This is a genomic window from Prosthecochloris marina (genome assembly GCF_003182595.1).
In the GTDB taxonomy this organism is placed as follows: Bacteria; Bacteroidota; Chlorobiia; order Chlorobiales; family Chlorobiaceae; genus Prosthecochloris; species Prosthecochloris marina.
In genome coordinates this window covers 115344-230686 of the sequence record NZ_PDNZ01000002.1, presented here as the reverse complement: position 1 = coordinate 230686, position 115343 = coordinate 115344, and the positions used below count along the sequence as shown (strand labels likewise).

Annotated in this window: 95 protein-coding genes and 1 riboswitch (2 of these 96 cut by a window edge); of the genes, 51 read left to right on the top strand and 44 right to left on the bottom strand. The window is 47.9% G+C overall.

Annotation, left to right across the window (positions count from 1 at the left end; genetic code table 11):
* From CR164_RS03170 to CR164_RS03155, 4 genes are all read left to right on the top strand, one after another.
* On the top strand, nucleotides 1-375 hold the 3' portion of the coding sequence (locus CR164_RS03170) for an SDR family NAD(P)-dependent oxidoreductase (protein WP_110022477.1). It extends 330 nt beyond the left edge of the window; only the last 375 of its 705 coding nucleotides appear in the window; its start codon lies off the left edge, out of view; it ends in the stop codon at nucleotides 373-375.
* 80 nt (nucleotides 376-455) lie between these two features.
* On the top strand, nucleotides 456-1382 hold the full coding sequence (gene cysK / locus CR164_RS03165) for a cysteine synthase A (protein ID WP_110022476.1): 927 nt from the start codon (nucleotides 456-458) through the stop codon (nucleotides 1380-1382).
* Nucleotides 1383-1437: 55 nt separating this feature from the next.
* The gene (locus CR164_RS03160) at nucleotides 1438-2643 is read left to right on the top strand and encodes a cysteine desulfurase family protein (RefSeq protein ID WP_110022475.1); all 1206 of its coding nucleotides are present in this window, start codon (nucleotides 1438-1440) and stop codon (nucleotides 2641-2643) included.
* The gene (locus CR164_RS03155; RefSeq protein WP_110022474.1) at nucleotides 2627-3238 is read left to right on the top strand and encodes an iron-sulfur cluster assembly scaffold protein; all 612 of its coding nucleotides are present in this window, start codon (nucleotides 2627-2629) and stop codon (nucleotides 3236-3238) included. The genes CR164_RS03160 and CR164_RS03155 overlap by 17 nt, the downstream gene beginning before the upstream one ends.
* 188 nt (nucleotides 3239-3426) lie before the next feature.
* Here CR164_RS03155 and CR164_RS03150 read toward each other — a convergent pair whose 3' ends face one another.
* Together CR164_RS03150 and CR164_RS03145 are read right to left on the bottom strand one after the other, a co-directional pair.
* Nucleotides 3427-4893, bottom strand: a complete 1467-nt coding sequence (locus CR164_RS03150; RefSeq protein ID WP_161953472.1) for a TolC family protein — start codon at nucleotides 4891-4893, stop codon at nucleotides 3427-3429.
* Nucleotides 4881-7994 carry an efflux RND transporter permease subunit gene (locus CR164_RS03145; protein ID WP_275068354.1) on the bottom strand — a complete coding sequence of 1038 codons (3114 nt, stop codon included), beginning with the start codon at nucleotides 7992-7994 and terminating at the stop codon, nucleotides 4881-4883. Before CR164_RS03145 ends, CR164_RS03150 begins: the two co-directional genes overlap by 13 nt.
* Before the next feature lie 138 nt (nucleotides 7995-8132).
* On the opposite strand from CR164_RS03145, the gene miaB reads away from it, so the two are divergent.
* The 9 genes from miaB (at nucleotide 8133) to CR164_RS03100 (ending at nucleotide 16230) form a co-directional block, all read left to right on the top strand.
* Entirely contained in the window at nucleotides 8133-9443 is a 1311-nt protein-coding gene (miaB, locus tag CR164_RS03140; protein WP_110022471.1) for a tRNA (N6-isopentenyl adenosine(37)-C2)-methylthiotransferase MiaB, read from the top strand.
* 99 nt (nucleotides 9444-9542) lie between these two features.
* Entirely contained in the window at nucleotides 9543-10553 is a 1011-nt protein-coding gene (locus tag CR164_RS03135) for a UbiA family prenyltransferase (protein WP_110022470.1), read from the top strand.
* Between the two features lie 29 nt (nucleotides 10554-10582).
* On the top strand, nucleotides 10583-11296 hold the full coding sequence (locus tag CR164_RS03130; RefSeq protein WP_110022469.1) for a diacylglycerol/polyprenol kinase family protein: 714 nt from the start codon (nucleotides 10583-10585) through the stop codon (nucleotides 11294-11296).
* 25 nt (nucleotides 11297-11321) lie between these two features.
* On the top strand, nucleotides 11322-12053 hold the full coding sequence (locus tag CR164_RS03125) for a UDP-2,3-diacylglucosamine diphosphatase (protein ID WP_110022468.1): 732 nt from the start codon (nucleotides 11322-11324) through the stop codon (nucleotides 12051-12053).
* A 35-nt stretch (nucleotides 12054-12088) separates the two neighbouring features.
* The gene (gene hisG, locus CR164_RS03120; RefSeq protein WP_110022467.1) at nucleotides 12089-12973 is read left to right on the top strand and encodes an ATP phosphoribosyltransferase; all 885 of its coding nucleotides are present in this window, start codon (nucleotides 12089-12091) and stop codon (nucleotides 12971-12973) included.
* 425 nt (nucleotides 12974-13398) lie between these two features.
* The gene (locus tag CR164_RS03115) at nucleotides 13399-14571 is read left to right on the top strand and encodes a glycosyltransferase (RefSeq protein ID WP_338053115.1); all 1173 of its coding nucleotides are present in this window, start codon (nucleotides 13399-13401) and stop codon (nucleotides 14569-14571) included.
* 97 nt (nucleotides 14572-14668) lie between these two features.
* Nucleotides 14669-14902, top strand: a complete 234-nt coding sequence (locus CR164_RS03110; RefSeq protein ID WP_110022465.1) for a type II toxin-antitoxin system Phd/YefM family antitoxin — start codon at nucleotides 14669-14671, stop codon at nucleotides 14900-14902.
* Nucleotides 14903-14947: 45 nt separating this feature from the next.
* Nucleotides 14948-15175, top strand: a complete 228-nt coding sequence (locus CR164_RS13350; RefSeq protein ID WP_110022464.1) for a four helix bundle suffix domain-containing protein — start codon at nucleotides 14948-14950, stop codon at nucleotides 15173-15175.
* Between the two features lie 104 nt (nucleotides 15176-15279).
* Nucleotides 15280-16230, top strand: coding sequence for a WD40 repeat domain-containing protein (locus CR164_RS03100; RefSeq protein ID WP_110022463.1), 951 nt, complete (start codon nucleotides 15280-15282; stop codon nucleotides 16228-16230).
* Nucleotides 16231-16247: 17 nt separating this feature from the next.
* Here the strand turns inward: CR164_RS03100 and CR164_RS03095 are convergent, their stop codons facing one another.
* Complete coding sequence (locus tag CR164_RS03095) at nucleotides 16248-16691, bottom strand: YidB family protein (protein WP_110022462.1); 444 nt, start codon at nucleotides 16689-16691, stop codon at nucleotides 16248-16250.
* A gap of 91 nt (nucleotides 16692-16782) precedes the next feature.
* Between CR164_RS03095 and CR164_RS03090 the strand changes: the two genes are divergently transcribed.
* Nucleotides 16783-17388 carry an HAD family hydrolase gene (locus CR164_RS03090; RefSeq protein ID WP_110022461.1) on the top strand — a complete coding sequence of 202 codons (606 nt, stop codon included), beginning with the start codon at nucleotides 16783-16785 and terminating at the stop codon, nucleotides 17386-17388.
* 27 nt (nucleotides 17389-17415) lie between these two features.
* Complete coding sequence (gene arfB / locus CR164_RS03085; RefSeq protein WP_110022460.1) at nucleotides 17416-17829, top strand: alternative ribosome rescue aminoacyl-tRNA hydrolase ArfB; 414 nt, start codon at nucleotides 17416-17418, stop codon at nucleotides 17827-17829.
* Between the two features lie 64 nt (nucleotides 17830-17893).
* Here arfB and CR164_RS03080 read toward each other — a convergent pair whose 3' ends face one another.
* Nucleotides 17894-19021 (bottom strand): PQQ-dependent sugar dehydrogenase, encoded by a 1128-nt coding sequence (locus tag CR164_RS03080; RefSeq protein WP_110022459.1) that lies wholly within the window; start codon nucleotides 19019-19021, stop codon nucleotides 17894-17896.
* Nucleotides 19022-19259: 238 nt separating this feature from the next.
* Nucleotides 19260-20600 carry a M23 family metallopeptidase gene (locus CR164_RS03075; protein ID WP_110022458.1) on the bottom strand — a complete coding sequence of 447 codons (1341 nt, stop codon included), beginning with the start codon at nucleotides 20598-20600 and terminating at the stop codon, nucleotides 19260-19262.
* A 358-nt stretch (nucleotides 20601-20958) separates the two neighbouring features.
* Here CR164_RS03075 and CR164_RS03065 point away from each other — a divergent pair, with 358 nt between their 5' ends.
* The 3 genes from CR164_RS03065 to CR164_RS03055 all read left to right on the top strand — a co-directional run bounded on the left by CR164_RS03065 (nucleotide 20959) and on the right by CR164_RS03055 (nucleotide 23860).
* Nucleotides 20959-22218 (top strand): MgtC/SapB family protein, encoded by a 1260-nt coding sequence (locus CR164_RS03065; protein WP_110022456.1) that lies wholly within the window; start codon nucleotides 20959-20961, stop codon nucleotides 22216-22218.
* Nucleotides 22219-22386: 168 nt separating this feature from the next.
* Nucleotides 22387-23310: a DUF4438 domain-containing protein gene (locus CR164_RS03060; RefSeq protein ID WP_110022455.1), complete on the top strand. Its 924-nt coding sequence runs from the start codon at nucleotides 22387-22389 to the stop codon at nucleotides 23308-23310.
* A gap of 133 nt (nucleotides 23311-23443) precedes the next feature.
* On the top strand, nucleotides 23444-23860 hold the full coding sequence (locus tag CR164_RS03055) for an Hsp20/alpha crystallin family protein (protein WP_110022454.1): 417 nt from the start codon (nucleotides 23444-23446) through the stop codon (nucleotides 23858-23860).
* A 72-nt stretch (nucleotides 23861-23932) separates the two neighbouring features.
* On the opposite strand, the gene bchE is transcribed toward CR164_RS03055, so the two are convergent.
* The 7 genes from bchE to CR164_RS03010 all read right to left on the bottom strand — a co-directional run bounded on the left by bchE (nucleotide 23933) and on the right by CR164_RS03010 (nucleotide 42255).
* Nucleotides 23933-25573 (bottom strand): magnesium-protoporphyrin IX monomethyl ester anaerobic oxidative cyclase, encoded by a 1641-nt coding sequence (gene bchE, locus CR164_RS03050; RefSeq protein WP_110022453.1) that lies wholly within the window; start codon nucleotides 25571-25573, stop codon nucleotides 23933-23935.
* Between the two features lie 189 nt (nucleotides 25574-25762).
* Nucleotides 25763-26464 carry a magnesium protoporphyrin IX methyltransferase gene (gene bchM, locus CR164_RS03045; protein WP_110022452.1) on the bottom strand — a complete coding sequence of 234 codons (702 nt, stop codon included), beginning with the start codon at nucleotides 26462-26464 and terminating at the stop codon, nucleotides 25763-25765.
* Nucleotides 26465-26518: 54 nt separating this feature from the next.
* Nucleotides 26519-30382 carry a magnesium chelatase subunit H gene (locus tag CR164_RS03040; protein WP_275068355.1) on the bottom strand — a complete coding sequence of 1288 codons (3864 nt, stop codon included), beginning with the start codon at nucleotides 30380-30382 and terminating at the stop codon, nucleotides 26519-26521.
* 742 nt (nucleotides 30383-31124) lie between these two features.
* Nucleotides 31125-34934 carry a magnesium chelatase subunit H gene (gene bchH, locus CR164_RS03030; RefSeq protein ID WP_110022449.1) on the bottom strand — a complete coding sequence of 1270 codons (3810 nt, stop codon included), beginning with the start codon at nucleotides 34932-34934 and terminating at the stop codon, nucleotides 31125-31127.
* A 314-nt stretch (nucleotides 34935-35248) separates the two neighbouring features.
* Nucleotides 35249-37726 carry a TonB-dependent receptor gene (locus CR164_RS03020; protein WP_110022447.1) on the bottom strand — a complete coding sequence of 826 codons (2478 nt, stop codon included), beginning with the start codon at nucleotides 37724-37726 and terminating at the stop codon, nucleotides 35249-35251.
* 297 nt (nucleotides 37727-38023) lie between these two features.
* Nucleotides 38024-40606: a TonB-dependent receptor gene (locus tag CR164_RS03015; protein WP_110022446.1), complete on the bottom strand. Its 2583-nt coding sequence runs from the start codon at nucleotides 40604-40606 to the stop codon at nucleotides 38024-38026.
* A gap of 446 nt (nucleotides 40607-41052) precedes the next feature.
* Nucleotides 41053-42255, bottom strand: coding sequence for an aminotransferase class I/II-fold pyridoxal phosphate-dependent enzyme (locus CR164_RS03010; RefSeq protein ID WP_110022445.1), 1203 nt, complete (start codon nucleotides 42253-42255; stop codon nucleotides 41053-41055).
* 266 nt (nucleotides 42256-42521) lie between these two features.
* Here CR164_RS03010 and CR164_RS03005 point away from each other — a divergent pair, with 266 nt between their 5' ends.
* The gene (locus CR164_RS03005; protein WP_110022444.1) at nucleotides 42522-43517 is read left to right on the top strand and encodes an NAD-dependent epimerase/dehydratase family protein; all 996 of its coding nucleotides are present in this window, start codon (nucleotides 42522-42524) and stop codon (nucleotides 43515-43517) included.
* Nucleotides 43518-43762: 245 nt separating this feature from the next.
* On the opposite strand, the gene holA is transcribed toward CR164_RS03005, so the two are convergent.
* The 3 genes from holA to CR164_RS02990 form a co-directional block, all read right to left on the bottom strand.
* Complete coding sequence (gene holA / locus CR164_RS03000; RefSeq protein ID WP_110022443.1) at nucleotides 43763-44809, bottom strand: DNA polymerase III subunit delta; 1047 nt, start codon at nucleotides 44807-44809, stop codon at nucleotides 43763-43765.
* Between the two features lie 170 nt (nucleotides 44810-44979).
* Nucleotides 44980-45453 carry a single-stranded DNA-binding protein gene (locus tag CR164_RS02995; protein WP_110022681.1) on the bottom strand — a complete coding sequence of 158 codons (474 nt, stop codon included), beginning with the start codon at nucleotides 45451-45453 and terminating at the stop codon, nucleotides 44980-44982.
* Nucleotides 45454-45599: 146 nt separating this feature from the next.
* Nucleotides 45600-46397, bottom strand: a complete 798-nt coding sequence (locus CR164_RS02990; protein WP_110022442.1) for a dihydroorotate dehydrogenase electron transfer subunit — start codon at nucleotides 46395-46397, stop codon at nucleotides 45600-45602.
* 214 nt (nucleotides 46398-46611) lie between these two features.
* On the opposite strand from CR164_RS02990, the gene CR164_RS02985 reads away from it, so the two are divergent.
* From CR164_RS02985 to CR164_RS02965, 5 genes are all read left to right on the top strand, one after another.
* On the top strand, nucleotides 46612-47829 hold the full coding sequence (locus tag CR164_RS02985) for a TRC40/GET3/ArsA family transport-energizing ATPase (protein WP_110022441.1): 1218 nt from the start codon (nucleotides 46612-46614) through the stop codon (nucleotides 47827-47829).
* A gap of 117 nt (nucleotides 47830-47946) precedes the next feature.
* Entirely contained in the window at nucleotides 47947-48357 is a 411-nt protein-coding gene (locus tag CR164_RS02980; RefSeq protein ID WP_110022440.1) for a chlorosome protein C, read from the top strand.
* 133 nt (nucleotides 48358-48490) lie between these two features.
* Nucleotides 48491-48736: a bacteriochlorophyll c-binding family protein gene (locus CR164_RS02975; RefSeq protein WP_110022439.1), complete on the top strand. Its 246-nt coding sequence runs from the start codon at nucleotides 48491-48493 to the stop codon at nucleotides 48734-48736.
* Between the two features lie 363 nt (nucleotides 48737-49099).
* Nucleotides 49100-50812: a hypothetical protein gene (locus CR164_RS02970; protein ID WP_110022438.1), complete on the top strand. Its 1713-nt coding sequence runs from the start codon at nucleotides 49100-49102 to the stop codon at nucleotides 50810-50812.
* Between the two features lie 39 nt (nucleotides 50813-50851).
* Nucleotides 50852-52006, top strand: a complete 1155-nt coding sequence (locus CR164_RS02965) for an ArsA family ATPase (protein WP_110022437.1) — start codon at nucleotides 50852-50854, stop codon at nucleotides 52004-52006.
* A gap of 74 nt (nucleotides 52007-52080) precedes the next feature.
* Here the strand turns inward: CR164_RS02965 and folK are convergent, their stop codons facing one another.
* Nucleotides 52081-52617, bottom strand: a complete 537-nt coding sequence (gene folK / locus CR164_RS02960) for a 2-amino-4-hydroxy-6-hydroxymethyldihydropteridine diphosphokinase (protein WP_110022436.1) — start codon at nucleotides 52615-52617, stop codon at nucleotides 52081-52083.
* An 8-nt stretch (nucleotides 52618-52625) separates the two neighbouring features.
* Nucleotides 52626-53006, bottom strand: coding sequence for a dihydroneopterin aldolase (gene folB / locus CR164_RS02955; RefSeq protein ID WP_110022435.1), 381 nt, complete (start codon nucleotides 53004-53006; stop codon nucleotides 52626-52628).
* Between the two features lie 157 nt (nucleotides 53007-53163).
* Here folB and nadC point away from each other — a divergent pair, with 157 nt between their 5' ends.
* Nucleotides 53164-54042 (top strand): carboxylating nicotinate-nucleotide diphosphorylase, encoded by an 879-nt coding sequence (gene nadC, locus CR164_RS02950; RefSeq protein ID WP_110022680.1) that lies wholly within the window; start codon nucleotides 53164-53166, stop codon nucleotides 54040-54042.
* 87 nt (nucleotides 54043-54129) lie between these two features.
* On the opposite strand, the gene tig is transcribed toward nadC, so the two are convergent.
* On the bottom strand, nucleotides 54130-55413 hold the full coding sequence (tig, locus tag CR164_RS02945; RefSeq protein WP_110022679.1) for a trigger factor: 1284 nt from the start codon (nucleotides 55411-55413) through the stop codon (nucleotides 54130-54132).
* Between the two features lie 147 nt (nucleotides 55414-55560).
* Nucleotides 55561-56850 (bottom strand): M16 family metallopeptidase, encoded by a 1290-nt coding sequence (locus CR164_RS02940; RefSeq protein WP_239994447.1) that lies wholly within the window; start codon nucleotides 56848-56850, stop codon nucleotides 55561-55563.
* 173 nt (nucleotides 56851-57023) lie between these two features.
* Here CR164_RS02940 and CR164_RS02935 point away from each other — a divergent pair, with 173 nt between their 5' ends.
* The 4 genes from CR164_RS02935 to CR164_RS02920 all read left to right on the top strand — a co-directional run bounded on the left by CR164_RS02935 (nucleotide 57024) and on the right by CR164_RS02920 (nucleotide 61351).
* Nucleotides 57024-58019 (top strand): NAD-dependent epimerase/dehydratase family protein, encoded by a 996-nt coding sequence (locus tag CR164_RS02935; protein WP_110022434.1) that lies wholly within the window; start codon nucleotides 57024-57026, stop codon nucleotides 58017-58019.
* A 27-nt stretch (nucleotides 58020-58046) separates the two neighbouring features.
* Entirely contained in the window at nucleotides 58047-59099 is a 1053-nt protein-coding gene (gene recA / locus CR164_RS02930; protein WP_110022433.1) for a recombinase RecA, read from the top strand.
* Nucleotides 59100-59107: 8 nt separating this feature from the next.
* Nucleotides 59108-60148 (top strand): tRNA dihydrouridine synthase DusB, encoded by a 1041-nt coding sequence (gene dusB / locus CR164_RS02925; protein WP_110022432.1) that lies wholly within the window; start codon nucleotides 59108-59110, stop codon nucleotides 60146-60148.
* Nucleotides 60149-60331: 183 nt separating this feature from the next.
* Complete coding sequence (locus CR164_RS02920; protein ID WP_110022431.1) at nucleotides 60332-61351, top strand: aspartate-semialdehyde dehydrogenase; 1020 nt, start codon at nucleotides 60332-60334, stop codon at nucleotides 61349-61351.
* Here the strand turns inward: CR164_RS02920 and CR164_RS02915 are convergent.
* The 3 genes from CR164_RS02915 to alr are packed head-to-tail and all read right to left on the bottom strand — an operon-like array spanning nucleotide 61346 to nucleotide 63864.
* Nucleotides 61346-62188, bottom strand: coding sequence for a hypothetical protein (locus CR164_RS02915; RefSeq protein ID WP_146204129.1), 843 nt, complete (start codon nucleotides 62186-62188; stop codon nucleotides 61346-61348). The two genes, CR164_RS02920 and CR164_RS02915, sit on opposite strands and share 6 nt — an antisense overlap.
* A gap of 33 nt (nucleotides 62189-62221) precedes the next feature.
* The gene (locus CR164_RS02910) at nucleotides 62222-62713 is read right to left on the bottom strand and encodes a ComEA family DNA-binding protein (RefSeq protein WP_110022429.1); all 492 of its coding nucleotides are present in this window, start codon (nucleotides 62711-62713) and stop codon (nucleotides 62222-62224) included.
* Nucleotides 62710-63864, bottom strand: coding sequence for an alanine racemase (gene alr, locus CR164_RS02905; protein WP_239994446.1), 1155 nt, complete (start codon nucleotides 63862-63864; stop codon nucleotides 62710-62712). The genes CR164_RS02910 and alr overlap by 4 nt, the downstream gene beginning before the upstream one ends.
* Nucleotides 63865-64151: 287 nt before the next feature.
* On the opposite strand from alr, the gene CR164_RS02900 reads away from it, so the two are divergent.
* The 4 genes from CR164_RS02900 to aroA all read left to right on the top strand — a co-directional run bounded on the left by CR164_RS02900 (nucleotide 64152) and on the right by aroA (nucleotide 68132).
* The gene (locus CR164_RS02900) at nucleotides 64152-65525 is read left to right on the top strand and encodes a pyridoxal-phosphate dependent enzyme (RefSeq protein WP_110022427.1); all 1374 of its coding nucleotides are present in this window, start codon (nucleotides 64152-64154) and stop codon (nucleotides 65523-65525) included.
* Nucleotides 65526-65928: 403 nt separating this feature from the next.
* Complete coding sequence (locus CR164_RS02895; RefSeq protein WP_110022426.1) at nucleotides 65929-66528, top strand: hypothetical protein; 600 nt, start codon at nucleotides 65929-65931, stop codon at nucleotides 66526-66528.
* Between the two features lie 26 nt (nucleotides 66529-66554).
* Complete coding sequence (gene rpsU / locus CR164_RS02890; RefSeq protein ID WP_110022677.1) at nucleotides 66555-66752, top strand: 30S ribosomal protein S21; 198 nt, start codon at nucleotides 66555-66557, stop codon at nucleotides 66750-66752.
* Between the two features lie 75 nt (nucleotides 66753-66827).
* A complete protein-coding gene (aroA, locus tag CR164_RS02885; protein WP_110022425.1) occupies nucleotides 66828-68132 on the top strand; it encodes a 3-phosphoshikimate 1-carboxyvinyltransferase in 1305 nt (434 codons plus the stop codon).
* Nucleotides 68133-68139: 7 nt separating this feature from the next.
* On the opposite strand, the gene CR164_RS02880 is transcribed toward aroA, so the two are convergent.
* From CR164_RS02880 to lptB, 6 genes are all read right to left on the bottom strand, one after another.
* Nucleotides 68140-68934, bottom strand: coding sequence for an alpha/beta fold hydrolase (locus CR164_RS02880; RefSeq protein ID WP_110022676.1), 795 nt, complete (start codon nucleotides 68932-68934; stop codon nucleotides 68140-68142).
* 25 nt (nucleotides 68935-68959) lie between these two features.
* The gene (locus CR164_RS02875) at nucleotides 68960-69322 is read right to left on the bottom strand and encodes a YtxH domain-containing protein (protein ID WP_110022424.1); all 363 of its coding nucleotides are present in this window, start codon (nucleotides 69320-69322) and stop codon (nucleotides 68960-68962) included.
* 135 nt (nucleotides 69323-69457) lie between these two features.
* Nucleotides 69458-70870 (bottom strand): HD domain-containing protein, encoded by a 1413-nt coding sequence (locus tag CR164_RS02870; RefSeq protein ID WP_110022423.1) that lies wholly within the window; start codon nucleotides 70868-70870, stop codon nucleotides 69458-69460.
* A gap of 17 nt (nucleotides 70871-70887) precedes the next feature.
* Nucleotides 70888-72399, bottom strand: coding sequence for a B12-binding domain-containing radical SAM protein (locus CR164_RS02865; protein ID WP_110022422.1), 1512 nt, complete (start codon nucleotides 72397-72399; stop codon nucleotides 70888-70890).
* A gap of 129 nt (nucleotides 72400-72528) precedes the next feature.
* Nucleotides 72529-75177 (bottom strand): AAA family ATPase, encoded by a 2649-nt coding sequence (locus CR164_RS02860; RefSeq protein ID WP_110022421.1) that lies wholly within the window; start codon nucleotides 75175-75177, stop codon nucleotides 72529-72531.
* 24 nt (nucleotides 75178-75201) lie between these two features.
* Nucleotides 75202-75936: an LPS export ABC transporter ATP-binding protein gene (gene lptB / locus CR164_RS02855; protein WP_110022420.1), complete on the bottom strand. Its 735-nt coding sequence runs from the start codon at nucleotides 75934-75936 to the stop codon at nucleotides 75202-75204.
* Between the two features lie 328 nt (nucleotides 75937-76264).
* Between lptB and CR164_RS02850 the strand changes: the two genes are divergently transcribed.
* From CR164_RS02850 to CR164_RS02835, 4 genes are all read left to right on the top strand, one after another.
* Nucleotides 76265-77035: an SDR family NAD(P)-dependent oxidoreductase gene (locus CR164_RS02850; protein ID WP_110022675.1), complete on the top strand. Its 771-nt coding sequence runs from the start codon at nucleotides 76265-76267 to the stop codon at nucleotides 77033-77035.
* Between the two features lie 65 nt (nucleotides 77036-77100).
* Nucleotides 77101-77880 (top strand): PhzF family phenazine biosynthesis protein, encoded by a 780-nt coding sequence (locus CR164_RS02845; RefSeq protein WP_110022419.1) that lies wholly within the window; start codon nucleotides 77101-77103, stop codon nucleotides 77878-77880.
* A gap of 162 nt (nucleotides 77881-78042) precedes the next feature.
* On the top strand, nucleotides 78043-78600 hold the full coding sequence (locus CR164_RS02840; protein WP_110022418.1) for a gamma carbonic anhydrase family protein: 558 nt from the start codon (nucleotides 78043-78045) through the stop codon (nucleotides 78598-78600).
* Between the two features lie 43 nt (nucleotides 78601-78643).
* On the top strand, nucleotides 78644-79837 hold the full coding sequence (locus CR164_RS02835; protein ID WP_110022417.1) for a protoporphyrinogen/coproporphyrinogen oxidase: 1194 nt from the start codon (nucleotides 78644-78646) through the stop codon (nucleotides 79835-79837).
* A 47-nt stretch (nucleotides 79838-79884) separates the two neighbouring features.
* On the opposite strand, the gene pgl is transcribed toward CR164_RS02835, so the two are convergent.
* Both pgl and tkt read right to left on the bottom strand, forming a co-directional pair.
* Nucleotides 79885-80679 (bottom strand): 6-phosphogluconolactonase, encoded by a 795-nt coding sequence (gene pgl, locus CR164_RS02830; protein WP_110022416.1) that lies wholly within the window; start codon nucleotides 80677-80679, stop codon nucleotides 79885-79887.
* A gap of 22 nt (nucleotides 80680-80701) precedes the next feature.
* Entirely contained in the window at nucleotides 80702-82708 is a 2007-nt protein-coding gene (gene tkt, locus CR164_RS02825; RefSeq protein WP_110022415.1) for a transketolase, read from the bottom strand.
* A gap of 304 nt (nucleotides 82709-83012) precedes the next feature.
* Between tkt and CR164_RS02820 the strand changes: the two genes are divergently transcribed.
* Nucleotides 83013-83663, top strand: a complete 651-nt coding sequence (locus CR164_RS02820; protein ID WP_110022414.1) for a YukJ family protein — start codon at nucleotides 83013-83015, stop codon at nucleotides 83661-83663.
* Between the two features lie 71 nt (nucleotides 83664-83734).
* On the opposite strand, the gene CR164_RS02815 is transcribed toward CR164_RS02820, so the two are convergent.
* Nucleotides 83735-84223: a rhodanese-like domain-containing protein gene (locus CR164_RS02815; RefSeq protein WP_110022413.1), complete on the bottom strand. Its 489-nt coding sequence runs from the start codon at nucleotides 84221-84223 to the stop codon at nucleotides 83735-83737.
* Nucleotides 84224-84395: 172 nt separating this feature from the next.
* On the opposite strand from CR164_RS02815, the gene CR164_RS02810 reads away from it, so the two are divergent.
* Nucleotides 84396-85073 carry a hypothetical protein gene (locus tag CR164_RS02810; RefSeq protein ID WP_110022412.1) on the top strand — a complete coding sequence of 226 codons (678 nt, stop codon included), beginning with the start codon at nucleotides 84396-84398 and terminating at the stop codon, nucleotides 85071-85073.
* A gap of 104 nt (nucleotides 85074-85177) precedes the next feature.
* Here the strand turns inward: CR164_RS02810 and CR164_RS02805 are convergent, their stop codons facing one another.
* On the bottom strand, nucleotides 85178-86074 hold the full coding sequence (locus CR164_RS02805) for a DUF4412 domain-containing protein (RefSeq protein ID WP_110022411.1): 897 nt from the start codon (nucleotides 86072-86074) through the stop codon (nucleotides 85178-85180).
* A gap of 115 nt (nucleotides 86075-86189) precedes the next feature.
* Between CR164_RS02805 and CR164_RS02800 the strand changes: the two genes are divergently transcribed.
* The 4 genes from CR164_RS02800 to metE all read left to right on the top strand — a co-directional run bounded on the left by CR164_RS02800 (nucleotide 86190) and on the right by metE (nucleotide 92464).
* Nucleotides 86190-86906 carry an SIMPL domain-containing protein gene (locus tag CR164_RS02800; protein WP_110022410.1) on the top strand — a complete coding sequence of 239 codons (717 nt, stop codon included), beginning with the start codon at nucleotides 86190-86192 and terminating at the stop codon, nucleotides 86904-86906.
* Nucleotides 86907-87223: 317 nt separating this feature from the next.
* Complete coding sequence (locus tag CR164_RS02795) at nucleotides 87224-87928, top strand: murein L,D-transpeptidase catalytic domain family protein (protein ID WP_110022674.1); 705 nt, start codon at nucleotides 87224-87226, stop codon at nucleotides 87926-87928.
* A gap of 172 nt (nucleotides 87929-88100) precedes the next feature.
* Nucleotides 88101-89795 (top strand): L,D-transpeptidase family protein, encoded by a 1695-nt coding sequence (locus CR164_RS02790; RefSeq protein ID WP_110022409.1) that lies wholly within the window; start codon nucleotides 88101-88103, stop codon nucleotides 89793-89795.
* A 72-nt stretch (nucleotides 89796-89867) separates the two neighbouring features.
* A riboswitch (cobalamin riboswitch) is annotated at nucleotides 89868-90043 on the top strand.
* Between the two features lie 141 nt (nucleotides 90044-90184).
* Nucleotides 90185-92464, top strand: coding sequence for a 5-methyltetrahydropteroyltriglutamate--homocysteine S-methyltransferase (gene metE, locus CR164_RS02785; RefSeq protein WP_110022673.1), 2280 nt, complete (start codon nucleotides 90185-90187; stop codon nucleotides 92462-92464).
* A gap of 210 nt (nucleotides 92465-92674) precedes the next feature.
* Here metE and metH read toward each other — a convergent pair whose 3' ends face one another.
* From metH to CR164_RS02755, 6 genes are all read right to left on the bottom strand, one after another.
* Nucleotides 92675-96367: a methionine synthase gene (gene metH, locus CR164_RS02780; protein WP_110022408.1), complete on the bottom strand. Its 3693-nt coding sequence runs from the start codon at nucleotides 96365-96367 to the stop codon at nucleotides 92675-92677.
* A gap of 242 nt (nucleotides 96368-96609) precedes the next feature.
* On the bottom strand, nucleotides 96610-97284 hold the full coding sequence (locus tag CR164_RS02775; protein ID WP_110022407.1) for an alpha/beta hydrolase: 675 nt from the start codon (nucleotides 97282-97284) through the stop codon (nucleotides 96610-96612).
* Between the two features lie 56 nt (nucleotides 97285-97340).
* Nucleotides 97341-98468: a tRNA 2-thiouridine(34) synthase MnmA gene (mnmA, locus tag CR164_RS02770; RefSeq protein WP_110022406.1), complete on the bottom strand. Its 1128-nt coding sequence runs from the start codon at nucleotides 98466-98468 to the stop codon at nucleotides 97341-97343.
* A gap of 4 nt (nucleotides 98469-98472) precedes the next feature.
* Complete coding sequence (locus CR164_RS02765; protein ID WP_110022405.1) at nucleotides 98473-100146, bottom strand: electron transfer flavoprotein-ubiquinone oxidoreductase; 1674 nt, start codon at nucleotides 100144-100146, stop codon at nucleotides 98473-98475.
* 323 nt (nucleotides 100147-100469) lie between these two features.
* A complete protein-coding gene (gene mgtE, locus CR164_RS02760) occupies nucleotides 100470-101852 on the bottom strand; it encodes a magnesium transporter (RefSeq protein WP_110022404.1) in 1383 nt (460 codons plus the stop codon).
* 44 nt (nucleotides 101853-101896) lie between these two features.
* A complete protein-coding gene (locus CR164_RS02755; RefSeq protein ID WP_110022403.1) occupies nucleotides 101897-102523 on the bottom strand; it encodes a DNA-3-methyladenine glycosylase in 627 nt (208 codons plus the stop codon).
* A gap of 97 nt (nucleotides 102524-102620) precedes the next feature.
* On the opposite strand from CR164_RS02755, the gene CR164_RS02750 reads away from it, so the two are divergent.
* The 8 genes from CR164_RS02750 to CR164_RS02715 all read left to right on the top strand — a co-directional run bounded on the left by CR164_RS02750 (nucleotide 102621) and on the right by CR164_RS02715 (nucleotide 109003).
* Nucleotides 102621-103418 carry a ParA family protein gene (locus tag CR164_RS02750; protein ID WP_110022402.1) on the top strand — a complete coding sequence of 266 codons (798 nt, stop codon included), beginning with the start codon at nucleotides 102621-102623 and terminating at the stop codon, nucleotides 103416-103418.
* A gap of 143 nt (nucleotides 103419-103561) precedes the next feature.
* The gene (locus CR164_RS02745; protein ID WP_110022401.1) at nucleotides 103562-104443 is read left to right on the top strand and encodes a ParB/RepB/Spo0J family partition protein; all 882 of its coding nucleotides are present in this window, start codon (nucleotides 103562-103564) and stop codon (nucleotides 104441-104443) included.
* Complete coding sequence (locus CR164_RS02740) at nucleotides 104436-105029, top strand: DUF5683 domain-containing protein (RefSeq protein WP_110022400.1); 594 nt, start codon at nucleotides 104436-104438, stop codon at nucleotides 105027-105029. The genes CR164_RS02745 and CR164_RS02740 overlap by 8 nt, the downstream gene beginning before the upstream one ends.
* Before the next feature lie 132 nt (nucleotides 105030-105161).
* Entirely contained in the window at nucleotides 105162-105908 is a 747-nt protein-coding gene (gene dapB / locus CR164_RS02735; protein WP_110022399.1) for a 4-hydroxy-tetrahydrodipicolinate reductase, read from the top strand.
* Nucleotides 105892-106410 carry a DUF4199 family protein gene (locus tag CR164_RS02730; protein WP_239994445.1) on the top strand — a complete coding sequence of 173 codons (519 nt, stop codon included), beginning with the start codon at nucleotides 105892-105894 and terminating at the stop codon, nucleotides 106408-106410. Before dapB ends, CR164_RS02730 begins: the two co-directional genes overlap by 17 nt.
* 210 nt (nucleotides 106411-106620) lie before the next feature.
* The gene (locus CR164_RS02725) at nucleotides 106621-107700 is read left to right on the top strand and encodes an alkene reductase (RefSeq protein ID WP_110022398.1); all 1080 of its coding nucleotides are present in this window, start codon (nucleotides 106621-106623) and stop codon (nucleotides 107698-107700) included.
* A 197-nt stretch (nucleotides 107701-107897) separates the two neighbouring features.
* Nucleotides 107898-108215, top strand: a complete 318-nt coding sequence (gene sugE / locus CR164_RS02720; protein WP_110022397.1) for a quaternary ammonium compound efflux SMR transporter SugE — start codon at nucleotides 107898-107900, stop codon at nucleotides 108213-108215.
* Nucleotides 108216-108562: 347 nt separating this feature from the next.
* Nucleotides 108563-109003, top strand: a complete 441-nt coding sequence (locus CR164_RS02715) for a hypothetical protein (RefSeq protein ID WP_110022396.1) — start codon at nucleotides 108563-108565, stop codon at nucleotides 109001-109003.
* Nucleotides 109004-109082: 79 nt separating this feature from the next.
* Here CR164_RS02715 and menE read toward each other — a convergent pair whose 3' ends face one another.
* The 6 genes from menE to CR164_RS02685 form a co-directional block, all read right to left on the bottom strand.
* Nucleotides 109083-110552: an o-succinylbenzoate--CoA ligase gene (menE, locus tag CR164_RS02710; protein WP_110022395.1), complete on the bottom strand. Its 1470-nt coding sequence runs from the start codon at nucleotides 110550-110552 to the stop codon at nucleotides 109083-109085.
* Nucleotides 110540-111637 carry an o-succinylbenzoate synthase gene (gene menC, locus CR164_RS02705; protein ID WP_110022394.1) on the bottom strand — a complete coding sequence of 366 codons (1098 nt, stop codon included), beginning with the start codon at nucleotides 111635-111637 and terminating at the stop codon, nucleotides 110540-110542. The genes menE and menC overlap by 13 nt, the downstream gene beginning before the upstream one ends.
* Nucleotides 111634-112455, bottom strand: coding sequence for a 1,4-dihydroxy-2-naphthoyl-CoA synthase (gene menB, locus CR164_RS02700; protein ID WP_110022393.1), 822 nt, complete (start codon nucleotides 112453-112455; stop codon nucleotides 111634-111636). Before menB ends, menC begins: the two co-directional genes overlap by 4 nt.
* A 238-nt stretch (nucleotides 112456-112693) precedes the next feature.
* Entirely contained in the window at nucleotides 112694-113467 is a 774-nt protein-coding gene (menH, locus tag CR164_RS02695; protein ID WP_239994444.1) for a 2-succinyl-6-hydroxy-2,4-cyclohexadiene-1-carboxylate synthase, read from the bottom strand.
* A 29-nt stretch (nucleotides 113468-113496) separates the two neighbouring features.
* Nucleotides 113497-115242, bottom strand: coding sequence for a 2-succinyl-5-enolpyruvyl-6-hydroxy-3-cyclohexene-1-carboxylic-acid synthase (gene menD, locus CR164_RS02690; RefSeq protein WP_110022391.1), 1746 nt, complete (start codon nucleotides 115240-115242; stop codon nucleotides 113497-113499).
* Nucleotides 115243-115248: 6 nt separating this feature from the next.
* Nucleotides 115249-115343, bottom strand: partial view of an isochorismate synthase gene (locus CR164_RS02685; RefSeq protein WP_110022390.1) — the final stretch only. Its footprint extends 1321 nt past the window's final position; the window shows 95 of its 1416 coding nt (coding positions 1322-1416); the start codon falls outside the window, past its right edge — the gene reads right to left on this strand; the stop codon is at nucleotides 115249-115251.

The following is a 115343-nucleotide window of genomic DNA, read 5'->3' as shown; positions in this document are numbered from 1 at the left end:
AATGCAAAAAGTGTTTTTCTCATGACGAGAGCGGTCATTCCGTTTATGCGCAAACAGAAGAAAGGCAGTGTTGTCAATGTCTCGGCAAAAACAGCGCTGAAAGGAGGAATAGGTGTTGCTCCGTATGTTGTTTCAAAGTCGGCCGTAATCAAGCTTACAGAGTGTCTCGCTGAAGAAAACCGGCAGGCAGGAATAAACGTTAACTGTGTTTTGCCCAGCATCATTGATACACCTGCCAATCGGAAGGATATGCCGGATGCTGATTTTTCCCGCTGGGTTTCGCCGGAAGCGATAGCTGATGTTATCCTTTTTCTTGTTTCGGAGGAGTCAAGGGCTGTGCACGGAGCCTCGATTCCGGTATACGGATTGAGCTGAAAAGCGGCAGGTAGTGCAGATGTCTTCAGACAGTTTTTATTTGGGGGTTGCAGTAACATTTGAATGGTTCGGCGTTGAATATGAAAATTCATGACAATTTGACGGAGACAACAGGTGGTACGCCGCTTGTGGCAATACAGCGTCTGGGTGAGACTAGCAGTGCGGATATCATTGCCAAGCTCGAGTCGTTTAATCCTCTTTCCAGTGTAAAAGACCGAATAGGTGTAGCTATGATCGAGGATGCTGAACGCAAAGGAATGATTACTGAAAATACCACGATCATTGAGCCTACAAGTGGCAATACCGGTATTGCACTCGCATTTGCTTGTGCGGCGAAGGGTTATACGTTGATGCTGACCATGCCCGATACCATGAGCATCGAGCGGCGGCGACTCCTGAAAATATTCGGAGCCGAGCTTGTTCTGACAGATGGTGCATTGGGTATGAAAGGAGCGATAGAGGAGGCTGAACGCCTGGTTGATGTCATACCGGACAGTATCATGCTGCAGCAGTTCAGCAATCCGGCAAATCCCGATATTCATCGCCGGACTACGGCCGAGGAGATTTGGAGAGATACCGAGGGAACCGTTGATGTTTTTGTTGCCGGGGTCGGTACGGGGGGAACGCTGACCGGTGTTGGTGAAGTGTTGAAACAACGCAAGCCCGATGTAAAAATTATTGCTGTCGAGCCTGAAGATTCTCCTGTTATTTCTGGCGGACAACCGGGTCCACATAAAATACAGGGAATAGGGGCTGGTTTTGTTCCAGGGAATCTCAACAAGGATATCATTGATGAGGTTATTCAGGTAAAGCATGATGATGCTGGAGAAATTGCAAGGAAGCTCGCCGAGATGGAAGGTATTCTTGGTGGAATTTCTTCGGGAGCGGCAATGTGGGCCGCCCTTCAGGTTGGGGGGCGACAAGATATGCAGGGAAAAAAAATTGTTGTACTTTTGCCTGATACAGGAGAACGCTATCTTTCGACCTGGCTGTTTGCCGATGAGTAGAGGTTACTACGGCAACAGGCTGGTTTTGCAATTCTTTGAATCGTTATAGAGAATTATGGAAACAAGACGGGTATATCTTGATCACAATGCCACGACACCGCTTCACCCCGAGGTGAAAAAGGAAATGGTCGAGGCGATGGAAATGTTCGGAAACCCATCGAGCATGCATGCCTTTGGAAGAGAAGCAAGGGCGAATGTCGAACATTCAAGGCAGGTTGTTGCGGATTTCATAGGAGCTCATGAAGACGAACTTGTTTTTGTCGGGAGTGGCTCGGAAGCGAACAATACAGTACTTTCCCTGTTCGCATGTGCGTCAAACCTGTGTTTACCCGGTTTCAGAGCCAAGACATCTATTATCACAACCAAAATTGAACACCCTTGTGTATTGGAAACATCCGAATGCCTTGCGCACAAGGGGACAAAGGTAAAGTTTCTCGATGTCGATCAGTACGGCCGGGTCGACATGGATCAGTTCAAGGAATATCTTACCGATAACGTCGGGTTAGTTTCGGTAATGACAGCCAATAACGAGATCGGTACGATTCAGGATATTGCGGAAATTGCGAAGTTGGCGCATGCAAACGGTTCGTTGGTGCATACCGATGCGGTGCAGGCAATTGGTAAAATGCGGATGAATGTCAGTGATCTTGGAGTGGACTTTCTTACTATGAGCGCTCATAAAATTTACGGGCCTAAAGGGATCGGGGCTCTCTATGTGAAGAAAGGAACTCCTTACTGTCCGTTTATTCGTGGTGGTCACCAGGAAAAAGGACGACGTGCCGGAACGGAAAATACTCTCGGAATTATCGGGTTGGCCAAAGCCATAGAAATGCGTGATGCGGAAATGGATGAAGAGATAAAGCGAATGGTTGAGATGAAGCAGGCGTTGAAAAACGGTATCGAGGGATCGATCGATGATGCTGTTTTCAATGGCCATCCAACCCTGAGTATGCCGAATACGCTGAATGTGTCCTTTCCTGGTGCGGAAGGTGAGGCTATCATGCTTTACCTCGATCTTCAGGGGATTGCGGTTTCGACCGGTTCGGCTTGTGCATCGGGGTCGCTCGATCCCTCCCATGTCCTGCTTGCTACGGGATCGAGTCCTGAACGTGCTCATGGTTCTATTCGTATCAGCATGGGGAGGGAAACCACAATGGAAGACATCGGGTGTATGCTCGATGTGTTACCCGGGGTCATAAAAAGAATAAGAAGTATGTCAACAGCTTATATAACGGGAGGAGAACATGTTGCAGCCAAGTGATTGGGTGTATACCGATACATTGAAGGAGCATTTCATGAACCCGAAGAACATTCTTCAGGGTGATAATACCGATGAGTTCGACGGGGTGGGTATGGAAGGTAACCTTTCCTGCGGGGATCAGATGATGGTAGTTATCAAGGTTGACAAGGATGCAGAGATTATCACTGACTGTCAATGGAAAACATATGGTTGCGCAAGCGCTATTGCCAGTACATCGATTCTTTCTGAAATGGTCAAAGGCATGACGCTTGATAAAGCTTTCGACATTTCGCCGAAAGATGTAACCAAAGAGCTTGGGGGGTTGCCTGAAAATAAAATCCATTGTTCCGTGCTCGGCGATAAGGCGCTTCGGGCGGCTATCAACAACTACTTCGAACGCAATGGCATGGACGATCGGGTTCGAAAGGAAAAAACCAAGGTTGTTTGTCAGTGCATGAACGTTACCGATGCCGAGATCGAGGAAGCCATACTTGAAGGGGCTCGTACCTTTTACGAATTGCAGGAACATACCAAGCTTGGTACGGTGTGCGGACAGTGTAAAGAAGAGGCCGAAGAGCTGATCGAAAAATACAAGCATCTCCATTTCGGAGAGTAGCGATTACCGTTCATTTTTTTCCAGGTCAAGAGGATGTCACAAAAGGGCCGCTTCTTTTTTCGTCATCCTCGGACTCGATCCGGGGATCCATCTTTTTTTTGAAAGTCTCTATGGATGCCGCATCGAGTGTGGCATGACTTAGGTGGGAATGGATGCTGGAGTCCTGCAAGACTTTTTGTGTTATGGCATCATTCTCCGTTGGTGCCTGGCTTTTGTAACAGTCTGGTTTCTGATTGTTGAAGGGGTAGAATATCAGGTAACTCCTTTTCTTGCACGAGGGCATCGGTCAGTCGCTTCCATTCTACAATAAGTTTCTGCAGTTCGATTTCCCGATTGATAAGGTTGAAGCGGTGTTCTTCAAGCCGGTTTACCTCGTCAATGAGATCGTTCAGATCTGTCTTGCCCAGTGAATAGTTCTTTTTTTCATCCCTGACGACCGCTCGGGATATGGTTATTTTTTCCTTTGCGAGCTGTATGAGACGGCGCTGGTTCTCTATTGTCCAGTAAAGATTTTTCAGAGAGGTTTCAAGTGATAGTCTTGTATTGCCGGTTGAAAGAGCGGTACGCCTTTGATTTATCAGGCTTATGTCATGACGGGCGTGTTCCTGCTTGTCTGGCAAAGGCCATTGCAGGTTTACCCCGGCAAACAGACCATGGTCGGGATCCGTGAAAAACCTGCCGTCTCCGACAAGGTCAAAGCCTGCGGTCAGGTTTATCGAGGGTAAAAGCCTGTCTGCGGCCTGGGCGACTTCTGTTCCTGCTTTTTCTTCCAGAAGATTCAGAATCGATGCAGTCCGGCTCGATTCCTGAAAAGTAAGGATTTCGGTTTCAATGTCTCTTATAGGGTTATGTAGTGTTTCATCGGGTTTGGCGGGTACAGGCCTTTCTGTTCCAATGGCTCTGATGGCTTCCATGATGAGGTTTGTTTGGACATGGTAATCGTTTTTCAAGGCAATCATACGTTCTTTCCGCGACACGGTCTGTACCATGATCTTGTTGACGTCAATAGGGAGGGCTATATTGTTTTGCTTTCTTTCACGAATATTGTCAAGTTGTTTTTTTGCATCCTCATATGCGTTGGTAGCGGTTGCAAGATTTTCTGATGCGGCATACCAGTCATAGTAGAGCCCGACCAAGCTTGCCAGATAATCTTCATATGCTTCAGCAATCTGATAGTGTGCAATGTCGTTTTCTATACCTGACAGTTTTTCCAACAGACGGTTTGCCTTGCCGAATGCATTTTCAGCAACCGGTTGTACGATCGCAATGTTGAATTCCGACTCGTTTCCTCTTGAACCAAGGCCGTAATCGACAGCATAAGATGTTGAGAATCGGGTGCCGCTTGACGGGAAAAGTTTATCCAGTTCGAAGCTGTATTCCGTGCCACCGTCAGGATCTCCAAGCATGAGAAGGTATTTGCCTTTAACGGAAAGTAGGAGATCGTCTGCCGGAAGGGCAAGAGTTCTGGTGTACTGCAACGGGAGTCTGTCGATGAGTATCTCTTCGAACACCGTGTTGCGTTCTGCCGCAAGTCGAACAAAGGCGTCGAGAGAGAGTTTTTTTCCGCTTGCAAATGCTGCTGGTTCTTGTGTCGGGATACTGAACAAAAGCAGGATTGTGGCAGCGGCTGTCGTTCGGCGAATCAATTGTTGCATGGGTATCGTTGTGCTTTTTCCGGACATTGCGTTTGGCGTATCATAATCCGGTAGAGGCAAGGAACAAGGATCAGAGTTACAAAGGTTCCGCCGATCAAGCCCCAGGTCAATGCAAGCATCATCTGGGAAAGCGTGGGGTCATAGCCTGCCCATCCATATGCTGTCGGTAGCATGGCGGCAACGGTTGTCAGTGTTGTCAGCAGTACTGCGCGGAGACGAGTCGAAGCAGCTTTCGAAATCAGAACTTCAAGGTTTTTGCCGTTGTCTTTCTTTCTGGTTTCCCTGTCGAGTCTCGTGACCATGATGATGGCATCGTTGACGATGACACCTGCAAGACCAAGGGCTCCTATGACAGCGAAAAAACCGTAAAACTCAATCCCGTGAAAAATGAAGGCTACAATGATCCCGGTCAGGCCGAAAGGAATTGTCAGCATGATAAGCAAGGCTTTTCGCAAAGAGTTGAACAGTAGAACCAGCACGATAAAAATAAGTGCCAGAACGGAAAAGATGGAAATGATGAAATCTTTCTTCGATTCCCTACTGTCGAGGATTTCTCCGTCGAATTCAAGGGTAGTTGACGGATACCGTGAAGTTATTGCAGGAAAGACATCCTGTTCGAGTGTTTCTGCAATTTCAAGTGGACTTTTACCGCTTTTACTGTCGATGTCGGCATAGATCGAGGTATAGCGTACTCGGTCCCGGCGTACAATCGAGTTGGGCTTTTCGACTTTTTCCACCATGATAATGCTATGCAGGGGGACAAGGTATTTTGCTTTGTTTTCTACCGGTACTTCAAGTAGCGATTCAAGTGACTGCTTTGAAGGTTCAGCAAGTGAAAAACGGACTCCAACCGGTTCATTGTCGGAGCTGAACTCATAAAGTATGGTGCCTTCAAGGGCGGCCCGAAGCGTCTGGGCGGCTTGGGAGGGATCGATGTCCAGGCGTTTGATCTTGTCGCGTTTGAGGGTAATACGGTATTCCGGTGAGGATTTCGGCTGATCCTGCTCGATGTTGGTTAATCCCGGAACGTTTTTCATTGCATCGGCAAGTGCATTGGCTGCATTACGGCGGGTGGATTCATCGTCTTCTTTTATGACCACTTCTACAGGGCTTCCGCTCTCTTGTCCATGGCGGGTTTTACTGAACCTGAGTTTTGACAACGTCGTAGAAGAAGCTGCAGCCTCCTGCCACTCTTCAATGAGCTGGTCAGCGGTTTTTTCTCGGGATTCTTTAGGTGCGATTTCAATTCTCATTCGGAAGACATTATCCTCTACTACCGATCCGCGTCGGGATTTTGCGATTTCATTTCTGAAGCCTACAACTTCTTTTCCGATGGATTTGGCGATACGGTTCTCCAGGGGCTGTGTGGAATTTGCGGTTTCATACTGCGTGCTTTCGGGAGGGCTTTCTCCTGTGAGCCGGACCTCCCGGGTTTCTTCGTCGGGAAACATCGAGAATGCCAGAAAAGAGCCTGCAAGTAGAAGCGTGGCTATGAATCCCAGAAGAAAAAGCGTAAGAATCAGCCATCTGAAAGGGAGCAGATTCTCGAGTATCCCGGCATAAAAGGATTCCCAGGTTTCAAACCAGTGTTCGCGTTTTGAGCTTGCACTTTTTCCGGCAGAAAGAGTCAAGTGGCCCGGAAGAATGAACAGCGCTTCAAGCATGCTACCGGCTAGCATCAACGTAACGACGGCAGGAATGAATGCTACCATTGCCCCGAAACGGCCTTCAAAAAAGAGAAGGGGGACAAATGCGAGACAGGTGGTTAGAATACTGGCGATGACAGGCATGAAAACCATCGATGTTCCATCGGTTGCCGCCTGATAGAGAGGGGCCCCCGATGAGGCAGTGCGCTTGATGTTTTCTGCAACGACAAGAGCGTCGTCGACAACGATACCCATCACGATGATAACGGCAGCAAGCGTGATGTTGTTGATGGAATAGCCGATGAAAAGTGTTCCGGCAAGGGCGAAGCAGAAACTGAACGGGATGCCTACCGCCACCCAGAACCCTGATCTGAGGTCCAGAAAGACAAAAAGGATAACGAGGATAAGTGCAAAGCCTATTGCACCGTTGATGCCGATAATTGAAAGACGGTTCCGCAGGTCGATCGCTTCGTCGTCGAGTATAACCAATTGAAGCGCGGAATTATCATGTTGAAGAGACTCGAAATCGTCGACCACTCTGTTGACTGCATGCAAGGCTTCGAGGATTCCGGTTCCGGAGCTTTTGGCGACTTTGAGCAAAATCCCCTCATGTCCGTTGATTTTGAGTACACTGCGGTTCTTTTCATGTCCGTAGGCTACCTTTGCGATATCGCCGAGACGCAGAACCTGCCCTTCGAATCCTCCCTGGACGGCAAGAGCCTGTAGTGCTTCAGGAGTGCGGAGTTCGCCGTACAGTGTCACTTTCGGTTCCTGAAGGGTTTCAATGCTTCCTGCGGGTTCGCGAACATTGTTTCGGCTTATCTCGTTCATCACCGTATTGAAGGGGATATTGTACTCCTCGAGTTTTGCAGGATTGACCTTGATATGGATTTCATCGGCAAGGTATCCTGAGCGGGTAATTCGACTGACCTCGGGAGCTGCAAGAAGCCTTTTTTCAAGGTTGAGTGCGCGATTCTGAAGCCAGCGGCGCTGTTCTGTATCGAGCAGATGTTCACCATGAAGGATCAGCCCGATATCGATAATTGCTTTACGGGATGTTTTGAAAACCCGAATGCGAGGGTCGTCCCTTATAGCATCCGGAAGGTCGACGGCAAAGACCTCTTGACGGATTTCGGCCAGGATTGCGTCAATATTCCCGGGTTCGAGTTCGGCTGTAATAATACAACTTCCGGCTGCTGTTGAACTGACAAGGTGTTGTATTCCCTCTACTGAACCGAGTGCTTCCTCAAAGGGGTCGGTAACATGATATTCAACTTCCTCTGCCGATGCTCCAGGATAGTTTACAGATATCCTTACGGTATCGAAGGTGATATCCGGCAGTTCCTCCTTTTTAAGACCTGACCATGCAAGAAGTCCTGCGGCAAGAACTACCACAAAGACCATATTGGTCAGAAGGTGCCGGTGTATGAAAAAGGCTATGACTCTATCAAGCACTTCGACAGAACGATAGTTATCAGGTTTCCAGGTGCGTATATTACCGAGAAATATGTTAATCCTTTGAAAATTATACAGCTCCTTGTATCTATCTACAAAACATGGCCCGCAAGAAAAGAATGGGGATAAGAAAAATCTATGACAAAAAAAGTGCACATACGAACCTTCGGCTGTCAGATGAATCAGGCTGATTCGGAAATTATAACGTCTCTCCTGCAGGATGAAGGGTATGTTGTGACGGATGCTGAAGACAGTGCGGATCTTGTAATACTCAATACCTGTGCCGTAAGGGAAAACGCGGTTGAAAAAATCATGAACGCTCTGGATAATCTCAAAGGAAAGCGGCGGTCACGACCCGGTCTGCTTGTTGGGGTTATCGGCTGTGTTCCCCAATATTACCGGGAAAAAATGTTCGGTATGTCCGAAAGTATTGACTTTCTTGCCGGTCCGGATACCTATCGCCAGTTACCTCTGTTGATAGAAAATGCCGAACGGGGGATTCGGGGCGCCAATCTTGCTCATATTCCGGACGAAACCTATCATGGGATCGAGCCATGCCATACGGGGTCGATCAGTGCTTTTGTGCCCATCATGAGAGGGTGCAACAACATGTGTGCGTTCTGTGTGGTGCCGTTTACAAGGGGAAAAGAGCGAAGCCGATCGACAGCATCAGTGATTGACGAAGTTGAGCAGCTTGTCGAGAAGGGGTATAAAGAAATAACGCTTCTTGGTCAGAATGTCAACTCCTACTATGATAGCGGTACGGGCGATGGTTTTGCCGAATTGCTTGAAAACGTAGGTTTTGCAGCCAAAGGCGTTCGTGTAAGGTTTACTACGTCACACCCGAAAGATATTTCCGAATCGCTGGTGCGTGTCATTGCAGAGCATGAGAATATCTGCAATGCGGTTCATCTGCCTGTACAGTCAGGTTCGACGAGGATGCTCGAATTGATGAACAGGGGGCACAGCAGGGAAGAGTATCTTGAAAAGATAGCGATGATAAGGCACTTTATTCCCGGGGTTACGATTTCGACGGATCTTATTGCCGGGTTTTGTGGTGAAACCGAAGAAGATCATTATGAAACGTTGAGCATGATGGAAGAAGTCCGTTTTGATTTCTCTTTCATGTTCCACTATTCGGTGCGTCCGGGTACCTATGCAGCCAAACATTTGCCGGACGATGTGCCCGAAAAGATAAAAAAGCGCCGCTTAGAAGAGGTTATTGCTCTGCAGAGCAGAATTTCCAAAGAACTTCATGCCGTCGAGGTAGGCAATGTTGTAGAAGTACTTGCCGAATCGGAGAGTAAACGGTCAAAAAAAAAGCTAATGGGCAGGACCGGAACAAACCGGGTTGTTGTATTTGATCGGGGCGGTTATAAGCCCGGCGACATTGTGAGCGTGAAGGTAAATTCATCGACCTCTGCAACCCTTATCGGATACCCTCAATGACAGTACAGCCTTTTTTATGTCAGAGTCTATTCGTAAATTCAAACTCTCAAGTGCAAGAAGTTACTTTCTTTATTTAATAGTTATAATATCGCAAGCGCAATGTCTGTTACCGTCAATGCCAAACATTCCTTTACTGACAAAGTTCGGGCTCATATAGAAATTCTGGACCCTGTTACCTGGATCAGTGTTTTTCCATGTCTGGCAGGGGGGGTGATGGCTTCCGGTGCCATGCAACCAGCGCTTCATGACTACTTTCTTTTGCTGTCTATTTTTCTGATGTTCGGTCCTCTCGGCTTGGGGTTCAGTCAGTCTATCAACGACTTATGCGATCTTGAACTCGATAAAGTGAACGAACCGACAAGGCCTATCCCTTCCGGCAGGTTAAGTGAGAAAGAAGCGACGTTTAACAGTATTGCCGTTTTTTTGCTGGCACTTGGTTTCGGGGTTTTTCTTGGATTGTACATTGGAGGAACAAGGGGATTGATTATTTCATCGTCAATCATTGCTTCTCTAGTTCTTGGCTACACCTATTCGGCGCCACCATTCAAGCTCAAGAAAAACATTTTATTATCGGCGCCTGCAGTTGGTTTTTCTTACAGCTTTGCACCATGGCTTTCTGCCAACGCCTTATTCAGTGAGATCCGACCGGAAGTTGTCTGGATGGCGGTTTTGAACTTCTTTATGGGTGTTGCGCTGATTATTCTCAATGATTTCAAGTCTGCCAAGGGTGACAAGGAAGGGGGGCTGAAGTCCCTTACCGTCATGATTGGTCCAAAGAATACATTTCTGGTGTCGTTTTTCATTATTGATGTTGTCTTTCTTGTTTTTGCATGGCTTGAGTACTCATGGGGTTTGTATCCGCTTGTCTTTTTTATGCTTGGTGGACTTCTGCTCAATATTTTTTTTCAGGTAAAACTGTATATGGATCCAAAAGGGGGCATTTCTTTTTTGAAAGTTGCCGTTGATGATGGTTTCGGTCATGCGATCGGACAAAGTGACGTGGCCGAGCACAAAGCGTTTCTGCAGTTTCAGGTTGCAAACAATGTTTTGTTTTTGGCTAACAATCTCATGGCTGCGGGTGCTATTGGAATAAAGTATATGCAGGGGTAAACTTGTTGTATCGTTGATTTATCTTCAATATGGGTACACCGGAGACGACCTTTTTTTCTTTGTCTGTAGCGTGGCACAACGTTGTTGTTGCGTTTCTTTCGATCATCTATGTTTTTAGCGTACCGCCTTTTCTGGATTATCTGGTGACCAATAACTACGTGTCACGGGATATAAGCCGAAAAATCACTCATATCTGTGCGGGTTCCGTAATCATATTTTTGCCTCTTTTTCAGGATGGCCACTGGACGCAGTATTTGAACGTCTCCATCTATGCCATATGGGCGCTGCTTTTTTTCCAGAAGGGTTTTTTTGCCGCAGAAGATGATCAGGCAATAAAAACCATGACTCGAACCGGTGATCGGCGTGAGCTGTTGAAAGGCACATTGTATTTTGCAATAGCCGGCATTATCTGTGGCACTGTTTACTATAAACAGTTTCCCGGGGTTCTTGCGATGGCTGTTCTTGGTTGGGGGGATGGGCTTGCTCCCATTTTCGGCAAAAAGCTCGGTAAAATAAAATACAAGGCTCTCTGTGAAAAAACCGTAGAGGGCAGTCTTGCTTTTTTTGCAGGAAGCGCTCTGGCCGGGATGTTTTTCATCTGGTTGATCGTTCCGGAGGCATTTAATCTTTCAACTATCCTCATCATTGCACTTGTGGCAACCATTCTCGAGGGACTGAGTCCGAAAGAGGTTGACAATATTCTTATTCCGTTAGCAGTGATAGGACTTACCTATCTTCTTTGAACGGAGTGACGAAACTTGCACCCTCATGTCGAAAAGCTTCTTTGTCAGTGATATTCACTTCGGACTTCAGCCTGATCAGCAAGAAAGTCGCAAGATGGAGCGTTTCGAATATCTTGCTGAAATAGTTCGAAAAGACGGGGAGGCTCTTTACCTGGTCGGTGATATACTCGATTACTGGATGGAGTTTCGTCATGTCATACCAAAATATTTCGATGGTTTTCTCTGCCTGCTAAAAGGGCTCGTTCGACAGGGTGTCGAGGTGCATTATCATGCAGGTAACCATGATTTCTCTCTCGGAGATTTTTTCAACAAATCGCTGGGGGTGCAAACATGGTACGGTATTCGGGAGACTCTCATCTGCGGGAAAAAGTTTATTATCGCTCATGGAGACGGTCTGGATCGGAACGATATCGGGTATCGGCTCTTTGTCAAACTTGTTCGTAACCGGTTTAATCTGTTTTTACTGTCAAACTTGCAGCCTGATCTTGCAATCGCCATAATGCGGAAGCTTTCGCGTTTGAGCCGCAAGCATGGGAGGCCGGATACGCACGGGGAGGCTGATTTTTTATTCCAGTACGCTGATGCTATGGCCAGGGAAAAAGATTTTGACTATTTTGTGTGCGGTCACAGCCATGTGCGGGGTCAGAAACAATTGTCTAATAACCGCAGTGAATATATCAATCTCGGAACATGGATCAACGGAGAGTATCCTTATGGTGTCTGTGAAGGAGGAGTTTTTACCTTGCGCCAGCTGTAGAGAGATCCCTATTAAACAACAACATAAACATGACAATGAGTGTAACTGAAAAGATTTTGAAACTGGGTTTGCCGAAAGGAAGTTTACAGGACTCGACGCTGGATTTGTTTGCAAAGGCAGGGTTTCATTTTTCCGTCAAGAGCCGTTCTTATTTTCCATCTATAGATGACGATGAGCTGGAAGCCATACTTATTCGTGCTCAAGAGATGGCACACTATGTCGAGCTTGGGGCATTTGATGTCGGGCTTACAGGAAAGGACTGGATCATCGAAACCGATGCCGACGTTGTCGAAGTTTCCGATCTGGTTTATTCCAAAGCTTCAATGCGGCCCGTTCGATGGGTTCTTGCTGTTCCTGAAAGCTCATCGATCCAGTCAGTACAGGACCTCGAAGGCAAGCATATCGCTACCGAGGTTGTCAATATTGCAAAAAAATATCTCGAAAAACATGGGGTCAGCGCCCATGTGGAATTCAGCTGGGGTGCAACAGAGGTAAAACCCCCCGAACTTGTAGATGCGATTGTCGAGGTTACTGAAACAGGTAGCTCACTCCGTGCCAACAAACTTCGGATCGTTGATGTTCTGCTTGAGTCGAATACAAAGCTCATTGCCAACAAGGATTCATGGAACGATCCATGGAAGCGTGAAAAAATAGAGAATATGGCCATGCTTCTGCAGGGTGCCATTAATGCGCAGGGAAAAGTCGGACTCAAAATGAATGCACCTAGGGCATCTCTGGATAGCATTATCGGTATCATTCCAGCCCTTCGCCAACCGACAATCGCTCATCTTGCTGACGAGAACTGGGTTGCACTTGAAGTTATTGTGGAGGAACAGGTTGTTCGATCCGTTATTCCCGAACTGAAAAGAGCGGGAGCCGAGGGTATTTTCGAGTATAATATAAGCAAGCTGATCGACTAATTCCTGAACCGAGCAATAGCCGATCATACCGAATCTGCTTGGTTGCAGGAAACTTGCGACTGTTCACTACAGCAGCGTTCCCTGTACCTTGCATCTCCGGCATGCTATGCTATTGCTCGGTTCAGGCAAGGTTTTTGGGGCAGGAGTCCTGCGTATCGCCGTGATTTAATCTCCAGCGATCACTCTGCATACATCGACAGAGGTCAAAACAAGGTCACTTCGTTCATTGAAGGGATACGTCGCTGACATGACAACTCATTGTAAGACGTTATATTGTAGAGTGTTTCAGATCTTAAAAGCTTTGCTCATCACCTTGGCAGCTCATCATTGTTACGAGCGGTTCAAGCGAAAGGCGAACGGAGTCCCGATAAAACCGGGATAAACGGTGCAATTGAATCGTGGAATAAATAAAGAGAGGTGCCCACTTGTCACTACTCGATCCGATGCTTATCTATCAACTCATAATCACCGTCTGTCTTCTTGCCTTTCTCGGTATTCTGCTCTGGAACATGAGGGAACTGCCCTCCCTTCCAAAGCACAAACCGGAGACCGGTTCGCCGCTTGTTTCCGTGCTTGTACCTGCACGCAATGAAGAGAACAACATAAAGCGCTGTATTACCTCTCTTCTGCATCAGGATTATGATAATTACGAACTGATCGTTCTGAATGACGGTTCAACGGACCGTACCGGAAAGATTCTTGACATGTTGCTGCGTTCGGACGGCGGGGCTCTGCTCCGGATAATAGAGGGTAAAGCGCTGCCACCGGGCTGGCATGGAAAGGCATGGGCTTGTGACCAGCTTGGAAAAGCGGCTCAGGGAGAACTTTTACTTTTTACCGATGCCGATACCTACCATTCTTCCGATAGTCTTTCCCGGTCGGTTGCAGCCATGCAGGAAAGTGGTGCCGACCTTCTTTCCATGACACCGCGTCAGGAAATGAGGTCGTTCTGGGAAAAGCTGGTCGTTCCTTTGATTTATTTCATTCTGCTCTGCTACCTCCCCTTGAAACTTGTTCCGGCAACACCGGCTCCTTCGCTGTGTTTTGCTAACGGTCAGTTTCTGATGTTCAGGCGCAGAATGTATAAAAGGATCGGTGGACATGCTGCGGTGTGTACCGACCTTGTCGAAGATGTTTGGCTTTGCAGGGCTGTAAAGAGAAGGGGAGGGAAGGTAATGAGCTATAATGGAATCGAGACCGTGAACTGCCGGATGTACAGGACTTTTGACGAGGTGTGGCAGGGGTTTTCGAAAAACCTTTTTGCAGGATTGGGCTATCATTCCTTTGGGTTGTTCTTTCTTATGGTGGTTACAGCTTTGGTATACATCGTGCCTTACGGCTTTGTTATCGCATCAGCATCGAGCGCTGATTTTTCAATTGTGTATTTCTGGTTTCCTCTTTTGCAGGTTTGTATTGCTCTTTTATGCAGGCTGTTGATTGCAGGCAGGTTCCGCCAGCCCCTCTCGGGAGCTTTGCTGCATGTGTTCTCACAGGTTGTATTACTCGGCATTGCGGTGAACTCGTTTTACCTCGTAAAATTCGGTAACGGATCCCGATGGAAAGGGCGGCGGTACAATTTTTCCGGGAAGGATGGGTAGCTGTTGGTGTATCCCTTTTACCCTCATTTTTAAAAGGATATATTGTGCAATATGGTTGTATGCTTTTGTGCGAATTGAACACAGAGCTGGAAAAGCTATGGGAACGATAACCGTGAGTGAATTGCAGGCTAACCTCAGAAAAGTGATGCGGCGTGTAGAGCGCGGTGAAACCTTCGACATTACCTCGATGAGAAAGGTCGTTGCGCGGCTTGTTCCTCCTGAAGACAAACAGCAGGAAGCGAGAAAGACGCTCAAAGAAATAGCACGAACGGCAGCCTTTCACGATGTTCTTTCTCCTCTCGGTGAAGCGTGGGAGGCTGAAAAGCAATAATCGCCCTCGGTGCATATGTGATTTTCTGTGATGCTCTGAAACATAATGCTTATCGAGCGTTCGGATCCGGCTGTTGCGGCTACTATCATCATAGGATTGATCACAGTAACGGCATTCTTACTCTGCCGTCAATTGAAGTGGCTCGAAAAGTCGTTTGTTCAAGAAAGCGGCTTGAGTGAACGTATGATCAGCGCTCGTCTGAGGTGTGTAATCCTGTGCAGCACTGTTCATGCAATGCACGGAGTTTGTGCTCGAAGCCAAAAATCTTCCTGAATAGGCAAGATCCCTCAAACAATCCGGCTTTTTTTTTATTTTTACAGCGTTAGTTTTATAGCTGAGACAGTTTTTGTTCAATTACGTTAAACCTCAACAGTGTCATGGGTTTGTTATCAAAATTGTTCGGAAAAAAAGAGGAAGAACTCAAACGCCCCCAGGTCAGAGAGGATGAAGCCCTGATCAAGACCCTTGAAGGCCATGAAGACAGGGTGCTCGGAGTCCGGTTCAGTCCGGATGGTAAAAAGCTGGTAAGCGGTAGTTTCGATGAAAAAGTCATGCTTTGGGACATAGAAAGAGGTCAGGTATTGCATACCATGTCGGGTCATACAACCTGGGTCAAGTGTGTCGATTACAGTCCTAATGGAGATAAGGTTGCCAGTGGCAGCATTGACAGCACGGTGAGGATCTGGGATGTTGAAACCGGCAAATGCCTCCATGTCTGTAAAGGTCATGATACAGAGGTACGAATGGTTGCTTTCAGCCCTGACGGTAAAACACTTGCAAGCTGTTCACGTGATACCACGCTCAAGCTCTGGGACGTCGAATCGGGCAGTGAGCTGAAAACCCTTACAGGTCATACATCCTATATAGAGTGTGTCGCTTTCAGTCATGACGGAAAGAAACTTGTCAGTTGCGGTGAAGAACCGGTGGTCCGAATCTGGGATATCGAAAGCGGCAAGAATACGGCCAGTTACAATACAAAGGATCGGCTTTCTCATTCCGTCAGCTTCAGCCCTGACGACTCGCTTGTTATCCTCTGTGGGCGTGATGCGGCTGTCAAGATACTCGATGCCGGTTCCGGGGAAATAAAGCATATCATGGAAGGCCATGAGGATGGCGTTCGCGGTGTTTGTTTCAGCCCTGACGGTAAAAAAGCAGCAAGTGTTGCCAATGACGAGTCAGTGCGTCTCTGGGAAGTGGAGACAGGAAAATTGCTGCATACGTACCGGGGTCACGTGCTCGAGGTGCAGTCCGTGGATATTTCGCCTGACGGTAAAATAATTGTCAGCGGTAGCGACGATCGCAAGATCAAGCTATGGGCGGTAAAGTAGTACGGCGTTCACTGCCTTTACGAAAAGAGTTTTCTTGCGAAACCAAGCAGTCCGCCCAGGCCGCCGGCCTTGTCGATGATGTTTTCCATCAGAGAACCGTCGGGGCTGGCCTTGTCGATCATTTCCGGCAAGGCATCAGCAAGAGCGTCTTCAGCGCTCTTTTCGCTCAGGCCGAGTGTGGATGCGAAGTCGGCTATTTTATCGGGACCGATCAGGTTTTTGATGGTTTCGCCTGAGACCGACTCGTTTGTGCCCTTGCCGAGCCATGATGCGGCAACGTCACCAAGTCCGGATTCCTTCATTTTTCCAAGCAGTGTTCCAAAATCAAGTTTCCCTTCGCTTCCTTTGAAAAGATTGCCGAGAGCCGATGAAAGCTGGGCCGTGTCGAGAGACGTTGTTGTTTCGTCATCGTTACCCTGGATAACCGATGCGCCCAGGTTAAGCAGGTTTTCAATGTTCATGGTTGGTGGTATTTCAGGATGAAAGAATAAGGGTTGATGTAGTAAAACAGTTTTTTAAGTATACCCAAAATTATTACAAGAACTTTGAAAAATGTTTGTCAGCCCAAACAAGGTCATACTGCTCGATATAGGTAATGTCATTGTTGATGTTGATTTCGGTGCGTTCTGTACAACGGTTGCAGCGAGGTCCGGTGACGAAAAAGCTGTTTTTGAGAAGTTCTGTGTTGGCGATTTCAAAGGCAGGTTCGATAGTGGAGATGTTTCGATCACCACTTTTCTTCAAAACATAGCTCATGATCCGCTTGTCCGGACTATCTCTATACAGGAAGTCAAAAAAGCTTGGCAAAACATTTTTTCGCTTAAAGAAGGTGCCCGAGAAGGGATTGCCCGGTTGAAGCGGAATCATCGTGTATGGGTTATGAGTGATACCGATCCTTTACATTTTGCCGCTCTTTTGAACCGGTTTCCTGTATTGAGGGCGATGGATCGCTTCTACCTTTCCTTTGAGCACGGTTTTCTGAAAAGCTCTCCAGAAGCCTTTGTTCATGTTATGGAATCGTCCGGTATCGAACCTGATGATTTTCTTTTGATCGACGATAAGCCTGACAACTGTTTTTCCTGCAAAAGTGTCGGGGTCGATAGTATACTTTTTACAAGCTGGAACAACCTGCCGGGAAAAGGCCTTTTTCCCGGTTGAGAGGATTTTGATGGTTATGCCGCAACGATGAGAGTGACAAATACCATAACGATTGAAGATTCGGAAATAGATATCCGGGCTCTGCGGTCTCAAGGTCCAGGAGGGCAAAATGTCAACAAGGTTGCCACGGCAATTCAATTGCGTTTCGATATTCGTGCGTCTTCTTTACCGGACATTTGCAAGAAAAGGCTTCTCGCCCTTCATGACAAGCGGATCACAAAGGATGGAGTGATTGTTATCAAGGCCCAACAGTATCGTTCGCAGGACAAAAACCGTCAGGATGCTCTTGACCGCCTGAAAGCGATTGTTCAGGGCGTGATGAAAACCCGAAAAGTGAGAAGAGCGACCCGTCCAACCTCCTCTTCAAAGGAAAATCGGCTCGAAGGAAAGGCAAGGAGGAGCCGGATAAAGCGGTTGCGAAAAAAGGTGGATGAAGAATGACGGGCCGGTACTTTGAAATGTATCGGACCGTTGGGGAGGTTTTCGGGAGAGTTGTTTTTTGCAGTTACTGGGTAGAAAGCGGTTCAAGACGAAGCAGTTTGCCGTTCCTACTGTCCGTTAACAGATACAGGTAACCGTCAGGTCCTGTCCGGACATCCCGGATCCGTTCTTTCAAATCCTTCAACAGGATTTCCTGATCGATGATTTGTTCACCTTGCAGTATAACCCTTCTGAGGTGCCGTTGTACCAGTGCTCCGATAAAGATATTGCCTTTCCAATCCGGAAAAGCATTACCGTCATATATGGTCATGCCCGAAGGGGCTATAGATGGGACCCAGTAAGCCGAGGGTTGTTCCATCCCTGGGAGTGCTGTCTTCTCGGAAATGATAGCTCCACTGTAATCCAGTCCATACGTTATGGCAGGCCATCCGTAATTTGCTCCTGATTTAAGTATGTTGAGTTCATCGCCGCCTTTAGGGCCATGTTCATGGAACCAGATTTTTCCTGTTTCCGGATGAAGCGCGATTCCTTGTACGTTGCGATTGCCGTAGGTGTAGAGTTGGGGTTGATAGCCATTACGGTTGATATATGGGTTGTCATGGGGTAGAGAACCATCGGGGTTGATGCGGATAATCGAGCCAAGGTGGTTCGACGTGTTTTGCGCCTCACGCATTCGGCCTTTTTCTCCAAGGGAAATAATAAGCGTTCCGTCCGGGGCAAAAAGAAGACGGGAACCGAAATGTATGCCGGAAGATGTTTTTGGTACGGCCCTGAAAATAACCTGCAGGTTTTTCAATGATGAGTGGTCGAGAACGGCACGTGCAACTTCGGTACCGTAGTCCCCATTATCTTTTGCCACAAAAGAGAAGTAGATTGTCCGGTTTGTTGGGAAATCAGGGTCAAGGATGACGTCGAGCAGGCCTCCCTGCCCGGTAGGGTGTATATCGGGGAGACCGCTTACAAGGTGAAGTTCGCCGTCTTTTCCATACCGCAGCATGTTACCGTTCCTTTCGGTGATAAGAACATCTCCATCAGGAAGAAAGGCAAGAGACCATGGAAAATCAAGGTTGTCAAGCACAGTTACGATCCTGAAATCTTTCGATACCGGAGCTGTTTCTGGTGGCTTTGCTGCACAAGCTGTCAGGAAACAGAAAGAAAAAAGCAGGTGCAGGAGAGTTCTATAGATAAACATGGTTCAAATCTCTTTCGTGGTTGCCCTGGATTACAAAGACAACGAATCGGAGATGGGAAAGGTTGCGAGTGGGGAAGAAAAATGAAAAAATGCATCGGGGATCCATCTTATATCCTGAAAGCCACTATGGATGCCGCATCGAGTGCGGCATGACTTAGGGCGGATGAGATACCGCATCCCTGTGAAATTCGAACAACTATTTCACAGGGGTGCATGACTTTTTGAGGGGGAAGAACGTTCAGTTCAGAGCAGACGCATTGTCTGTAGGGGGTTTTGAAAGCTCGGCAACAAGTATGTCGCGGTTTTCAAGCTGCATGTGGAAAACAGAAATCTGGGCGAGAAAATTGTCCATTTCTGCTTTTGGCAGACCTTTGATTTTGCATGCCGATTTCAGAGCGACAAGAGGGTTCTGAAGTTTTCCATGGTGAACAACCCTGAAATCCAGATGTGGGCCGGTTGATCGACCGGTGGAGCCCACATAACCGATAACCTGTCCCTGCTTTACTCGGCTTCCGCTTCTTGCGTTGGCGCTGAAGCGGCTCAGATGAAGGTACTTGGTATGGTAACCATTTGCATGTGTGATGGTTACCATGTTGCCGGCTGCGCCTTTCCTGCCGCGAAAAACAATTTTACCGTCGGCAACGGCATAAACAGGTGTGCCCCTTGGGGCTGCGAAGTCTACACCACCGTGGAAATGCCGTTTTCTCAGGATAGGATGAGTTCTGTAACCGAAACGGCTCGAGACTCTCGAATAGTTGCAAGGGTTGATAAAGAATGAGCTGATAACGGATTGGCCTTTCTTATCATAATAGCCGGTATTGCCTTTTGAATCGGTAAACCGGTAGGCTGTGGACGGTTGGTTGTCGATGAATATTTCTGCTGCAAGTATTTTACCGATGCCGACAAACTCATCTCCAAGCCATTTTTCTTCGAACAATATATTATAGGCTGTTCCCGGTTGTATGTCCCGCTTGAAATTTATTTTGTAAGCAAAAAGTTTTTGGAGTTGGGTGATCAAGCCATAGCGTTTATGCTGCTGGAGTTCTGCCGCTAAATTAGATGATATGGTTCCTGTAAGTGCAGAAACACGGCTTTGGTATTCAAAGGTTTCCTGCCAGATATTGAAGGTTTCAGCTTCAGGATCTCTTTGGACATGCAGGATATTCGAGGGAGATTGTTGATAGCTAAAGCAAAGAAAACAGCCTGATGGATCTTTTTCGATGAGATAAGACTTGCCGGGGCGAAAATTTCTGACCGAGAAGTTTCCTTTAAGCTGTGTCGTAATTTCATGCACTTCTCTTGGTGACAGTCCCTCTGCGGTAAGGATGCTGTAGAGCGACTCTCCTTTCCGAATTGTTTCTTCTGAGGTGATATTGGATAATTTCGATTCTTCTTCTATTTCTACTTGGACATTTTCCAGTTCTGCTGTTGCGCCGAGTTCATCATCATAGGTGTGAAAGAACGGAGACATTGAAACCAATACGCCGGAGATTCCGATTACTGCAATAACAGCTACAGCTGCAATTACTTTCAATAGCCATGTCCGGTTTTCTTTCAGCGTTTTTTTTGCATTCACCATAGTCGACCCATTGTTATTTGTTCATTAACTGAGTATGCACGCAGGTCCGTAGCTTATCTATTCTTTCGCCTATAAATCGACTGAGACAGCCTTGTATGTGACAGGATGATTCTGTACTGCATATCTTCGTGGTAGGTTTTTCAAATTTAAAAGGAAAATGGGCATTTAGCAAAAAAAAACAGGGACATATGCGCTCTTTTTGGAAAAAAATGTGATGAATAACGGCGTTTTGTGGCTTTTTTTGTCATACGTAATGTGAGTACATTTAAAAATGCTTTTGTAATAGTTTTGTTGCTTTTCAGGATGGTTGAATGAGGTTTGCTTGTTACTCTGTCTGTTCTGCATTGATGATACCGTTATGAATCTCGAGGTCTTGCAAATACTTGGTATTTCGTTAGGATTGGGGCTGCTCGTTGGCCTTCAGCGCGAATGGTCAAAAGCCGAGGGTGCGGGAATTCGTACCTATCCCATGATAACCGTGTTTGGTACTGTCTGTGCAATTCTTGCGGAGCAGTACGGGGGGGGCATATTGGTTGGGGGAGTTGTTGCCGTCGGAGCGATGATGGTCGTCATGAAAATCTTGATGAATATCAACCTTTCCGCATCCGAACATCCGCATGCCGGACCAACGACCGGGATAGCTGCATTATTGATGTTCTCCGTTGGGGCGATGCTTGCATTGGGTATGATCGTGCCTGCAATAGCGGTCGGTGGCGGTGTTGCGGTATTGCTTCAATGGAAACAGCCGCTGCATGGTTTTGTCAAGCGCATAGGCAAGTCGGACATTCAGGCCATTTTCAGGCTTGTGCTTATAGCCATGGTTGTGTTGCCTGTTTTGCCGGATAAAAATCTGGGGCCGTTTGGTGTGTTGAACCCTTCACATATCTGGCTCATGGTTGTGTTCATTGTCGGTATCAGTGTCAGCAGTTATCTCGTCGCAAAATTTTTGGGCCAGAAAACGGGTTTATTGCTTGGCGGTATCCTCGGAGGTCTTATTTCGAGTACAGCAACCACCATAAGTTATGCTCGCCGCTCAAAAACCATTCCCGGCACGTCTTCTCTTGCGGCAATGGTAATCATGATCGCTTCGACAATCGTTTTTATCCGGGTTGGTTTTGAGGTTGCTGTCGTTGCACCTGAGATTCTGCCATATGTGCTGCCACAGTTCGGAGTCATGTGCTTGTATATGGCATTGATAGCATTGGCAGCTCATTTTTTTGTTAGAGAGAGCAATGAAGCATTGCCGGAAGCTGAAGATCCATCCGACCTTGGAGCTGCCGTGGCTTTCGGTGCATTGTATGCGTTCGTGCTTGTGGCTGTAGCTGCGGCAAAGGAGTTTTTCGGTGATCAAGGACTTTATATTGTTGCGGCTCTTTCCGGGCTTACGGATATGGATGCCATAACACTTTCAACCGCGAGATTGATCGAGGCAGACAGAGTTGGTATAGATACAGGCTGGAGGATGATGATGCTTGGTGCAATGTCCAATATACTGTTCAAGGCCGCTGCAGTTGCGGTTTTAGGTAATCGCCAGCTTTTTTTTCGTATTGCGTTGCTTTTCGGGATTTCTCTTGCCGGGGGAATCGCTCTTTTGCTGTTCTGGCCGAAGGTGGGATGAATCACAGGGAATGGGAAAATAGATTGAGATAGGGCGGCATGATCTTTGCATGTGTCAGCTGTATTTTTAATATGATATGACATAACGCTCACGGGCGAACGATTTCGCCGTCGAGACGGCCTGATCGGTCTCGAGGCGCAGGTTTTTTTGACTTAAAAGAAGTGCACTATGCTGAAAACAAATGAAAAAGATCTTGTGGAATTTTTGCTGCAGTGCCAGCCGGGACCACCAAAAACAAGAGGTAGCTGGAGCATCGATCATCACGGTGTGCCTTTTCTTCTCCCTTCGATAGGGGGGATAACCCTGAACGTGCAAGTTGGTGACAGTGCCTTTGGCTGGGCGGGAGATCATGTCGAGCCCGGTGTGAGCTGTACTGCAGATACGCACAAGCCGTTTGATCATCCGAATAATGCTTTACAGATTTACTCATGTGTCGGCAATACGGCAACGATTGTTTCAGGTGAGGCGAAGGGAGAGAATGGGATTGTTCTCGGTCATCATGGAGGGTCAGAGCATGTGATGGTTGATTTTCCAAAAGACGTCAAACAGGATCTCATCTATAGTGATACCATCGTTATTCACGCTAAAGGTCAGGGGTTGAAACTTCTCGATTATCCGGACATTGTTCCTTTCAACCTCGATCCGGGATTGCTGAAAAAAATGAAGATCAGAGAAACCGGTGGTGGCGTTCTTCAGGTTCCGGTTACCACGGTTGTTCCTGCGGCATGCATGGGGTCCGGAGTGGGTGCTTCCCATGTTGCAAAGGGAGACTATGATATCATGACGAGCGATGAGGAAACGGTCGGTAAATACGGGCTTGACAAAATCCGATTTGGGGATTTTGTCGCGCTTCTCGATCACGATAACCGTTACGGCAGAGCGTACCGCCAGGGAGCGATTTCTATCGGTGTCGTAGTACACAGTGACTGTCTTGTTGCCGGTCACGGTCCTGGAGTGACAACTGTCATGACCTGCGCAGCGGCACAGATTCAGCCTGTTATCGATCCTTCTGCCAATATTGCCGATCTTCTCGATATCGGTACAGTTTTGGGAGAGGAAAAAAAGAAAAGTAGAAAAAAGAAAAGCACATAATATCACTCGAAGTGAAACTGGAATTTTTCTTTATCCCTTTTCGTTAGTTTACTTTGCGTGGTCAACGCAACAATTTTGCCTTTTATGTTAACATCAGGATTTTTGTTAAAAATTACTCTAATGGAGGGCTATCATGGCAATTAAACTGTACGGTCGAGATCCGTTGAAAATGTTTGAAAATGTCTTCAGCGAAACGATGACTCCTTTTTTCTCGTCCATGGCTCCATCGTTCAGGGTTGATGTAAGCGAGGATGAAAAAACCATTTACATTGATGCTGATATGCCGGGGGTAAAGAAGGATGATGTCAAGATCAGCATGGATGAAGATATTCTTACCATCAATGCAGAAAGAACACATGAGGAAGAAGAAAAAAAGAAAGATTACCATAGGATAGAACGTTCTTACGGTAGCATGAGCAGGAGTTTCACCGTGGGAGAGAACGTCGATACCGACAATATCGAGGCGAGCTACGACAACGGCGTTCTTCATATCGTTCTTCCGAAGAAAGAGCCGGCAGAGACGGTGAAAAAGGAAATCGATGTGAAGTGAAATATGAAAACGGTAAACAAGAAACCCTCCAGTTCGGAGGGTTTCTTGTTGTTGTCTTTCAAAGGAAAGCGATCAGCAGTTGCGAACGGTTGATGAGCTGCGGTCCTTGATGGTGCTTTCATCAAACTCGTCCCAGTCGTGTTCGTCATGTTCACGCTGATAACCGGCTTCTTTCAATCCGAAACTCATATCGGCAACCATTTCCGGTCTTTTTTCCTTCAGGTTTTTCACTTCTTCCTGAGTGAGGATTCTTGATTTATCGAAACCAAGATCGATCTCGATCTTGCGGTTCTTTGTCTTGACCCGGTCGATATCGTAGAACCTCTTTGTGAGCGTTGTCTGAGCGAAGGCTTTCAGACACCCGAGCATGTACTTACGTACATATGAATCTTTGATCCAGGGATAGCTGAAGAATGTCTTGCGGGCATAGAATCGTCCATATGATTTCAATACCCCTTTAAGAACATCCTCACGTTCCATATTGTCCGGTTTGATGATCGGAGAAACGAAATTGTAACGCGAATAATCCCGGACTTCAACTCTGTCGCCAAGCTCTTTGAAGAGGTCGGAGAACGGCCACGGAGTGTAAATTGTCCAGTTGGCCATGTCCGGATCCCAGTCTTTGCAGAGTTGATAGGTTTCCTCGATGGTTTGCGGAGTTTCATGCTCGAGCCCCATAACGAACTGGGCTTCGGCCACGATTCCGTTTTTCTGCAGCAGCTTGATGGCGTATTTGTTTTCCTCGATGGTTGTTTCTTTGCGGAAACGGTTCAGGTTCATCTGGCTGGCAGCTTCCGTGCCGAGTGAAACATGAACCAGACCTGCCTTGCGATAGAATGGCAGCAGGTCTTCATCACGCATGATGTCGGTCACCCTGGTGTTGATTCCCCAAGTCACATCGAGTTTTCTATCGATGAGTTCCTGGCAGAGAGATACGAATTTCTGCTTGTTGATTGTCGGCTCTTCATCAGCAAGAATGAAGAATCCGACATTATATTTTTTAACAAGAATCTCGATTTCATCGACAAAGTGCTTCGGACTTCTTGCTCGATACCGTCGCCAGAACTGCCACTGTGAACAAAACGTACAGGTAAACGGACAGCCACGGGCGAAATTCGGAACCGCAAGACGGCAATTAAGAGGTGTGTAGATATATTGGTCCCAGTCATAGAGACTCCAGTCGGGTGTCAGGTCGTCGAGATCTTCGATAACTGGATGAGCGGGAGTGGCATGAACTTCGCCTTCGTCATTGAGATAGGCGATACCGGTAATGTTTTCTCGTTCTTTCAGGTCGTTACCGGCATTGATGGCATTGATGATATTGACGGCAACTTCTTCTCCCTCCCCACGGATAACATAATCGGTTTCGGGAGCTTCAGTCAGAACCTGCGGGTACATGAAGGTCGAGTGAATGCCGCCCATGATCGTTTTGATCTTCGGGTTGACCTTTTTGGCGATCTTCATGATATCCTGAGCTTTGAAAATAGAGGGCGTGATATTGGTTGTCATGACCACGTCCGGCTTGTTTTTCCGGATGATTTCCTCAATGGTTTCATCCGGAAGATCTTCAGCCATGGCGTCGACAAAACGAATTTGTGTATAGCCTGCTTTTTTCAGTGCACCGCCGATGTAAGCTACCCAGCTTGGTGTCCAGTTTCCGGCGATTTCGGCTCCTCCAGAGTGATAATTTGGCTGAACCATCAAAATTTTCATCGGTATCCACCCTCCTGATAAGTGTTGTTATAAGCTGTAGGGTTCCAACATTTATGTTTTCTCAGGGTTCCCTGTTGAGCTTTTGTCTGAAAAAAGTTTGAAATAGTAACTTTCCTTATAGGTTCTGAAAATGTAACGGACAGTTAATTTACAATTAATTTCTCAAAATTAACATGATCGGTTTTGAGATTACTTTCTTTCAGCGTACATGAGCATGGTATGATAAAACCCGAAACTTATTTTTTCTCTGTTCTTTACTACCATTCCGGTTTGTTCCATGGCTTTCTTCATATTTTCATCCGTAATCATCTGAATTGTCGTTCGACGTTCTTTTTTCGGGAAAAAACCTCCTAACCAGTGCTGAAATGCCAGAATTCTGTTGTACGGGGCATAGGTGAAAATGATCGGGCCTTTGGTAAGGCTGGCAAGGTTTGTAAATGCCTCGATAAATCCTTCTGCGGGATAATGAATGAGTACATCAAAACAAACGACTGCATCATAGGTGCCTTTAACCGATTCAATAGTGTTTACCTCGAAATTTATCTTGTCCTCAACTCCTTTTGAAATAGCCTCTTCACGTGACTTGTTGACCATCTGAGCGGCAATGTCGACAGCCTTGACATTATAACCGTTACCTGCAAGGCGAATGCTGAAAAGGCCCGTTCCGCATCCTGCGTCGAGGACTGTCGAATTGTCGGGCAGGTTGAGTTGCTGAAGCCATTCAAAAGCTCTGTCCATCATAACGGCATGGCCTTGTCGGACCGTGGTGCGAACGGTGGAGAGTTTTTCGTTTCCGTAAATTGATGACCAGCGATTGAATCCGTTTCCGTTGAAATAGGAACGGAGCATTTTCTGGTGCTCTTCAGCATTGAATGATGATGTGCTGTTCATGCTGTTTATCGTGAATAATTGAATAATGATTGCTGATTTTTTTCTGGTATGGAACTATGAGCTGCTTTGTACACCTTCCATGTGACTTTCCAGTTCGGAATAAAGTTCCTGTAGTTCTTCTATGGTTTCACTGTCGGCTTGCCAAAATCCCCTCGAGCCGGCTTCAAGAAGGCGTCTTGTCATCGACATGGTTGCTTGTGGATTAAGGGCTTTGAGTTTTTCAAGCATCTCTTTGTCTTGCAGATAGGTTTCGTTGAACTGCGCATATGTCCAGTCTTTTACCGCTGATGCTGTTGCGCTCCAGCCATAGGTATTGCTGAGGTGAGACTCGATCTCCCTTACGCCTTCATAACCGTGTTCAAGCATGGATTCATACCACTTGGGGTTAAGGAGCTTGGTTCGTGCTTCGAGCGCCACCATGCTTTCAAGAGAACTGATTTTCTGTTTTTTACCGAAACCGTTAACATCACCGACCATTACTTTTGGCTTTGAGTGGCTGATCTGTTCCACTGACTTCGAAACGCCTCCAAGATACTCATAATAATGGTCAATATCGGATAAGCCTATTTCGTAACTGTCAATGTTCTGATAGGTCAACGTAACGTTACGCAAGGCTGAAGTTAATATTTCCGGTGATTCTTGCCATACCCCTTGTGTACTGTATGAGAAACTTTTTCGGTTTATGAACGTTTGCGATAGCTCATTGTCGTTTTCCCAACTGCTGCTTTCAACAAGGTGATTTACATTTGCACCATAATTGCCCGGTGCATTGCAGAAAACCCGGTTCGCAGCATTGTCAAAAGCGATGCCTTCTTGGGCGACTTGCCGTAAGACGTTTTTACGGATAAAGTTAACGGATTCAGGTTCATCTGCCGAAGCTGCAAGGCGGACTGCTTTGTCCAGCAGTGTTATCTGATGGGATAGGAGGTCTCGAAATATGCCGCTGATGGTGATCACGATATCTATACGGGGTCTTCCCAACTCTTTCTGGGGTAAGAGCTCCACGTCGCTTATTTTGCCCAGTTCATCGTTTTTCGGTTTTGCGCCGATAAGTGCCAGCGCCTGAGCGATGCCTTCGCCATCACTTTTTATGTTATCGGTGCCCCAAAGGACAATTGCAATTGATTCTGGGAGAACACCGCATTCGTCCCGATAACGGGCAAGCAGCTCTTCAGCGGAAGCTTTTCCCTGTTTTTGTGCGATAAGCGAGGGGATACTGAAAGGATCGAGGCTGTGGATGTTGCGTCCGGTAGGGACTATCTCGGGGTTTCTTACGAGATCACTGCCTGGCGATGGTTCGATGTATCTGCCGGCAAGAGCATCGAGCATTCCTTCGATTTCGCGGTTGCTGACCATTGCAACAAGAATGCGCTGCAGAAACGTCCAGAGCCTGGAAAGCTGTTCGGCTTTGACCGGTGTTTCGCGTATCAGATAGTGTTCGGCGGCTGAGACTCTAACCGGAAAATTGGCTTCAAGTATGGTGCAAAGATCGTACTGTTTTCTTTTTTTGTCCGGAATGCTGCCGATAAAGAGCCTAACGGCTTCCGTTGAGATAGACATGATCTTCCGCCATTGAAGCTCGGCTTCCCGGTCGTTGCTGCTTTGTTCAATCAGTTGTTGGTAATCCGTCTTTTGGAGCCGGCAGATATATTCCGGTAGAGACAAGTTGTCCAGGCATACGAGCGGATGGCTGACAAGTAACGTGAGCTGGTCGACGAGGGATTCAGGAGTCGGATTTTTGCCGATGACATGAAGACCGAGCGGAATCATTCGTTCTTCAACTCTGTACAATTCATTGTTCAGGGTGGAGAGGTAGTGCTCGATTGAGAGATGTTGACGGTCTACGTCGAGCTCCAGTGATTCAGCGAGTGTGAAGATTTCTTCAAGCACTTCATCGGACTGATTTCGGCAATGATTTTCTATGAGATCTCTAAGCTGTCGAAGTCCTTTGTAAAGTCCCGCTTGCTGAAGAGGAGGAGAAAGATAGCTGATGAGTGTTGCGAACCCCCTTCTCTTTGCGATAGCTCCTTCACTAGGGTTATTCACGCAGTAATAATAAAAATCGGGCATGCTGCCGACCAGGCGTTTCGGCCAGCACGAGGCGCCGAGTCCGACCTGTTTTCCCGGCATGAATTCAAGGGCTCCATGTGTTCCGAAATGCACGACTGCATCGGCTTGCCAGACATGTTCAAGCCAGGTATAGAATGCGGCAAATGCGTGATTAGGCGTAGTATCTTTAGCCATGAGAAGACGCATGGGATCCTGTTCGTAACCAAAACTTGGCTGCTGACCGACAAAAATGTTGGCGAATGTTCTGCCGAGAATATGAAACCGTTTGCCGTCGTTGAGCATTTCTCCGGGGGCATCGCCCCAGAATGATTCGATCTCATGGTAGTGCGGGAAGTTTTTTCGATACTCATCGAGCGTCAGGTGTTCGGCGACGTTGCCATCTGTGCCGAATGTGTTCCGGTTACCCTCCAGAAGTTCATTTTTCAACGCATCGACGTTGTCAGGGAGCCGGACGCTGTAACCGGCTTTTTTCAGCTCTTCAAGCAAACTGAAAAGGCTTTCAAAAACATTGAGATAGGCTGCTGTACCGGCATTGCCAAGATTCGGTGGAAAATTGAAAAGTATGATGGCGATTCTTTTTTCAGCAGGAAGTTTTTTTCGCAAAGCCACATGCTTCAGAACGCGGTCGGTTATAGTACCTATTTCTTTAGGTAACGGAACGGTTTTGTCACTCGTTGCTTCAGCGCCAGCATAGACATGGGGTTCAATGGCTCCGTCAAGTTCCGGAATCGCAACGCTCAGGGCTGTTTGCAGAGGGGTCAGACCTACATTACCCGATTTCCATTGCTGAATTGGCTGAAACGAAAGTGGGACAAGATTGATATATGGGACAGCAATTTTTTTGAGTGCCACAATTGCTTCACTTGATCTGTTTTCCGCAGGTCCTCCAACAAGAGAAAAGCCGGTGGCATTGATGATCATGTCGGGAGAGAGCTTCCCGCTGTTTTCATCGCCGAAAAATGTGCTTATCGCTGGTCTGAAATCAAGCCCTCCGCTATAAACGATGAAAGCTTCGAGTTGTTTGGACTCCAGGTCATGCAGGAGGTGTTCCAGGTGCTGCATGTTTTTGCTCAGAACAGTTGCCCGCATTGCAAGAATAGCTACCAGTCCTTTTCGTTTGCCGGCCCGATTTTCAGCAAGCCACTTTCTGAATTCCGGTGCGGTGTAAAATGGCTCTTGGGCATCCGGATGGTAAAGTGCGGTTTCCGGATAGAAAATCGGATCTTTTTGGGGGAGTTGCTCGCTGAATGAGGGAACGTAACGGTTGATCAGAAGACAGAGAAAGCGCTCCATGTTTTCTTCAGAACCGTTGAGCCAAAACTGGTGGGACACGATAAAGGTGTGGATATCCCTTGCTTTGCCGGGGATATGTTTCAACAACTTGCTTATGTTGCGCACAAGCGACAACTGCCGCTGGCTTTCACCATGGCTTGTTTTCGGTTTGAGTTTGGCGGCCCAATCTTTAAAGATGCTTTTTCTCTTTTCTTCGCTGTCAGGTTTATGGAGGCTGAATTTACCCAGTCGTGTTTGACGAATAAGGGTTGGGTTGCTTGTTATAATGCAGACTGGGCAGCTCACGCCTGCAAGAAGCTTTTCAAGTGGCCTGACAATTTCTTCGCTGAAAAGCATCGAACCGAAAATGAAATCCGCTTCCGGAAAGACCTGCTCAAGTTTTCTCCAGGTCTCCTCTCCCTTGTAAAGGCCGAGGTTGAATATCATTACCTCGAGCTCACAGTTGAACCTGCCATTCAGAACAGCTGCAGCTTTTTTCACTGCGCTGTTGTTTGTGGCTTCCATGGTCAAAAAGAGAAAGCGCATAGATGTACTTCTCTTTGTTTTATAAGTAATATGAACGGTTTACCGGCTCTGGTCAGCGAAGGTAAACAGTCCGGAAAATTATATCTCTATAGAAGAAATGCCGGTGTCAGAAATACTCAATGCCGTTGTCAGGTAAGCTGATCATCTGGCTGGTCAGACTTCTGGCATATCAATCATAAACCCTACGAGAGTGATAGGAAAAAAGGGTATCAAATAATAAGTACCTGATTCTGCAGGAAGAGGTTGGTCTTGGGAAAAGCGGGTGCATTGTACATCGGCACGGGAAGGGTGCGGGTTCGGCGGGGGGAGCGTTCTGTTGTTCGCTGGAAAATAGCGTAAAAGGGTGGGGGGGGATGAATGAACGTGCAAACGGATGATGAGGGTGTTGATGTTTGAGAAGAATACAGCGTTGAAACATCTTTATCGGAAAAACACTGGGTAACAACGACCCTCAAAGAGTGTTCTTTGCTTTTTGACTTGGCGTTGAACGATGAGGTTTTAGCAAGGAAACTGTAACCTAAAACCGAAACAAAAAAGAAGAGGAATACCTCTAAAAAACGCCAGAAAGTTTTTGATATGTTGCACTTTCCTGATACTGGCATACAGCAGGTTTTTTAGAATATATCAAACTGTAAAAGAAAAAGAAAAATGTGAAACAACTCTATTTCGTTGAAAAAAGTTTTTTTTGCGTACTATGGGTGTGTTGTGGTGCGATTAATGAGAAAAGGCGTCCCTCAGAGACGCCTTTTCAGGTATTATTCTGTCCTTTATCTCAATCATCGAGCATGCCTTCAAGGCGATCTTCGAGATCTGCGTATATAGCCTGAAGCTGGTTGATGGTTTCCTGATCGGCTTTCCACATACCCCTGCCGTTTGCTTCAAGCATTCTGCCGACGATATTCAGAGTTGCCTGAGGATTTACCTGGGTCAGGCGCTCACGCATTTCCGGATTAAATGCGTACGTTTCGGCAGCTTTCTTGTAGACCCAGTCGTCGACACCCTTGGTTACGGCGTCCCAGCCAACCATATACGTAAAGCGGTTACTGATTTCCGTGGCACCGGTATGTCCCTGGTCTATCATGCTTTCGAACCACTTCGGGTTCAGAAGTTTCGAGCGAAATTCGACTTTCAGGGCTTTATCGGCATCATCGACTTTCACATCCGCCGTGAAGGTCTCGACGTAGTTCAGTTTGACATTGTTACCCTTGGTGTTTCTTTTTCGTGCAGAAAGCTGCAATGAGCCGGAAGAGGAGAAATATCGATCGATGTCGGAGATGCCGTACTCGGCGGAGTCGACCTGCTGGACGACACGGTCAACGGTACCGAGAAGGTTTTCGAGAATTTCCGGCTGCTGATCGCCATAACGGTTTCCGCCATAGGCATAACTTGTTCTTTTAATGAACATGTTGTCGAGATCGTCTTCGTTTTCCCAGGCGGAATCTTCAATCAACTCTTCAACCATGGAACCGTAACTGCCGGGTGCCTGGGTGAAAAGCCTTGCTGTTGCCGCTTCGAAGTCCTGTCCTTTCGCAACGGATTCGTCGACATGTTTTTTGATGTTGTTCATTTCCGCCGGTTCGTCGGCTTTTGCTGCATCCTTGACCAGTTTATCCAGCAGGTCGACAAGTACTCCGAATGTGTCACGGAAGATCGAGCTGATCTGAATAAGAACATCGACTCTCGGTCGGCCCAGTTTTTCGAGAGGAACAAGGGCATAGTGGCTGATTTTGCCCTGGGCGTCGTATGCCGGTTCGGCACCGATGAGATTGATGATGACCGAGACCGCCTCTCCTTTGCTCTTGATGGTGTCAAGTCCCCAGAGAACCTGGGCAATGGTCTCAGGGTTTTCGCCGTTGTTTTCTTCCTGGTGCCGTTTGATGATGGTATCGGCAATCTGCTTCCCTCGCTTGAACGCAAGCTCTGAAGGAATGCGCCAGGGATCGATGGCATGCATGTTGCGTCCGGTCGGAAGAACGCTTGCTCCGTCGCGAACGATGTCACCGCCGGGACCCGATGGAATGTATTCGCCTCGGAGAGCGCTCAAGAGAGAAGTCATTTCCCGGCTGTTGTCCTGTAGCGCCTGTTTGAGTGCTATACCCTCTTTCAGGGAGCTGTTGAGCGCTTCAGCCATCCCCTGGTTAATCTTCGCTTCACCGGTCAGTACCTTGAAAACTGCTGCCGGGTTTGCGTTATCGGCAAAGATGGTCTGCTCGATGAAGTCTTTTGTGTGTTCGTCAACCCGTTCCCTGACGGCCAGTGCCTGCTGTTCGCCTTTTCTTGCTCTGGTTGCGAGGGATGCATAGTCGCCATAAGCGCCTGACTCTCCGATTGCCTGAAGGATAACCGACGGCAGAGACTGTTCGTTGCCGCGAACTTTAAGGTATTCGGATATTGTCGTGAGTTGGCTTTCAAGTGGAGGCGTTTCTCCGAAGATGTGCAACGCGTTGGAAATCAGCTTGCCTTCGAGTTCCATCAGGTAGGTGTAGAGACGGCTGAGGTAATCACTGAAGTTTTCCCCTTCCATTCTCGGGCAGTCATCCGTAAGGTTGAGCTGCTCTGCCTTTTCGATAATTGTTTCTTCGGCTTCAGGGTCGGCAAGTTTTTTCAGGTCGCGTTCCCTGTAGTCGTTGAGCATGTCCTTGAACGCGGGAAGCTCCTTGTAGAGTCCGGCACGGGCAAGTGGCGGGATATTATGGGAAATCATAGTTGCATACCCGCGGCGCTTGGCAATGTTTGCTTCACTCGGGTTGTTGACCGGGTAAATATAGAAATGCGGAACTTCGCCAAGCAGCGCGTCCGACCAGCAGTCGCCGGTGACCCCCAGCTGAAGACCGGGCATCCATTCTACGGTACCATGCATTCCGACATGGATCAGTGCATTTGCATTGAACATGCGGCTGACCCAGCGATAGAAGGTGATGTATTGGTGGTGCGGAGTGTTTTCCTTATCGAAAAGAAGCCTCATCGGGTCGCCCTGGACGCCCAGGCGCGGCTGCACACCAATGAAAACGTTGCCGAGAGTAAGGCCTCCGATGAAAAGCCGGTCGCTGCCGAGAGGCGCGATGTCTCCTGGAAAGCCACCCCAGCGTTCTTCTATGCGCTCACGCTCTCTTACTGAGGTGAGTTGTTTGAATTCATCGTTGTTTATGCCGAAAGCATCCGGAACATGTGCCTGAACTTCGTAATCGGTTGCCTTGTCGAGCATCTCGAGCAGCTCTTCGGGTGATTCCGGAAGAGTTCCGACATTATAGCCTTCGGCTTCAAGTTTTTTGAGGATTTTGTAAACGCTTTTCGGAACATCCAACAGCGCGGCACTTGCCTTGCGTCCCATGCCGGGAGGATAATCATAGACGACAAAAGCAACTTTTTTATCCTTGTTCTTCATGTTCCGCAGTTCCGAGAACTTGCTCGCCAGACCGGATAGCCGTTCAAGCCTGTCCGGTACCGTCTGGAGTTTTCCATCCTTGACTGCTCCGAGCACAACCGGGCAGACAGCACCGTCCATTTCCGGTAACGAATAGGTCATAGCCGACTGAAGCGGGACGACACCCTCTTTTTTCCAGGAGTTGAAGTCCTGTATGAAGAGCGGCTGCGAGACAACATAAGGCGCATTGATGGATGTGAGAATTTCATCACGAGCGCTCGACGAGGCACCGGGTGTTGTTGCTCCTGCAGGCCCCCCGACGAAGCCGAATCCCATCATGTTGATCAGCATATCGAGCTCGGCGTTGACAAACCATTCTCGGGCGGCAACATGGCCTTCGACACCCATGACGAAAACAGGCAGGACGTTGAGCCCTTTATTCTCTATCGCTTTGATGGTATTGTCGATATATTCCTTTTCCTGAAGCAGGTGTTTGCGGAAGAAGATAAGGCCGATGTTTCGCTTGTCCCTGGATTTTTTGTCTCGCTTTTTGTTCCATTTTGCGAAATGGTTCAAATCCTTGAAATAGTCGGGAGCTTCCGGGTGATAAAAGCCCATTGTCGGTACTTCAACCACCTTGTCAGCCTTGACCTGAACATCAAAATACTCCGCCATGATGTAGTTGAACATGCTGGCGAGGTTTTCTGCAGTCGGATGCATCCAGTAAGTGTAAACCTGCATCCAGTTTTTAAAGTCCTTTGCCTTTTTTGGGATCAGCGGCAGCATGGTGCGCATGATCTTCAGCAGTTTCATATAGCCGTAAAGGGCATCTTCATCACGCCCTTTTACCAGCATTTTCGCTACTTTTTTCACGATATCCGGCATGCCGCTACCGTCACCGGAAACAACGTAATTGCCAACCTTTGTCATCTGCATGACTTCAGGCATCGACTCATAAGCGAAGATGGTACTGACGTTCGATTTGTCGATCTGTTCCTTAAGCCAGTCTGCCTGTCCTTTGAACTGAATAAGTGTCGTAAAGATACAGTCAGCGTTCTGAATGGCTTCAGCCGCTTCCGGATTCTGATGTTCCAGGTCCTGATCCGTCCATTGAGTCAGGTCAGCATACCGGCTGATTTTGTCCGTAACTTCACGCCATACTCGTTGATTGCATTGTTCCATCCCGACGATGGCTGCAATTTTTATTTTACTCTGCATAGGAAACAAAGGTCAGCATTGGTTAAGGTAATTTCGAGAATACCAAATGTAATAATAGTTTGGTGAATAGTAAAGCGCTACTTGATGCTTTAGTGGTTAAGGCTGGATGGCGAGTTGGCTGGTTAACTTGGTGGCAGGAAAAGAGTAGGGGCGCGCTATGTGCTGGGTGTTAAGTTCTGAACGATGAGCAACGAGTGAAATGTTCTCGGCTCTGGGTGTGCCTGGTTCCCGGTAAAGAAGAGACGAAAAAAAACCGCCCCGGTTTTTGCTCCGGGACGGTTTCGTCTTTTCAGACATGAGAAAGTTCCTGTGCCTTAGTAAACGAAATCAAAGCCGAGAAGAAAGCTCCTGCCGGGAGCGCGGAACCATTCGGCTTCTTCGTACTGTTCGTTCGTGATGTTTCTGCAGAGAAGTGAGATGCCAATGTTATCAGTGGCCTGGTACTTGGCGCCAGCATTGAAAACGATAAAGCCACCAGGATAGTTTTCGCCTTCAGGATTCGGATAGGTGCTGACAGCTTTGTACTCGCTTACATAACGCCCGTTGGTATTCAGTGCCAGACGATTCGTGGGTTTCCAGGTGGCGCTCAGAGATGCGGTGTGTTCCGGACGGTACTGGAGCCAGTCGGGATCCGGATTCTGGCTGCCCGCAAGTGATGCTTCGCGGTCTGTTTTGTCCTTTGCGTTCATGTACGCATACCCCAGGCTGAAGTTCACGGCATCGCTCGGGCGTACGTTCAGGCTTGTCTCGATGCCCCAGATGCGAGCCTTTGCCAGGTTTTCGTACATAAAGACTATTGGAAAACCTGAAGGAGTGGTTTCATTGATGTTTCTCGATTCAATCAGATCTTCGTATTCGTTAAGGTAAGCTGCAACGTCAAGCGATACCCTGTCGCCGAAATTCTTGAAAAAGCCGATTTCATACCCGGTCATACTCTCTTTGTCGAGAGCAGGGTTAGGGTTACCGACAAACAGGCCTGCGTCGCGGACCAGGCGCTCTGAAAGAGTTGGTGCCCGGAAGCTCTTGCCTGCAGATGCACGGAGAGAGAGGTCGTCGGTAGCCTTGTAGTTCAGCGCGATCCTTGGGCTTATGGCGTCAACGGACTGATTTTCTATTTCAGCTGTGACAGTTGGTGCCAGCCATGGAGTGGTTGGAGTAACCGAATAATCCTTATAAGTAACTTCGTCCGCATCTATGCCACTCCAGTCATAGCGCAGGGATAGCAGTGCTGTCAGGCGGTCGGTCATCTTGAATTCGTCCTGGATAAAGAGCGCGAAGTTCTTTTCCTGTACACTTCCAAGTTCACCGGGGACTGGTAAGTCCTCCCTATACTGCGTTGATGCGAGGTCGACCAGGTTTCCGTCCAAACCGAACAGCAAGCGGTGTTTGCTGCTGGCCCGCCAGTCGAGTTTGAGGCCGGCCCCGTAGCGGTCGGTCTTGTTTTCGTTGAATTCTCCGGGCTCTCTGTCATAGATGTAGAATGGCCCGAATGGGGGGAAGTGCTGTGTTGTGTCTGTAGGGTTATAGTCGATCCTGTATTCGTTGCGGGTGTAGTAAACGCGCGCATCAAGGCTCAGGTCATCGCTGAGCAAATTGACGTAGTTGAGTCCTGCAAGAGCATTTTTCCTGCTGACGATATCGTCCGTGTATACGTCATCGACAAGATCGTAGGCCCGTTCAGGGTGAGGAATAAATGTGCCGCCAGGTCCAAGATCGTATGGCCAGGTACTCACATACCCGGCTTCCGTTTCATTATAAAACGAAGTGAGTTGCAGGTATTGTCTGGAGTCGATATCGTAACGGACCTTCAGCTTGACGTCGTTGAGCTGGGTTTGCGCGTTATCACGGTACCCGTCGTCTTCGCTGTGGGTATAGAGCAGATTGTAGTTCAGTTTGTCGGTTTTGTTGCCGATGCCGACGTAGCTGTTCCAGAGCCAGGGAGTGTTGTCCTTGTAGTATTCGCTCTTGTCGCTGTCTGGCGGATTGTCATAGAAACCGACGCTTGCACCAGCCTTAACCTCGAACTTTTCGGGTAAACTGCCGTATACGTTGACAACGCCGCCCATGGCAGCTGAACCGTAAAGTGTCGATGCGGCACCTTTGACGACTTCAACCTTGTCTGCGGCATTCATGTTGACGTTAGTCCATACAATGCCTCCGGTCTCAGGTGTGTTGATAGGAAAGCCGTCGTAAAAAGCGTTGACACGGGTGCCTATACCACCTCCCTGGAAAGTGTTCGATCCACGGATCTGCACAGTAGCGGCACTGTAGCCTGACGAGCGTGTGACATTGACTCCAGGTACGGTTTCGATGACCTGATCGAGCGAAGGACTTGGTTCTTCCCTGATTTCTTCGGTTGTCACGACAGAGGTGGTTACCGGAACATCGAGCCTGTCTTGTTCGTAGAGTGCAGCACCGACAATAATCTCCGAGGCCATAACGGTTGTCTGTTCGAGCTGCGGATTGATGGTTGTTGTTTCGCCGGCATTAACCGTAACCATCTTGAAAAATGGGGCGTAACCTATGGCATTGACTTTAAGTCTGTAGGTTCCTGCAGGGATGTTTTGAATCGTGTAATTGCCCTCGATGTCGGATGCCGAGCCGAGGGTTGTGTTTTCGAGCATGGCTGAAGCGCCGATTACCGCTTCGCTGTCTGTTTTGTCCGTGATTGTGCCCTTAAGTGATCCGGGGCCTGCCGCTTTTGCTGGCAGGGGTAAGAGTAGAAGGGTTAGTAGAAAAATGGTGAGGAGCAAACGTACAGGGGGCAATGCTTGGTAATACTTGTTTTCCATGAACGTTTTGTTGTTAGGTATGTTACTAAAAATCCTGCAAGATGTTCTTGCAGGAGGAATAGGTGTTGCCAACCGATAGCCGCGAGATGTTCAATGCTATCATGTAATGAAAATAAAAAAAGGTCTGAAAAATCAGCATGCATACTGACAATTGATTCGTCTGGAAAAATGTTTCTGATGCTGATACCATGTCGAATGAATGGTAAGGCCCGATTTGAGTTTGGAGCGATAATAACGAAACAGGCCCCTTTTTTGAGGGGGCCTGTTAGAGGAAGCAAGATATGGTTACGATGATTCTCAATAGACGAAATCAAGACCGAGAATGAAACTTCTGCTAGGAGAGCGGAACCACTCGGCTTCGGAATACAGCTTGTTTGTGATGTTTTTACAGAGCAACGAACTAGTAAGGTTGTCCGTAAGCTTGTACTTCAGGCCGGCATCGACAACGATGAAATCGCCTGGATAGCCGTAACCGTCTGGTCGTGTATAGAAATTAACGGCTTTATATTCACTCACATATCTCCCCGTTGTGTTAAGGGTGAGCCTCTCTGTTGCTTTCCAGGTTACACTTGCCGAAGCGGTATGCTCTGGACGCATTGGTAACCATTCAGGGTCAGGGTTCCGATCGATGGAAGCACCGGTGGCTTCGTAATCGACAATCTTTGCATTCATGTAACTGTAACCGAGATCTAGGCTCAGATACTCTACCGGTTTTATGTTCAGGCTGGTCTCGATACCCCAGATCCTTGCCTTCCTGAAGTTTTCGAATTCATAATATGGGCCGGCAGCTCCTTCCTTGAAAACTGATTCGATCAGGTTGTCGTAATTGTTGATGTATGCCGCGATATCGAACGAGACACGGTCGGAGAAAACCTTGTACATGCCGATTTCATAGGCGGTCATGGTTTCCTTGTCAAGCGCAGGGTTGGGATTGCCCATAAACAATCCTGCATCACGAACGAAGCGTTCGGAAAGCGTGGGTGCGCGGAAACTCCTTCCCCAGGATGCTCGGAAGCTCATATCGTCGGTTGCCTTGTAATTCAGGGCGATACGAGGGCTGAGTGCGTCAACGGATGGATTTTCGATTTCGACTGTCGTTGGGAGTTTTTCCAATGTTGAATAGTCGATGAAGTTGACGTCGTCTGCGTCAATACCACTCCAGTCGTAGCGGAGAGAGAAAAGGGCTGTCAGACGGTCGGTCATTTTGAACTCATCCTGCAGGAATACAGCAAAGTTTTTTTCCTGTATCTCGTTGAGGTCGTCATCGTTCAGAGAGTGTGCTGATGGTATTTCAGCCGTGTATTGTGTCGATTGAACGTCAACGATATTGCCATCAACACCGAACAAAAGTCGGTGACGGTCACTTGCTCTGTAATCAAGCTTGATGCCGGCCCCGTAACGGTGTGCTCTATCATCATTGAATTCACCGGGTAATCTGTCTTTTGTTCGGAATGTAACAGATGGATCGGGAAAAAATGATAATTCAGCAGGTCCAGGATAGACCTGGGTCGCATCGGTATTGTTATAGTTGATGCGACTCGAGTTGTAAGTATAATAAAGCCTGGTGTCAAGACTGAAATCGTCACTGAGAAGGTTTACGTAATTCAAGCCAACCAGCGCATTTTTCCTTTCGATGGTGTCATCAACGAACAGGGATTTATCGAAGGTTTCGTCAAACGGTAGGGACGTATAGGGGGGAAATGGCAATGTATACGTGCCAAAAACTCTTCTTGACGATGTATCGAAGCCAGTTTCAGGAAACGGTGTATACATGAAGTCTCCGCCGAACGGGTCCATTTCAAACGACCATGTCGTCGGGTATCCGCCTTCAGTCTGGTTGTAATATGATGATAGCTGTATGTACTGTTTTGAATCGATATCGTAGCGTGCTTTGAGCTTGACATCGTTTAGCAGGGTTTGGGAGGTTTCCTTGTATCCGTCGTCGTCTGCGTGTGTATAGAGCAAGCTATAGTTGAGGTCCCCTCTCTTGTCGCCGATGCCGACATACGTGTTCCAGAACCAGGGTGTGTTGTCATCAAAATACGTGCTTTTGTCGCTGTCTGACGGATTATCGTAAAAACCGCCGCTTGCACCAGCCTTTACCTCGAATTTATCAGGCAGGGCGCCGAAAACATTAATAACGCCTCCCATGGCTCCAGAGCCGTAAAGCGTGGCTGCAGCGCCTTTGAGAACCTCGACTTTTTCAGCCGCGTTCATGTTCACGTTTGTCCATACAACTTCACCTGTTGTCGGTGTGTTGATCGGAAAGCCATCATAGAGGCCCTGTACGCGAGTGCCGATGGCTCCACCCTGAAACGTGTTCGAGCCGCGAATCTGTATCGTTGACGTGCCGTAACCCCCTGCGCGGTTCACTACGACACCGGGAACATCGGCCACAACCTCGTCGAGTGTGGGATTGGGTTCTTCCTTGATCTGTTCGCTGGTTACGACCGATGCCGTGACCGGAACTTCAAGCCTGTCCTGTTCATAAAGCGCGGCACCGACAACGATTTCTGACGCCATGACTGTTGTTTGCCCGAGTTGCGGGTCGAGGGTTGTTGCTTGGCCGGGTGCGATAGTGACCGTCTGTGAAAACGGTGTATAACCTATTGCATTGACCTTGAGTTTGTATGTTCCTGCAGGAATGCCCTGAATTGCATAGTTTCCTTCAATGTCGGATGCCGAGCCGAGGGTTGTGTTTTCAAGCATGGCTGAGGCACCGATTATCGCTTCACCATCGGTTTTATCCGTGATTTTTCCGCTCAATGAGCCGGGAGGATCTGCTGCCTTTGCAGGAAAAGACGAGAGCTGGAGTACGAGTATAAGAAGGAAGAGAAAAAAACGGAAGAGGGGGAGCGCCTGGTAGTGCTTTGTTTCCATGACGTTCTTTTGTTAGGAGTGTTACTGAAACTTCCTGCACTGCTGGGCAGGAAAGTGTTGTAGGCTATCTCCATTGATTTTTTTTCTTTGTGTTTTCTTTGTGCTCTGATTGCTTCGTTGAACTGTGCCCGAAATCATCATGTCAGCCAATGAAATCAGGACTTTTGACAATAAATGGATGGAGATGGCCTTGTGCTGCTAACTCAAAATCTATCAGAATTTTAAAGAAAGTGCAAAAAATGCCGTATTATTTTTTGCGGTGCTCAAGATCCATGTCGTGATGCATTTTGATGTATGCGAAATAGCAATCGCTCGACCGAGGTAGAAGAAATGCTTGCCGAATGCTTTTGAGGATACATTGTTTCCGCTTTGCCACATCCGAAGAATTGACGGTCAAGGGAGAATTTCAGAAGTGGCAACGGAGGACGTGTTTTTACAGAACAGCGTCAGATGACTTCGAGCTCTTTGCCTATGGTGCTGAACTCGGTAATAACCTTGTCAAGGTGTTCTTTTTCATGGGTTGCCATGAAACTTGTTCTCAACGCTTCATGACCGGGCATGACACCAGGGCGGATAAACGCATTGACATAAACTCCCGCATCAAAAAGCCTTTTCCAGAATACCATGGTTTTCATCTGGTCACCGATGATAACGGATACGATAGCTGTACGGGACGGCATCAGCCTGAAACCTTCGGCTGCGAGACCCTGACGGATATAGTCGGTGTTGACAATCAACCGCTCAATCAATTCCGGCTCGCTTTTAAGTATTTCAAGCGACGTGAGTACGGCAGCGACGCTTGCCGGTGTCGGTGACGCGCTGAAAATCAGGGACGATGCATTGTGCTTGATGAAGTTGATAACGTCTCGTTCGCCAACGACATAGCCGCCAAGCGAACCGAATGTTTTGGAAAAAGTACCCATCATGAGGTCGACCTGATCAACGAGGTTGAACTCCGAGGGGGTCCCTCGTCCGTCTCGTCCGATAACACCTACAGCATGTGCATCATCGAGCAGTAATCTGGCTCCGTATTCTTTGGCAAGTTCGACCAGTCTTGGCAGTTCGACAATTTCCCCGGATACGGAGAATACTCCGTCTGCAACGATCAGTTTGCCGGCATCTTCGGGAATTGTCTGCAATACCCTTTCAAGGTCTTCAATGGAATTGTGTGAATACCTTACAAACTTTGCGGACTGTCCGACAGCCATGATCGAGGCTGCTACAAGGCTGGCATGGTTGTCCTTGTCGCAAATGACATACTCGCCGCGTTGGACCAGTGTCGGAATGACTCCCTGCCCTGTCTGGTAACCGGTGCTGAAAAGCAGGCAACGTTCTTTCTCAAAGAACTCGGCGAGTTTTTCTTCCAGCTCGATGTGCAGGTTGACCGTGCCGGTCATATAGCGGGAGCCCGAACAACTGGTGCCGTATTTCCTGATGGCGTTTATCGATGCTTCCTTTACTCTTTCATCTGCAGTGAGGCCCAGATAGTTGTTTGAGCCCGCCATGATGAGCTTTCTGCCGGCAAATGAAACAACCGGGCCTTCGGTTTCTTCGATAGGGTGAAAAAAAGGGTATATGCCTAATGATTTTATTTCATCGGCGAGAGTAAAATCGTAGCACTTCTTGAAAAGGTCTTTACGTGTCTTCACAGGACTGAATATTTACTTCAGTATGACGGCTCTCTTGATGAGCCGGAAAATTTTCTTTTTTTTGAGTGTAGCGAGGATATCAGGGATTCTCAAAACGAATATGAAATCTTCGCACCACAAGTTAAAAGATGAATGTATTAAAAATTTTGCTTTTTTTTTGAAGCAGTATCTTCTTTTTTGAGACAAGAGCATCTTCGGGGAAGCCCGAAAAGGCGAAAGTTCCGGGGTAATTATACTCTTCTTTCATCAAACACTATACAGACTTCATGGGGCTGAATATTCTGATTACCGGCGCTACAGGGTTTATTGGAGCGGTTCTTGTCGATTACCTGAAAAACAGAAATGATAACGTCAGTGTGCTGTTGAGACCGGAAAGCGATCCTGTCAAAGCTGCTTCGTTACGAGTGAATGTCCGAAAGGGTCGTTATGACGATCCGGCTTCGCTCCGTGAAGCTGTGCAGGACATGGATATTATTATTCATCTTGCCGGTGTGACAAAGTCGATACATGAAAAAGGCTTCTATGATGGTAATGTTCTGCCGGTAAAGGCTCTTCTGGAAGCGGTCAAAGAAGCGAATCCCGGCCTGCACCGCTTTTTGCTGGTCTCTTCACTCGCGGCAGCAGGTCCGGCGGACAATCCTGAGCCGGGAATAAGAGAAAAAGATGTGCCGAAACCGGTTAGTGCTTACGGGAAGAGCAAGCTCGAGGCGGAAAAAGTTTGTCGTTCCTATAAAGATATCCTGCCAGTAACCATTGTCAGACCACCGGCGGTATACGGTCCGGGCGACAAGGATGTGCTGCAGTTTTTGCTTCTGCTTAAAAAGGGGGTGGTGTTTGCTGCCGGTGATATCGGCGTGCAGCGCTTAAGCCTTGTGCATGTGAACGATCTTGTTCGCGGTATTGTCATGGCTGCCGAATCTCCTGCAGGGGCTGGGGAGTCCTATTTTATCACATCGCAGCAAGGGTATTCATGGGATGAATTATCTGTTGCTGCAGCCAAGGAACTGGAAATAAAGAAGTTTCGGAAGATTTCGTTGCCGAAGCTGTTGATGAAATTTTTCGGTTATATAGCAGGTTCGGTAAGCACGATCACCGGGCGACCGGGTTTTTTGAATTCGGACAAGGTAAACGAAATGGTGCAGGATTATTGGGTTTGCTCGCCTGAAAAAGCCGAAAGCCGGCTCGGGTTTACGGCATCGGTGTCTCTGGAAGAGGGGATGCGCAGTACTATCGCATGGTACAAGGAGCAAGGGTGGATATGAATTAAAGGCAAAAGGGAGAGAGAGACAAAGAGGTTGTTTCAGGAAGGTAGTGAATTCTTTATTTTCAGTCATCCTCGGGCTCGACCCGGGGATCCATCTTTTACTGATAGTCACTATGGATGCCGCATCGAGTGCGGCATGACTTTTTCTTGTGATTGAGGAATGGAATTGATAACCATGAATTTTCACTGTTGAGACAGCTTTGCCTTCTTCCTTTTACCTTTTGCCGTCCCCTCTGTGACCTTTTACTTTTGACTTAAAAGCTGCTGCATCAAACGGAGGAGGAGATACTTTTCGTCCGGGTAAGCTTCGAGCCCTTTCAGCGCGGCATCGGTCTGCTGTAATGCTTGTATCGCACGTTCAGTATCGCTTAGAGAGAATCTTGTTGCGTATTGCAGGAAATTTTTTGCGAAGTATTCCTGCTTGCCGAACATGCCAAGCATTTTCGCCGTCTCGGACAGCGGCAGATTTCGGGATCCGGGTGAATGGAGTTTCCATATCCTGATGTAGAATGTTGTAAGGTAGCGCACGATGCTCATAAGTCCTTCTTTCTGCCCTTCTCTTTCCATGATCATCAGGGAAATTCCGCTACACAGTCTCAGGTTTTTGGCTGCAAGGGCTTTTTCGAGTTCGAAAACATTGTACTGCTTTGATATACCTACGCATTCATAGACATCGGAACTTGTGATGCGTTTTTCGTCGCTCCGCGAGGAGGCATACATGATGAGCTTCTCGGTTTCCCTGGCTATTTCACGCGCGGCAGGATGTATGTAGGTGCTGAACGCTTTGAGAGCTTCAGGATCGAATTCCCAGCCCTGCTGAGCGGCTCGTTCGGTAGCGAAAATATCGGGATTTTTAATCAGAGGAAAGTCATGCCGGAACGGCAGTAAATCCTTGAAAGGAGCTTTCTGTATCTCTTTCTTGTCGATTTGGTCCGCATCGAGGACGAGTATCGTCGCGTCGACCGGATTTTGGGTATAACGGATAAACTGTTCGAGGTGCTGTTTCTGTTTGTTTTGTGCTCCCTGTTTTTTGTACTTCCCGAACTGCTTGACGATCATCAGCTTCCGGGAGGTGAACATGGGAAACTCGGACGCTCTGGATACGATTTCACCCAGGGTAAGATCCTGGCCGTAAAGAACAGTGGTGTTCAAGGCTGCTTCTTCTTCAGATGGAAACGCTTTTTTTTTGATCAGATCCGTCAGTTCTTCTTTGAGAAAGCTTTCAGGGCCGTGGAAAAAGTAAACCGGGGAGGTATTACCCGATGTAATTTCTTTCTGAAGTTTTTTCATTACCGGTACCGGTCGTTTTTTCGTGCAGTGAAAAACAAGGTCAGGCTAAGGTCTATGAACAGACCCCATAGATCTCCTCATAAGAACCTATGGGGGTAATCGCAGAGTGTCTTGATTTCATCGAGTGCTTGCCGCTTGTCTTTCGTTATGTGTCATTGATCGCAAAATGTTCAAAACGGCAGATCATCCTTTTCCGTTTCGGATAAACCTCCGCCTTGGTCAGGGGTATCATCTCTGAAGCTGTTTTTCTGTGCAGTGGGCTGCTGGAACGACGGGTTGCTGTCGTAACCCTGTCCGCCCTGATCTCTTCCTGATCCGAGCATTTGCATGTCGGAACAGATGATCTCCGTTGTGTATTTTTTTTCTCCGGTTTTGTTGTCATCCCAGCTTCTGGTCTGTAGTCTGCCTTCAACGTAAACCTGTCGGCCTTTTTTCAGGTACTGGTTGCAAATTTCAGCCAGTTTTCCCCAGGCAACAATGCGGTGCCATTCGGTTCTTTCCTGCATGTTGCCATTGTTGTCTCTGAAACTTTCGTTGGTTGCGACGGTAAAATTAACAACAGATTGCCCCGAGGCGGTTACCCGCATTTCAGGGTCGTTGCCGAGGTGCCCTATGAGCATTGCTTTATTGAGTCCACGTGCCATAATCGGTATAGGTATCTTAAGTGTTGGGAAAATAACATGCTGTCCGCTTTCGCTTTTCTCCCGGCAGGACAGGAGTGGTTGCATCAAGTTACATGTCAGGGAAGATTGTTTTGCATTTGTGTAAGTATAACAATCAGGTTCAGAGGTCAGAACAGAAGCCTTTCGGCTTCGATGACCGGGCCTTCCTGGCATAGCAATATCGTAGATGTTTCATTGTCGAAAATGTTTTTGAGTTCTACCGTGCATCCATAGCAAATTCCTATACCGCAGCCCATGATTGATTCGAGAGATGCTTCGCAAGGGAGTGCATGGTCTTGGCAGAATGCAGCGAGTGCTTTCAACATAGGGTTTGGGCCGCAGGAAAAAACTTTAATGGGGCCGGAGCCGGAAAACGAAGCATATTTCTGGCGAAGAAGATCGATAGCCGTGCCCCTATATCCATGAGACCCGTCCATCGTTGCTATATGATAGTTGGTTAGCCCCCTTTTCTGGATGTCTCGACCCGATTGTCCGCCGATAATATGATGGACTTTTTTCCCTCTTGTAAGAAGAACTTTTTCAAGAAACCTCATCGGTGCGGTTCCGATGCCTCCGGATACCAAAAGGGCTGTATCATAATCGGGGGTATCGATAGTGAAAGAATTTCCCAATGGCCCCAGCACCTGCAGCGTTGATCCGGCCGGTGTGCGGCTGAGAAGGTTTGTTCCGCAGCCGACGGATTTTGCCATGATTTCAACCCTGTCCTCCTCGATATTGTGAATGGAAAAAGGCCTTCTCAGGAGCGGCTCGTTTTGCGGATTGATTTTAATGTTGACGAAGTTACCTGGTTTTGCATGCATTGCTATTTCCGGACACCGGAAAGCAATGAGTGAAACATCTGGTCCTATGCATTCGTTGGAAACAATGGTGACTGTATTGTCTGTAATGGCTGAATTTGCGTGCATATTCGTACTCTCGAAACCGTGTTAGAAAAGGGCTGCCAGGCCGTTTTATGGGTAAAAGAAGGAGTAAACAGAAAAATGCCAGAGCTAGTCAAATGAGCGAGGTATTATACACAACATTCGGTAGAATGTATTATTTTTTTCACCTTTTGTAGAATGATGGAATAGTTATATCTTAGTATCCTCTGATTGTCCAATAAATTCCAATGCTTGGTTCATGCGTATCTTAACATTTACGGGTAAAGGCGGAGTCGGAAAAACAAGCGTTTCTGCTGCAACTGCTGTGCGTTTGTCGGAATCTGGTTACCGGACACTGGTACTGTCTACAGATCCGGCTCACAGTCTTTCGGACTCTTTTAATATAGCTTTAGGGCCTGAACCTACCAAGATAAAGGAAAACCTGCATGCAATCGAGGTAAACCCGTATGTTGATCTCAAGCAGAATTGGCAGGCTGTTCAGAAATATTACACTCGAGTATTTGCGGCGCAAGGGGTCTCTGGCGTTGTTGCTGACGAAATGACGATTCTTCCTGGCATGGAGGAGCTTTTTTCCCTTTTGAGAATCAAGCGTTACAAGGCTGCCGGTTTATACGATGCACTTGTTCTGGATACGGCGCCTACAGGCGAAACATTGCGTCTTCTTTCACTGCCTGATACTCTTTCCTGGGGAATGAAGGCTGTGAAGAATGTTAATAAATATATTATGAAGCCGCTCAGCAAGCCTCTTTCCAAGATGTCGGATAAGATTGCCTACTATATTCCGCCTGAGGACGCAATAGAATCAGTGGATCAGGTTTTTGATGAGCTTGAAGATATCCGGGAGATTCTTACCAACAATGATAATTCGACGGTCCGGCTTGTCATGAATGCTGAAAGAATGTCCATCAAAGAGACTATGCGTGCCTTGACATATTTGAACTTGTATGGCTTCAATGTGGATATGGTGTTGGTCAACAAGTTGCTTGATGCACAGGAAGACAGCGGTTATCTCGAAAAGTGGAAAGGCATTCAACAGAAATATCTGGGAGAAATTGAAGGAGGGTTCAACCCCTTGCCGGTTAAGAAACTCAAGATGTACGACCAGGAAATTGTTGGACTCAAGGCTCTTGAAACTTTTGCGAAAGATATATATGGCGACTCTGATCCTGCCCAGCTTATGTTCAACGAGCCTCCTATCAAATTTGAACGGCACGGTGATATTTATGAGGTTCAGTTGAAGCTTATGTTTGCTAATCCCGTAGATATTGATGTATGGGTTACGGGTGATGAGCTTTTTGTTCAGATCGGGAACCAGAGAAAAATTATTACGCTGCCGATAAGTCTTACAGGGCTTGATCCTGGCGATGCTGTTTTCAAGAACAAGTGGCTGCATATTCCTTTTGACCTCAACACTCAGGGGCAGCATCACAGGGAAAAAGAGTTTAATAAAGTCTGATCGTTGCTTTATACGGCGATGGTTGGCTGGTACTGGTTTTTTTTTACATTTTCTTGGCTTAATATCAACAACTAATAAACGGTGAGACCGGACCGGTCCCCTGAGGAGAGTAATATTATGGGTGAATCGTATCAAAATCTTCGTAAAGATTTTAAAAATCTCGAATTGCCGGATCGTATGACATTTCTTGCAGAAGGAACTTTGCTGACCGGACAGAGTGCGATCGTCGGCGGGCTTGAGCTTCTCGGTAATGTTGTTGAAACGGTGACTGGAACTGTTGGATCACTGGTGGATGCAACCGGAATTGGGCGAGTACTTGGCAGTACAAGTGGTGTTGTTGGGGATACCATTGACAGGGTGGCCATTACGGTAAAAGATGTTTCCAAAACAGCAGGTGATCTGTATTCTGATGCAGTGAAAAATGTTGAAAATGTTACTGAAAACGCTGCAACAGCAGTAGGTGATGCCGGAATGTCTGCATCCGAAACTGTTAAAGGTGTTAAAAACTCTATAAGTGGTAGAAAGTAAGCACACACGGCTCCACTACCCGGTAACCGTGATTTTGTTTGTGTTTTTTTCTATTTTAACGTAAATTGGTTCAAAGTTTCTATTTCCGTTTACTTGGTAAATTTCCAATAATTAAATTCCAAAAGGAGGAATTATGAGTGGAGGAGGCGTATTTACCGATATCCTAGCCGCAGCCGGTCGTATTTTTGAAGTGATGGTTGAAGGGCACTGGGAAACTGTCGGTATGTTGTTTGATTCTTTGGGTAAAGGTACCATGAGAATCAATCGTAATGCTTATGGTAATCTGGGCGGTGGCGGTGCAAGCCTTCGCGGTTCTTCGCCTGAAGTTTCCGGTTTTGCTGTGCCAACCAAAGCGATTGAGTCCAAATTCGCCAAGTAAGCATACAACAAACATGCAAGCTTAGAGGGCAGTGATAGCGTTGTGCTAACCACTGCCTTTTTTGTTTGAATCTGTATTTGCGGTGACAAGGCTTCGTTAATTGAGCGTCTGCTGTACAGTCATTTTATTGTTGTTCCACGATAATTAACCTCTTTTTTGAGTCAGCCTGCTTGCCGCATCTTAAGTCTGTTTCTACTGCTTGGAGTTTATCTGCATTTTGCTCTCTCGATGAAAGACAGTGCCCGGAAGCAATTCGGGTCGTTTGGGATGGGAGCCGTTGTATGCCGTATTCGTATTATTATATAATTTCCATTTGTTTTCATATTTTAAACATTTGAAATAGTGAAAAGGACAGGACTTTAGATGACTTCTATTTTTACGTATGTATCGGGGCATACAGAATTGGGCGATGTCACTGAATTTTTTCAAAAGAAACTGTTAAATCCCGGAGAACGTCCAATAGCATTTTTTGATGGGGTCTTTTATGAATCACATCAAGAAAGAGTAGGGAATATTGCCTTTCAGGACTACCTGATATATTCCGACAAGGCCGTGTATCTCTGGGCAAGGGGGGCGAACAAGGATTATCTCGATAGATTTACCTTGGGGGCGGTATCGATAAACTGCAGGAACAAAGACAACGATTTCGCCACCCTCAATCTTAGAATTAGAAGAGAGGGAAAAGAGCCTGTCTATGTGATATTCGACATGGTTGAAAGAGCGGAATCGGAAAAGATTATCGCCCTGCATACGATTATCGAATCCACTATCGAAAGTTCCCTTGGCAACAATTTCAGAGAAGAGCTTCCTGATGAGATAGCCGAAAAGATACTTACGTCGGCAGTGAATATCTGTCCTCCGGCTCCTCTTGCGTTTTCGCCACCGGCAGATCAAGTACAAGGGTCGGAAAAAAACAGTCAAATAGGTTACGGCCAGGACTTGCTTGAACAGTATAAAGCCTCGATCGGGTATACCCCGGAGGGACGAACTGCTCCATCGGCTGAAGGGATGCCATCCGCCGGACGGCCGTCCGGCGGGTCGAGAGGGTCGATGCCTCCAGGTATTCCGAAGGAGCTTGAAGGTATGCTGCCGACAGATCCTGAAGCGTTGAAGAGAATTGCCGGTAATTTGAAGGAGACCATCGGTGAGGCTCCGTTCAAGTTGCGAGATCAAGTGATGAAGGATCTTCAGCATGTTCCTAATGATGTTGCCACGATGCTTTCTGCAATCAATGAATTGATATCCAATATCGCCGATAATCCGAAAGCAGAGAAATTTGTCATGAATGCTATCCAAACGGCTGTCAAAAATGATGGTATTCTTGGCTCTGTCGGAAAAATGCTTAAAATGACCACCAGTTTTGGACCTATGGGTAAAAAAGGTTCAGCACAGCATTCTTCCGGTCATTCGGCAAGCGGTACTGCTCGTTCTGAAGAGCCAGGCGAGGGTCTCCCGGTTCCGGATGAAACAAGTGAACCGATTCGCCGCAAGAAAGTAAAAATACAAGCTGATAGTGAGATGGCCGGGGATTCCAATGCGTCACTTGATCAGGTATTGCATGATATGGAGACCGGTTTGCCCTCTGATTTTTCTGATTCGAGTGAAAATAAGCCGGAGGAGAGCATTCAGCGGAAAAAAGTTACAGTAGCGACGAATGAACAGGAGGCCACGGTTGATACAGATGCATCTCACAAGGCAGGTGCTCCTTCGACAGATGGTCAAGGAGAAAAGACGGTTCGGTCCAGGAAGATAAAAGTCAAAACAGAGGAAAGAGATGTTTCACCATCGGTTGAAGAGCAACTGAAGGAAGCGTTAAAAACTGTTGGTGAACTTGGAGACGTACCAGCTTCAGGTATTTTGGATGTCGGAGAAGAAGCAGATGCGAAGCGGAGAAAAATTTCTGTTCAGAGTGAGTCGGTTACGGATAATGAGTGTGAGAAGAGCCAGTCGAAAGTATACAGAACAATGGAATCAGAGCATGATAAGGATTGTACAGAGCCCGATGCACTATGTGCTACGCAAAAAAAGCCTACTGCAAATTCAAAGTCTCAAGGGCCTCTTAACAAATCTAAATAATCAAGATTTCATCCACACAACAGTTTTTCAGTACAAAACATGAGAATTATTCTTTATCTGGGTAAAGGCGGCGTTGGAAAAACGACAGTGTCAGCAGCTACTGCAACGGCAATTGCGCGTAGTGGTCAGAAAGTACTTATTATGAGTACCGATGTCGCCCACAGCCTTGCTGATGCACTTGGTGTCGAGCTTTCTCCCAAGCCCGTTGAAGTGGAGCAAAACCTCTTTGCAATGGAGGTCAATGTGCTTGAAGAGATACGTTCGAACTGGACCGAACTCTATTCCTACTTTTCTTCGATTTTGATGAACGACGGTGCAAATGAGGTTGTTGCCGAAGAGCTGGCCATTGTTCCTGGTATGGAGGAAATGATCAGTCTGCGATATATCTGGAAAGCTGCCAAGTCAGGTAACTACGATGCAGTCGTTGTCGATGCTGCACCGACCGGTGAAACCATGCGGCTGCTCGGGATGCCGGAATCCTACGGTTGGTATTCCGAAAAAATCGGTGGTTGGCATTCGAAGGCCATCGGTTTTGCGGCCCCATTGCTCAACCGGTTCATGCCCAAGAAAAATATTTTCAAGCTTATGCCGGAAGTCAATGAGCATATGAAAGAATTGCATGGTATGCTTCAGGATACAAGCATTACTACCTTCAGGGTCGTTGTCAACCCGGAAAACATGGTTATCAAGGAAGCGCTTCGTGTGCAGACTTATCTCAGCCTTTTCGGGTATAAACTTGATGCCGTTGTTGTCAATAAGATTCTTCCCAAAAATTCATCGGATGACTACCTATCGAGTCTTATCGCTCTGCAGCAGAAGTACTTGAAGGTTATTGACGATTGCTTTTATCCAATTCCTATATTCAAGGCATCGCAGGTCGCTCGTGAGGTTATCAAAACAGAGCAGCTGTATGCATTGAGTCAGGAGATTTTCAACGGGCATAACCCTTCGGAGGTGTTGTATAAGAACGACAAAACCCAGTTGCTTGAAAAAATCGATGGTAAGTATGTCCTGCGGTTGCATATGCCCAATGTTGAGATCACAAAGCTCAACGTCAATATCAAGGGAGATGAACTGCTTGTTGATATCAACAATTTCAGGAAAAGCATTGTGTTGCCGAATATCCTTGTCGGCAGGAAAACAGAGGGGGCTGATTTCGAGGAAGGGCACCTTAACATTACCTTTGCAAATTAACATTTCTTCCTGAGTGGGGGATAGGCTTGGCAAAGGCTCCGTTTTCGGAGCCTTTGTTGTTTCCCGAACCGAAGCTACCGTGTGCTGCCATGATGCTTCTGAAGCATATGGCCGCAAGGTTCGATGGTCGAATTGTCAGGGCATGCTTCGAGCAGTTCTGCCATTGTTTTTCCAAATACAGGATGTAGAGGGTTGTCGATATCGAGCAAAGGAAGGAGAACGAACTTTCTGTTGGAGATTTCGGGGTGAGGAATAGTGAGTGTTTCACGGTCGTATGCGGCATCGTCGTATAGCAATATGTCAAGATCGATTATTCGAGGTCCCCATTTCAGATGTTCGGCAGGTCGTCCCATGTGCGACTCTATTTTTTTGCAGAAAAAGAGAAGTGCATGGGGAGAGAGTGTTGTAAGCAGTTGAAAAACAGCATTGTAGAACCATTCCTGCTCAATTGAACCAAATGGTTCCGAATGGTAAATCCTGGATATTTTTCCAATCGATGTTTGGGGGAGTTCCTCAAGCATGTCGAGGGCACGTTGAAGATTTGCTGCACGATCTCCGATGTTGGACCCTACACCGATAAAGGCAGTGTGTTTTTCCTGGATTTGCTCCATGATATCGGTCAGGATTTTTTGGCAGTGTAAGCTGCTTCGGCGTAGTCGCAGACTCCTCCGATCGGTGGATTGCGTTTCCTGACTTTTATGGTGACACGGTCCAAAAGCGGGAAGTCATCCAAAAATCCCATTGCTATGGTGTAGGCCACGGCTTCGATAAGAAAAAATTTTTTTTGTGTCAGTACACTTTTGATCTTTTCGTAAACTATCCGGTAGTCTATTGTGCTGGTTATATCATCGCGTTGAGCAGCTTGACTGAAATTAAAATACATCTCGGCATCCACCTCATATTTTGAACCAACGAAATGTTCTTCCTTGTATACTCCATGATGGGCATAAAAAGTCAGATTAACGAGTTTAACACATGTAGCCGAGGAATCATTTTTCATAGCGTGTAAATTTTTTAAATAATGTTACGTATTAAGAAAATGCCGGCAAAACAATACTTTCAACAGGATGAGGTTACCGGGAATGTACCTCTTTGGTACCGGTATACGATTGTAAATGTCGGGCTATATCTGCCGTCTTGACCAGCAAAACAATATGATGAAAGAAAGGGACTTTAACGATTTTTTCGATCTGTGCAAATCGAGGGCCATCATGCAGGCACTTGAAGAAGATCGATATGACGGTGATGTGACAACACTGGCAACCATCGAGCCAGGGCTGATCGGGCATGGTGTCATCAGAGCCAAAGCTCCGGGGGTTGTTGCCGGGATAGCTGTTGCAGAGCAAGTGTTCCGAAGCATCGATCCGCAAGTAAACATCAGACGGGTTGTCGGTGACGGTGCAAAACTTGTTGAAGGTGACCTTGTTCTTGAAGTTGAAGGAACGGTTGCCTCACTGCTTGTTGCGGAAAGAACGGCACTTAACTTTATGCAGCGAATGTCCGGAATTGCAACACGAACCCGTTTGTTCGTTGAAAAGATTTTGCATACGGATGCTAAAATTCTCGATACCAGAAAAACAGCTCCAGGGTTGCGGTATTTTGACAAGGAAGCTGTGAAGATAGGAGGAGGACAGAATCATCGATTCGGACTGTTTGATCTTGTGCTTATCAAAGATAACCATATCGACGCTGCAGGTGGGGTTGTTCAGGCTATAGAGCGTGCCAAGCGTTACCTTTCGACAAATGGAACAGCCATGGAAATAGAGGCCGAGGTACGGTCGACTGCTGAGTTGCAAGAGGCTATCGGGGCTGAGCCTGATATTATCCTGCTCGATAATTTTTCGCTTGATGAGCTTTTTACGGCGGTTTCATTCGCTAGAAAGCAGGCGCCTTCGATCCAGCTTGAGGCTTCCGGCAATGTTGGGTTGCATAATGTGGTTCAAATTGCAGAAACGGGTGTCGATTATATCTCGGTAGGTGAGTTAACCCACAGTGTTACGGCTCTGGATTTGTCGATGGCCGTCCGGTTTACGTGATACTGAAGCGGATGCAGGAAGGATTTTAAAACGTTATAGGCCCTATATGATTATACGTTGCATATAGGACCCATTGATGATAATTGCTTATTCGTCGTGCTGTGGGAGCGGCTTACTTTCACCGTTTATGGTCACCGAAGACTTGATGATTCCATAAATCTTGTCTTTAAGAATAGTGTCGGTGATATAGTCTCTGAACTCGGTTGACAGATAGGTGTTTACTAAGTCGTCTGTCTTGAGTTCGGGGTTTTTCTGTGCTTCTTTTTCTGCATAAGCCTTTATATCGTCATCGGTAACCTCGAGCTTGTTCAGCTCGGCAATTTTCTGACTGATCAACATCCAGCGGGCATGTTTTTCTGCATTCGGACGGATCGATACCCGAAACTCGCTTTCATCCATGCTCGGAGGAAGGTTGCCTCCCATCTGTCGTTTAGCATTTTCAAGCAACATGTTTTCGAATGAGTCCACCATCGCTGACGGGGTTGGAACGGGATTTTCTTCAATGAACTTTGTCGAGATAGACTCAAGAAGATCCTGCTCGGATTTGTTGCTGAAGTGTTCTTCGAGCTGACCTCTGACATCTTCACGAAAATCATCGGTCGACTCGAATTTTTGCTTAGTGATTTCTTTGACCAATTCATCGTTCAGTTCAGGGAGCTCCAACCGCTTTACCTCTTTTATCGCGACTTCGTACCGGTATGCTTCTTCACCTTCTTTCTCGGGTTTGATATCGACGCTTACCGTTTCACCTGCTTTTTTTCCGAGCAGTGCAATATGGAACGGGTTGTCATCAGGAAGATATTCCAGGTTGAAATGATAGTTTTCGGTTTTCTGGTCTTCCAAAACATTTCCCGAGGCATCCATTTTTTCCAGGTCGGCAATAATAGTGTCTTTTGCTTCACAAGGCCCTTCAACCGGAACAAGAGTTCCGTGCCCTTTGAGTATAAGGTTTATCTCTCTTTCGACATCTTCATCACTGACGGTATATATGTCCTGGACAAACGAGTAGCTGCTGTAATCCTTGACTTCAAAATCGGGATGAATCTGGTAGGAAAGGGTGATGATAAGCTTGTCTTTGTCGAATGAATAATCCTGAAGTTCAGCCCGGCTTGCCGGCCTGATATTTTCAGCTTCGGATATTTCGACAAAGTACTTGGAGGCAAGTTTTTCAGTCACTGATGCTTCAATGGCCGGCCCCATAACTTTTTTTATCATGGCTACAGGAACATGACCTTTCCTGAACCCTTTGATTTCAATGTTCTTTCTTGCTTTGTCTATTTCATGATCTATTTCGGGAGTGAATTCCTCAGCTGAAAGTATTATTTCAAGCTTCTGTTCGGTGTCGCTGACGTTAGTGATATTTTTTTGCAATGCGGTATTCTCTGAAAGTTTATACAAAAACAAAAGGCACCTCAAAGAACAGGTAATTCTTAGAGGTCCCTATAAATGTTATGAATATACGATTAATTCCTGACTTTTCATCTATCGCCCACTTCCCGTTACCAATCATCTGTCGGCTTATCCTGCATCCGACTCATAGATCAGAGTTGAGGCATCGGTGTCCATTTGCAAATATTCGGCAGCTTGCCCCAGATCTTCACTGGTGACTTTCTCTATTCCCGCGAGTTTTTCTTCAAGTTCGATGGTGTTGCCAAAGTAAAAAATATCTCTTGCCGCTTTTGACATTTTATGCGTCATTTTTTCCATTTCCATGACAAGCTCACCTCTGAGCTTGTTTTTTGCTGCTGAAAGTTCTTTTCCGGACACCTCTGAAAGAGTTTCGGCTTTCAATATTCCTTGTATGATTCTCAGCGTCTGACCGGTATTTTCTGGATCGGTACCGGCATAGATGTTCAACAATGTTGTATCCTCGAAAAAAGTGAGCGAGGAGAAAGCATTGTATGCAAGCGCATTTTTTTCTCTCAGTTCGAGATTGAGCATGGAGCTCATACCTCCGCTGAGTATGGTGTTGAGCAGGAGAAGGCCGTAGAAAAAGCGGTCGTTGCGCGGTACGGCTCTGCCATGGAGTACGTGGGTTTGAAAGAGTGGTTTTTTCTGGCGGGTGAAAAAAGTGTTGTAATCTTTTTCACTGAAGGTTCTGACGCATGAAAGAGGTTGCCTGCTGGTATACATACCGGAGAAACTTTTTTCGGAATGCAGCATAACCTCATCATGAGGCATATTGCCAACGACAGTGATGAGCATGTTTTTCGCAGTATAATGTCGGCGCATGAACGCTCGCAGTGCCTCTGTCGTTATGTTTGCGACTGATTGTTCCGTACCGAGAATCGATGGACCCAGGGAGTGTTTGGGAAATGCGAGGTCGTCAAACTGATCGAAAATGAGTTCTTCCGGTGAGTCGTTAATACCGTGAATCTCTTCGATAACCACCTCTTTTTCCTTTTCGATTTCGTCTTCGGGAAAAACAGGGTTACAGACGAGGTCGGCTAAAAGATCAAAGGCAAGTGCACCGTGTTCTTTAAGACAGCGGATGTAAAGGCAGGTATTTTCCTTTGTCGTATAGGCGTCGATATATCCTCCAACCTGTTCGATGCATCGGGCAATGGTTATGTAATCTCTTGAATGTGTGCCTTTAAATACAGCATGTTCGAGGAAATGGGCCAGTCCACTCATGCTTGCAGGATCTTCCCGTGACCCTGCATTGGTCCATATACCCACTGCTATACTGTTTACATAAGGGACATGGTTGCTCGAGACATGTAAGCCGTTGGAAAGGCGGTTTTCGACGAACGGACCGTTTGATAGTAGTTGTGTGTTATCGCGCATCTGCATGAGTCTTATTGTCATGTTCCAGGTTGTTCGTCGGTGTCTTTCCAGTGAGGGGGCCCGATGGATTTGTTATCACTATAAAACAATATAAAACGGTTCCATGTTGCTTGATTTGAATGCAATGTAATTTTTCTTCTTATTTTTAAGAACAGAAACTATTTGGATGTGAATAAGTTGTAATAACTGGGATATTGGATACGGAGAAACGTATTGTATTGGTTACCGGTGCAACGGGCTATATCGGGTCGCAGGTGGTATATGCTCTGCAGAAGCTCTGTGGCGATACGTTGCATATCAGAGCTTTGGTGAGGCCGAGTTCGGATATTTCCGTTCTGTCGGGTCTGCCTGTAGAAATTGTACGGGGAGATATATTGAATCCAGTGTCACTGCACGAACCGTTTCTCTCTGCAGAAGCGGTGTTTCACTGTGCAGGGCTTGTGGCTTATTCAAAAAACTACCGCCGTGAACTTCATGATACCAATGTTACCGGGACTGCCAATGTGGTCAATGCCTGCCTGCAGAAAGGCGTGAATCGCCTTGTATTGACCAGCTCCGTTGCCGCATTGGGAGTGAAGGATGGTGGTGAACCGGCCGATGAAGAGACAGCGTTCAGTGATTGGCAGCATCGGATTGCTTACATGAAGTCGAAGCGCCTTGCGGAGATGGAGGGAGAGCGTGGCATTGCAGAGGGGCTGGATGTCGTCATGGTAAACCCCGGGGTTGTCATAGGCCGAAGCGAAGGTTTTCCTGCTTTTACCAACAGCGCTTCGAAAGCTTTGAAGCGTATTTATCAGGGCAGGATCCCGCTATATCCTTCCGGTGGTATCAGTCTCGTTGATATTTGGGATGTAGCCCGGGCTCATCTCGAGGTTTGGAGCAAAGGAAAAAGAGGCGAACGGTATATCATTGTATCTGAAAACCGGTCATACGGAGAGCTGTTCGCCATGATCCGTGAGCTGCCCGGAAGCAATATGAGATTCGCTGTTTCTGCTGTTGAGTCTCTCTATGGAATTGTTGGGGGGGGAGGTGAGCTGTTTGCCCTGTTGACGGGGAGAAGGCCTTACATCAGTTTCGAAAGTATGCAGCTTGCCAGGCGAAAGCTGTATTATTCGAACAGAAAGTCTGTCGGTAAGCTCGGGATGTCATACCGTCCGGTAAGAGATATAGTGCAATCAATTGTCGGTTGAAATTTTTTGAAAGCGAAGATTATACCAATGGAAGCAAAAAAAACAGTACAGGCAAAAAAAGAGACGGATCCGGCAAAACTCAAGCAGTTGAGTATTGCCATGGAGACGCTTGAAAAGCAGTTTGGTAAAGGTGCTATTATGCGTCTGGGCGACAAGGGGGCCGTAATGCCTGTACAGGTGGTTTCCACCGGCTCGATCGCTCTGGATTTTGCACTGGGAGTCGGTGGATTTCCCAGGGGAAGGGTTACGGAAATATATGGACCGGAATCCTCCGGAAAAACCACGCTTGCACTTCATGCGATTGCGGAAGCCCAGAAAAACGGTGGTATTGCCGCTATTGTCGATGCTGAACACGCTTTTGACCAGACCTATGCGAAAAAGCTCGGGGTTGATATCAGCGCTCTTTTGATCAGTCAGCCGGAATCAGGTGAGCAAGCTCTTTCAATTGTTGAAACGCTGGTGCGAAGCGGTGCGGTCGATATCGTGGTTGTTGATTCCGTTGCGGCGCTTGTTCCACAGGCGGAGCTCGAGGGAGAAATGGGAGATAGTGTTATGGGATTGCAGGCCCGTTTGATGAGCCAGGCATTGAGAAAGCTGACGGGCGCTATCTCGAAGTCCAGCTCGGTCGTTATTTTTATCAACCAGCTTCGTGACAAGATAGGGGTGGTGTATGGCAACCCCGAGACCACGACTGGTGGAAAAGCACTCAAGTTTTATTCATCGGTTCGTCTCGAAATACGCAAAACTGCACAGATCAAGGACGGTGCGGAAATTATCGGTAACCGTACCAAGGTAAAAGTGGTCAAAAACAAAGTTGCCCCACCTTTTAAAACGGTCGAATTTGATATTCTGTACGGAGAGGGGATATCCATGTTAGGAGAGTTGATAGATCTGGCTGTTGAATTCGGTATCGTTAAAAAGTCAGGAGCCTGGTTCAGTTATGAGTCGGAAAAGCTTGGCCAGGGCAGGGAAGCCGTAAAAAGAGCTTTGCGCGAGGATGCCGATCTGACCGGGAAAATCCAGCAGCAGGTAAGAGAGATTATGCAGCCTTTCACCGGAACAGGAAATGGTGAAGCTTAACTGAAGAGATGAGAATAGGCAAGCTGCACATAGAGCGTCCGGTTATTCTCGCTCCTATGGAAGACGTTACGGACAGGTCTTTCAGAAAAATCTGCAAAAGGTTCGGAGCCGACGTTGTCTATACTGAATTTATCAGTGCGGAAGCGCTTCGGAGAGGGGTCGAGAAATCCGTACAGAAGATGCTGTTTGAGGATTACGAACGCCCTGCGGTCATTCAGATTTTCGGGAACTCCGAGGAAGCTATGGCTGAAGCGGCTGTTATTGCAGCATCGTACGCTCCGGATTATCTTGACATCAATTTCGGGTGCCCTGCGAAAAAGGTTGCCGGCAAAGGTGCTGGCGCAGCTTTACTCAGGGAGCCTGAAAAAATGGCCCGCATCGCTGCATCGGTGGTGAAAGCCGTATCGATTCCCGTGACGGTGAAAACCCGGATTGGCTGGGACAGGGAATCGATCAATATTCTGGATATCATTCCAAGGCTCGAGGACGCAGGCATCGGGGCGATAGCGGTTCATGGCCGTACAAGAAGCGAGATGTACAAGGGAACTGCGGATTGGGACTGGATTGCCAGAGTGAAAGAGCATGCAAGGATTCCGGTTATCGCCAACGGTGATATCTGGTCGGCCCGGGATGCTCTCGCCATGTTCAATCATACGGGTGCTGACGGTATCATGATCGGTCGTGGATCTATCGGTAATCCTTTTATTTTCAAGCAGGTCAAGGAACTTCTGCAGGGTGGTTCCGTGGTGACATTTCCCGGTTTCAGCGACAGGATAGCTGTGGCTATCGAGCATCTTCGGCTTTCTGTCGAATGCAAGGGGGAAAAATACGGAACGCTTGAGATGAGGAGGCATTACGCTACATATCTGAAGGGGTTACCGAAGGTTTCACGTGTAAGAGACCGACTTGTACGAGAGAATAACTGGCAACATGTGATCGAGATACTCAGGGATTACGAAACCGATTGTGAGCGGTATGCGAAAGAGGGAAAAATACGGGAGTACGCGGAGTATCTTAATGATCATTCGAAACGGCTGGTCCTGAAGTGAGGGAAAGAAGAAAAACAGGTTCGGTAGCTTGATGGCGGGAAATGTAAAAGAGAATAACAGAGAAATTTTTGTAAATCCTGTAGGGGTTTCACAAGGACTATAAAAGAAAAGGATGTCATTCGTCTTTTAACTCGTTGGAGAGTTTGACACGTTTACTAATCACACAATTATAGACAGAGCATAATGAGTAGTAAAGAAAAAGCATACAGTGTGGCGATTCTGGGGGTAACCGGGCTTGTGGGCAGAACCATGCTGGATGTGCTTGATGAGCGTGATTTTCCGGTGCGGGAAATTATCCCTCTGGCTTCCGAGCGGAGCCTGGGCAGGGAAATAAAATTCAGGGGGAAGACGTTTCTTACCGAGGTACCGACTTCTGAAGCTTTCAGCCGGGCGGATATCGCGTTATTTTCAGCCGGAGCCGGAGCAAGTCGGCAGTGGGCGGCGGTTGCAGCGGATTCAGGTGCGATTGTTATCGATAATTCTTCTGCATTTCGCATGGACCCCCATGTGCCGCTTGTTGTACCTGAAGTCAATTCCGAGGCGATTTTCGGGTTGGACGGGAGTCCCTGTAAGATTATTGCAAACCCTAACTGTTCGACCATTCAGATGGTGGTGGTTCTCAAACCGCTTCATGATAAGTTCCGTATCCGGCGAGTGGTTGTTTCAACCTATCAGTCTGTAACCGGCAAGGGGAAAATTGGGCGTGACGCTCTCGAGGAGGAGTTGGCAGGCAGGATACCCGAATCATTTGTTCATGTTCATCAGATCGCTTTCAATGCCGTGCCGCATATCGATGTGTTTCAGGAGAACGGTTATACCAAAGAAGAGATGAAGATGGTCAACGAGACGCGTAAAATCATGGGCGACGAGTCTCTGAGCGTTTCGCCGACAACCGTTCGTATTCCGGTATACGGCGGGCACGGAGAGGCCCTCAATATCGAATTTGATAACGATTTCGATATCGAGGAGCTCAAGGGACTGCTTTCGGGTGCTCCTGGGATCGTTGTTCAGGACGACCCTTCGGCAAATGTGTATCCCATGCCGCTCTCTTCCTATGAAAAGGACGAGGTTTTTGTGGGCCGGATACGACGGGATTTCTGGCATCCCAATACGCTGAACATGTGGATCGTAGCCGACAATTTGCGTAAGGGTGCAGCGACAAATGCTGTTCAGATCGCAGAAAAACTTGTTGGAAGGTTATGACGTTTTTTTATCGTAAAGGTTGATGAACGCTGCGCTCAGCGCTTTCAGCTCTATCGGTAAGCTGCAGGAGGAGCGAACGTTGTTCTCCATGGCGTACAGGTTGACAAGGTTCAGAGGGGAAAGCGTTGTTCCTGCTGCATCTGATATTTGTTCGGCAAGAGGCTTGTCGAGGGCGAGATTTCCGGTAATATAGATCGGACGTTGCTTGTATTGCGGGTTTGTCATCAGTTCCCGCAATACAAAATATTCCGCATCGTTTTGATGATTGAGCCGCCAATAGCTGAAATGTTCGAGTTCACCGTTACTGCCGGCAGAAAACGTCGCATATTCATGTTCGATTTCCAGAAGGACAAACGGTTGAAACGTTGCTGCAACACTTCGGATTATCGGTTTGAGGTAGAGTGTTGCGTTACTGATTGAACAGAACGCTCTCAGCCTGTGACGCACTATGCCGAAAAGAGCGTCTGGGTAATAAAATACCAGGTGTTTGCGGACAGGCTGCTGTTGCAGGTTGAGCGTGTACGGGATGTTGTCATGCATGTATTCCCCCGGTTTGCTCAACAGAAAGCCGGCTTCGGCTCTGCAATGAGAGTCGAAAGTTGTATCGGAAATGTTTTTGGGAAAAACTGTGTCGAGCGGGAAAAAACAAGGTGTATGAATGGAAAGAACTACGGTTTCAATCTGTTTTTTTCTGAGAAACGATGCAAGCTTGCCTAACGCTTTATCTCCGCCTGTACCGTTGTATGCCGAGGTTCCCGTACGTATTGTTTTGCATTCCCTGATCGAATAACCACCATCTTCATCATAGGTGACGCTTGCGATTGCAGTTGAATTCACATCAATTGCGCATGCATGGCAGTTCATATTCATTTAATCGAGGATGAGGTGCTGTTTCAAGGTTTCCATTCTTCTCTTGCCTATGCCTTTAACTTCCAAAAAATCCTGAAATCTTTCAACTCTTTCCTGTTTTGATTTTCTAAATGTGATCAGTCTGCTTGCAAGAACACTGCTTATGCCAGGAATCGAGCTGAGTTCCTCGACTGTCGCGCCTGAAAATACAATTTTTCCCGAGTCGGCAGCATCAGCTGATGACATTTTCTGCGATAAACCGATATGGTCGGCCTGTAAGCCTTTTTCCGCCAGGCTTTTTTCAAAGAGCATCGCTTCTCTCAGAAGGCTGTCCACTTTGGCATCGGTGAAATACGGGGTCTGTTCTTTTGCCTCGAACAGGGCGGCTTTTTGAAATGAGCGGCTGCCGTTGACAATAATACCGAGAACAAAAGACAGCAGCAATAAAGATACAACGGCTACCTCCGTTCGGGTCATGCTGAGCATGACGGCTATTTTATCCCGAAAGTTCATATAAAAACCCTCTTGACCCTTGAAGAAACAGCGCAGAGGATTTCATAGCTGATTGTTCCTGCAATTTTTGCAAGATCTGCAGCAGACAAGCCGTTCCATCCAAAAAGCACAGCATCGTCACCCACACGAACGTTGCTGTTTTTTCCAAGATCGACCATCGTTTGATCCATGGTGATCGTGCCAACCTGTGAACAGGGATTCCCTCGAATGAAAACTTTGGCTCTGTTCGACAACGTTCTCTGATAGCCGTCTGCATAACCTGCAGAAATAGTGGCTATTTTGCATCGGGACGGAGCGGTCCACTGACGGTTGTAGCTGATGGTTGTTCCGGTTTCCACATCTTTTATGAAAATCACTTTGGCGCGTAACTCCATTGCCGGTTTCAGATCGATCATGTTTTGTACGCTCTCGTCGGGGGGGTAGCCGTATAGCATTATCCCGGGCCTTACCATATCAAGGCAGGCATCTTTACGGCAGAGTAAGGCTCCGCTGTTTGCCGCATGTTTGCAAAGGTTTCTTTTTGCATGGTGCTCGAATTCCGAGCAGACTTCTGTAAATGTCCTAATTTGCCGATCGGCAAAATCGTCTGTTTTTGTGCTTTGGGCAAAGTGTGTATAGGCTCCCGTGAGCTGAAGGTGGGGGGTCTGTTCTACGGCTTGAAGAAGGTTGCAGGCAGCTTCAGGTGGTATGCCCAGCCTGCCCATTCCGGTATCGATTTTTACATGAACCTTCAGCGGCATGTTATATGATGATGCTATGGATTCAGCCGTACGTAGCGTGTCAAAATCACAGATGGTTGCTGTGATATCATGCTGCAGATAGAGGGGAAGGTGAGATGGAAGGGGTGAGCAGAATGCAAGGATCGCAGCGTTCCGGGAAACTGCGCTCTGTTTTCTGAGGTGCACGGCTTCTGTAATGTTTGCTACCCCGAAATCACTGACACCGAGACTTTCAAGGGTTTTCGATATATGCAGGGCACCGTGTCCATACGCATTTGCCTTGACGATGCCCATAATGCGGCATGTATCTGTGATTCGCTCCTGTATCTTTCGAAAGTTATGTATGAGGTTGTTCGAAGAAATCATTGCTGCAGCAAGGTGCTCTTCGGGGAGAGTGCTTGTGCAGGGAGTGGCTGTTGTATCCGTTGTCAATGGAGTATTCGGTGTGAGTGGACAGGTTTGCCGTGCATAGAGAATTCAGCCGCGTCTTTTGGATTTCTCTCTTGTATTACCAGGTCCTGACAATTGTGTGCAGGCTTCCCCAAAAATCGAAACTCTCCGGTTTTCTCGCGTGACTTGCTGTACTATCGAAACGTTCATGGCCTGTAATACGAGGTATTCTTTAAGGTAAAAAACATATTTTGTTCTTGTTTTTCAAGTCCATTACATTGTAAAGGCGCACTTCGTCTTTAATATCAAATCAACTCCCGCTACCGTATATGTGGCAGCAAAACATTTTTTCAAGGACAGACAGCACCCCGATGGTGCTGATCAATCGTTCGACCCGACACATCAAGCCACGCATTATGGCGAAAGTGGAGTTTCTGAATCCCTCCGGAACACATTACTGTCGTGTTGCGAACTCAATTGTCGATCATGCCGAAAAGGAGGGGCTTGTAAAGCCAGGTATGACACTTGTCGATTGGACCTATGGATGTAGCGGTATCGCCCTTGCAATGGCTGCCGTGACGCGAGGGTATAAAATATTGCTTGTTGTGCCCGATAAAATTTCCCGGGAAAAACAACAGGTGCTCAAGGCTCTGGGGGCTGAAATCGTCATTACCCCCTCCGATGCTCTTCCCGGTGAACCGAGGAGTTGCGTGAATGTTGCGGAAAATCTTGTTCGGAACATTCCGCATGCTTTTTTTGCCAATATGTATGAGCATGAGCGTAACCGCAATGTGCATATAGAGGAAACCGGCCCTGAAATCTGGGAACAGACCGAAGGCGGAGTTTCCCATCTTTTTGTTCCGGTTATTTCAGGAGCGATGATAGCGGGACTCGGCCGTTTTCTGAAAGCCAAACGTCCCGATATCAAAATTATAGGTGTCGAACCCGAGGGTTCAATCTACCGTGAATTGCTGCATTCAAGCCGTGCAGGTAAAGCAGCTGCTTATGAGCTTGAAGAGATCGGTGGCTTGTGGGAGTCGAAATACTGGGATGCTTCCGTTATTGATGATATTGTCCAGGTTAACGACAGGGATGCGTTGAATTGTGGCCGTGAGCTGTTGCGTACCGATGCGCTTTTTGCAGGTGGGGCTTCCGGTGCGGTACTTTTTGCCGCGATGAGAGCAGGTGCTCTTCTGGATGAAAGTGCGCAAATCGTCGTTATTCTGAGTGATTATGGGGGCTACTATCTCAGTAAGATGTACAATGACGAATGGATGAAACAAAAAGGGTTTTACAGGAAAGCTTCTTCCCTGAAAGATGAAATTACAGCCGAAGGAATTGTCGGTCTCAAAACCCGAAAGGAGCTAATCTGTGCTCATCCTGAACACACTCTTTCCGAGGTTTTTGAAATGATGCGTCAGCATGATGTATCCCAGGTGCCGGTAGTATCCTATGGCACGGCAATCGGAAGCATCAGTGAAAATAAAATTCTGTCCATTCTGATCGAGAATGACGAAGCGATGAATTCCAAAGTTGTCGGTTACATGGAACAGTCTTTTCCAGTATGCAGCTCGGATGCAACCATTTCCGAACTATCCGAAAAGCTGCAGGAAAGCACTTCCGGAGTTCTGATCACCCTTTCGGATGGAAGTTTTCAACTGCTTACCAGATCCGATTTGATCGAGGCACTAACACATAAATAGCATGTTGTCAAATCAAACCATAGACACTATAGAAGAGTCATACCGGACTTGATACGGCATCCGTAGGGACTTTCGCCAAAAGACGGATTTCCCTGGTCAAGTCCGGGGATAACAACCGTGAGGGGCAGCTGAACTACAAACGATCGTCTGTTCAAAACATGAAAAATGGCACCCTTTTGAGATTGCTTACCAGCGTTGCAAGTGCCGTATTGTTTATGTTGTTATATATACATGAAATGTAATGGGTTACGTCTTTCATTCTAATTATGTAGTTGTTTTTTTGGGGAGATTTACTTATCTAAGCAATCCTAAACGCATATTACCAAAATCACTATCTATTTGGTGCTCTGAACATAACCGTCCAATTTTTCATTTTCCATAAGGAAACATGGTATAAACAGGTATGGCTTCCGAAAAGACTGTAAATACTGAGCGGCAGGCGCCGGTAGTTGAATCGAAAAAAAGACAATATATCCTTGAGGGGAAGATAAAGCCCTGTTTTTGCGAAGGCTGTGAAGAGCTGACCGAAAAGGTTTTTGTCGGTGAATGGAAACCAAGCGATAAACCGAAGAATTATGATGTTCTCGGCACTTCCACCTCGAAAAAATCCGAAAAGAAAAAAACAGAGGAAGGCGAGGTACAGTCCGCTGCCGAGAACCAGTACTGGATAAGGTGTGCATCATGTAATCAGGTGTATTTGCTCAAGGAGTGGCAGATTCAGATAGATAAGGAGTTGAATCTTCAGGAACTTAATCCTGAAGATTGTCAGTTGTATTCTCCTCATGGCATCTATGCTCAGGGAGACGCTGTTTACCACAAGTCACTTGATGAGGTGGGGGTTGTCCGCGAAAAAAACGCTACAGGAAGTGGTGCCCATGTCATTATTGTGGAGTTTATCAAAAGCGGAAAAAAACAGCTGCTTGAAAATGTACAGGTAAGCCAGGGTAAGCCTGGCCAGAACGAGTCCCTGACGGAAATTTTAAAACTGAAATTAAAACGATAACAAATACTTGCAAGGAGGTGAAAAAGTTGGTAAGCGTACAGTCGAATGATAACGAGTCTATTGACAAAATGCTCAAGCGCTTCAAGAAAAAATATGAGCGTGCCGGTGTTTTGAAGGAGTTTCGTAAGAAAGCATATTTTGTAAAACCTTCAATTGAAGGCCGTTTGAAACGTTCAAGGAGTAAGCGCAGAGCTCAAAGAGCGAACGAAGAGCGTAATTCCTGATCGGAGATAATCAGGATATGATAGGTAAAGCAGCTCCTTTGGGGGTTGCTTTTTTGTTTAATCAAGTTGGAGTTCATGAAAATCTATAAAGGAGAAGTCAGTACCCTCCCGCCGGATAAATCAATATCTCACCGAGCCGCACTCATAGGTGCAATAGCAAAAGGGACCACCGAAATATCGAATTTTTCAGCTGGTTTCGATAATCAGTCAACGCTTGGCGTGCTACAGGCTTGTGGTATTACTGTGAGGCAGGAAAAAATAACCAAGGATAACGGAACTGTTGTCAGGAATGTTGTTATTCATTCGAACGGTTTATGGAGCTTCACCAGGCCGCAAAGTGAGTTGATGTGCGGTAACTCGGGTAGTACTATGAGGATGTTTGCCGGAATTCTTGCCGCTCAGCCTTTTGAGAGCGTTCTGGTTGGGGACAGCTCTTTGATGAAGCGGCCGATGCACCGTGTTGCCGAACCGTTACGTTTGATGGGGGCGGAAGTAACGCTTTCTCCAAAAAACACCGCTCCGGTTGTAATAAAGGGGTCTGCTGAACTGCGGCCGTTACGGTATGAGTTACAAGTTCCTTCTGCACAGGTGAAATCACTTGTGGCTTTTGCTGCCCTGCATGCAGATGGAGAAAGCTGTATTGTCGAGAATCTCTGCTCGAGAAATCATACGGAGGTTATGCTCGGGCTGCAGGTTAAAAAACTCTCCGAAGATAAGAAGGAGATTATTGTTCCCGGCCGGACGAGTGTTGCAGCAAAACCTTTCCATATTCCGGGAGATCCTTCGGCAGCATGCTTTATTATTGCTCTTGGTCTCTTGAGTCCCGGTTCTGAAATTCTTCTTCGCGATGTCTGCCTGAACCCCACACGTACCGGTTATCTCACTGTTCTCGATGAGGCCGGGGCGGAAATTCAGCTGGAAAACATTCGTCTGGCAGGAGGAGAGAAGATAGGGGATATTCTGGTCAGATACAGCCCGTCCATGAATCCGCTCAGGATAAGTGATCCGGCTCTGGTTGCAAATGTGATCGATGAAATACCGATGCTCGCAGTGCTTTCGGCATGTGCCACTGGCGAATTTGAGTTGCACAATGCAGCTGAACTTCGTGGGAAGGAAAGTGACAGAATCAGCGCGGTGGTCAACAACATGGAGCGTCTCGGATTTGTTTGTGATGAATATGCCGATGGTTTTGCCATTACCGGCCAAAGCAATACAGTGAATGGTGTGGTGCCCATCGAGAGCTACGATGACCATCGTATAGCGATGAGCTTTGCGATAGCCGATAAAGTACTTCCTGCAGAACTCGAAATTTCAGATTCCGAGGTTATCGGCGTCTCTTTTCCAAAATTTTTCGAGATCATCGAGAGTCTGGAGCACTAACTGGTTGTCATGCTCCTGACCCGATAAGCCTGAGGTGTTCGAGCAGATGGGCATTGAATCGGTCGGGCTGTTCCATGTTCGGAAAGTGCCCTGCTTCCGGTATGAGATGCAAGGTTGATCCGGGTATTTGTCTGTGCATGGATGCTACAACCGATGGAGGAGTCAGTTTGTCATCTTTGCCGGCAATGAACGTGACCGGGCAGGTAATGGTAGCAAGAGATTCGACGGAATCAGCCCTCGAGGCAATTGCCTGCATTGTTGCTGCTATGGTGTCACCAGACTGTTTTGTGACGATTCGTTTGAATAAATCGACCACATCCTGCTTTTTTGTATAGGTTTCGGGGGAGAATACATTCGACAGCATTCTGGAGACAGCTTCATCAGGGCCATGTGTTCTGACAGCGGCGATAAAGTCACGGCGGTTGGCAAGAGCGTCCTCGTTATCCTGTTCCGCCCTGGTGTCGCAAAGTACCATTGAAGAAACTTTTTCCGGAAACATCTGCCATAGCTCGAATGCCTGGTACCCGCCCATCGAGAGCCCCACGACAGTTACTCTCTCGATGTGCAACATCGAGAGTAATGAAGAAATTTCTTCGATGTAATCACGAAAATTCCAGCTTTTTTTTTGTGACGAACCTTCAACACCGAACACATCAGGAGCAATAGCGGGAATTCCTCCTGTTTCAAGTGCAGAGAGCTGAGATGCCCACATTTCGGATGAAAGCGGAAAAGCATGCAGCAGAAGTACTGTACAAGCCGAAGAGGCTGTGGAATCAAGATGGATGCTTTTGTAGCTCAGCATGACATTGTTTTTTGGGGTGTCTTTTTTATCCGTGCGGGTCACTTGACTTAGTGTGTCCGCCACCGCTTTTCGCCTGATTTTTTATTTCCTTGAGAATGGTGTTTGCATCGTTGAGGATCTTGCGGGCTTCGTCTCTCGCATTTTCTATGATCTCTTTCGAGCGTTCTCGTGCTTCGTTGTCATAGATTTCACCATTTTCATCGACGTCGTAAAATTCAGCTGCCTTGTCGCTTGCCATGTCAAGGGCTCGACGCAGTTTACCGGTGATTATCCGTTGTGTTTCCTGTCCTTTGTCCGGGGCAAAAAGCAAGCCCATGACGGTTCCGATGGCCGCACCGAGAGCAGCGCCGTAGAATAGTCCCTTATAGTAGTTGTCCTGATTGTCCATGCTGCATTTATTTAATTGACTGGCAAGGCACCGCGGTTTTAAAAAAGCGGTTGTAATTATGGCTTTTGTGTTGTTCGGGGTGCCCTTTTGCTTTTTAATTTAAAAAAATAAGTATGAAGAGACGACTACTGTATATCATCCTTCATGCAGTATTTCCAATATCATGTCTTTGTTTTCCAGTATTCTCTCGCAGAGATTTTCCTGGCAGACAAGTCTGAACTTTTTTGTGTACCGTTCAAACGAGAGGATAAAGTCCGAGAGGAATACCGATTCGCCGAAATCGTCGAATCGGATATAACGTTCCCGAGTCGCACGGGAATCATTCAGGTGTTCATATCGGGTAGGAAAGATCCTGAGTTCACGAAGATCGGCGTAATCAAAAACATCTTTGAGTGAGGGCGGGTCGATAAGTATTTCATGGCCCTTCAGCCTGAGAGCGTAGTGCTTGTTGAGCATCTTGCAGATCTCAATTTCCTTTTTCTTGCGAAGGTTGTGGTTGGTTGTATAGGCGAACATCCAGGTGACAGGCTCATTTGCCCCGTTATGATAGGGGCAAAGCGTAAGAGAGCGTTTGTATATTTTTCTTTGTATGATGCTGTGCAGGAGTTCGCCCGATGGAGGCCATGACGAGGAATGGAGACGCGTGAGCTCATGGAGCACCTGGTCATCGGAATTATCGTAAAAAAGCGTTCTTAGCTTTTCAGGTGAAATTGCTGATTCATCGACTGCATCCTGGAGCATTCTACGCAACATGACTGCAAAGGTGCGGCTGGTATGGTGCCAGTAGACATTGCGCATCATCATGTATTTGGTGAAAAGCAGGCTTTCGAGAGGTGCGATACCTTTTTCGGTAATGGCGAAACGTCCCCGTCCAGGGTCGGGGACGAAGGACTCGATAAGCCGTTCGATATCGATGCTGCCGTAAGGGATGTTGCAGTGATGGGCGTCTCGCATCAGATAATCCATTTTATCGGGGTCGAGTGTGCCGCTTATCAGTTTTTTAAACCTGCCGGATCCTTTTACCGCGATAATATCTGCAACTTCATGAGGATTGACCTGCCATTGGTCTTCAAGGATTTCCGCTATGGATGAAAAACCGTCATGGTGTTCAAAAAGAAATCTCTCGATCAAGGACTCATGAGCGTTGAAGACAGGTTTGTTTCGATATACAGGAGCTTGTTCTTCAAGAACATGCGCGTGCGGGTAGTGCCCGATATCATGAAGCAGGGCGGCAGCAAGAAGAAGTTTGCAGGTGTGGTCATCGAAAATAAGGGCATCTCCCTGTAAACTTTCTGCAAGGGGATTGGTTACAATCCTTTGCAGAATAAGTTTCATGAGATGATAGACACCGATAGAGTGCTCGAAACGGGTATGATTTGCTCCGGGGTAGACTTGCTGGGCAAACGAAAGTTGTCGTATACCTTTCAGGCGAAGAAAGGTAGGATGCGCCAAAATCTTTTTTAAAGGTGTATTGAGTGGAATATGGCCCCATACAGGGAGCCGAATAAACCCCCCATCTGAGCAAAAAAGCAAGTTATCGGAAATCATGAAGGGTTATTGTTGCATTATACTGTCGAGGTCGCGGGATGTTCTTCGGTTTTCAGGTGTAATGTACAGACTTTTCGAAAATGATGACCGTAGATGCTAAGCGTTATCGCCAGGGACAGTGATTGATGCTGCTTGAAAAGTGTCCAGATGAGCATTTTCCAGTAATGAAACCGTTCTTTGCCGATGACTCCAAGAACCACCATGGATCGAAAAAGAGCAACCAGTTGTCCAGGGCGGAAACGGGATTTTGACTTCGGTGGTTTGTATTCGATCAACAGTGTTTTGATTCTGCGGTAATAGTTTTTCGGGGAATACAGATAATTCATCATATCTCTGTACCCCTTACGGAGCGTTTCAATATCCATTTTTGGAACAATGTTCGTGGTATTATCAACATTGTCACCGCTTGAACTGCTCAAGAGCCTGCCTTCGGTTTTCATTCGCTCATACAGCTTTGTGCCCGGTAGGGCCTGTAACAGTCCGACCATGGCGGTAACGATTCCGCTGTTCTGGATGAATTCTATCTGCTGCTGGAAAATAGAGGGGGTATCGGCATCGAACCCGACGATGAACCCTCCCTGTACCTCGAGTCCTTTGCGCTGAATTCGCTTGATGTTCGCAAGCATGTCTCTTGATGTGTTGTGTTGTTTTCCACATGCTTCCAGAGCCGAGTGATTGGGCGTTTCAATGCCGATAAAGACCTGATTGAACCCGGCTTTGACCATAAGATCCATGAGCTCCTGATCATCGGCAATGTTGATCGAACACTCAGTGTAAAACTTGGTTGTCGCTTTTTTCGACTGCTGCCATTCGATAAGCTTGGGTAGAAGATCCTTTTTCAGATAAGACTTGTGCGCTATGAAATTGTCATCGACAAAGAATATGCTTTCGCGCCACCCTCTTTCATACATGGCTTCCAGTTCCCGGATGATTTGATCGCTGCTTTTAATCCGGATCTTGTGTCCGAAAAGAGTTGTGACATTGCAAAAATCGCACTGGTAGGGGCAGCCTCTCGAGAACTGCAACGCCATCGATGCATATTTCTTCATGTTGAGCAGTTCCCATTGTGGTACCGGTGACGTTCTGACGTCGGGAAAGCCGTTCGACCGATACTCTTTTTTGGCAATACCCTGAGCAAAATCTTCAAGAAAAAGAGGGAGCGTAAGTTCTGCTTCGTTGAGTACCAGATAGTCGACTTCCGGAAATTGCTCCGGTTCGGAAGTAAAGAGGGGACCTCCAGCTACAACTTCGAGACCGGCATTCTTACAGCGTGCTATGATTTGTTTTGCCGACTTTTTTTGCACGCCCATCGCACTGACGAACGCGATATCAGCCCATTCGATGTCCTTTTGTGTCAGCTTGGAAACATTCAGGTCAACCAGTTTTTTTCGCCATTCGGTTGGCAGCATGGCTGATACCGTTATAAGACCGAGGGGAGGAAGAGATGCTTTCTTGCTTACAAACTTCAGAGCATGCTTGAAGCTCCAAAAAGTGTCAGGAAATTCCGGATAAAGGAGCAGTATATTCATACTTACGTAGATCGTTTCAGAGAGTGAAGCTGTGCAATGGCTAAATAATGATAAACCTGAAAAGCATACAGTTCGTTCCTTGGGTGAAGATGAAAGAAAGCAAGAAACGGAGGCACATGATGCAGCAACTCATGCGTATTCCGGTTCGGACAGTGTTCGGTCTCCCGTTACGATGGAAAACGTGGAGCCTTTTTCGGGTTGACGGGACACAACGATTTTTACCTCGAACGCATCTTTCAATTTTTCAAGATGAGTGATGAGCACAATTTTTTCAAACTCGTCGGTAATACGATGAATTGAATCTATGATTGCGTCAAGTCCGTCTTCATCCTGGGTACCGAAGCCTTCGTCGATGACAAGCAACTTCAGGCCATGACCTGTTTGTATCGAAAGAAGTTTCGAGAGGGCTATTCTGAGTGACAGGTCAATACGAAACTTTTCACCCCCTGAAAAACTTTCATAGTCCCTGACTTCACCCTGGGAATCTGAAATTGCTATTTCGAGGGTTTCGGTGATATTTTTATTGATACGCTGTTTTTGGGTACGGACTTCAAATGCCATCTGGTTCTGGGTGAGCTTGCCGAGAATGCTGTTTGCCTGTTCCTCGAGTTGCGGTACAGCATTTTCAATCAGGAGGCTTTGAATGCCCTTGATGCCGAAAGCATCCTGCAGAATGGTGAGGATATTTTTTATCTCTTCTTTTCCGCCGAGTTCAGCGGATAATTTTTTTCTCTGTTTTTCCTTTTCAGCAAGATCGTCAAGGCTTTTTTTCAAGGTTTGCTTTTCAACCAGAAGCTGCCGCAGTTTATTTTCCGCTGTTTTTTTCTCTTGCACTGTTCTCTCGAACTTTTTGGTCAGTTCCGGTTTACCTTCAAGCAGGTCAACTATTTCGAAAAAGCGGCTTTGCAGTGACTTTCTCTCGTTTTCAATGGCATCGAGTTTTTGCCTGCAGGTTTCATGTTCCATGGTCAGCTTTTCAAGGCGCAATGTTGCCATGCCCAGTGCCCCTGCACGGTTTTCTGCATCCGAAAGGGTTTCCAGCTCGGTTTTTAAAGCGTTGTGCACTTCGGGGCTGTAGCCGAGTGAAACTATCTCTGCATCGATCTCTGAAAGTTTTCGGAGTTCCTCGGTTGCAATGGCTCCCGATGTGAGAGCTTTACGGGTTTTCAGAAGATCTTCAGTATGGGTTTCCCGTGTTTTTACAGTTTGCGTGTATGCTGCGTCGAGTTCTTCGAGCTGTTTCAACCGTTCATCAAGCGCAGAACGTTTGGAATGGAGGGTTTGAAGCCTTTTTTGTTGTGCGCTGAGTTCCTGCTGTTTTTTTTCCAAACCGCGCCAAAGGGCTTCGAATTGTTTTTTTTCAATCCTGTTGTCTGCAAGCTCTTTTTCAATGTTCCTGTACTGAATACGATACTCTTCAAGCACCTTTTCTTTATGGGCTTCATTGACCGTCGAGTGGCAGAGCGGACAGATTGTGCCTTCAATACCTTTGAATTCCAGTCCCTTTTTTTTGATGTCTTCGAGGTTTTCGACCAGCGTTTGTATGCGGTTTTCAAGCTGAGAGAGCGAACGAACGCAGTGGTCTTTTCCATCGAGTTCCTCTTCGAGCTTTCTGGCCGATGTTTCCAGTAGTCTCTGCTCATCACGCAGCTGTTGCAGAATCCGGCGGTCGGCTTGCAGATTTTCTATTTTTTCCGCAAGAGCTTTCAGGTTTGAATCGGAAGTGTGCAGGGCTGTTTCGATGGTTTCAACCTTTTGTGACGCTTTTTGTGTTTTGAGCGCTTTTACCGATTCTATTCGTATACTTTCCTGGCGGAGCTTGCCTATGGTTTTTGAGATATGTTCCAGAGCAGAGAGCTCTTTTTTCAACTCGTTGAACTTTCTGATATTCTGTTCGATAGTGTCTCTGCTGTCGACCAGTGACCGCAATTCAGCTTCCTCTTCCCGGAGCTTCGTGCTGCGGACGACAAGTTCTTCTTTGCGGGAATCAATGCTGGCCAACTGAGCCTTGAGCGCTTTCTGTTCAAGTTCCAGCCCTTTTATGGCCGTCAACTGTTGTTCAAGTTCGGTGCATGACGAAACGCATGTGGTGAGCTCCTTTTCGGCTATTTTCGATTCTGAAGATTTCTTTTTCAGTTCGGCTCGCAACGTCGGGGTGAGGGAAAGATCGTCACGCAAGGTGCCGATTCTGCCGGCAAGATAGGTTATTTCCTCGCCGATTGTTCGTGCTTTCTCCTTTGCCTTTTCAGCTAAAACAGCATAGCGATCAATCCGAAGGATCTGTGCCAGGATTTCCTTGCGTTCTTTCGGAGATTTGAGGGTAAACTCGTTTGATCGTCCCTGGCTTATGAATGAAGAACTGATGAAGCCATCATAATCGAGCCCGACAAGATCGAGAATTTTTTTCTGTGTAAGACGAAGTGTATTTTCATTCTGGCTCTGGAAAACATCGGCGTCAGGGTCGAAGATATGCAGATCAACCTGCTCGGTGGTTCCACCGCTTTTTTTTCTTGTTGCCTTACGGAGTATTCTGTAAGTTTTTCCGCTTGTCTCGAAAACGCAGGATACCTGCATTTCATCGGCGTTTTCGTTGATCAGTCCCTCTTTGCCCGTGCGCCCTTTTCCCCAAATGCACCAACCCATCGCTTCAATGAGGCTCGATTTTCCGGCAGCGTTGGCTCCAGTCAGGCAGGCTATCCTGAAACGTTCAAAGTCGAGTTCCTGCGGTTCTTCACCGTAGCTCTGGAAATTGCTGATAGTGAGTTTTTTCGGAATCATCGCTCTATAGCAGGGGTTGGGAACTCAATAACGGTCAAGCGAAAATTTTTCTCCGAGATAAACCTTTCTTGCTTCAGGGTTGGCTGCGATCTCTTCGGGGGTCCCCTTTATAAATATCGTTCCGTCGAACAGCAGGTAGGCGTGATTGGTGATGGAAAGGGTCTCATGGACGTTGTGGTCGGTAATGAGCACTCCAATGTTACGCTTGACGAGTCCTTCGACGATTTCCTGAATATCTTCGACAGCGATCGGATCGACGCCGGCAAACGGTTCGTCAAGCAGTATGAATTTCGGGTCGAGAGCAAGCGCCCGAGCTATCTCGGTCCGGCGCCGCTCCCCGCCTGAAAGAGCGTAGCCCATGCTTTTGCGTATATGCGTGATGTTCAGGTCTTCGAGCATCTCTTCGGTTCTTTCCTTCTGCTCTGTTTTTGAAAGGGAAGAAAATTCAAGAACACTCTGAATGTTGTCTTCGACAGACATCTTTCTAAATACAGAGGCTTCCTGGGGAAGGTAACCGATACCGAACCGGGCCCGTTTGTACATGGGCAGATCGGTGATATTGCGATCATCGAGAAAAACATCTCCGGCATTCGGTCTGACGAGGCCGACGATCATGTAGAACGTGGTGGTTTTTCCTGCACCGTTCGGTCCCAGTAGCCCGACAATTTCTCCCTGTTTTACTTCCAGGGTCGAGCTTCTGACAACTTCACGTTTGTTGTAGATTTTTTTCAGCTTGCTGCAGCTCAGTGTCGATACCATACCGTTACGTTGCTATACGTTCCTTATGCTTTCCTGTCGAATGTGTTGAATGCCGACCGCTCATCAATATAAGAGATTCCTGAGATGTTCGCAGGTTTAACTTCACTGGGTTCGTGCGGCATGCTCTTTCCTTTTCGGCTGCACTTCGGTTGCTTTACCGGGCAGATTCGATATGTTTTTTTCACTTCGTCCGTTTTTTATTCATGGCATGTTTGTAAAGGAGTATCGTGATGAGTGTTTTGGAAAGCCAAAGATAATCTGTATTACGTATATAATGAGCGACGTAACAGGTGACCTATCATATAATTCGAAGACAAGAGGTGATATCATGAAAAGAGTGGAAAACAAAGTTGCTGTTGTGACAGGAGGGGCATTCGGGATAGGAAAGGCAATCTCCTTGTTGCTGGCTGAAGAAGGCGCGAAAGTGGCTGTAACGGATATAGCGGATGATGAGGGGCAGCGCGTGGCGGAAGAAATTGAACGGTCAGGAGGCATTGCGAAATACTGGCATCTCGATACCTCTGTCGAAAGTGATGTCGAGAATGTTTTTGCCGGTGTTGCCGATGTGTTCGGGGCTATTGATGTGCTTGTAAACAATGCCGGTATCGCCGGGGCGAACAGGCCTACCCACGAAGTTACCAGGGAGGAGTGGGAAAAAGTCATAAACGTGAATGTAACCGGGGTTTTTCTGTGCACAAAATATGTCGTTCCTTATATGATGCGAGTTGGTAGAGGGAGCATTGTAAACCTTTCATCCATTTACGGGCTTGTCGGTGCGGCCGATCTTCCGCCCTATCATGCATCCAAGGGGGCTGTTCGACTGATGAGCAAAAATGATGCTCTGCAGTATGCAAGGGATAACATCAGGGTCAATTCTGTGCATCCGGGTTTTATCTGGACACCACTTGTCGAGCAACTTGCCGAGGATTCGCCGGATGGAGCGACTGCTTTCAGGGCGCATCTTGACAGCAAGCACCCGATCGGTCATGTCGGGGAGCCTGACGATATCGCTTACGGCGTGCTCTATCTGGCGTCCGAAGAATCCAAATTCATTACCGGCAGTGAACTTGTCATAGATGGTGGCTACACCGCCCAATAACATCACCTTTTCGGTGCGTCCGTCATCCGTTTTGCCGGTTCCATGTTCTTCAAAAAGAAACAAAGATGAACGTTCCATTCTATCATGTCGATGCATTCACTGCCGAAGTTTTTGCCGGCAATCCGGCAGGGGTGTGCTTGCTCGATGAGTGGTTGCAAGACGATGTTCTGCAAGCGGTTGCTGCTGAGAATGCCCTCCCCGAGACGGCATTTCTCGTCCGTCGGGCAGGCCATTATGAGCTGCGATGGTTTACGCCTGTGTTGGAAATAGATCTCTGCGGTCACGCTACACTTGCCAGCGGGCATGTCATTTTCAGCAGGGCCGACGGTGATTCAGAACGTGTGGAATTCATGAGCAAGAGCGGGCCTTTATCGGTGGAACGACAGGATAATCTGCTGTTTCTCGATTTTCCCTCCCGAAAACCTGAAAAATGTACATTCCCTGATGGGCTTGGCTCCATGCTCGATGCTTCACCGGCGGATGTTCTTGTCTCACGTGATTTGCTGGTTGTTTTTGATGATGAGGATACTGTAACGAATCTCGATCCCGATCTGGATGCCATAGCGAAGCTCGAAGGTTTCGGGATGATTGTGACTGCGCCCGGGAAAAACTCCGATTTCGTTTCACGATTCTTTGCACCAAGCGCCGGGATTGCTGAAGATTCTGTTACGGGTTCGGCACACTGTACACTTGTACCGTACTGGGCAAAGCGTCTGGGCAAGAAAAACCTTCATGCCTTCCAACTCAGTAAGCGAGGAGGCGAGTTGTTTTGCGTGGATAACGATACGAGAGTCTCGATCGGGGGGCGAGCGGTAACCTATCTGTCAGGAACGATAACGATATGAAAAAAGGATGCTCATAACTCGTTGAACTTATGACGGATTTCTTTTGGATGTTTGTTCTCGAAAAGGTGAATTTTTTTGGTTGTTTCGACAGGAGTGGCAAAATTGTTGCGGTAACTCGAAAAAGAGATGCCGCTTTTTTCAATTTTCAAACTGATTTCAAGCATGGTAACGGTATTACCCTATAAAGGCAGATATCCGGATCTTCATGAATCTGTATTTCTTGCCGATGGCGCCCGTATTATCGGCGATGTGACCATCGGTGCACACTCAAGCGTCTGGTTCAACACGGTTATTCGCGGGGACGTCTGTCCGATACGGGTCGGTGAAAAAACAAGTGTTCAGGACAATGCCACGCTGCATGTAACACATGATACCGGGCCGCTCAATATCGGAAGCAATGTCACCATAGGACACGGTGCAGTTCTCCATGCCTGTACGGTGAAAGATTATGTGCTTATCGGTATGGGGGCTGTGCTGCTCGATGATTGTGTCATCGAACCGTACTCGGTTGTCGCTGCAGGTTCGCTTGTCAGGCAGGGGTTTAAAGTGCCTTCTGGCATGCTGGTGGCCGGCATTCCTGCAAAGGTCGTGCGGCCCATTACCGACGTTGAACGTGAAACGATCGACGAATCACCCGAGAATTATGTCCGGTATGTACAGAACTATCGTGAAGGGGGGTATGATGGGAAAGGCCATGGTGAAGTGGTTGAATTTAAGTAAATTGCATCACAATTTTCGATAACATCTTTCAAACAGGCATATAATGAAAAGTGATGTGGTTATTGTCGGCGGTGGCATCAGCGGATTGAGCCTTGCCTTTTACGCAGCGAAAGCGGGATTCAAAACGACACTGCTGGAAAAAAACGACAATCCGGGGGGATCGTTCAGCTCTCACCGTTACACAGGCAATAACGCGAATTTCTGGTTCGAGCTCGGAGCTCATACCTGTTATAACTCATATCAGAACCTTCTGGACATTGTCGATGCCTGTAATCTTACCGATTCGATTATTCCCCGTGAGAAGGTTCCCTTTACACTTTTGGTCGATAAGCAGCTCAAATCGGTTTTCTCGGCGCTCAATATTTTCGAGGCTCTCAAAAGCATTCCAAATATCTTCTCTCTCAAAAAGGAGGGGTTGAGCGTTCGTGACTATTACTCTAAAATCGTTGGGGTCAACAATTACAACAACACACTCAGCCATTTCTTCAATGCTGTTCCTTCGCAGCCGACCGATGATTTTCCTGCGGACATGATGTTTAAGTCAAGACCCAAACGAAAAGAGGTGTTGAAGAATTATACGTTCAAGGAAGGGCTGCAGTCTGTCGCAAAAGCAATTGCAAAAAGCAAGGGAATCAATGTTTTTACCGATCAGGAAGTTACCGGCATAGAGGTAATCGACGGCAGTTATGCCATCACGACAAAAGCAGGCGTTACTCATTCGGCTACTACGCTTGCTCTTGCAACACCTTCGGCGGTTTCTTCACATCTGCTTCAAACGATCGAACCCGATATTTCAAAACATCTCGGTTCACTCAAGGCTGCAACGGTTGATTCCGTCGGGGTTGTGATCAATAAACGCGACCTCTCGATCAAACCCGTTGCTGCGATCATTTCGCCAAACGATATTTTCTTCTCTGCGGTGTCCCGTGACACGGTTTCTGACGATAACTACAGGGGGTTTGCCTTTCATTTCAAGCCGGGAGAGAGCGATGAGACAAAAATGCGCAGAATCACCGATGTTCTCGGCATCAGCGAGAGCAAGATCATTCATAAGCATACGGTCCTGAACACGGTTCCTTCGTTGCGCTTGGGTCATCGGGAGTGGTTGGAAAAGATGAACAGCTTGCTTGCCGGGAAGAACCTTCTTCTCACCGGTAATTATTTCGGTGGAATGGCTATCGAGGATTGTGTTTCCCGTTCCCTGAGTGAAAGCAGTCGTTTGAAAAAAGCACTCTGACTCTCCGCTTGTCTGCCTGAGCGGTAATCTTCGAAAATAGCAGGGGTTTACTCTGGGCTGTAGAACCAAACAGGCTTGCCGTCTTTCGGATTGATCATTCCTGCAGGAAGGTTCGACTTCAAACCCGCAGTTATGTCGCTGACCATGTTTTTTTTGTTTTCTCCCATTACGAAAAAAACTACTGTACGTGCGTTGTTGATGACCGGCAATGTCAAGCTCAGCCGATATCCGGGAGGAGATCCCTGAGGTGCGTAGATCGGGATAACCCACCGGTTTGATTCTTCCAGGGCATCCGTGTCTCCCGGGAAGAGTGATGCAGTATGACCATCGGGTCCCATTCCAAGAATAACTATGTCGAAAACCGGAAAAGAGTTTTGGCGGTTCTTGCCGTGTTTGTCGAAAAAGTTTTTAAGCTCTTGCTCATAGCGAGTGGCTGCTACATCGTAATTTTCGCTGACGTGAGGCATGGGAAATATATTCCTTTCCGGTATAGGAACTGTTGCTATCAACGATTCATGAGCCATTCTGTAATTGCTGTCAGGATGGTTTTCCGGTACGCAACGCTCGTCACCCCAGAATAGCATTATCGATTGCCAGGGGAGACGGACCGAAGTGGTATCGAGTGTTCGGGTTACCGCATTTTCGGGGAAGGAAAAACCCTTTTCTTGCATGATGGAAGGGGGAATTCCCTCTGCAAGCCGGCGGTAAAGCTTTCGGGGGGAACTTCCCCCCGAAAGTACAAGCGAGCAAAACCCGTTGCTGTCGATAGCTCTGAAAATACGGTTGGCTATATACGCCGCGGCATCTGAAACGGTACTTTTTTCAGTTCCTGTAATCAGCATGGTGTGTGCATCTATATGGTGCTTACTGCAGATTTTTTGCTGCTTCTACAACGTTTTCGACAGTAAATCCATATTCTTTGAGAACGGTGCTTCCCGGTGCCGATGCGCCGAAGTGGTCGATGCCGAGAATGATGCCTTCGTCGGTGGCATATTTATCCCACCCGAAAGGTGAAGCGGCTTCAATGACTATTCTCCTGCGGATGGACGAAGGTAAAACGTTGTTACGGTATGTTTCAGGTTGCTGTTCGAACAACTCCCTTGAAGGCATAGAGACAACTCTTGTCGGTACCTTTTCTTGCTGAAGGGCTCGTTGAGCTTCAAGGGCAAGGTGGACTTCGGAACCGGTTGCGATGAGTATAATCGGCCGGTTTCCTCCGGTCGAAGGAGTACTCCACTCCGAAAGTACATAACCTCCTTTCGGGGTTCCTTCGGCAACAGGGTGGGTCTGCGGATCGAGTACAGGAAGTGATTGCCTTGAAAAAACAAGGACTGTTGGTTTTTTATGTGTCAGCGCGATCTGCCATGCAGCTTTTGTTTCCTGAGCATCGGCAGGCCGGAGTACGGTCAGCCCGGGGATCGAACGCAGCATGACAAGTTGTTCGATCGGCTGGTGTGTCGGGCCGTCTTCACCGACCGCTATACTGTCGTGGGTGAAAATGAAAAGGGAGGGGATCTGCATGAGAGCGGCGAGTCGCAGTGCCGGTTTCATGTAATCCGCGAAAACCAGGAAGGTCGCCCCATAAGGGATAAGCATTCGAGAGAGGGCCATGCCGTTGATAATGGCTCCCATGGCATGTTCCCTGACGCCAAAACGGAAATTTGCTCCGCCGTAGTTCCCGGAAGCGAAATCAGAGGCGTGTTTGACCTCGGTTCCGGTCGAGGGTGCAAGGTCTGCGGAGCCACCGACAAGAAATGGAAGCTTACCCACGATTGCATGCAGTACTTTGGAGGAGGCTTTACGTGTAGCCAGTTTTTCTTCAGGACTGAATTCCGGCAGGAGGTTTTCCCAGCCGTCAGGCAATGTATTATGCAGCATGGTATTCATTTCAGCTGCCAGGTCGGGATGTTTTTCACTATATACCTGGTAGAGCTCGTTCCATCTTTTTTCAGCAGTGGTACCTTTCTCGCGAATATTGCTCAGGTGGGCGGTTACGGATTCAGGCACATGGAATGAACTTCCTTCGGGAAAGCCGAATTTTTCTCTGACTATTGCGGCTTCATCCCCGCCGAGAGGAGCTCCGTGCGAGGCGGCGCTGTCCTGCTTGTGCGGGCTGCCGAACCCGATGTTTGTTTTAGCAATGATCATCGAGGGTTTTTCTGAAACCTCTTGCGCTTTTTTAACTGCGTATTCTACGGCTTCTGTATCGTTGCCGTCAATATTCTCTACGTGCCAGCCATATGCTTCAAATCTCTGATGAACACTTTCCGTAAATGCGAGATCGGTTGAGCCTTCAATGGATATACTATTGTGGTCATAGAGGCAGATAAGCTTGCCAAGTCTCAGGTGCCCGGCAATGGAGGCGGCTTCGGATGTGACTCCTTCCATCAGGTCGCCGTCGCCGCAAATGACGTAGGTATTGTAATCGATCAATTCCATTCCCGGTCTGTTCAGTCGTTCGGCACAGTATCGTTCTGCTATTGCCATACCGACAGCATTTGACAATCCCTGCCCGAGGGGGCCCGTTGTCGTTTCGACGCCCGGGGTGTGGCCGTACTCAGGGTGACCAGGTGTTTTACTACCCCACTGGCGAAACTGTTTGAGGTCTTCAATTGAAAGATCGTACCCGGTCAGATGGAGCAGACTGTAAAGGAGAGCCGAGCCGTGACCTGCTGAAAGTACGAAACGATCACGGTTCAGCCATTCCGGGTTGTCCGGGTTATGCTTCATGAGTTTCGTCCAAAGCACGTATGCCATGGGTGCCGCTCCCATCGGCATGCCCGGGTGTCCTGACTGCGCTTTTTCCACCATGTCAACTGCTAACAGGCGTATAGTATTGATAGCCAGCTGGTCGATTGGATCAGTATGCATGAATTGCTCCTTTAGAGGAATTGTTGTCGTCAGGGACGCACCGCTTCGTGTTTCATGCCGTGCAGGCCCCGTCTCGACGGATTCGATTTTCAGTAACTGGCAGGATGGACTCAAAATGCTCATTCCTGACTCACATAATGTAGTATATAAGGGGATTTAATCCTGAGCACCAGGGCATTATGAATTATTTTTCTTTCCATGGTCTTCTGGGGAAAACAATTGCTCTCAGGGTTGTCTTGTAAACAGAGGATGAGTAATTTGAGGCCGTAACACCTTTCAAAGAATAACTCAAGTCTGCTTGTCCATGTCGCTGATCGACGGCTACGGTGTTTTGATCGGAAAGCTTCACCGCTATGAATGCGATGATGGCCGTAGCAAGAATGAATATTATCACTGCAATATTCGGGTGAAAACCCGAAAAGGTCTTTACCGCTGTGCCGTTGATCTTGACAGTAAAAATCAGCATGACGGTCTTCACTGGAAGATGATCGAACTGGGCAAGAGTGATATGCGGGGGCTTGTCTCTCTCGAAAGCGGTTGGCACTATCTCAGGTCGGAGCCGGGATCGGGTGCGCTCGATTACCTGAGAAGTCCAGAGCTGCAGCCGGTGGCTCTGTGTCAGAATGCCGGTGGCGAGTGCTTGCCCTGGAAGCATGGTGCAAGTCATGACGCTTTCGACGATCTCATGCTGGTGCTTGAAGGTTCTGTCAAGCTTTTGGTTTTTGGAGAGCCGTTCCGGAGGGGAAAAGGAGTACATAACGTGCATCAGAACCAGGGTGATCCTCCACAGAGCCGCTGGTCGAGGGAGAACGGTATCTGGCAGGACGGTGCCGTGGCCGGCTTGCGAGGTGACGGGTCTGTGAGGATTTTTCTCAGCAAGTTTAAAACGCAGGCTATCCGTACCGATGACCGGGGAAAACCCTTGCCATTCGTAAGCCCGAATCCTGACGATTGAAGTCGGGTACAGCGGAATTCTTTTCCGAATGACCATGATGCCGGGGGTGGTGACTGCTGGCAGAGAACAGCCTACTTTCGGCTTGTATTCCTTTTTTCGATCATCATACCCCAAAGAGGATTATAGCCATGGATATCGTCGGTTTCGCCATTTTCGTTGACGACAGGGTGCCCCTGGTTATACCAGCGGAATATACCGCCTCGAAGGTTATAGCATTCCTTTGCGCCTTCAGCCTTGCATGCCTTGTAAACCCTGTTGAGATAGTTGGAACTTCTCTGACCGACAGAGCAGTAAAAGATTACCGTTTTTTCCCTGATCAGCCCACCGTGTTCCCTGATGAAATCATTGGTCGGGGTTTCTGGCGGTAACAGCACCGCTCCGTCGATATGGCTTTTTGCGTATTCCCCGTATGTACGAGTGTCGAAAAGCAGGATGTTTTCCTTCTTTTTCAGCCTTTTCGAGAGTTCATCGGCTGAGATCAGAGGAACGGGATAACTTTTCTCGATCATGCTTTCTGTCGCATCAAGAGCACCCTGCATATTGATAATATTTCCGAGCATGATGTTTTCCGCCGTTGTGAAACAGGTTGCTTTTTATGAAAACAACAATGGCCTGGAGAAAGTGCCGCGTTGTTTGCAGGTCTGAAACACCGCAAAAGAAAAATCCTGTGTATCTTGAAAGTGTGGTTTTTGATAATGCATATCGACCAGTGAAAACTCAAGGGAGGTTTTTATGGAACAAGGAGCACAGCCGTTCGACTTCGGACGTAAAGTGGACCCGAACACGTTCGAGAAACTGATACAGGATGGCTACGAGGTGGACCCTTCGAAATATCTTAAAGAGGGTTGGGAAGTTTTCAAGTCCCGCCCCGGTGAATTCATTGTTTTCAGTGTGATTATTTTTGTTGTGATCGGATTGTTTTCGAGGCTCGATTTCATAGGTCCTCTTGCCACAACAGCCGTTATTTCCCCGCTGTATGCTGGATTTATCGTTGTGATTTTTATGCTTTTCAAGGGCCGTGAAGTTCAGTTCGGGGATTTTTTCAAGGGTTTCAACTATTTTCTGCCTCTTGTGCTGGCAGGTATTGTTTCGGGTATTCTTGTCGGTATCGGTTTTGCTCTTTTACTATTGCCGGGCATATACCTTGCGGTGAGTTACATGTTCGTTTCCATGCTGATTGTCGATTACCGCATGGAGTTTTGGCAGGCTATGGAGACGAGCCGGCAGATCGTGACGAAAAACTGGTTTTCTCTGTTTGTTTTTTTTCTTTTGCTTTTCGTGGTCAACCTGCTCGGGGTGCTCGCGTTGGGGATCGGCTTACTGGTGACCATACCTCTGAGCATTTGTTCGGTCTGTGTGGCTTACCGGGATATTGTCGGTTTGCATGAAGCGGGTGAGTTGACAACGTAAGGAAATGGCATTATGAATGGTTGGTCATGATGGTGATCGCAATAAAAAAGAGGCTGCCTCAGTTATGATTCTGAGACAGCCTCTTTTTATTCTCGATGACGGGGTTACTGGCCGGGCATCTGCATGCCCTCGAACTTTTGCTGCATGCTTTTCATCATCTCTTCCATCTCTTTCATATTCTCCTCGTTCATCATGTCCTGCATTTGTTCAAGCTGTTTCATATCCTCATCGGAAATCTGCGGGACCATCATCTGCAGGGCAGATTCTTTTTTTGTGTAACTGCCGGGAACCTCGAAATATGATTTGTCGAGATTTTTCCGCTCAATCTTGACAAATTCCATGGTTGTGTTGGATTCTTTGTCCAGAACTTTGAGCGGAAACCCTTCGAGGCCTGCTTTTTTCAGGCGGATGTCAAACGCTGCCGAACCTTTTTTCCCTCCCGGCTGAAGCCGGGCGAAATCGGCAGCACTGATAAGGTCTTTCGTCAGCCACATTTCGGTTTCACCGTGATCGTCGGTGATGCGAACATGCTTGCATGTATAGCCATGCAGGATTTCCGTGCCAAGCTGTTCAACCTTGTAGTTTTCTTTTTCTGTTTCTTCAACCATCGTATCGAATTCATCTTCGAACTCGTTCATGTCCAGGACGCTGTAGGTTTTTTCCTTTTCGTTGAGCGTATACAACAGGTTTGGCTCATCGGCAGGGGTCAAGGTTACAAGATGAAGCATGACGGTGCCCGTTGCCGGATCGGCCAGATCCATTTCGAACCGTGTGCCGTGTTTCGAGATATACAGTTTGCCGTTCTGAGATCCTTCAGGAGCTGAGAGCTGCATATGCAGAATACCCTCGAACTGTTTTCTGAACAAGCCTTCCGCCAGGGGTGCGGCAGGTTTGTCGGATGAAACACCTTCCTGTGCTTTTTCTTCTGCTTTCTGCTGGCAGGCAGAAAGAAGGGAAAGCTGAAAGAGAGTAATCACAAAAAGCAGGATTAGTTTACGCATGATGACGACAGATTTGATTATTCCTGAAATTATAAGGGAGGTAATTTACAAAAATGCATCTATTTTAGTCAGGTCTATCATACATATCAATGAATACGTGTAATCGGAAAAGATCATGAATAAGATGTCTTTTTTTTCTTCAATAATCCTTTTTTTTACGTTTTCGGCTTTTGCTTTACCTCTTTATGCTGCAGATTCTGCTGTAACAGTTTCAGCTCAGGGGACAGTCTCGGTCAAGCCAGACATGGCAGAGCTTCGGATCCAGTTGATCGATAGGGCCCGGACGGCCGAACAGTCGGCAGCACTTTCAGCAAAAAAGCACAAGACCGTTCAACAGGCATTGAGAGCTGTAGGCGTCAGTATAAACGATACTGGAACAAAATCTTTTTCAATTCGCCAAGAATGGGAATGGAATAATTCAACCCGAAAGAGAAATTTTAAAGGCTATGTTGCTACGCATGTGCTTCATGTTATTGTTAAGAATCTTGATGATGTTGGCCGTGTGATTGATGCATCTGTTCGGGCAGGGGCCAACGAGATACCGATTATAAGGTTTACCAGTTCGGAATATGAGAAAAAGCGACGCGAAGCTCTGGTTAAGGCAGTAGAAAACGCAAAAAAAGATGCGCAGATTATGGCGATGGCATCTGGTCTGTCTCTGGGAAAGCTCCTTGATATGCAGCATGAATATAATCCTGTCTACCCTGTGCATGGAATGGCCCAAGGTAGGGCAGAAAAAGCCTTGTCTTCAACGGTTCCAACTGAAATTTTTCCGAGTGAACAGGATGTCAATGTCTCGGTGCACTGCCGGTGGTCACTTGTCGGAAAGTAAACTTGAAAGTGCTAAGAAGTTCCTCTTGGACTAAATGTTTCTTGAAATAAAGAAAAAAAAGTATCTTCTTTGTTAACATTTCATGCATATCATTATACGTGCAGTATCATACCTGAAATATATCGCGACCTCTTTTGTGTGCAAATTAATAAGTGGGCTTCGCAGTGCGGAATAACTGATTCGGTATGAGGGATATTTTTGTTCCATGACCGAGAAAGGCACAAAGACTTTACGCTGTGGCATAGATAGCTATGGCGACGGCTTTTGCTTTTTTCTATGTGCTTAATCTACTGAAACGAAGAAAAGGAGAAGATCATATGGCGATAAGACTCATCTGCCTTGTAATGTTTTTTGTTTTTTCACCTCTCAATGCACACTGTGTTCCTTCGCAAAAGGAGCTTTCCTCCACTATCCAGACTCTCTATCGCATCCCTGAACTAAGAAACAACATTGACTATAAAGTCCTCAAGAAGGCTATGGTCGGGTATTACACCTTGAAAAGTAAAGGTCAGTTGAAAAACGACAAAGTGCTCACTATCATCGATTATAATCAGCCTTCCGTTAAAAAGCGCTTGTTTGTTATCGACATGGACCGAAACCGTCTTTTGACATCTTCGCTGGTTGCGCACGGTAAAAACAGCGGTCAGAATCTGGCAGTCAAGTTTTCCAATGTGCCGGGATCGTTTAAAAGCAGTCTCGGCTTTTTTGTGACCGACAGAACCTATCAGGGGAAGCATGGTTATTCATTGAGGCTCAGAGGGCTTGAGCAGGGTATCAATGATAATGCGCTGGTGCGCAATATCGTTATTCATGGTGCGGACTATGTTTCCACTGATTTTATCAGGCAGCACGGTCGCCTTGGAAGAAGTCTGGGATGTCCTGCACTGCCTTTTTCGCAGTACAGGCAGGTGATCGATCTTATAAAAGGCGGGTCCTGTCTTTTTATCTATAAAGGGAATCAAAACTATGTCGGCCGCTCCGACCTGCTCAATCCTGACATTGCCCTTCACGATCCTGCATAATGTTTCCGGAGGATGCGTTGCCCCGGTACCACCGAAAAGTTTTCTCGGAGGTACCGGGAAGGAACTCTGGATGTACCATTGAGCGTTCTCTTCAAAACATTGTCGACAAAGTGCTGTATCGATTTTTTTCGAGACAGGGTGTAAGACTTTCTCAAGTCATAACCTATTTCTTATGGTCGTTATACTGGTATTGCTTCTGGTATTCAGTCTCGGCAGTTCAGCAGAGGCTTCTCCGCAAAAAAACAATGTTTCCGGGACTAAACGTGTTCAGTCAACTTCAGGCGGTAGCAGCGACGTAAGGGAGAATATTCGTTGTCACATCGAGCAACTCGAGGAAGACGTCGCTCTGCAAATCGGGAGGGAGAAGGTTGCATTCAACGCATTACTGGCGGATTTTTACAGATCGAACGATTTCAGTCCTGTCTGGGTAAAGCGTTCCCAGATTACCGAACTGCTCGAAGCGATCAAGTCGGTTGAGGCAGACGGGCTTTCTCCTCAGGACTACCATCTTGACGGTATACAGGAGTTTTATGATGATGCCCCGTCTTCACCCTTTTTAAAGGCCCGGTATGAGTTGTTGCTTACCGATGCGATGTTCAAAATGTCTTATCATTTGCTTCACGGCAAGGTAGATCCCGAGAAGATCGATTCTAACTGGAATCTCTCCAAAGGTGAAAATGGAAACGGCCTGGTCGGCAGTCTCGGGAACGCTCTTGCCGGTGACTCCCTTAGTGCAGTTATCTCGACGTTTCGTCCAAGTCATCCCAAGTATACAAGTCTCAAAGAAGGGCTTGCCAGGTACCGTTACATTGCTGCCGGCGGCGGTTGGATGAGCATTCCGGATGGCCCTACCATCAAGGAGCCCGGCCAGTATGATGATAGAATGCCTGCATTGAGAAGACGGCTTGAAATAACCGGTGAAATCGAGGAATTTGCACTGGTCGATACATCATACGCATCATCTGCCCTATTGTACAGCAATGAACTGATGGATGCCGTCAAACGTTTTCAGGCGCGTCTTGGACTCGATGTTGACGGGGCGGTCGGCCCCAAGACGTTGCGGGCTCTCAATGTGCCTGTTTCTCGAAGGATTGATCAGATCCGACTCAATCTTGACCGATATCGCTGGTTTATTCAGAAGCTCGAACCTACGTTTCTCCTGGTCAACATTGCAGGGTTTACGGTTCAGTATGTTGAAAACTGGAATTACCGGTGGGGATCCAGGGTCATTGTCGGGGAACCTTACTGGAAAACCCCTGTTTTCAAGGCAGATATGCAGTACATCATTTTTAATCCGTCATGGAATGTTCCCCCGGGCATTCTGAGAAAAGAAGCTCTGCCGGCAATCAAGAACAATACAGGATATCTGGCAAGAAACGGTCTGCAGGTTATCGACCGTAGCGGTCGTGTGGTGAATCCGGCTTCGATCAACTGGGCGTCATACAGCGCCAGTTCGTTGCCTTATCGACTGCGTCAACCGCCTGGTACAAGAAACGCACTCGGTCGTGTCAAGTTCATGTTCCCGAACAAGCATCTGGTCTATCTCCATGATACGCCGAGCAAGCATCTTTTCGATAAAAGCACCCGAGCGTTCAGCCACGGGTGTATTCGCCTTCAGAACCCTCTCGAACTTGCAGAGATTCTACTTGGATGGGGTGAGGACGATGTCCAGGACGTTATCGCTGCCGGTAAAACCAGGACAGTTCACCTTCCTCAGAGAATTCCGATTTTCCTGGTGTACCTTACCGCTTTGGTGGAGAATGACGAAGTGTTGTTCAGGGATGATGTTTACGACCGTGATGAAGCGGTTCTCAGTGCTCTCAAAGAGCCTTATCCCTACAAGACAGTTGAAAGCTGTACATTTTAACGGGGTGTACAGGGAAAAATGTTTTTTCGGACATTTGTATCCAATCTGTTGTTTTCTTCGCTCCTGCCGGTTACTTTATACTGTTCAATAAGGCGTATCAGGAAACGGAAGACGGTGAAAATCCGTCGCGGACGCGCCACTGTAACTGACAAAATACCGGCAGACACCACTGTATCTCCCATACGGCAGGAAGGTTGCTGCACTGAAGGGTCAGAAGCCAGGAGACGCCCTGATCGCACGGAGCACGAATGTCTCGCGATTAGACAGGTATGCTGAAAAGTCGAGGTTCGGTGGCGTTCAACGCCAGAGCTGGTCGTACTTTGAGATTGTCTTCATTTCGAGGTGTCGTTGCTTCTTTCAGTTAACCACTGTCAAAAGGAGTAACAATGATCAAAAAACACATTGCAGGTTTTCCGAGAATCGGCGTCGGACGGGAGCTGAAAAAAGCTCTCGAGGCTTACTGGAAGGGGGTGATTTCCCAAGAGGTGCTGGAGGCGACGTGTCGAAGGCTTAAGCTTCACCATTGGGGGATTCAGGAAAGTGCCGGTTTGTCCTATGTCGCTACAGGTGATTTTTCTCTCTATGACCATGTTCTTGACGTCACGGCGATGCTTGGTGCTGTGCCCGAGAGGTTTGGTGAGTTCGATGCCGCCGGTGTCGGTATCGATACCTATTTCAGGATGGCTCGAGGGGATGCCGCCGCGAATATTGCGGCGATGGAGATGACAAAATGGTTCAATACAAACTACCATTACATCGTTCCTGAAATCTCCCCGTCGTTTTCACCTTCTCTTTCTTCCCGCAGAATTGTCGAGGATACCCGTGAAGCGATAAAGGCAGGCTTTCGTCCCAAACCGGTTCTGGTGGGACCGGTTACCTGGTTGTCTCTTGCAAAGGCGTCCGAAGGGTATGACCGTTGGGAAAAACTCGAAGAAGTCGTTGCTGTTTACTGCGGTATTCTTTCAGAGCTTGCTGAATTCTGTTCCTTGATACAACTCGATGAGCCGGTACTTTGTGCGGATATGGTTCCACAGGCCATCGAAGCTTTCGTTCCGGTTTACAAGAGGTTGAATGCTGCATCGGGTAATGCTTCGTTGTTGCTTGCAACCTATTTCGATACTCTTGACGATAATCTCGATCTTGCCCTTTCTTCAGGTTGCGGCGGGCTTCATGTCGATCTTGTCCGTGGCCGCGGATGTCTTGAACAGGTTTTGGGTAGTTTGCCGTCAGGGATGATTTTTTCCGCAGGTATCGTCGATGGTCGTAACATATGGAAAACGGACTTCGAGCAGGCTCTGGATGTTCTTGTCAGGATCAGAGGGGATGTGGGGGAAGAGCGCTTCATGATTGCTTCGAGTTGCTCGCTTCTGCACTCTCCGGTTGATTTGGAAGAAGAGACTTCTCTGAATCCCGAGTTGAAAAACTGGATGGCGTTTGCCGTTCAGAAGTGCGATGAAATCAGTGTTTTGGGGGATATTCTGGATTGTTGGGACTGCAGTGAAGCGCTCATTGAGAATACCGAAGCCATTCAGTCACGGCGGAACAGCGCATGGGTTGAAAACAAGGAGATTCGAGAGCATTGCGCATCCATCAGTGATCAGATGCTGCACAGAAGCAGCACGTATCAGGAGCGCCGTGAAAAACAGGCATGGCTGAATCTTCCTTTGTTTCCGACTACGACGATCGGTTCTTTTCCCCAGACAGCGGAAGTTCGCAGACAGCGCAGGCTTTTCAGCAAAGGTACGCTGGGGGCCGGGGAGTATGAGCAGTTTCTCAAGGATGAGATCCATGAGATTATCGGAAGACAAGAGGATTTGGGGTTGGATGTTCTTGTTCACGGGGAGGTTGAGCGCAATGATATGGTGGAATATTTCGGTCAGCAGATGGAGGGGTTTTGCTTCACCGAAAACGGCTGGGTGCAGAGCTACGGAAGCAGGTGCGTCAAACCGCCGATTATTTACGGTGATGTTTCACGTTCCGGCCCGATGACGGTTGAGTGGAGCACTTTTGCCCAGTCTCTGACTACGAAACCGGTCAAAGGTATGCTGACAGGGCCGGTAACCATTCTAAGCTGGAGTTTCGTTCGCGATGATCTTGAGCGTTCGGAGGTTTGCCGCCAGATCGCACTTGCTCTGAGGGACGAGGTTCAGGATCTGGAACATGCGGGAATAAGGGTTATCCAGATCGATGAAGCCGCGCTGAGTGAGGGTATGCCACTCAAGAAAAAGGACAGGGCATCGTATCTTCGATGGGCTGTCGATGCTTTCCGGTTGACCTCTTCGGGTGTTTCCGATTCGACCCAGATCCACACGCATATGTGTTACAGCGAGTTCAATCATATCATCGGAGCCATAGCTGCAATGGATGCCGATGTCATCAGCATCGAGTCGAGCAGGAGCCGTATGGAACTGCTCGACGCTTTCAGGGATTTCAGATATCCGAATGAAATAGGCCCGGGGATTTACGACATCCACAGCCCGAGGGTTCCTTCGAAAGAAGAGATGATGAAGCTTCTGGAAAAGGCTCTGGTTTTCATTCCCAAAGAAAGGCTTTGGGTCAATCCTGATTGCGGACTGAAAACCAGAGCATGGCCTGAAACGTTGGCGTCGCTCAGAAACATGGTTGCAGCGGCTCATGCTTTAAGGGATATACACAGCTATGTTTGTTGACCGAAGTACCTTGAGGAGATGCTATGAGAATGAAGAGGGCATCTCCTGCTTTTGAAAGTTGCCATCCCCGGGCCTGACCGTTACGAAACAACTATTTCACAGGTTTTACCCGGGGATCCACAGTGATCCCGTTTTTCACCGTGGATGCCGGATCAAGTCCGGCATGACTTTTCTTTGGGGTTGGGCTTTTTTTGCGACAGCCTCGTGTTTTTATGCGGTAAGGGATTCTATCTCATTACTCTGTGATGTGTAATGAAGGTGTGACGTAAGCCATTTTTCAACTTCCTTTCCGCTCATCCCTTTTCGCGCCGCGTAATCTTCGACTTGGTCTTTTGTGATTGATCCCAGCGCGAAATATCTTGCTTCCGGGTGCGCGAAATAAGTACCGCATACCGATGCCGCCGGGTTCATCGCACAGCTTTCGGTAAGGGTGACTCCTGTGTTGGCTTCTGCGTTGAGCAGATTGAATATCAACAATTTTTCAGAGTGGTCAGGGCAGGCCGGATATCCCGGTGCAGGCCGGATACCCAGGGAAACGTCGGGATGTTCGTTCGAAGCATACCCCCACACATTTTGTCCGACTTTTTCGTGCAGCATTTCCGCGAATGCTTCTGCGAGCCTGTCAGCCAGTGCCTGAGCCATGATGCGATGATAATCGTCATGTTCTTTTTCGAAGCGCTCCATCAAATGCTTCAGGCCGTGACCGGCAGTAACGGTGAAACAGCCGATATAGTCTTTTATGCCGCTTGAGGCGGGTGCTATGAAATCGGCAAGGGCGAGGTTGGGTGTTTCGTTTTTTTTCTCGGTTTGTTGTCTCAGGGTATGGAGGGTTGTCAGAAGCGATGTTCTGCTTTCATCGGCGTATACCTCGATGTCATCTCCTTTGCTGTTTGCCGGGAAGATGCCCACAACGCCTTTCGCGGTTAACGCGTGTTCCTCGCAGATTGTGTCGAGCAAACTGTTGGCGTCGTTGAAGAGCTTACGGGCTTCCGTTCCGTACCCTTCATGGTCGAATATTGCCGGGTATTTGCCGTGCAGCTCCCAGACTGCGAAAAAAGGCGTCCAGTCTATATAGTTGCGAAGTTCATCAAGGGAAACATCATCAAATGTCGTTATTCCCGGATGGCGCGGTGTTGTGACCGTGTCGCTGTTCCAGGACAGTTTCGCCCTGTTTTCCCTTGACTTTTCGAGGCTCAACAAATTTTTCGAGGCGTTTCTTGCAGCGTGGCCTTCGCGCAGCTCTTCCTGCTCTTTACGCAGTTTCGCTATAAAGCCGTCATGAAGAGAGGGCGTTACCAGATTGGCCACAGCCGGAACGCTCCGGGAGGCGTCGAGCACCTGAACAACCTGGCCTGAATAGTTCGGTGCGATTTTTACAGCAGTGTGGACCCTCGACGTCGTTGCTCCTCCTATCAACAGTGGAATTTTCATTCCCTTGCGTTCCATCTCTTTTGCAACGTGGACCATTTCGTCAAGAGAGGGGGTTATCAGTCCGCTGAGACCGATTACATCTGCATGCTCTTTTTCAGCGGCATCGAGGATTTTTTCACAGGGCATCATGACCCCGATATCGACAACATCGAAGTTGTTGCAAGCAAGAACTACCGCAACGATGTTCTTGCCGATATCATGGACATCCCCTTTTACGGTTGCAAGCAGAATTTTTGCTGCAGGTTTGGCGTCCTTGGCTTTCGCTTTTTCCTCTTCTATGAACGGGATGAGGTATGCGACGGATTTTTTCATCACACGAGCACTTTTGACGACCTGCGGGAGAAACATTTTTCCCTCGGCGAAAAGGTCGCCGATCGCGTTCATCCCATTCATCAATGGCCCTTCGATGATGTCGAGCGGACTCTGGTATTTTTGTCGTGCTTCTTCGGTATCGTCGTCGATATATTCGACAATGCCTTTTATGAGGGCGTGCTGCAGCCGTTCTTCGACCGTTCCGTTACGCCATTCGGCTTGTTTTGTCTCGCTTTTTACGTCGCCGCTCTTGACGGTTTCAGCGAATTCGACAAGCCGCTCGGTCGCGTCATCCCGACGGTTGAGGAGTACATCTTCGACCCGTTCAAGCAACGCCTTGTCGATTTCATCGTAGACAGTGAGCTGGCCGGCATTGACTATGCCCATGTCGAGTCCCGCCTGAATGGCGTGAAACAGGAACACTGCATGCATCGCTTCGCGTACGGGGTTGTTTCCACGGAAAGAGAACGAGACGTTACTGATACCTCCCGATACTTTCGCATGTGGCAGGTTCTGCTTTATCCAGCGGACGGATTCGATAAAGTCGACGGCATAGTTGTTGTGTTCTTCGATGCCGGTGGCGACGGTGAGTACATTCGGATCGAAAATGATATCCTGGGGAGGAAATCCGATTTCTTCGGTGAGGATCGTGTATGCCCGCTCACAGATCTCGATGCGGCGTTCGAGAGAATCGGCCTGGCCTTTTTCGTCGAATGCCATGACAACAGCCGAGGCACCGTAGTGCAAGACTTTTTGTGCACGCTCCCTGAAAAGTTCTTCACCCTCTTTCAGACTGATGGAGTTGACTATACATTTGCCCTGGGTACAGCGAAGACCGCTTTCGATCACCGACCATTTCGATGAGTCGATCATCAAAGGAGCTTTGGCTATCTCAGGTTCGGATGCAATCAAATTGATGAAGTCATGCATTACCTTTTCTGAATCGAGCATTCCTTCGTCGACGTTGATGTCGATGACCTGGGCTCCGTTTTCAACCTGTTGGCGGGCAATGGAAAGCGCATCGTCGTATTGCTCTTCGCGGACAAGGCGTGCGAATTTTCTCGATCCTGTAACATTGGTGCGCTCTCCGACGTTGATGAATCCCGTTGTCCGGTTGACAAAAAGCGGTTCAAGGCCTGACAGGCGTAACTCGTTGGAGGGAGCAGGTTTTTTCCTTGGCTCGATCGTTGAAACCGTTTCGGCAATGGCTTTGATATGGTCAGGGGTTGTTCCGCAGCAGCCGCCAACGATGTTGACGAATCCCGATTCAGCAAAATCTGCGATTTGAGCAGCCATGTATTCAGGGCTGTCATCGTATTCGCCGAATTCATTCGGCAGGCCGGCATTGGGGTAGACGCTGACAAAGCTGTCCGCTATGTTCGATAACGTTTCAAGAAAAGGTCTCATCTGTTTCGCTCCCATAGCACAGTTCAGCCCGACACTCAATAGTCCGGGGGTATGTGCTACGGAAACCCAGAACGCTTCAGTCGTCTGGCCGGAAAGAGTTCGTCCGCTTGCATCGACAATGGTTCCTGAAATCATGACAGGGAGCTGGGTCCCTTTTTCCCGTGAGAGTTGTTCGATAGCGTAAATGGCAGCTTTGCAGTTGAGGGTATCGAAGACCGTTTCGACAAGCAGAAGGTCTACACCTCCTTCGATGAGGCCTTCAATCTGTTGGCGGTAGTTATCGACGACGTCCTCGAATGATACAGCCCGGTAACCGGGGTTGTTGACGTCCGGAGAAAGAGAGAGCGTTTTGTTTGTCGGCCCAACGGACCCTGCCACGAAACGGGGTTTCGTGGGGTCTTTTTCCGTATAGGCATCTGCGGCCTTGCGTGCCAGATGTGCGGCTGCCAGGTTCAGTTCTCTTGTAAGATTTTCAGTACCGTAATCGGCTTGAGAAACCGGATTTGCATTGAATGTGTTGGTTTCGATTATGTCAGATCCTGCTTCGAGAAACTCACAATGAATGGCATGGATGATATCGGGCTGTGTGAGAACAAGAATATCGTTATTCCCTTTGAGAGGATGGGAATGGGTGGCAAACCGTTCAGCTCGAAAATCTTTTTCCTCGAGTTTGTATCGCTGGATCATGGTGCCCATAGCCCCGTCCAGCACAAGTATTTTACTCTTCAGTATGCTTGCAGGTGTTTGCTTCATTGTTGTTTGGCATCTTCTCAAAGGCTTCTCAAGTAAATGTTGTTCTGCGTCGGGATTTCTGCACGGCACATGTTCGAAATTCTCATATCCGCGAACGTTTGTCGGTCGCTCCTGTTTTTTCGCGCTTTACGCTTCGTGTTCCGATTCTACCGGTACCCATGACAATTAAGGGAGAGCCCTACGAATTAAAAGCTTGAATATACGCAATCTCCATCAATTCCTGAGCATAAGGATTCCTCCGGTCAGGGCGATGCTTTCGCACTTTTCGTACGGTAAAGCCAGTCCCTGATGAGTTCCAGCGCTTCGGTATTGATTTCATGTCCCATAGCGTATTCTCTGTAGGTGAGCCTGTCGGCATGTTCCTGAAGCCAGCGTTCGGAGTGCCTGCCGTTGGTGACGGGCAGGACGTCGTCATAAATGCCGTGCACGACAAGGAACGGAAGGGTCCGAAAAAGGTCCGGTTCTGCATTGACAAGAAACGGGGATTCGGGGAATTGCCCGCTCAACGCTATGACGCCATGAAGCAGGGCCGGTTCGGCAAGGGCCGCAAGATAGCTCATGACCGCACCCTGACTGAACCCCATCAGCCAGACTTTATTTTCTCGTGCGTTGTATCGATCCACGATGCCGTGCAGAAATTCAAGAAGCGTCTCTTTTGCTCTTCCGGCAGCTTCCCGGTCGACGGTAATGCCTTCCTGCGTAAACTCGATGGGGAACCAGCCATACATTTCCGGTGCTAGAGCGAGTGGTGCTCTTGGTGTGATGAGGTGAAGGTTTTGATCGAGAGACGGGGCAAGCTGCATGAGGTCTTTTTCATTGCTGCCGTAACCGTGCAGCATGATAAGGATATCCTCCCTCTGTTTTGATGCAGAGGGTCTGTCGAGGTAGATGAGAGACGACTGTGTTCGTTGAAGCATGATGAAAATTCAAGTCAAAATTTCAATAAGAAAAAGTCAAAGATGATCGTTTCCGGCTATAGTTTTACCGTTCCTTTGCCACTCGAGGCCTGATGTGAATCAAGAGGGGGTTCTGCTAGAGCCTCTTCTATAATCCCGCCGCCGATAACCTCGTCTTCCCGGAAAAACACGACAGCCTGGCCGGGGGTTACCGACTGTTTGGGTTTGTCAAAAACCACCTCGGCACGGTTTTCCGGACCGGAAACGATGCAGCAGGATTCTTCGGTATCACGGTAACGTATGCGTGCGGAGGCTCTCATCGGTGTTTTCGGACAGTCGATACCGATCCAGTTCACCTGCCCAGCAATAAGCTTTCTGCATTCAAGCATTACTTTGCTACCGACGTGGAGGCGATTCTTTTCCGCATCAAGGCTCCTGACGTACAGTGGTTCAGGAGATGATATGCCGAGCCCTTTTCGTTGCCCGATCGTGTAAAACGGGTAACCGGCATGTCGGCCGATAACCTTTCCCTCGCTGTCGAGGATTTCTCCACCTTTGAGTTTTTCGGATAGCTCGGGCAGGGATGACTGCAAAAATTTCCTGTAATCGTTATCGGGCACAAAACATATTTCCTGGCTCTCTTTTTTCTCCGCCCATCTCACACCGAAGCTGCGGGCAAGCTCGCGTACTTCCGGTTTTGTGAGAGTCCCGAGTGGCAGAATTGTTTTTGAAAGTTCTTCGCTGCCGAGCATCCATAGAAAATAGCTCTGATCTTTCTGACGGTCTGTTCCTTTCAAAAGACGGTATCTGCCGTTCTTGAAGTCAATGCGCGCGTAATGTCCGGTGGCGATCCGGTGCGCCTGCAGGATCTCGGCACCTTTGAGGAGTCCTTTCCATTTGATGAGTTTATTGCATACCATGCAGGGATTGGGTGTTCGTCCAGCGACGTAATCCTGTTGGAAATACGCTATGATGTCTCTCCGAAAGCTACCGCTCAGGTTGAACGAAAAGACCGGGAAACGATACTCACGCCGGTCGCTTATGATCAGCGAAGATTCTTCGAGGCTCAGATTGTCGTCCGAATGGTCCAATACCTTGATATGCAGGCCGGTAACCCGGTATCCTTGCTCTATGAGCATGCAGGCGGCGACAGCGGAATCGACTCCTCCGGAAATACCGACTATGACATGTTCCTTTTTCTTCATTCTTTTAACTGAGTTTATATCCGGGGCCACCACCTCCCTCCGGAGGCGTCCAGGTAATTATACGGTACGGGTCTGCAATCTCACAGGTTTTGCAATGCAGGCAGTTGGATGGTGAAAGCTTCAGTACGGGGTCGGTCTCGTGATCGATTTCATAGACTCCCGCCGGACAGAAGTGCTGACATGGATTTCCGAATTCTTCAGTGCATTTTGTTGTGCAGATATCGGCGATATCTGCCGGGTTTATGAGTAAATGGCATGGCTGGTTTTCTTCATGGCTGGTTCCCGATACGAAGAGGTCGGCGTTTTTTGAAAAGGTAAGTGAGTCGTCGGGTCGAAATGCCTGTTTTTGTTGTAACCAGTTCCGATACTCTTTTCTCTTGGGGAGTAATCTGTTTTCTTTTGGCGCCGATGCTTTTTCCGCAAGACCGATACCGGGTATTTTCAAGGAAAGTCCTGCCTGCAGAAGGCCTTTGTAGAGCCCCTGTTCGAATGTCTGGCGGTAATTTCTGGCCTTGTACATCTCTTCGGAAACAACGGATTTTTCAAGACGGTTGCGATAGGAGCGTAAAGCGTCTGCTGAAAAGTCATTGGTAAGCAGAGAGGTAAAGAGTGTTTCGGCGGCATGGATGCCTGATTGCATTGCAAGATGAAGGCCTTTCAGGCGCTGCATGTTTACAAGCCCGGCGGTTTCGCCGGTAAGCAGAAAACCGGGGCCGAATGGCTTCGGCATGGCATGGTAGCCTCCGGATGTAATGGCTTTTGCTCCGTATTCGAGCAAACGACCTTCCTTGATGATCGATTGTATGAACGGGTGCTGCTTGAACAGCTGCAGGTTGTAGTGGGGGTCGACAACCGGTCGGAAAGGTTCTATCGATGTGACGAATCCGAGCGACAGCTCGGTGTCGGACAGGGCATAAAGCCAGCCCCCTCCATACACCGACGAAGGAAGAGGGTAGCCGAACGTATGTCGGACATCACCGGCTTTTATCCGTCCAGCCGGAACTTTCCATGTCTCCTTGACTCCGGTTTCATAGATCTGTTGGCGAGCTTCCTCCGACAGATTGAATTCTCGATCGAGCTGACGGAAAATCGAACCGTGTGCACCTTCTCCGACAACGATGGCTTTTGTGTTGAACAACATTCCCGGTTCGGCTCCGGGTTTGGCATTACCTTCTTTGTCGATGCCTTTGTCATCGGTAACAATGCCCACCACCCTTCCTTTTTCGATGACAGGTTCAACTGCTGCAGTATTATCGAGGATCGTCAGGCCCTCCGTTTCAGCTGCTTCGCCTAGCCAGGACCCGAATCTGCTCACCGAGACAACATAGCAGCCCTCGTTGCGGAACGGTTCGGGAAGATACGGTACCGGAAACTTCTTTTTTTCGGAAAGAAACCAAACCGATTCTTTCGTGACTTCAGTTTCGACAGGGCAGCCCCTTTGCCGGAAATCGGGCATGAAGGTTTCTAATACGGAGGGATCGAGTATTGCTCCTGACAAAAGGTGGGAACCCGTGTATTTTCCTTTTTCAAGAATAATGATTTCGGGCTCGACCGGTGTGTTTCCCCCTGCATTATGGCGGGTGACGAGGTGCTGTAAATGCAGGGCTGCGGTGAGGTTCGCAGGTCCGGCACCTATGAAAACGATATCGAAATCGAGTGATTCTCTTTCAGCTGGCACGTTATTACACAATTAATTTGTTACCTGAACTGAGCGTTTCCGCTAATGCCCCATATAACGAGCTTATTGAAAACAGTCTTTAATAATGTACTCATAGTGGAATTATTTCTAACCTGTCAGGTGCAGGTGAAAAACCGACAAAGAGTCCTCCCCTTTAAGATTGCCGATGCTTTCTTACAGGAAGCTTACAGCAGTCCTTCGCCCTGTATCTCCGGCATGTTCAGCGAATGCACAATTCAGGTGCTGCACAGAGTGTTGCCTGCGGGACTGAAAATCTCTCCGAACCAATTCGATAAGTCGGCAGTTCGATGATTCAGCAAGCTTCAGAGCAGTATTCCGCTCAGGAAAACGGTTGCTACACTGAAGTAAATGATGATGCCTGCAACATCGACAATTGTTGCAACGAAAGGTGCTGAAGATGTTGCAGGGTCGAGTCCCCAACGTTGTAGAAGAAGCGGAAGCATGGAACCGGCAAGGGTCCCGAGGAGGACGACACCGATAAGCGATACGCCGACGGTATAGCCGACAGTGAGCCATTCGATGTTGTAGGAACCAAGAATAATCGACCAGAACACCACTCTGAATACGCCGATGAGGCCCAGGAGGCTGCCAAGGGCAAGCCCGGACAGAATTTCTCTTCTCATAACTCTCCACCAGTCCTTGATGGTGATTTCCCCGAGAGCCAAAGCTCTTATGATAAGGGTTGCCGCCTGAGAGCCTGAATTACCGCCGCTCGATATGATCAGCGGAATAAACGTCGCGAGCACGATGGCTTTCGCGAGTTCGTCTTCGAAAAACGCCATGGCCGAAGCGGTCAGCATTTCGCCGAGAAAAAGCACTACGAGCCAAACGCCTCGTTTTTTTATGACTTCCAGGATCGGCAGGTCCATGTAGGGTTCGTCGAGGGCTTCAATACCGCCGAACTTCTGGATATCTTCGGTTTCTTCTTCTTCGGCAACATCGAGCATATCATCGACCGTAACGATACCGATCAGGTAACCGTTGGAATCGACAACCGGAAGGGCGACCCGGTCGTAGCGCTTGAACGTTTCAAGTGCGTCCTGCTGGTCCTGTGTGGCTGTAAGGGTAATGATTTTTTCTTCCGATATCAGGTCCTTTACCTTTTTTTCCGGTTGTGAGAGAAGCAGTTCACGTGCGGCAAGTTCTCCGATCAGTTTTCCGTAATCATCAACTACATAGATGACGTTCAATGTTTCACTGTCGTGGCCGTATTTTCTGATATAGTCGAGAACTTCAGTGATCGTCCAGTCTTTTTTAATACTGATATAATCCGGAGACATCAGTCGCCCGACACTGTCTTCGGAATAAGCAAGCAGAGTCTTGGCGATTTTAAACTCTTCGAACGAAAGGAGTTTCAGCAGTTCCTGTACGACGTTACTCGGTAGTTCTTCGAGCATTTCGGTTCGGTCGTCGGGAGACATGCTGTTGAGAATGTGTGTAACATCTTTTTTGGTAAGGGCTGTAAGCAGGTTCTGCTGGGAGTCGATGTCGAGGTACTCGAACGTTTCGGTAGCGACGCCCCGCGGAAGAAGCCGGTAAAGGATTGCCTGTTCGTTTTCCGGAAGATCGGATATAAGCTCGGCAAGATCGACAGGAAGCCAATCGGTGAAAATCCGCTGCAGAGCACTGAAATTTCTGCGCTCGATCAGTTCTCTTATTTCTGGTAGGATTGGAGTCCCGATCATGTTTAGGATAGTTTAACGGCTTGCCTAAAAAAGGAATTTTTTTTTCAACTTTCCAACAGCGTCTTTTTTTTTCCGGGAGGAGGTCCCGGTTTTGACTTCGAAACAAATGCGTTGCCGGCAATGTAGCGTCTCCAGAAAAGGTCGGCGCTTTTCGTAATGCCTATTCTTTTCGATGAACTGATCACTGAAGGCGGGAAATTTTCACCTTCTTCAAGATAAACCGTATCGCTTGAAAGGCTCAGCCCGTTATGCTCCAAGGTTATGTCCATTGCACTGGTGAGCTTTCCCGGACCGTTCATCAAATCGACCGTTCGCATGATGTCTCTATTCTTTTTCATCTCTTCTATGCCGCTCATGGGCTCCATTGCCCTGATAAGTACGGCCCCGGCAACACCTTCGGGTTCGGTAACGATATTCATGAGATTGTGGCAGCCGTAGGTGAAATATACGTAAAGCGTGCCCGGAGAACCATACATCACTTTGTTTCTCTTTGTCATGCCCCGGAATGCATGACAGGCTTCATCACCCTCGGCAAGATAGGCCTCGGTTTCGACAATCCGGCCTTTGTAGCATCGGCCGTCAGCAGCGTTGTGTACAAAAACTTTGCCGAGAAGAAGTTCTGCCAGCAGAAGCGTTGGCTTTGTGAAAAAATCTTCTCCCAGCTTTCCCATTGAGTAATAATGGTATTATGTTTGTAAAAGTTGATTCAAGTATTATAATTTAGCAAGTCGTGGCGGAAGAACAACAGGATAGATCCTCAAAGGAAAAATGGGTAGAGTAATCGCAATAGCAAACCAGAAAGGCGGGGTTGGAAAGACAACGACGGCTGTTAATATTGCGGCTTCTATTGCCATTTCCGAGTTTAAAACGTTGCTCATAGACATTGATCCTCAGGCCAATGCCACCTCGGGGTTCGGACTCGATACCGAGGAAGAGATCGAAAACACTTTTTACCATGTTATGGTGCAGGGCGGAGACATCAAAGAGGCAATACGCTCCTCGAGTCTCGATTTTCTCGATGTTGTGCCGTCCAATGTGAACCTCGTCGGTATGGAAGTCGAGCTTGTCAATATGCGGGAAAGAGAGTATGTGATGCAGAAAGCTCTGAAAACGGTCAGGGACCAATACGATTATATCATTATTGATTGTCCGCCTTCTCTTGGCTTGATCACCCTCAATTCACTCACTGCCGCCGACTCGGTGCTTATTCCGGTTCAGGCTGAATATTATGCTCTTGAAGGTTTGGGTAAACTGCTCAACACTATCAGTATTGTCCGTAAACACCTGAACCCGAAGCTTTCGATCGAAGGGGTACTGGTTACCATGTTCGATGCACGTTTGCGTCTTGCGGGCCAGGTTGCCGAAGAGGTGAAAAAGTTTTTCAAAGACAAGGTCTACCGAACCTATATTCGCAGGAACGTTCGCCTGTCTGAGGCTCCAAGTCATGGTAAACCCGCTTTGCTCTATGATGCCCAAAGTCTGGGCTCGAAGGATTACCTCGATCTTGCTCAGGAGATTTTCGAGAAGGACGGAAATATCAAGAAGTTCAAAGTACGGCGTCAATAGTAGCCGGATTTTCAGATTGTGCTTTTTTTTATCACCTCATGCATGCAATAAGGAAACAGCCTCAGGTAGAGCACAGTCACGGTTAGGTAATAGAAATGATACAATAGTCATAGTCAGCACATATGACACGATCGGTTTAGGATATGGCGAAACAAGCGTTAGGAAAAGGTCTCAAAGCACTCATTCCCGATGAAGGTTTTATTCCATCGAGCAAGGCGGATGAAGAGGTTCGGATTCCGACAGGCTCGGTCGGGAGTTTGCCGGTTGAGAAAATCAAGGTGAATCCTTTTCAGCCGCGGAAAGACTTTGATGAAGCGGCACTAGAAGATCTGAAAAACTCCATCATCGAAAACGGGGTCATTCAACCCGTAACGGTAAGCAGGGACGGGGAAGGTTATCAGTTGATCAGCGGTGAACGGCGGCTTCGCGCTGTTCGAAAAGCGGGCTTCAAGTTTATTCCCGGTTATATTGTAGAAGCGCATGAAGATGCAGGTAAACTGGAGTTGGCTCTGATTGAAAACATTCAGCGCGAAGATCTCAATGCTATTGAAATTGCTCTTGCTCTGAAAAGCCTGGTTACCAATTGCAATCTGACACAGGACGAGATTGCCCAGAAAGTCGGCAAGAACCGGTCCACCATCAGCAATTTTTTAAGGCTGCTGAAACTACCGACAGTCATACAGAACAGTATCCGGGAGAAGGACATCTCGTCAGGGCATGCAAGAGCGCTGATCAATCTGCCTAACCAGAAGCAGCAGATCAAGGTATGGCAAGAGATTCTCCGGAAGAAGTTATCCGTTCGTCAAACCGAGGAACTTGTCAACAAACTGTTCCGGGAAACACCGGCCAAGCCGGTTCGTTCGGGAACTGTTTTACCCTACGGAGAGATTGAGTCTCAGCTACGGGAAAGGTTTGCAACAAAGGTCAGGATCGTGGAGAAAAACAAGGGTAAGGGTGAAATTCATATTCAGTATTTTTCACCTGACGATCTGGAGAGAATCCTCGAAATAATGAATTATGAGTAACGGTAACAGGATAGCGTTCGCAATACTTTTTTCAGCCATATCGATGGTTATCATGGTTCCGTCATATGCGAGAGCCTCGGAACAGGTGTTTCCCGATACCCGTACCACTGCGGATGAGATCCAGGGCGCACTTTTTGCCGAGGTGCAGCAGGACGACGATCGGCAGACAGATGACGACGACCAGCGTATGCAGCCCTGGAAAGTGGCTATGATATCCGCTGTGCTTCCAGGGTACGGTCAGGTATACAACGGCGCGATATGGAAGGTTCCGATCCTTTACGGGCTTTTGGGTTATTTCGGCTATCGGGCCATTGATTATAACGACAGTTATAAAGAGTTCAGGGATAAGTACGCCGAGGATCCTGACGGACCGGATGCACCCCGTTTTCAGGATGAGCGGGACCGTTACCAGGAGAAGCGAAACCAGCAGATTTTGTTTCTTGCATTGGCCTATCTTGCGGGTATTGTCGATGCCTATGTCGATGCTCATCTTTATGATTTCGATACTATTTCCGAAGAAGGGGTATCATCGGTATACGCACCTGAAACATTTTACCCGTCGGTAAGTGTCAATCTGAAATTTTAAACCGGGTATGGACAGCTTGATCGGGCGGAAATGTTCAGAAGGGTTTGGTTGCTTCCTGTAATGAAAGGAATATCTCACAGGTTTACCCGACTGAACGGAGCTCCTTTTTGACTTTTAACTTTTGAATTCCTTATGAAGTACACCCTTGTTGGATATGGGAAAATGGGACAGCAGGTCGCCGGTATAATAGAGTCTTCAGACGAACATGAGGTCCATACGGTTCTTGATGTCGATGCCGTTATTACAGAAGAGAGTTTTGCCGGAAGTGACGTTATTATAGACTTTACCGTCCGTGATGCATTTCTTGCCAATCTCCCGATAATGCTTGCATCAAAAGTACCAGTTGTCGTTGGAACAACCGGCTGGGATGCTGATATGCCCATGGTCCGGCAACAAGTTGCCGTAGCGGGTGCTTCGCTTATGTATTCGGCAAACTTTTCCCTCGGTGTCAACATATTTCTCCGCACGGTCCGGGAGGCTGCGCGAATGATCGGTCCATTCGACGAGTTCGATATCGCTTTTTCGGAACAGCACCACACTGCGAAAGCGGATTTTCCCAGCGGTACGGCACTGAAGGCTGCAGAGATGATTGTAGAGGTCAACTCCCGCAAAAAGACCATTGTCAGCCAGCTTCCGACCGAGAAAATGATCAATCCCGATGAGTTGCAGGTTGCTGCAATCCGGCTCGGTTCGGTTTTCGGGCAACATTCGGCATACATCAACTCGGAGTTTGACGATATCGTTATCTCGCATACGGCGAGAAATCGGAGAGGATTTGCCGGCGGGGCTGTGCAGGCTGGCAAGTGGCTTGCTGAAAAGCATGTTTCACAGCCGGGATTTTATACCATGGATGATTTTCTTGATGAAGTTTTTGGCTAAGGTGAATTGTTCGGAAGAAAAACTGAAAGCGATCGGCATCGGGGCGATAATCATACTCGCCTCGACCACGGTGCCCTACCTGCTGCTGCTTAACGTATTTTTTCTCGCTGGTATCATTATCGGTGGGGCGGCTGCATCCTACTATTACATCGTTACCTGTCAGGAGAGGCTCTCCATGTCCGAAGCGTTTGTTTTCTCGAGCCTCACCGGTATGGCTGGAAGCACTTTATCGGTGATTGCCGAGTACGTGCTTATCACGGAATTCAATTACCGGCCGGGAGCCACCGAGTTCATGACACTTTCCGAACAGATGAAAGGTGTTTCGCTTGAACAGGACATGCGTATAAACCAGTTGCAGGAGATGTTACAGGCTCCGGTAGAGATGACGTTCGCAGGGTTCCTGCTCAGTCTCGTCATAACTGCGATTATCTACGCGCCGGTTGCCGGGTTGGGTGGGGTGTTCACCGTCTGGCGACTGAAACGGCAAGCTGTGAAAAAGTGATTAGGCGATGCCTGCGCTTTGATGGTGTTAACACTCTTTTTCATAAAGCGCAAATGAGCTTTCAGCCTGCTAGATTCTTGTGGCTTTTTCTCTTTCGTGCAAAAACAGGGCTGTTCAGAAACCGGTTTGAACTTTTAATGCTTGAAATGTTTTAGGGGTTGTAAGCGGGCAAGATACTGTCTTCAAAACCTTTCTAAACAAGACCCTCCCATGTCCATCCTGTTTTCTCCAACCGGGCTCGGCCCTCTCTCCCTGCGAAACCACCTGGTCATGGCGCCGATGACCCGCAGCCGAGCGACCGGTAACGTTCCCAATGAGCTTATGGCAGAGTATTACGAGCAGCGCAGTACAGCAGGGCTCATCATTACCGAAGGTACTTCTCCCTCGCCGAACGGCCTTGGTTACCCGCGCATACCGGGGGTGTTTTCCTGTGCTCAAACAGAAGGGTGGAAAGCCGTTACAGGAGTGGTACACGGGAATGGTGCAAAGATATTTCTCCAGCTCATGCACTGTGGGCGCATTGCGCATCCTCTCAATGTTCCCGGCGGAGCCCGTATCCTGGCTCCGTCGGCCGTTGCTGCCTCTGGTGAGATGTATACGGACAACGATGGCATGCAGCCTTATCCCGTGCCGGAAGAAATGAGCGAAGAGGATATCAAAGCAACCATAGAGGAATATGCTCAGTCAGCCAGGAGTGCCTTTGTCGCAGGATTTGACGGTGTCGAACTGCACGGTGCAAACGGTTATCTGATCGAGCAGTTCATTCGTCCCAACACCAACCTGCGTACCGACGGCTATGGGGGCGCAATAGAAAACCGTGCACGCTTCATGCTGGAAACAGTCGAGGCGATGACAGATGCCATCGGACGGGATAGAGTCGGTATCCGTCTGTCGCCGTTCGGTGTGTTCAACGATATGCCGCTCTACGAAGCGATGGAGGCGGAGTACGGATACCTTGCACAGGAGCTCGATAAGACAGGGCTTGCCTATATTCATCTTGTCGACCACTCCTCTATGGGGGCGCCGGTGGTACCCGATTCCATCAAAAAGACCTTCCGCAGTGAGTTCAGGGGTGCATTGATTCTTTCGGGTGGCTACGATGTCGAACGTGCTGAAAATGACCTTGCGGCCGGCAAATGCGATCTGGTCGCTGTCGGCCGGCCTTTTCTCGCCAACCCCGATCTTGTCGAGCGCTGGAAAACCGGAGCACTTCTAAACCAGCCTGATATGAGCACGGCTTATTCACCCGGTCCGAAAGGCTATACCGATTATCCTATGCTGGAGGAATAGGTTTATTGTTTTTCCGTTATGGATTACGATGATAAAACACGGTAATTCTTTGTTTTCGAAAACAGTACCTGTACTATTACAGGTTGCCGGGCTTGCCGAACGGTTTTTTCGTTCACTCTGATGTGAACCGTCTGTAAGGTAATATTGTAAGGCTTCCTGGGGTTTGTGTAAAGGGAACGTTAAAAAAGGAAAAAGAAATGTCGTGGATGTACTTGATCGTTGCCGGGTTGTTTGAATGTAGTTGGGCAATAGGCCTCAAATACACTGAAGGGTTCACCAGGCTCGTACCGACGGTATTCACTGTTTTAGCCATGATAATCAGTTTTGGATTCTTGTCGCTTGCGATGAAGACTATTCCCGTTGGTACGGCTTATGCTGTCTGGACGGGCATTGGTGCTGTTGGGGTTGTTGTCATGGGGATGGTTCTGTTCGGTGAATCACACGACCTCGCAAGGGTTTTCTTTGTACTGTTGATCGTAACAGGGATTGTCGGTCTGAAAGCAGTTTCTTCATAAAGCACATGGTGCCGGTAGTGAACAAAGCTGTTTTTGAAAATGTTTTTCCCCTTTTAAGCGTCTTTCCGAAATCGTTTCACCCTTGAACCTGGTAGGAGCACGGCCTGTTCACTCTATCCGAAGGGGTGGGTTGATTTTCCTATGCCGGAAGGGTAGGGGGGACGAATTTTACAGGTTTACTTCCGGCAGCGTTCAACGGAATGTGAAAAATTATTGAGTGTTTGTGAGGCGGTACGGCTGAACGTGCCCTTTTGTGCTCGGCGTGTTATTGCTGTATATTGCTGGGGAAGTGATGTGATTGTGCTGGATGCAGGGGGTGCTGTGTGCAATATTAAACGGAGGGATATATGAGCGAAAATGAAGTTGTGATTATCAGCCTGCTGGTATCGGTTCTCGGTCTTATCGTCATAGCTGGAATTGTTTGGTTCGGGTATATCCTGGCGAGGGTATCACGCAAAAGTCCGGCGTTGACAGGCAACCCAGCATTGGACGGGGTGCTTGCCGAGTGGGTAAGGCAGGGTTCAGGCAGTTCTGACGATCTTCCTCGAGTTGCATATGAATCGTATTCCGAATATCTGCATAGAAGAAATGAGTTTTGGACTGCATACGGGCAGGTGCTTTTAGCTGTGTTGATCGTCGTTGTGTTGACGGTTTTGTTGATAACGCAGACTATAACGGCTGAGGCGGGTTTGCCTATCCTGTCCGGAATATCGGGTTTTGCAATTGCGAAAGGCATTTCCGCAACAAAATCAAGCGGTCTGCCGCAACTTAAAAGGCCGGGCGGATAGCGTACGACGAAATCCTGCTCGAACGATGCTAAATAATTTTGCGGTGAAAGGCATTAACGTTATGGGTCGGGTTTGGAGGTTACTCGTTCACCAAGCGCTTGTAATATCCTCTATCGATTTTTTCCGTTCCGGTCAATAACCGCCACTGCTCAACGCGGGTGATTGTTTCAGGGGTTTTCAACTTGCCGGTTTTCCTTGACAGCGTGGCCTTTATTTCGTCGTCGGTTAGCGCTTTCCCGGTCACTTCGATAAACGCCGAAGGCCGGAAGCCGTATTCCGGATCGTCAACCGGGACGACGATTGCCCTGCGTACTCCTTCGAATGAGCAGAGTGCACGCTCGATTTCTTCAGGATGGATATTCTCACCCCCTGAAATGAACATGTTATCCGTTCGTCCGGTGACCAGCAGTTCTCCATCGGGCGACATTTCTCCTGTATCTCCGGTATGGAACCAGCCTGAAGCGTCGGTTTTCAGCATCGGCCCTCTTTCCGAGAGGTAGCCCTGGAAAAGGCAGGGGCCTTTTACGAGAATCTCGCTTTCTTTGTCGATCAAGAGTTCACGGTAGGGAAGCACCTTGCCTGCACCAATGGTGCTGACCGGACCTGATGTGGTGGTTATCTGGGAGCTCATCTCGGTTGATCCGTACGTGAGATAGACCGGAAGTTCGGCTTTCGACGCCTCTTCGAGCAAGGCCGGTTCAACGGTGCTCCCGCCAAGCAGGATGACTTTGAAATCCTGAAGCTTTTTCAAGGTTTTTTCATCATTGATCAGCCGGTAAAGCTGTGTTGGAACCAGTGACAGATGTGAAAGATGGAACCGGCAGAGAGCATCCTGAATCAGTGTTCCGGGTTCAGGGACAACAAGCGCACCACCTCCAAGCAGCGAACGGAAAAGCATTGCATAACCGCCAATGTGAAATAGGGGCAGGGAGAGCAGCCATATGTCGCCGGGGCCGAAAGGAAGGTTTTCATTCGAGCCGAGAGCGCTGTAATAGTGGTTGGCGAATGAGTGCAGCGCAGCTTTCGGAAGACCGGAACTTGACGAGGTATGGATGACCGTTACCGGTTTTCTCAGTTGTTGGGCGGGTGGGCTGTCGAGTTGTCGGTTTGCTGAATCATGCTCGGCAGACTTTGTTTGAACGGGCTTTTTTTCCGTAAAGAGCTGTTTCCAGGCGCTGCTTTCCGCCATGATCTCCTCGGGGATTAGTTTGACAGGGTGAGCGAGTTTGTTTGTCAGGCTTTGCGGACCGATAAGGGCCGTGGATTTGAGGAGAGGGAAAAGGGTCTGTAATCTGGATGCCGGAAAGCGATAGTTCAGCGGTGCGGCTACGGAGCCTGTTTTCAAAAGCGCGAGCAGTAGCAGAACCATTGTTGCACTGTTGGGCATGCAGAGTGTTACGATGTCACCTTTTCGTATGCCTTGGCGTTGCAGTACCGTTGCTATTCGACCGGTTACGGCTTCCAGGTCCCTGAACGAGAGCGTTTTCTTTTCATTGATAAGCGCCGGGTTGTGACTGTATTTTTGTGCGGCATTCGCTACAATGTCCATCTTTCAACGAGTTCGAGCATTGACAGGTCGGGATTGAGACTGCTGCGGTATGTGTTTTCCGAAAGAAGGCACCCTTCTTCGACGTGAAAGCTGCCGAAAAGAATGTCATGGCTGAGTTGCCGGAATGTGTCGAGACCGCAGGGTGTTGGTTCAGCCGAAATAATGGAGGCAAGACGGGCATAGAAGCCAAGACCGATCCCGGTTTCATAGGCTGAACTGATAATAGCCGGAATTTTTTCCTCTTCTGCTTGTAGAGCCAATCGTAACGTGTCGGAGAAGCTGCCGATTCTCGAAGGTTTCAACACAATGCCGCCAAGGCAGTCATGTGGTATATCGCTCCATATGCCAGGGGTCATCCAAAGTGATTCGTCGAGTGCTGAGTGGATGCCTGTCCGATTGAAGAATTCAGGAATAAGGTAGGGATTCGCAACCGGTTCCTCTATATATTCGATGCTGTTTGCAGGAATTCGGTTGAAAAAGGTGCATGCGTTTTCCAGGGAAAAAGAGCGGTTACTGTCGAGACGCAGGGAAATATCGTTGCCGAAAGCACAGTGCAGTGCGAGTACCTGTTCAACGGCGAGTCCGGGATTGCGTGCCTGTACCTTCAGCTTGAATGTCCGGTATCCCTTTTGAAAGTGGTCGGTTGCGATGGCAAGAACGGATTCGGTGTTACCGAAGAGCAAGGCGTTGAGCGGAAGCTTTTCCTTGGCGTGCAGTGCGCCTGAAAATGATGGAAACGTTTCTCGTGCAACCGATTGCAGGTTCAAAAGGGACATTTCGATACCCGTACGGACTGATGGGAAGAGGTTATCGGGAAGCGTTTTTCCTGCATTGTCGAGTGATAAATCACCGAAAGAAAGATCGATCGCAGGCAGCAATGAGGCGCATTGTTCAAGAGCTTCGGAAAGTGTTTCTTCATGTAGCCCCGGTAGAGGGGCTATTTCTCCAAAACCGGTATACTTGCCGTTCTGTGTCTGAAGGCCGATAATGAGACCATCCCTTGTGTTGAGACTGGAACCTCTGACTGGAACTGGTCTGACAAAAGGGATGGAGTAGCGGTATATGGATACGATGCCCGGTTTCAAGGTCTTTTCGGGAATTTTCCAAAATCCGGTTTGCGTTTTTCGACAAAAGCGTTTTTTCCTTCCTGTGCTTCCTCGCTCATGTAATAGAGCAGGGTTGCATTGCCGGCAAGCTCCTGAAGCCCCGCCTGGCCGTCACAGTCGGCGTTCAGGGCTGATTTCAAACATCTCAGCGCCAGTGGTGAGTGTTGCAGTATCTCACGGCACCATTGAACAGTTTCCTCTTCGAGCCGTTCGAGAGGAACGACGGTGTTGACGAGACCCATGTCAAGCGCTTCCTGTGCATTGTACTGGCGGCAGAGGTACCAGATCTCCCGTGCTTTTTTCTGGCCGACGATACGTGCCATATAACTTGCCCCCCAGCCGCCATCGAAAGAGCCTACTTTCGGGCCGGTTTGGCCGAAAATAGCGTTGTCGGCCGCAATGGTCAGGTCGCAAAGCATGTGGAGAACATGACCGCCTCCGATTGCGTAACCTGCAACCATGGCGATAACAGGTTTCGGACAGGTACGGATGTTCCGCTGAAAGTCGAGGACATTCAACCTGTTGACCCCTTTTTCATCCGCGTAGCCAGCATCGCCCCTGATTTTCTGGTCTCCACCCGAACAAAACGCCAAAGGCCCTTCTCCGGTAAGAATGACGACTCCGATGTGTTCGTCGTTACGGGCATCGTCAAGCGCCTGAATCATTTGAACAACGGTCTGGGGACGGAACGCATTGCGTCTTTCCGGACGGTTGATGGTGATTTTTGCGATACCTTCGGATTTATGGTAAAGAATATCGGTGAATTCGCCGGATTGTATCCAGTTTAGGGTGCTCATGGTGCAGTGTTTTTTTGTTCTGAGTTACAGAGTCTTTCGATAATAGTATTGGTCTGTCAGCTCTGTGAAAGTTGTTGTTGGCTGAATTGAATACGGAACGTATCGTTCTCCTGTGAAATGTTGACCTCTGTTTCACCGGGTTGATCCGGCACGCACCAACTGTGTTGCCCTGTAAAAGATGGGATTTCTGCGCATACGATACGGCAACGGCATACTACCTGTAAAAAACACCTGTATTTCATGGCGTTCCTGCCAAAAATCCCGTCAGTCGTTCGAGAAACAGTTGTCTGTTTTCAATGTGAAGTGTATGGCCACAGCCGGGAAAGATGAATAGTTCCGAATTAGGGCATAAATTAACCATTTGGCGGCCAATCTCAACGTATTTTCTGTCTTTTTCGCCGACAAAAAAACCTGTATGGAGGCTGTTTTCACTGAGTTTTTCCCATAAGGAGGGTTGACAGCCTGTGCTCAGTTGTTTCAAAGCGGCAGCAAGAGCTTGCGGGTCGTTTGCCTTACGTCGTTCAAAAACTTCAGAAAAAAGAGGATGTTTTTTCAGCGTTGTGAAAAGTTGCAGTCCGTACCACGAATCGAGAAAACTGTCAAAGTCCGTGGTTATGCGCCTTGCGATTCTTTTGTCGGATTCACATCGTAAAGCTTTTTCTTCGGGGTTTTTCAGGCCCGGTGACGAAGAGATGATCACGGTGCTGCGGAACTGTTCGGGATAATGCAATGCCAGATAGAGTGCAAGGCGTCCCCCCATCGAGTAACCCACGAGATGCAGGGGAGCCGGGTGGATTTTTCCTGCGAGTTCGGCTAAACTGTCGCCGATTGCTTCAAACGTGCCGGTTACGCCATGAGGTGCCGGTGTGGCGCCGTGGCCTGGAAGATCGGGCATGAAACAGGTGTAATCGTTCTGTAACCTGTCTGCATACTGTTTCCAGTCTTCCCCTGATCCCAGAAACCCGTGCAACATCAATATGCCAGGCAATTCCTGGTTGCCGGTGCTGCTCATATGATATCTTTGAAAAGACGTGTCAATGATCATACATGCTGGTCTATGAGTGCCCTGAGCCTGGCGTTCAGGGTATGGTGTTCCTGAAGGTTGTTTTCTCTCGAGCAGGTTATTTCTATGATCCCGGGCGTATTCGACCGACACCTTTTCAGATAGCGTTCCCGAAACTGTCGGTTCGTGGACGGGTTGCAGTACGGTATTCCAAACGTTTCGGCTACGGAACGGATATTGTATTGTTGTGGAGTGGCGAAATGCGTCTCGAAAATATCTTTTTGCTTTGCTATGGGAAGGAAGGAAAAGATTCCGCCGCCGTTATTGTTGATGACAACAATATGGAGGGGGTGTTTCATCGTACGCAAAAGGGTGAGCGAATTGAGATCGTGCAGGAAAGAGATATCGCCAATGACAAGAGTAACAGGTGAGCCAAGTCCTTGGGCAAAACCCGCTGCGGTAGCAATGTTGCCATCGATGCCGCTTGCTCCGCGGTTCATCCCGAATCGTGGTATTGCCCCGTTTTCTCGCAAAGCGGTATAGGCATCCATATCCCGTATCGGCATACTGTTTGCCAGAAACAGGCCATGGTATTCAGGAATTATCTCCGATACAATTCTGGCTGTGGAGATCTCGGTAAGAGCTTTTTCCGATGAACAGTAAGCATCGAGTTCTTTTTCTATCTCTGTAGAGAGTGCGTGCAGTGATAAACCGTTTCTGTTTTTCCGGTCGATTGTTGAAACAAGCCGCCCTGCAAAATCTTCCGGTGAGGCTTCGATCTGCCACGTGACGTTGTGGTCGGGGTTATATCGTGAAGGATGTTTTTTAATGACAATGAAATGTTTGGGAGTCCATCGTTTTATGGTAGCCGCAAGACGTTTGCCCACGATTTTACCGCCGAAATGAAGCACAAGGTCGGGTTTGAAACGCGAAGTAAACCGTTCGGACAGGAGCAGAGGTTGAAGAGGTTCGTTGTCCCGGCACATGCGAAGCTGTGATGATATGTCGGTGTACATCGGTATTTTCAGGACTCTGGCAAGGTTGAGAACAGCTTCTGCATCGGCTTTTGTGTCGAGGTGTCCGGCAACGAGAAGCGGTGACGAGGCATCGGTCAACAGTTTTCGTATCCGGCTGACCGTTACGGCTTCCGCTGTTTTTCTGTAGAATGTAAAACTGCTCAGTGGTTCATGTTCTTTTCTCCAAAGATCGAGTGTGCGGGTCCATGGACTGTCGGGAGGAATATCGACAGGATCAAAGGGTTCTCTGAACGGGAGGTTGAGATGCACGGGTCCAGGGGATGTTCCGAGGCTTTGGCGAACGGCGTAGTCGACTGTTGAGAGCAACGCATTGACAGGAATCTTTTCAGACGGTTCCGGGAGTTCGCTGTACCATCGTGCGTAACTGCCGAAAATGCCATGCTGCCTTATGGTCTGGTTCGCTCCGGTTTCAAGCAGCTCGAACGGTCTGTCTGCTGACAGAACAATCATTGGTTGGTGATCGACGGATGCTTCGATTACCGCCGGGAAATAATTCGCGACCGCCGTACCTGAGGTACAGATAAGTGCAGCAGGTTTCCCTGCAGAACGGGCGAAGCCGAGTGCAAAAAATGCGGCAGCACGTTCGTCGGGAAAAACGTTGCACTCCGCGTCAGGGTTTCTTGCCGCTGCTGCTGTCAGGGGTGTAGAGCGGGAGCCGGGAGAAATACAGAAACGCTCGATGCCGTGGCGCACAAGTTCCTCGATGATCAGTGTGCCCCAGACGGTCGTTATTTGCTGATTGTTCATCAACCTCTATCTCTTCTGACGGGTTATGGCAAGGATGTCGGCAATTTTTTGATCCACCTCTTCCCATTCGGATTCGGGGTTGGAACCTCTTACAAGCCCTG

Coding starts and splice junctions, on each gene's coding strand:
- CR164_RS03015 (WP_110022446.1), bottom strand. CDS start 40,606: ATGGAAACAAAGCACTACCAGGCGCTCCCCCTCTTCCGTTTTTTTCTC.
- CR164_RS02740 (WP_110022400.1), top strand. CDS start 104,436: ATGAGTAACGGTAACAGGATAGCGTTCGCAATACTTTTTTCAGCCATA.
- CR164_RS03090 (WP_110022461.1), top strand. CDS start 16,783: ATGTTTGTCAGCCCAAACAAGGTCATACTGCTCGATATAGGTAATGTC.
- lptB (WP_110022420.1), bottom strand. CDS start 75,936: ATGGTATCGACACTGAGCTGCAGCAAGCTGAAAAAAATCTACAACAAA.
- CR164_RS02875 (WP_110022424.1), bottom strand. CDS start 69,322: ATGGACAATCAGGACAACTACTATAAGGGACTATTCTACGGCGCTGCT.
- cysK (WP_110022476.1), top strand. CDS start 456: ATGAAAATTCATGACAATTTGACGGAGACAACAGGTGGTACGCCGCTT.
- tkt (WP_110022415.1), bottom strand. CDS start 82,708: ATGCATACTGATCCAATCGACCAGCTGGCTATCAATACTATACGCCTG.
- menB (WP_110022393.1), bottom strand. CDS start 112,455: ATGAGCACCCTAAACTGGATACAATCCGGCGAATTCACCGATATTCTT.
- CR164_RS02865 (WP_110022422.1), bottom strand. CDS start 72,399: ATGAATATACTGCTCCTTTATCCGGAATTTCCTGACACTTTTTGGAGC.
- CR164_RS02895 (WP_110022426.1), top strand. CDS start 65,929: ATGGCTTCCGAAAAGACTGTAAATACTGAGCGGCAGGCGCCGGTAGTT.
- CR164_RS02990 (WP_110022442.1), bottom strand. CDS start 46,397: ATGCACGCAAATTCAGCCATTACAGACAATACAGTCACCATTGTTTCC.
- CR164_RS02815 (WP_110022413.1), bottom strand. CDS start 84,223: ATGCTCGGAAATATTATCAATATGCAGGGTGCTCTTGATGCGACAGAA.
- CR164_RS03155 (WP_110022474.1), top strand. CDS start 2,627: ATGTTGCAGCCAAGTGATTGGGTGTATACCGATACATTGAAGGAGCAT.
- CR164_RS02745 (WP_110022401.1), top strand. CDS start 103,562: ATGGCGAAACAAGCGTTAGGAAAAGGTCTCAAAGCACTCATTCCCGAT.
- CR164_RS02975 (WP_110022439.1), top strand. CDS start 48,491: ATGAGTGGAGGAGGCGTATTTACCGATATCCTAGCCGCAGCCGGTCGT.
- CR164_RS02730 (WP_239994445.1), top strand. CDS start 105,892: ATGAAGTTTTTGGCTAAGGTGAATTGTTCGGAAGAAAAACTGAAAGCG.
- hisG (WP_110022467.1), top strand. CDS start 12,089: ATGAGTGTAACTGAAAAGATTTTGAAACTGGGTTTGCCGAAAGGAAGT.
- CR164_RS02850 (WP_110022675.1), top strand. CDS start 76,265: ATGAAAAGAGTGGAAAACAAAGTTGCTGTTGTGACAGGAGGGGCATTC.
- bchM (WP_110022452.1), bottom strand. CDS start 26,464: ATGAACAGCACATCATCATTCAATGCTGAAGAGCACCAGAAAATGCTC.
- CR164_RS03060 (WP_110022455.1), top strand. CDS start 22,387: ATGCTGAAAACAAATGAAAAAGATCTTGTGGAATTTTTGCTGCAGTGC.
- CR164_RS02810 (WP_110022412.1), top strand. CDS start 84,396: ATGGAACAAGGAGCACAGCCGTTCGACTTCGGACGTAAAGTGGACCCG.
- CR164_RS02725 (WP_110022398.1), top strand. CDS start 106,621: ATGTCCATCCTGTTTTCTCCAACCGGGCTCGGCCCTCTCTCCCTGCGA.
- menH (WP_239994444.1), bottom strand. CDS start 113,467: ATGAGCAGCACCGGCAACCAGGAATTGCCTGGCATATTGATGTTGCAC.
- CR164_RS03020 (WP_110022447.1), bottom strand. CDS start 37,726: ATGGAAAACAAGTATTACCAAGCATTGCCCCCTGTACGTTTGCTCCTC.
- CR164_RS03110 (WP_110022465.1), top strand. CDS start 14,669: ATGGGAACGATAACCGTGAGTGAATTGCAGGCTAACCTCAGAAAAGTG.
- CR164_RS03075 (WP_110022458.1), bottom strand. CDS start 20,600: ATGGTGAATGCAAAAAAAACGCTGAAAGAAAACCGGACATGGCTATTG.
- CR164_RS03100 (WP_110022463.1), top strand. CDS start 15,280: ATGGGTTTGTTATCAAAATTGTTCGGAAAAAAAGAGGAAGAACTCAAA.
- CR164_RS02870 (WP_110022423.1), bottom strand. CDS start 70,870: ATGATTTCCGATAACTTGCTTTTTTGCTCAGATGGGGGGTTTATTCGG.
- nadC (WP_110022680.1), top strand. CDS start 53,164: ATGAAAGAAAGGGACTTTAACGATTTTTTCGATCTGTGCAAATCGAGG.
- pgl (WP_110022416.1), bottom strand. CDS start 80,679: ATGCTGATTACAGGAACTGAAAAAAGTACCGTTTCAGATGCCGCGGCG.
- CR164_RS02880 (WP_110022676.1), bottom strand. CDS start 68,934: ATGCTGAGCTACAAAAGCATCCATCTTGATTCCACAGCCTCTTCGGCT.
- CR164_RS02775 (WP_110022407.1), bottom strand. CDS start 97,284: ATGCTTCAACGAACACAGTCGTCTCTCATCTACCTCGACAGACCCTCT.
- aroA (WP_110022425.1), top strand. CDS start 66,828: ATGAAAATCTATAAAGGAGAAGTCAGTACCCTCCCGCCGGATAAATCA.
- CR164_RS02845 (WP_110022419.1), top strand. CDS start 77,101: ATGAACGTTCCATTCTATCATGTCGATGCATTCACTGCCGAAGTTTTT.
- CR164_RS02970 (WP_110022438.1), top strand. CDS start 49,100: ATGACTTCTATTTTTACGTATGTATCGGGGCATACAGAATTGGGCGAT.
- CR164_RS02835 (WP_110022417.1), top strand. CDS start 78,644: ATGAAAAGTGATGTGGTTATTGTCGGCGGTGGCATCAGCGGATTGAGC.
- bchE (WP_110022453.1), bottom strand. CDS start 25,573: ATGAAAATTTTGATGGTTCAGCCAAATTATCACTCTGGAGGAGCCGAA.
- holA (WP_110022443.1), bottom strand. CDS start 44,809: ATGAAAAAACTTCAGAAAGAAATTACATCGGGTAATACCTCCCCGGTT.
- CR164_RS02900 (WP_110022427.1), top strand. CDS start 64,152: ATGTGGCAGCAAAACATTTTTTCAAGGACAGACAGCACCCCGATGGTG.
- metH (WP_110022408.1), bottom strand. CDS start 96,367: ATGAAGCAAACACCTGCAAGCATACTGAAGAGTAAAATACTTGTGCTG.
- recA (WP_110022433.1), top strand. CDS start 58,047: ATGGAAGCAAAAAAAACAGTACAGGCAAAAAAAGAGACGGATCCGGCA.
- menD (WP_110022391.1), bottom strand. CDS start 115,242: ATGAACAATCAGCAAATAACGACCGTCTGGGGCACACTGATCATCGAG.
- CR164_RS02995 (WP_110022681.1), bottom strand. CDS start 45,453: ATGGCACGTGGACTCAATAAAGCAATGCTCATAGGGCACCTCGGCAAC.
- CR164_RS03135 (WP_110022470.1), top strand. CDS start 9,543: ATGTCTGTTACCGTCAATGCCAAACATTCCTTTACTGACAAAGTTCGG.
- CR164_RS02985 (WP_110022441.1), top strand. CDS start 46,612: ATGCGTATCTTAACATTTACGGGTAAAGGCGGAGTCGGAAAAACAAGC.
- CR164_RS02965 (WP_110022437.1), top strand. CDS start 50,852: ATGAGAATTATTCTTTATCTGGGTAAAGGCGGCGTTGGAAAAACGACA.
- CR164_RS02840 (WP_110022418.1), top strand. CDS start 78,043: ATGGTAACGGTATTACCCTATAAAGGCAGATATCCGGATCTTCATGAA.
- CR164_RS02910 (WP_110022429.1), bottom strand. CDS start 62,713: ATGAACTTTCGGGATAAAATAGCCGTCATGCTCAGCATGACCCGAACG.
- folK (WP_110022436.1), bottom strand. CDS start 52,617: ATGGAGCAAATCCAGGAAAAACACACTGCCTTTATCGGTGTAGGGTCC.
- CR164_RS13350 (WP_110022464.1), top strand. CDS start 14,948: ATGCTTATCGAGCGTTCGGATCCGGCTGTTGCGGCTACTATCATCATA.
- arfB (WP_110022460.1), top strand. CDS start 17,416: ATGAGAGTGACAAATACCATAACGATTGAAGATTCGGAAATAGATATC.
- mnmA (WP_110022406.1), bottom strand. CDS start 98,468: ATGAAGAAAAAGGAACATGTCATAGTCGGTATTTCCGGAGGAGTCGAT.
- CR164_RS02790 (WP_110022409.1), top strand. CDS start 88,101: ATGGTCGTTATACTGGTATTGCTTCTGGTATTCAGTCTCGGCAGTTCA.
- CR164_RS02800 (WP_110022410.1), top strand. CDS start 86,190: ATGAATAAGATGTCTTTTTTTTCTTCAATAATCCTTTTTTTTACGTTT.
- CR164_RS03150 (WP_161953472.1), bottom strand. CDS start 4,893: ATGCAACAATTGATTCGCCGAACGACAGCCGCTGCCACAATCCTGCTT.
- CR164_RS03005 (WP_110022444.1), top strand. CDS start 42,522: ATGGGGCTGAATATTCTGATTACCGGCGCTACAGGGTTTATTGGAGCG.
- CR164_RS02860 (WP_110022421.1), bottom strand. CDS start 75,177: ATGATTCCGAAAAAACTCACTATCAGCAATTTCCAGAGCTACGGTGAA.
- folB (WP_110022435.1), bottom strand. CDS start 53,006: ATGAAAAATGATTCCTCGGCTACATGTGTTAAACTCGTTAATCTGACT.
- CR164_RS03080 (WP_110022459.1), bottom strand. CDS start 19,021: ATGTTTATCTATAGAACTCTCCTGCACCTGCTTTTTTCTTTCTGTTTC.
- CR164_RS02715 (WP_110022396.1), top strand. CDS start 108,563: ATGAGCGAAAATGAAGTTGTGATTATCAGCCTGCTGGTATCGGTTCTC.
- CR164_RS02920 (WP_110022431.1), top strand. CDS start 60,332: ATGAGTAGTAAAGAAAAAGCATACAGTGTGGCGATTCTGGGGGTAACC.
- CR164_RS02980 (WP_110022440.1), top strand. CDS start 47,947: ATGGGTGAATCGTATCAAAATCTTCGTAAAGATTTTAAAAATCTCGAA.
- CR164_RS03065 (WP_110022456.1), top strand. CDS start 20,959: ATGAATCTCGAGGTCTTGCAAATACTTGGTATTTCGTTAGGATTGGGG.
- sugE (WP_110022397.1), top strand. CDS start 107,898: ATGTCGTGGATGTACTTGATCGTTGCCGGGTTGTTTGAATGTAGTTGG.
- CR164_RS03130 (WP_110022469.1), top strand. CDS start 10,583: ATGGGTACACCGGAGACGACCTTTTTTTCTTTGTCTGTAGCGTGGCAC.
- mgtE (WP_110022404.1), bottom strand. CDS start 101,852: ATGATCGGGACTCCAATCCTACCAGAAATAAGAGAACTGATCGAGCGC.
- CR164_RS03055 (WP_110022454.1), top strand. CDS start 23,444: ATGGCAATTAAACTGTACGGTCGAGATCCGTTGAAAATGTTTGAAAAT.
- CR164_RS02820 (WP_110022414.1), top strand. CDS start 83,013: ATGTCGCTGATCGACGGCTACGGTGTTTTGATCGGAAAGCTTCACCGC.
- CR164_RS03160 (WP_110022475.1), top strand. CDS start 1,438: ATGGAAACAAGACGGGTATATCTTGATCACAATGCCACGACACCGCTT.
- dusB (WP_110022432.1), top strand. CDS start 59,108: ATGAGAATAGGCAAGCTGCACATAGAGCGTCCGGTTATTCTCGCTCCT.
- miaB (WP_110022471.1), top strand. CDS start 8,133: ATGACAAAAAAAGTGCACATACGAACCTTCGGCTGTCAGATGAATCAG.
- CR164_RS02755 (WP_110022403.1), bottom strand. CDS start 102,523: ATGGGAAAGCTGGGAGAAGATTTTTTCACAAAGCCAACGCTTCTGCTG.
- CR164_RS02795 (WP_110022674.1), top strand. CDS start 87,224: ATGGCGATAAGACTCATCTGCCTTGTAATGTTTTTTGTTTTTTCACCT.
- CR164_RS02940 (WP_239994447.1), bottom strand. CDS start 56,850: ATGACAATAAGACTCATGCAGATGCGCGATAACACACAACTACTATCA.
- CR164_RS02805 (WP_110022411.1), bottom strand. CDS start 86,074: ATGCGTAAACTAATCCTGCTTTTTGTGATTACTCTCTTTCAGCTTTCC.
- dapB (WP_110022399.1), top strand. CDS start 105,162: ATGAAGTACACCCTTGTTGGATATGGGAAAATGGGACAGCAGGTCGCC.
- bchH (WP_110022449.1), bottom strand. CDS start 34,934: ATGCAGAGTAAAATAAAAATTGCAGCCATCGTCGGGATGGAACAATGC.
- CR164_RS02750 (WP_110022402.1), top strand. CDS start 102,621: ATGGGTAGAGTAATCGCAATAGCAAACCAGAAAGGCGGGGTTGGAAAG.
- CR164_RS03125 (WP_110022468.1), top strand. CDS start 11,322: ATGTCGAAAAGCTTCTTTGTCAGTGATATTCACTTCGGACTTCAGCCT.
- menE (WP_110022395.1), bottom strand. CDS start 110,552: ATGGACATTGTAGCGAATGCCGCACAAAAATACAGTCACAACCCGGCG.
- CR164_RS03095 (WP_110022462.1), bottom strand. CDS start 16,691: ATGAACATTGAAAACCTGCTTAACCTGGGCGCATCGGTTATCCAGGGT.